The organism is Streptomyces sp. WY228 (genome assembly GCF_019287315.1).
Classification (GTDB): domain Bacteria; phylum Actinomycetota; class Actinomycetes; order Streptomycetales; family Streptomycetaceae; genus Streptomyces; species Streptomyces caviscabies.
This window is the reverse complement of sequence record NZ_CP079114.1, coordinates 5863018-5978360: the sequence shown is the minus strand read 5'-3', so window position 1 is coordinate 5978360 and position 115343 is coordinate 5863018. Positions and strand designations below refer to the sequence as shown.

Annotated in this window: 89 protein-coding genes, 1 tRNA gene and 3 pseudogenes (2 of these 93 only partly in view); 33 read left to right on the top strand and 60 right to left on the bottom strand. The window is 71.4% G+C overall.

The window, feature by feature from the left end; genetic code table 11:
• The 6 genes from scy to KV381_RS26260 form a co-directional block, all read left to right on the top strand.
• A protein-coding gene (scy, locus tag KV381_RS26285) for a polarized growth protein Scy (RefSeq protein ID WP_218786553.1) crosses the window boundary here: on the top strand, window positions 1–2924 show its 3' portion. 970 nt of this gene lie to the left of the window's left edge; only the last 2924 of its 3894 coding nucleotides appear in the window; its start codon lies beyond the left edge, outside the window; its stop codon occupies window positions 2922–2924.
• A gap of 184 nt (window positions 2925–3108) precedes the next feature.
• The gene (locus KV381_RS26280) at window positions 3109–4047 is read left to right on the top strand and encodes a cellulose-binding protein (protein WP_030079278.1); all 939 of its coding nucleotides are present in this window, start codon (window positions 3109–3111) and stop codon (window positions 4045–4047) included.
• A gap of 88 nt (window positions 4048–4135) precedes the next feature.
• Complete coding sequence (locus KV381_RS26275; protein WP_030079280.1) at window positions 4136–5131, top strand: ABC transporter ATP-binding protein; 996 nt, start codon at window positions 4136–4138, stop codon at window positions 5129–5131.
• A gap of 5 nt (window positions 5132–5136) precedes the next feature.
• Window positions 5137–5916, top strand: coding sequence for an ABC transporter permease (locus KV381_RS26270; RefSeq protein ID WP_030079283.1), 780 nt, complete (start codon window positions 5137–5139; stop codon window positions 5914–5916).
• Between the two features lie 139 nt (window positions 5917–6055).
• Window positions 6056–7201, top strand: a complete 1146-nt coding sequence (locus tag KV381_RS26265) for an ABC transporter ATP-binding protein (RefSeq protein WP_030626300.1) — start codon at window positions 6056–6058, stop codon at window positions 7199–7201.
• Window positions 7198–8049 carry an ABC transporter permease subunit gene (locus tag KV381_RS26260; RefSeq protein ID WP_030079287.1) on the top strand — a complete coding sequence of 284 codons (852 nt, stop codon included), beginning with the start codon at window positions 7198–7200 and terminating at the stop codon, window positions 8047–8049. The genes KV381_RS26265 and KV381_RS26260 overlap by 4 nt, the downstream gene beginning before the upstream one ends.
• Window positions 8050–8057: 8 nt before the next feature.
• Here KV381_RS26260 and KV381_RS26255 read toward each other — a convergent pair whose 3' ends face one another.
• On the bottom strand, window positions 8058–8387 hold the full coding sequence (locus KV381_RS26255; protein WP_030079288.1) for a hypothetical protein: 330 nt from the start codon (window positions 8385–8387) through the stop codon (window positions 8058–8060).
• 211 nt (window positions 8388–8598) lie between these two features.
• Between KV381_RS26255 and KV381_RS26250 the strand changes: the two genes are divergently transcribed.
• Window positions 8599–9693, top strand: a complete 1095-nt coding sequence (locus tag KV381_RS26250) for an LLM class flavin-dependent oxidoreductase (protein WP_193462488.1) — start codon at window positions 8599–8601, stop codon at window positions 9691–9693.
• A gap of 134 nt (window positions 9694–9827) precedes the next feature.
• Here the strand turns inward: KV381_RS26250 and KV381_RS26245 are convergent, their stop codons facing one another.
• Complete coding sequence (locus KV381_RS26245; RefSeq protein ID WP_006127608.1) at window positions 9828–10220, bottom strand: SCO5389 family protein; 393 nt, start codon at window positions 10218–10220, stop codon at window positions 9828–9830.
• Window positions 10221–10492: 272 nt separating this feature from the next.
• Here KV381_RS26245 and nucS point away from each other — a divergent pair, with 272 nt between their 5' ends.
• A complete protein-coding gene (nucS, locus tag KV381_RS26240; protein ID WP_030079290.1) occupies window positions 10493–11164 on the top strand; it encodes an endonuclease NucS in 672 nt (223 codons plus the stop codon).
• 62 nt (window positions 11165–11226) lie between these two features.
• Here nucS and KV381_RS26235 read toward each other — a convergent pair whose 3' ends face one another.
• The 4 genes from KV381_RS26235 to KV381_RS26220 all read right to left on the bottom strand — a co-directional run bounded on the left by KV381_RS26235 (window position 11227) and on the right by KV381_RS26220 (window position 16190).
• A complete protein-coding gene (locus KV381_RS26235; RefSeq protein WP_218786551.1) occupies window positions 11227–13746 on the bottom strand; it encodes an ATP-binding protein in 2520 nt (839 codons plus the stop codon).
• A gap of 243 nt (window positions 13747–13989) precedes the next feature.
• Window positions 13990–14313: an STAS domain-containing protein gene (locus tag KV381_RS26230; RefSeq protein ID WP_003966237.1), complete on the bottom strand. Its 324-nt coding sequence runs from the start codon at window positions 14311–14313 to the stop codon at window positions 13990–13992.
• A gap of 236 nt (window positions 14314–14549) precedes the next feature.
• A complete protein-coding gene (locus KV381_RS26225; protein ID WP_030079294.1) occupies window positions 14550–15398 on the bottom strand; it encodes a 3-hydroxyacyl-CoA dehydrogenase family protein in 849 nt (282 codons plus the stop codon).
• Between the two features lie 150 nt (window positions 15399–15548).
• Window positions 15549–16190, bottom strand: a complete 642-nt coding sequence (locus KV381_RS26220) for a TetR/AcrR family transcriptional regulator (RefSeq protein WP_030079295.1) — start codon at window positions 16188–16190, stop codon at window positions 15549–15551.
• 108 nt (window positions 16191–16298) lie between these two features.
• On the opposite strand from KV381_RS26220, the gene KV381_RS26215 reads away from it, so the two are divergent.
• From KV381_RS26215 to KV381_RS26205, 3 genes are read left to right on the top strand one after another with little or no spacing between them, the layout of a single operon-like run.
• Window positions 16299–17081, top strand: coding sequence for an ABC transporter ATP-binding protein (locus KV381_RS26215; protein ID WP_030079296.1), 783 nt, complete (start codon window positions 16299–16301; stop codon window positions 17079–17081).
• Window positions 17082–17091: 10 nt separating this feature from the next.
• Window positions 17092–17841 (top strand): ABC transporter permease, encoded by a 750-nt coding sequence (locus KV381_RS26210; protein WP_030079297.1) that lies wholly within the window; start codon window positions 17092–17094, stop codon window positions 17839–17841.
• Window positions 17842–17854: 13 nt separating this feature from the next.
• Window positions 17855–18427, top strand: a complete 573-nt coding sequence (locus tag KV381_RS26205; protein ID WP_030626290.1) for a cob(I)yrinic acid a,c-diamide adenosyltransferase — start codon at window positions 17855–17857, stop codon at window positions 18425–18427.
• A 6-nt stretch (window positions 18428–18433) separates the two neighbouring features.
• Here the strand turns inward: KV381_RS26205 and KV381_RS26200 are convergent, their stop codons facing one another.
• Window positions 18434–19006, bottom strand: coding sequence for a hypothetical protein (locus KV381_RS26200; protein ID WP_218786549.1), 573 nt, complete (start codon window positions 19004–19006; stop codon window positions 18434–18436).
• A gap of 150 nt (window positions 19007–19156) precedes the next feature.
• Here KV381_RS26200 and KV381_RS26195 point away from each other — a divergent pair, with 150 nt between their 5' ends.
• From KV381_RS26195 to KV381_RS26185, 3 genes are all read left to right on the top strand, one after another.
• Entirely contained in the window at window positions 19157–20356 is a 1200-nt protein-coding gene (locus KV381_RS26195; RefSeq protein WP_218786547.1) for a sensor histidine kinase, read from the top strand.
• The gene (locus KV381_RS26190; protein WP_030079302.1) at window positions 20353–21003 is read left to right on the top strand and encodes a response regulator transcription factor; all 651 of its coding nucleotides are present in this window, start codon (window positions 20353–20355) and stop codon (window positions 21001–21003) included. The genes KV381_RS26195 and KV381_RS26190 overlap by 4 nt, the downstream gene beginning before the upstream one ends.
• Window positions 21004–21168: 165 nt before the next feature.
• The gene (locus KV381_RS26185; RefSeq protein ID WP_030626274.1) at window positions 21169–23040 is read left to right on the top strand and encodes a glycoside hydrolase family 18 chitinase; all 1872 of its coding nucleotides are present in this window, start codon (window positions 21169–21171) and stop codon (window positions 23038–23040) included.
• 109 nt (window positions 23041–23149) lie between these two features.
• Here KV381_RS26185 and KV381_RS26180 read toward each other — a convergent pair whose 3' ends face one another.
• The 25 genes from KV381_RS26180 to KV381_RS26060 form a co-directional block, all read right to left on the bottom strand.
• Window positions 23150–23596 (bottom strand): DUF2550 domain-containing protein, encoded by a 447-nt coding sequence (locus tag KV381_RS26180; RefSeq protein ID WP_030079306.1) that lies wholly within the window; start codon window positions 23594–23596, stop codon window positions 23150–23152.
• A 133-nt stretch (window positions 23597–23729) separates the two neighbouring features.
• Window positions 23730–24104 (bottom strand): F0F1 ATP synthase subunit epsilon, encoded by a 375-nt coding sequence (locus tag KV381_RS26175; protein ID WP_010060164.1) that lies wholly within the window; start codon window positions 24102–24104, stop codon window positions 23730–23732.
• Window positions 24105–24212: 108 nt separating this feature from the next.
• On the bottom strand, window positions 24213–25655 hold the full coding sequence (gene atpD, locus KV381_RS26170; RefSeq protein ID WP_030079310.1) for a F0F1 ATP synthase subunit beta: 1443 nt from the start codon (window positions 25653–25655) through the stop codon (window positions 24213–24215).
• Entirely contained in the window at window positions 25655–26572 is a 918-nt protein-coding gene (locus tag KV381_RS26165) for a F0F1 ATP synthase subunit gamma (RefSeq protein WP_098024908.1), read from the bottom strand. The genes atpD and KV381_RS26165 overlap by 1 nt, the downstream gene beginning before the upstream one ends.
• Before the next feature lie 3 nt (window positions 26573–26575).
• Window positions 26576–28147, bottom strand: a complete 1572-nt coding sequence (atpA, locus tag KV381_RS26160) for a F0F1 ATP synthase subunit alpha (protein ID WP_030079313.1) — start codon at window positions 28145–28147, stop codon at window positions 26576–26578.
• A gap of 128 nt (window positions 28148–28275) precedes the next feature.
• Window positions 28276–29091: a F0F1 ATP synthase subunit delta gene (locus KV381_RS26155; RefSeq protein ID WP_030079315.1), complete on the bottom strand. Its 816-nt coding sequence runs from the start codon at window positions 29089–29091 to the stop codon at window positions 28276–28278.
• Entirely contained in the window at window positions 29088–29624 is a 537-nt protein-coding gene (locus KV381_RS26150) for a F0F1 ATP synthase subunit B (protein ID WP_098024909.1), read from the bottom strand. The genes KV381_RS26155 and KV381_RS26150 overlap by 4 nt, the downstream gene beginning before the upstream one ends.
• 37 nt (window positions 29625–29661) lie before the next feature.
• Window positions 29662–29898 (bottom strand): ATP synthase F0 subunit C, encoded by a 237-nt coding sequence (gene atpE / locus KV381_RS26145; protein WP_003966254.1) that lies wholly within the window; start codon window positions 29896–29898, stop codon window positions 29662–29664.
• 98 nt (window positions 29899–29996) lie between these two features.
• Window positions 29997–30824 (bottom strand): F0F1 ATP synthase subunit A, encoded by an 828-nt coding sequence (atpB, locus tag KV381_RS26140; protein ID WP_098024910.1) that lies wholly within the window; start codon window positions 30822–30824, stop codon window positions 29997–29999.
• Between the two features lie 200 nt (window positions 30825–31024).
• A complete protein-coding gene (locus KV381_RS26135; RefSeq protein ID WP_218786545.1) occupies window positions 31025–31465 on the bottom strand; it encodes a hypothetical protein in 441 nt (146 codons plus the stop codon).
• Window positions 31466–31732: 267 nt separating this feature from the next.
• Window positions 31733–33127 carry an MraY family glycosyltransferase gene (locus tag KV381_RS26130; RefSeq protein WP_030079325.1) on the bottom strand — a complete coding sequence of 465 codons (1395 nt, stop codon included), beginning with the start codon at window positions 33125–33127 and terminating at the stop codon, window positions 31733–31735.
• An 84-nt stretch (window positions 33128–33211) separates the two neighbouring features.
• A complete protein-coding gene (gene glyA / locus KV381_RS26125; protein ID WP_218786543.1) occupies window positions 33212–34492 on the bottom strand; it encodes a serine hydroxymethyltransferase in 1281 nt (426 codons plus the stop codon).
• Between the two features lie 150 nt (window positions 34493–34642).
• Entirely contained in the window at window positions 34643–35284 is a 642-nt protein-coding gene (locus KV381_RS26120) for a low molecular weight phosphatase family protein (protein ID WP_030079329.1), read from the bottom strand.
• Window positions 35281–35928, bottom strand: coding sequence for an L-threonylcarbamoyladenylate synthase (locus KV381_RS26115; RefSeq protein WP_006127582.1), 648 nt, complete (start codon window positions 35926–35928; stop codon window positions 35281–35283). The genes KV381_RS26120 and KV381_RS26115 overlap by 4 nt, the downstream gene beginning before the upstream one ends.
• Before the next feature lie 52 nt (window positions 35929–35980).
• Complete coding sequence (prmC, locus tag KV381_RS26110; RefSeq protein WP_003966261.1) at window positions 35981–36826, bottom strand: peptide chain release factor N(5)-glutamine methyltransferase; 846 nt, start codon at window positions 36824–36826, stop codon at window positions 35981–35983.
• Window positions 36827–36872: 46 nt separating this feature from the next.
• Window positions 36873–37949: a peptide chain release factor 1 gene (gene prfA / locus KV381_RS26105; protein ID WP_030079332.1), complete on the bottom strand. Its 1077-nt coding sequence runs from the start codon at window positions 37947–37949 to the stop codon at window positions 36873–36875.
• A 156-nt stretch (window positions 37950–38105) separates the two neighbouring features.
• The gene (gene rpmE, locus KV381_RS26100; protein WP_015611364.1) at window positions 38106–38330 is read right to left on the bottom strand and encodes a 50S ribosomal protein L31; all 225 of its coding nucleotides are present in this window, start codon (window positions 38328–38330) and stop codon (window positions 38106–38108) included.
• A gap of 191 nt (window positions 38331–38521) precedes the next feature.
• On the bottom strand, window positions 38522–39625 hold the full coding sequence (locus KV381_RS26095) for an LCP family protein (RefSeq protein ID WP_218786541.1): 1104 nt from the start codon (window positions 39623–39625) through the stop codon (window positions 38522–38524).
• Between the two features lie 326 nt (window positions 39626–39951).
• Window positions 39952–41991: a transcription termination factor Rho gene (gene rho / locus KV381_RS26090; protein WP_218786539.1), complete on the bottom strand. Its 2040-nt coding sequence runs from the start codon at window positions 41989–41991 to the stop codon at window positions 39952–39954.
• A 389-nt stretch (window positions 41992–42380) separates the two neighbouring features.
• Window positions 42381–43298, bottom strand: a complete 918-nt coding sequence (thrB, locus tag KV381_RS26085; RefSeq protein WP_030079342.1) for a homoserine kinase — start codon at window positions 43296–43298, stop codon at window positions 42381–42383.
• A 399-nt stretch (window positions 43299–43697) separates the two neighbouring features.
• Window positions 43698–44768, bottom strand: a complete 1071-nt coding sequence (gene thrC, locus KV381_RS26080) for a threonine synthase (protein WP_030079344.1) — start codon at window positions 44766–44768, stop codon at window positions 43698–43700.
• 7 nt (window positions 44769–44775) lie between these two features.
• On the bottom strand, window positions 44776–46077 hold the full coding sequence (locus tag KV381_RS26075) for a homoserine dehydrogenase (RefSeq protein ID WP_030626239.1): 1302 nt from the start codon (window positions 46075–46077) through the stop codon (window positions 44776–44778).
• A 257-nt stretch (window positions 46078–46334) separates the two neighbouring features.
• Window positions 46335–47726, bottom strand: a complete 1392-nt coding sequence (gene lysA, locus KV381_RS26070; RefSeq protein WP_098024913.1) for a diaminopimelate decarboxylase — start codon at window positions 47724–47726, stop codon at window positions 46335–46337.
• A 33-nt stretch (window positions 47727–47759) separates the two neighbouring features.
• The gene (gene nrtL, locus KV381_RS26065) at window positions 47760–48860 is read right to left on the bottom strand and encodes an ArgS-related anticodon-binding protein NrtL (RefSeq protein ID WP_218786537.1); all 1101 of its coding nucleotides are present in this window, start codon (window positions 48858–48860) and stop codon (window positions 47760–47762) included.
• Window positions 48861–48915: 55 nt separating this feature from the next.
• The gene (locus tag KV381_RS26060; protein ID WP_030079348.1) at window positions 48916–49329 is read right to left on the bottom strand and encodes a response regulator; all 414 of its coding nucleotides are present in this window, start codon (window positions 49327–49329) and stop codon (window positions 48916–48918) included.
• 185 nt (window positions 49330–49514) lie between these two features.
• Here KV381_RS26060 and KV381_RS26055 point away from each other — a divergent pair.
• Both KV381_RS26055 and KV381_RS26050 read left to right on the top strand, forming a co-directional pair.
• Window positions 49515–49586, top strand: a tRNA-Arg gene (locus KV381_RS26055).
• A 179-nt stretch (window positions 49587–49765) separates the two neighbouring features.
• Window positions 49766–50077 (top strand): hypothetical protein, encoded by a 312-nt coding sequence (locus tag KV381_RS26050; protein WP_256995154.1) that lies wholly within the window; start codon window positions 49766–49768, stop codon window positions 50075–50077.
• A 31-nt stretch (window positions 50078–50108) separates the two neighbouring features.
• On the opposite strand, the gene KV381_RS26045 is transcribed toward KV381_RS26050, so the two are convergent.
• From KV381_RS26045 to KV381_RS26020, 6 genes are all read right to left on the bottom strand, one after another.
• A complete protein-coding gene (locus KV381_RS26045; RefSeq protein ID WP_218786532.1) occupies window positions 50109–52406 on the bottom strand; it encodes a UvrD-helicase domain-containing protein in 2298 nt (765 codons plus the stop codon).
• Window positions 52403–59224, bottom strand: coding sequence for a DEAD/DEAH box helicase (locus KV381_RS26040; RefSeq protein ID WP_218786530.1), 6822 nt, complete (start codon window positions 59222–59224; stop codon window positions 52403–52405). The genes KV381_RS26045 and KV381_RS26040 overlap by 4 nt, the downstream gene beginning before the upstream one ends.
• 97 nt (window positions 59225–59321) lie before the next feature.
• Window positions 59322–60263 (bottom strand): hypothetical protein, encoded by a 942-nt coding sequence (locus KV381_RS26035; RefSeq protein ID WP_218786524.1) that lies wholly within the window; start codon window positions 60261–60263, stop codon window positions 59322–59324.
• A 55-nt stretch (window positions 60264–60318) separates the two neighbouring features.
• Window positions 60319–61509 (bottom strand): DUF3696 domain-containing protein, encoded by a 1191-nt coding sequence (locus KV381_RS26030; protein WP_145798082.1) that lies wholly within the window; start codon window positions 61507–61509, stop codon window positions 60319–60321.
• Window positions 61506–62801, bottom strand: a complete 1296-nt coding sequence (locus KV381_RS26025; RefSeq protein WP_218786522.1) for a DUF262 domain-containing protein — start codon at window positions 62799–62801, stop codon at window positions 61506–61508. The genes KV381_RS26030 and KV381_RS26025 overlap by 4 nt, the downstream gene beginning before the upstream one ends.
• Window positions 62802–62943: 142 nt before the next feature.
• Window positions 62944–63423 (bottom strand): ATP-binding protein, encoded by a 480-nt coding sequence (locus KV381_RS26020; RefSeq protein ID WP_218786520.1) that lies wholly within the window; start codon window positions 63421–63423, stop codon window positions 62944–62946.
• Window positions 63424–63582: 159 nt separating this feature from the next.
• Here KV381_RS26020 and KV381_RS26015 point away from each other — a divergent pair, with 159 nt between their 5' ends.
• A complete protein-coding gene (locus KV381_RS26015; protein WP_218786517.1) occupies window positions 63583–64446 on the top strand; it encodes a helix-turn-helix transcriptional regulator in 864 nt (287 codons plus the stop codon).
• Entirely contained in the window at window positions 64443–64628 is a 186-nt protein-coding gene (locus tag KV381_RS26010; RefSeq protein WP_218786515.1) for a DUF397 domain-containing protein, read from the top strand. Before KV381_RS26015 ends, KV381_RS26010 begins: the two co-directional genes overlap by 4 nt.
• Window positions 64629–64678: 50 nt before the next feature.
• Here KV381_RS26010 and KV381_RS26005 read toward each other — a convergent pair whose 3' ends face one another.
• From KV381_RS26005 to glyA (KV381_RS25955), 11 genes and pseudogenes are all read right to left on the bottom strand, one after another.
• Window positions 64679–70246: a hypothetical protein gene (locus KV381_RS26005; protein ID WP_218786513.1), complete on the bottom strand. Its 5568-nt coding sequence runs from the start codon at window positions 70244–70246 to the stop codon at window positions 64679–64681.
• A gap of 1 nt (window position 70247) precedes the next feature.
• On the bottom strand, window positions 70248–73280 hold the full coding sequence (locus tag KV381_RS26000) for an SNF2-related protein (RefSeq protein ID WP_218786512.1): 3033 nt from the start codon (window positions 73278–73280) through the stop codon (window positions 70248–70250).
• Between the two features lie 150 nt (window positions 73281–73430).
• Complete coding sequence (locus tag KV381_RS25995; protein ID WP_218786509.1) at window positions 73431–73820, bottom strand: hypothetical protein; 390 nt, start codon at window positions 73818–73820, stop codon at window positions 73431–73433.
• 108 nt (window positions 73821–73928) lie between these two features.
• Window positions 73929–74942: a serine/threonine-protein kinase gene (locus tag KV381_RS25990; protein ID WP_256995153.1), complete on the bottom strand. Its 1014-nt coding sequence runs from the start codon at window positions 74940–74942 to the stop codon at window positions 73929–73931.
• A gap of 74 nt (window positions 74943–75016) precedes the next feature.
• Window positions 75017–77644 (bottom strand): DUF262 domain-containing protein, encoded by a 2628-nt coding sequence (locus tag KV381_RS25985; RefSeq protein ID WP_218786507.1) that lies wholly within the window; start codon window positions 77642–77644, stop codon window positions 75017–75019.
• Between the two features lie 390 nt (window positions 77645–78034).
• Window positions 78035–78769 (bottom strand): annotated as a pseudogene (locus KV381_RS25980) (transposase family protein).
• A gap of 479 nt (window positions 78770–79248) precedes the next feature.
• A complete protein-coding gene (locus tag KV381_RS25975) occupies window positions 79249–79596 on the bottom strand; it encodes a hypothetical protein (RefSeq protein ID WP_218786498.1) in 348 nt (115 codons plus the stop codon).
• A 212-nt stretch (window positions 79597–79808) separates the two neighbouring features.
• On the bottom strand, window positions 79809–80129 hold the full coding sequence (locus KV381_RS25970) for a hypothetical protein (RefSeq protein ID WP_218786496.1): 321 nt from the start codon (window positions 80127–80129) through the stop codon (window positions 79809–79811).
• A gap of 178 nt (window positions 80130–80307) precedes the next feature.
• Window positions 80308–81339, bottom strand: coding sequence for a CBS domain-containing protein (locus KV381_RS25965; RefSeq protein WP_218786494.1), 1032 nt, complete (start codon window positions 81337–81339; stop codon window positions 80308–80310).
• Entirely contained in the window at window positions 81323–83140 is a 1818-nt protein-coding gene (locus tag KV381_RS25960; RefSeq protein WP_230543392.1) for a DUF262 domain-containing protein, read from the bottom strand. The genes KV381_RS25965 and KV381_RS25960 overlap by 17 nt, the downstream gene beginning before the upstream one ends.
• A 213-nt stretch (window positions 83141–83353) precedes the next feature.
• Entirely contained in the window at window positions 83354–84652 is a 1299-nt protein-coding gene (gene glyA / locus KV381_RS25955; protein ID WP_218786484.1) for a serine hydroxymethyltransferase, read from the bottom strand.
• Between the two features lie 291 nt (window positions 84653–84943).
• On the opposite strand from glyA (KV381_RS25955), the pseudogene KV381_RS25950 reads away from it, so the two are divergent.
• Window positions 84944–86501: pseudogene (locus KV381_RS25950) on the top strand (hypothetical protein).
• Here the strand turns inward: KV381_RS25950 and KV381_RS25945 are convergent.
• The 3 genes from KV381_RS25945 to KV381_RS25935 all read right to left on the bottom strand — a co-directional run bounded on the left by KV381_RS25945 (window position 86470) and on the right by KV381_RS25935 (window position 90864).
• A complete protein-coding gene (locus KV381_RS25945; RefSeq protein WP_218786482.1) occupies window positions 86470–88233 on the bottom strand; it encodes a serine/threonine-protein kinase in 1764 nt (587 codons plus the stop codon). The pseudogene KV381_RS25950 and the gene KV381_RS25945 sit on opposite strands and share 32 nt — an antisense overlap.
• Window positions 88234–88401: 168 nt before the next feature.
• Window positions 88402–89436, bottom strand: coding sequence for a beta family protein (locus KV381_RS25940; RefSeq protein WP_218786475.1), 1035 nt, complete (start codon window positions 89434–89436; stop codon window positions 88402–88404).
• Window positions 89437–89604: 168 nt separating this feature from the next.
• Complete coding sequence (locus KV381_RS25935) at window positions 89605–90864, bottom strand: Ku protein (protein ID WP_218786473.1); 1260 nt, start codon at window positions 90862–90864, stop codon at window positions 89605–89607.
• A gap of 94 nt (window positions 90865–90958) precedes the next feature.
• Between KV381_RS25935 and ligD the strand changes: the two genes are divergently transcribed.
• The 9 genes from ligD to KV381_RS25890 all read left to right on the top strand — a co-directional run bounded on the left by ligD (window position 90959) and on the right by KV381_RS25890 (window position 101695).
• Complete coding sequence (gene ligD / locus KV381_RS25930; protein ID WP_218786469.1) at window positions 90959–91864, top strand: non-homologous end-joining DNA ligase; 906 nt, start codon at window positions 90959–90961, stop codon at window positions 91862–91864.
• Between the two features lie 181 nt (window positions 91865–92045).
• Window positions 92046–94268 carry a HEAT repeat domain-containing protein gene (locus KV381_RS25925; RefSeq protein ID WP_218786467.1) on the top strand — a complete coding sequence of 741 codons (2223 nt, stop codon included), beginning with the start codon at window positions 92046–92048 and terminating at the stop codon, window positions 94266–94268.
• Window positions 94265–94582, top strand: coding sequence for a zinc-ribbon domain-containing protein (locus tag KV381_RS25920; protein WP_030079371.1), 318 nt, complete (start codon window positions 94265–94267; stop codon window positions 94580–94582). Before KV381_RS25925 ends, KV381_RS25920 begins: the two co-directional genes overlap by 4 nt.
• A gap of 144 nt (window positions 94583–94726) precedes the next feature.
• A complete protein-coding gene (locus tag KV381_RS25915) occupies window positions 94727–95473 on the top strand; it encodes a hypothetical protein (RefSeq protein ID WP_032790160.1) in 747 nt (248 codons plus the stop codon).
• Window positions 95470–96852: a HAMP domain-containing sensor histidine kinase gene (locus KV381_RS25910; protein ID WP_218786465.1), complete on the top strand. Its 1383-nt coding sequence runs from the start codon at window positions 95470–95472 to the stop codon at window positions 96850–96852. Before KV381_RS25915 ends, KV381_RS25910 begins: the two co-directional genes overlap by 4 nt.
• Window positions 96853–96944: 92 nt before the next feature.
• Complete coding sequence (locus KV381_RS25905; RefSeq protein ID WP_137233484.1) at window positions 96945–97445, top strand: SH3 domain-containing protein; 501 nt, start codon at window positions 96945–96947, stop codon at window positions 97443–97445.
• Window positions 97446–97615: 170 nt separating this feature from the next.
• On the top strand, window positions 97616–99004 hold the full coding sequence (locus tag KV381_RS25900) for an FtsW/RodA/SpoVE family cell cycle protein (RefSeq protein WP_030079385.1): 1389 nt from the start codon (window positions 97616–97618) through the stop codon (window positions 99002–99004).
• Entirely contained in the window at window positions 99001–100458 is a 1458-nt protein-coding gene (locus KV381_RS25895) for a penicillin-binding protein 2 (protein WP_030079388.1), read from the top strand. Before KV381_RS25900 ends, KV381_RS25895 begins: the two co-directional genes overlap by 4 nt.
• Before the next feature lie 37 nt (window positions 100459–100495).
• On the top strand, window positions 100496–101695 hold the full coding sequence (locus KV381_RS25890) for an amidase family protein (protein ID WP_218786463.1): 1200 nt from the start codon (window positions 100496–100498) through the stop codon (window positions 101693–101695).
• A 45-nt stretch (window positions 101696–101740) separates the two neighbouring features.
• Here KV381_RS25890 and KV381_RS25885 read toward each other — a convergent pair whose 3' ends face one another.
• The 3 genes and pseudogenes from KV381_RS25885 to KV381_RS25875 all read right to left on the bottom strand — a co-directional run bounded on the left by KV381_RS25885 (window position 101741) and on the right by KV381_RS25875 (window position 104966).
• Window positions 101741–102592 carry a hypothetical protein gene (locus KV381_RS25885; protein WP_030079392.1) on the bottom strand — a complete coding sequence of 284 codons (852 nt, stop codon included), beginning with the start codon at window positions 102590–102592 and terminating at the stop codon, window positions 101741–101743.
• 120 nt (window positions 102593–102712) lie between these two features.
• Window positions 102713–103552: pseudogene (locus KV381_RS25880) on the bottom strand (ADP-ribosylglycohydrolase family protein); the annotation flags it as partial.
• 301 nt (window positions 103553–103853) lie between these two features.
• The gene (locus KV381_RS25875) at window positions 103854–104966 is read right to left on the bottom strand and encodes a ferritin-like domain-containing protein (RefSeq protein ID WP_030079396.1); all 1113 of its coding nucleotides are present in this window, start codon (window positions 104964–104966) and stop codon (window positions 103854–103856) included.
• A 247-nt stretch (window positions 104967–105213) separates the two neighbouring features.
• Here KV381_RS25875 and KV381_RS25870 point away from each other — a divergent pair, with 247 nt between their 5' ends.
• From KV381_RS25870 to KV381_RS25850, 5 genes are all read left to right on the top strand, one after another.
• Entirely contained in the window at window positions 105214–106149 is a 936-nt protein-coding gene (locus KV381_RS25870) for a diiron oxygenase (protein ID WP_086779599.1), read from the top strand.
• A 34-nt stretch (window positions 106150–106183) separates the two neighbouring features.
• The gene (locus KV381_RS25865; RefSeq protein ID WP_218786461.1) at window positions 106184–106960 is read left to right on the top strand and encodes a TetR/AcrR family transcriptional regulator; all 777 of its coding nucleotides are present in this window, start codon (window positions 106184–106186) and stop codon (window positions 106958–106960) included.
• A gap of 4 nt (window positions 106961–106964) precedes the next feature.
• A complete protein-coding gene (locus KV381_RS25860) occupies window positions 106965–107240 on the top strand; it encodes a hypothetical protein (RefSeq protein WP_086779598.1) in 276 nt (91 codons plus the stop codon).
• Between the two features lie 107 nt (window positions 107241–107347).
• Window positions 107348–110281: a PQQ-binding-like beta-propeller repeat protein gene (locus KV381_RS25855; protein WP_218786459.1), complete on the top strand. Its 2934-nt coding sequence runs from the start codon at window positions 107348–107350 to the stop codon at window positions 110279–110281.
• Window positions 110282–110454: 173 nt separating this feature from the next.
• Window positions 110455–111774: an NlpC/P60 family protein gene (locus KV381_RS25850; RefSeq protein ID WP_030079406.1), complete on the top strand. Its 1320-nt coding sequence runs from the start codon at window positions 110455–110457 to the stop codon at window positions 111772–111774.
• Window positions 111775–111890: 116 nt separating this feature from the next.
• Here the strand turns inward: KV381_RS25850 and KV381_RS25845 are convergent, their stop codons facing one another.
• The 5 genes in view from KV381_RS25845 to KV381_RS25825 are tightly spaced (at most 38 nt apart) and all read right to left on the bottom strand, a layout consistent with a single transcriptional unit that may run on beyond the window.
• Window positions 111891–113126 carry a styrene monooxygenase/indole monooxygenase family protein gene (locus KV381_RS25845; RefSeq protein ID WP_030079408.1) on the bottom strand — a complete coding sequence of 412 codons (1236 nt, stop codon included), beginning with the start codon at window positions 113124–113126 and terminating at the stop codon, window positions 111891–111893.
• Window positions 113127–113164: 38 nt separating this feature from the next.
• A complete protein-coding gene (locus tag KV381_RS25840) occupies window positions 113165–113836 on the bottom strand; it encodes an ATP/GTP-binding protein (RefSeq protein WP_030079411.1) in 672 nt (223 codons plus the stop codon).
• Window positions 113817–114233: a DUF742 domain-containing protein gene (locus KV381_RS25835; RefSeq protein ID WP_030079413.1), complete on the bottom strand. Its 417-nt coding sequence runs from the start codon at window positions 114231–114233 to the stop codon at window positions 113817–113819. The genes KV381_RS25840 and KV381_RS25835 overlap by 20 nt, the downstream gene beginning before the upstream one ends.
• Window positions 114230–114736: a roadblock/LC7 domain-containing protein gene (locus tag KV381_RS25830; RefSeq protein ID WP_050504843.1), complete on the bottom strand. Its 507-nt coding sequence runs from the start codon at window positions 114734–114736 to the stop codon at window positions 114230–114232. The genes KV381_RS25835 and KV381_RS25830 overlap by 4 nt, the downstream gene beginning before the upstream one ends.
• On the bottom strand, window positions 114733–115343 hold the 3' portion of the coding sequence (locus KV381_RS25825) for a nitrate- and nitrite sensing domain-containing protein (protein WP_218787300.1). The gene runs 2686 nt beyond the window's last position; only the last 611 of its 3297 coding nucleotides appear in the window; its start codon lies off the right edge, out of view; the stop codon is at window positions 114733–114735. Before KV381_RS25825 ends, KV381_RS25830 begins: the two co-directional genes overlap by 4 nt.

Genomic DNA, 115343 nt, shown 5'->3' with positions numbered 1-115343 from the left:
GCACCGAGGCGCTCAAGGAGGAGGCCGAACAGGCCCTCGCCGACGCCCGGGCCGAGGCGGAGCGGCTGGTCGCCGAGGCCGGCGAGAAAGCCCGTACGGTCGCCGCCGAGGACGCCGCCGCCCAGCTGGCGAAGGCGGCCCGCAGCGCCGAGGAGGTGCTCACCAAGGCCTCCGAGGACGCGAAGTCGACCACGAAGGCGGCGAGCGAGGAGGCCGAGCGGATCCGCCGCGAGGCGGCGGCCGAGGCGGACCGGCTGCGCGGCGAGGCCGCCGAGCAGGCCGACGAGCTCAAGGGCGCGGCCAAGGACGACACCAAGGAGTACCGGGCCAAGACGGTCGAGCTCCAGGAGGAGGCCCGCCGGCTGCGCGGCGAGGCCGAGCAGCTGCGCTCCGAGGCGGTCGCCGAGGGCGAGCGGATCCGGGGCGAGGCCCGCCGCGAGGCGGTCCAGCAGCTGGAGGAGGGCGCCCGCACCGCCGAGGAGCTGCTGACCAAGGCCCGCTCCGACGCGGACGAGCTGCGCACCAAGGCGAACGGCGAGAGCGAGCGGATCCGCGCCGAGGCCGCCGAGCGCGCCGCGACCCTGCGCAAGCAGGCCGAGGAGACGCTGGAGCGCACCCGGACCGAGGCCGACGAGCTGCGGGCCGAGGCCGAGGAGCAGGCGGCGGCCGTCACGGAGGCGGCCGAGCGCGCCGCGGCCGAGCTGCGCGCGGAGACCGAGCGCGGTGTCGCCGCCCGGCAGGCCGAGGCCGCCGACGAGCTGACCCGGCTGCACACCGAGGCCGAGGCGAAGCTCGCCGCCGCCGAGGAGGCGCTCGGCGAGGCCCGCACCGAGGCCGAGCGGATCCGCCGCGAGACGAACGAGGAGTCGGAGCGGCAGCGCGCCGAGGCCGCCGAGCGGCTGCGGGCGCTGACCGAGCAGGCCGAGGCGGAGGCCGAGCGGCTGCGCGACGAGGCCGCCGCCGACGCCTCGCAGTCGCGTGCCGAGGGCGAGAACGTCGCCGTACGGCTGCGGAGCGAGGCGGCCGCGGAGGCCGAGCGGCTCAAGTCCGAGGCCCAGGAGAGCGCCGACCGGGTGCGCGCCGAGGCCGCGGCCGCCGCCGAGCGGGTCGGGGCCGAGGCCGCCGAGGCGCTGGCCGCCGCCAAGGAGGAGGCCACCCGCCGCCGCCGGGAGGCCGAGGAGATCCTCGACGGGGCCCGTACCGAGGCGGAGCAGGAGCGCGAGCGGGCCCGCGAGCAGAGCGAGGAGCTGCTCGCCTCCGCCCGCAAGCGGGTCGAGGAGGCCCAGGCCGAGGCGGACCGGCTGGTCGAGGAGGCGGACGCCCGGGCGACCGAGCTGGTCTCGGCGGCCGAGCAGACCGCCCAGCAGGTACGGGACTCCGTCTCGGGTCTGCAGGAGCAGGCCGAGGAGGAGATCGCCGGGCTGCGTTCGACGGCGGAGCACGTCGCGGAGCGCACCCGTACCGAGGCGCAGGAGGAGGCGGACCGGGTCCGCGCCGACGCGCACGCGGAGCGGGAGCGGGCCTCCGAGGACGCGGTACGCCTGCGTCAGGAGGCGAACGAGGAGGCGGACCGGCTCCGGCGCGAGGCGCACGAGGAGGCCGAGGCCGCCAAGGCGCTGGCAGAGCGGACGGTCTCCGAGGCGATCACCGAGTCCGAGCGGCTGCGCGCGGACACCTCCGAGTACAGCCAGCGGATGCGCACCGAGGCGTCCGACGCCCTGGCGTCGGCGGAGCAGGACGCCTCGCGCGCCCGTGCCGAGGCCCGGCAGGACGCCAACCGGATCCGTTCGGAGGCGGCGGCCCAGTCGGACCTGCTGATCGGCGAGTCGACCACCGAGAGCGAGCGCATCCGCAACGAGGCGGCCCAGGCCTCCGAGCAGCTCGTCGTCGAGGCCACCACGGAGGCCAACCGCCGCCGGGCCGAGTCCACCGAGAAGGCGGACCGGATGCTGGCCGAGGCGGCGGCCGAGTCCGAGCGGCTGCGCAGTGAGGCGGCCGAACGGCTGGGCTCCGCGCAGGAGCACGCGGCCCGCACCCACGAGGAGGCGGCACGGCTGCGCGCGGAGGCGGAGTCGGCGGCGGAGGAGCTGCGCGCCCAGGCCCGCCAGGAGGCGGACCGGCTGCTGGACGAGGCGCGCGAGGCGGCGGCGAAACGCCGGGCGGACGCGGCCGAGCAGGCGGACCAGCTCATCAACAAGGCGCGGGAAGAGGCGCTGCGTACGGCCACCGAGGCCGAGACGCAGTCCGACACGATGGTCGGCGCGGCCCGCAAGGAGGCCCAGCGGATCACCTCGGAGGCGACCGTCGAGGGCAACACCCTGGTGGAGCGCGCCCGGACCGACGCGGACGAACTGCTGGTCGGCGCCCGGCGCGACGCGACCCAGATCCGGGAGCGGGCCGAGGAGCTGCGGACCCGGCTGGAGAGCGAGATCGAGGAGCTGCACGAGCGGGCCCGCCGGGAGACGTCCGAGCAGATGAAGACCGCCGGCGAGCGCGTCGACAACCTGATGAAGGCGGCGACCGAGCAGCGCGACGAGGCCGAGGCGAAGGCCAAGGAGCTGATGGCGGAGGCCAATTCGGAGGCGAGCAAGGTCCGTATCGCCGCGGTGAAGCGGGCCGAGTCGCTGCTGAAGGAGGCCGAGACCAAGAAGGCCGAGCTGATCCGCGAGGCGGAGAAGCTGCGCGCCGACGCCGAGGCCGAGGCGAAGGCCACGGTCGACGAGGGCAAACGCGAGCTGGACGTCCTGGTGCGCAGGCGCGAGGACATCAATGCGGAGATCTCCCGTGTCCAGGACGTGCTCGAAGCGTTGGAGTCTTTCGAGACTCCGACCGGGGGCGGGAAACCGGCCGGCGGTTCCGCGGGGGGCGCCAAGGCCCCGGCGGCGGCGGGGACCCGATCGGGGGGCAAGTCGTCCGAGCGGTAGCCGATCCGCGGTGCGCCGTGGTTCGCCATGGACATTCAACCCTTCGAGTGGCAAGCACTCCGGGGGTCAGCCACTCAAAAGGGGTGTCATTCTCCAGATCAAACCGGCATCTGCACGCTGACACGCCGCTATGGCCCCTAGGATTCCCTCTATCACCTCACCGGTCTCATTCGACAGGAACCCCATGAGTGACCCTTCCTCCCCCTTCGGCTTCGAGCTCGTGCGCCGTGGCTACGACCGCGGTCAGGTGGACGACCGCATTACCAAGCTCGTCGCCGACCGTGATAGTGCTCTGGCCCGAATCACCTCTCTGGAAAAGCGCATCGAGGAGCTGCACCTCGAAACGCAGAACGCCCAGGCCCAGGTAAACGACGCGGAGCCGTCGTACGCCGGTCTCGGCGCCCGTGTCGAGAAGATTCTCCGCCTCGCCGAGGAGGAGGCGAAGGACCTGCGCGAGGAGGCCCGTCGCGCGGCCGAGCAGCACCGTGAGCTCGCCGAGTCGGCGGCCCAGCAGGTGCGCAACGACGCCGAGTCGTTCGCCGCCGAGCGCAAGGCGAAGGCCGAGGACGAGGGCGTCCGGATCGTCGAGAAGGCTCAGGGCGAGGCGAACACGCTGCGCTCGGACGCCCAGAAGGACGCCCAGCAGAAGCGCGAGGAGGCCGACGCCCTCTTCGAGGAGACCCGCGCCAAGGCCGCCCAGGCCGCGGCCGACTTCGAGACGAACCTCGCCAAGCGCCGCGAGCAGTCGGAGCGCGACCTCGCGTCCCGTCAGGCCAAGGCCGAGAAGCGTCTCGCCGAGATCGAGCACCGCGCCGAGCAGCTCCGCCTGGAGGCCGAGAAGCTGCGCACGGACGCCGAGCGCCGGGCCCGCCAGACGGTGGAGACCGCCCAGCGCCAGGCCGAGGACATCGTCGCCGACGCCAACGCCAAGGCCGACCGGATCCGCAGCGAATCCGAGCGCGAGCTGGCGGCGCTCACCAACCGCCGCGACTCGATCAACGCGCAGCTGACCAACGTCCGCGAGATGCTGGCGACGCTGACCGGCGCCGCCGTGGCCGCCGCCGGCACCCCGGTGGAGGACGAGCCCGCCACCCGCGGCGTCCCGGCCCAGCAGACCCGCTGACGCCCCGCAGTACCCAGCCGTACCCCCGTGTGCGCCCGGTTCCGCCCTTGTGGTGGCGCCGGGCGCTCGGGCGTTCTAGCGTGTGCGCATGATCGAGCTCGAGGGACTCACCAAACGGTTCGGCAGCAAGGTCGCCGTCGATCATCTGTCGTTTCAGGTCAGGCCGGGCATCGTGACCGGCTTTCTCGGTCCCAACGGGGCGGGCAAGTCCACCACGATGCGGATGATGCTCGATCTCGACCACGCGACCAGCGGCACGGTGCGCATCGACGGCAAGCACTACCGCGAACTCCAGGAGCCGCTGAAGTACATCGGGGCGCTCCTCGACGCCAAGGCGATGCACGGCGGCCGCAGCGCGTACAACAACCTGCTGTGCCTGGCGCAGAGCAACCGCATCCCGAGCGGCCGGGTCGACGAGGTGCTCGACATGGTCGGGCTGACCGCGGTGGCGAAGAAGAAGTCCAAGGGGTTCTCGCTCGGCATGGGCCAGCGGCTCGGCATCGCCTCGGCGCTGCTGGGCGATCCCGAGATCCTGATGTTCGACGAGCCGGTCAACGGACTGGACCCGGAGGGCATCCACTGGATCCGCAATCTGATGAAGGCGCTCGCGTCCGAGGGCCGGACCATCTTCGTCTCCTCGCACCTGATGAGCGAAATGGCGCTGACCGCCGACCACTTGATCGTGATCGGCCAGGGCAAGCTGCTCGCCGACACCTCGATGGCGGACTTCATCCACGAGAACTCGCGCAGCTACACCCGGCTGCGCTCCCCGCAGCAGGAGCGGCTGCGCGACGTGCTGCACCAGGAGGGCTTCACCCCGGTCGAGACGTCGGGCGGTGTCCTGGAGATCGACGGCGCGAGCACCGAGGAGCTGGGCGAACTGGCGGCCCGGCACCAGGTGGTGCTGCACGAGCTGAGTTCCCAGCGGGCCTCGCTGGAGGAGGCGTTCATGCAGATGACCGCCGGTTCGGTGGAGTACCACGCTCATTCGGAACGGGATCCGGCGGCCGAACCGCCCGCGGTGGGCGCAGGCTGGGGCGAGGGCTGGAACAAGCCGGGCAGCACCGACAACGAGGGCGAGTGACGACGATGGCATCGGTACCCGCGGTTCTCACCTCGGAGTGGACCAAGATCCGGTCGGTCTCCTCGACGATCTGGACGCTCATCGCCGCGTTCGCCGTGACGGTGGTGATGGGCGCGGCGCTGAGCGCCCTGCTGAACGCCACGTTCGACGATCTCTCCGAGGCCGAGCAGGCCACGTTCGACCCGACCTTCGTCAGCTTCTCCGGGACGATTCTCGGCCAGCTCGCGATGGTCGTGTTCGGGGTGCTGGTGGTCGGTACGGAGTACAGCTCCGGCATGATCCGCACCTCACTGGCGGCGGTGCCCCAGCGCGCGACCTTCCTCCTCAGCAAGATCACGGTGGCCGGTGTGCTGGCCCTGGTCGTGGGGCTGCTCACCAGCTTCGTCTCGTTCTTCCTGAGCCAGGCGATGCTGGGCCACCGGGGCACCGACATCGGCGCGGAGAACGTTCTGCGCGCGGTGGTCGGCGGCGGGCTCTACATGGGGCTGATCGCGATCTTCTCCATGGGCGTGGCGGCGATGCTGCGCAGCTCCATGCTGTCGCTCGGCATCCTGATGCCGTTCTTCTTCCTGGTCTCGCAGATCCTCGCGGCGGTGCCCGGCGCCAAGAGCGTCGCCCGGTACTTCCCGGACCAGGCCGGTTCGAAGATCATGCAGGTCGTCCCGGACGCGATGAACACCGATCCCGCCCCGTACGGTCCGTGGGGAGGGCTCGGGATCATGGTGCTCTGGGTCCTGGCGGCGGTGCTCGGCGGCTATCTGGTCCTGAAGAAGCGGGACGCGTAGGGCCCGTAACCGCGCGCTCGCGCGCTGTGCGCAACTTGGCCGGAACCGTCGGCGCCTGGTTATCCTCCTAACTCTTACGGGGGTGTGCGGCCGGGCGGCCCGAGCCCCGAACGACAGAGTGAGTCGATGGGGCTGGAGAATGATCGAGGCAGTCGGCCTGACCAAGCGCTACGGCGCGAAGACGGCCGTGGACGACCTTTCCTTCCAGGTGCGGCCGGGCGCCGTCACCGGCTTCCTCGGTCCCAACGGGTCGGGCAAGTCCACGACCATGCGCATGATCCTCGGCCTGGACCGCCCCACCGCGGGTCACGTCACGATCGCCGGCCACCCCTACCGCAGCCTGCCGAACGCCCCGCGCCAGGTGGGCGCGCTGCTGGACGCCAAGGGTGTGCACGGCGGGCGCACCGCCCGTAACCATCTGCTGTCCCTGGCCCAGCTGGCTGGCATCCCGGCGGCCCGGGTGGACGAGGTGCTGGGTGTGGTCGGCCTCCAGGACGTCGCCAAGCGGCGCTCCAGCGGCTTCTCGCTCGGGATGGGGCAGCGGCTCGGGATCGCGGCGGCGCTGCTGGGCGATCCGCAGGTGCTGCTGTTCGACGAGCCGGTCAACGGCCTCGACCCGGAGGGCATCCACTGGGTCCGCAATCTGATGAAGTCGCTGGCCGCCGAGGGGCGCACGGTCTTCGTCTCGTCCCATCTGATGAGCGAGATGGCCCTGACCGCCGACCATCTGATCGTGATCGGGCGCGGCCGGCTGCTCTCCGACATGAGCGTCACGGACTTCATCTCCGCCAACTCCGCCGACTTCGCCCGGGTCCGGGTGCCGGACGACGACGCCGTGGAGCGGAAGAAGCTGACGGCCACGCTCATCGAGGCGGGCGGCCGGGTGCTGTCGGAGCCGGGCGGGGCGCTGCGGGTCACCGGGCTGCCGCTGCCGCGGATCAGCGATCTGGCCCACGCGTGCGACGTACGGCTCTGGGAGCTGTCGCCGCACCAGGCCTCGCTGGAGGAGGCGTACATGCGGCTGACGCAGGGCCTGGTGGACTACCGCTCGACGGACGACGCCAAGGCGGGCCTCGTGGAGCCGCCGCCCCTGGACGCGTACGGCCAGGTCCTCGGCGGCGAGGACCTGGCGCCCCCGGAGCCGGTGGAGGTGCCGCAGGAGGGCTGGTACGCCCCGCCGCCGCCCGTCCACCGGGACCGGGACGCCGGGCCCGCTCCCGTACCCGCCGCCGAGCCCTCCTCCGCCGTCCCGGCCGGGGAGCAGACCAGCAAGGACCTCAGATGACGACGCCGGCCACCCCGCAGGCTGACGAGCAGGCGCCGGAAGCCGGCCCGCCGGTCTCCTACGAGTCGCCGATCCCGATCCGGCCCGCCACCCTCGGCGACGCGGTCGCCTCGGAGTGGACCAAGATCCGTTCCGTACGCGCCACGGTCTGGACGCTCGGCGTGATGGTCGCGCTGATGCTGACGATCGGGTTCGGCACCGCGCTGCTGCTCGCGGTGAACGACGCCGGCCTGTCGGGCGAGCCCGCGCTGGGGCTCGGCTTCTTCGGGGTGCTGCTGGGCTCGATCTGCGTGATCACGCTCGGGGTGCTGACCATCGGCTCCGAGTACAGCACCGGCATGATCCGTACGACGCTGACGGCCTGTCCGAGCCGGGGCCGGGTGCTCGCGGCGAAGGCGGTCGTCTTCTTCCTGCTGACCTTCGTCATCACGACGGTGACCGCCACGGTCGTGGCGGTGTTCCAGACCATGATCCTGAGCGGCACCGTCGCCGCGTCGGCCGGCCAGTGGATGTACGCCACGCTCGGCGTCGGGTTCTACATCGCGGCTCTCGGCCTGCTGTCGCTCGGGGTCGGCGCGATCGTGCGGCACTCGGCGGGCGCGATCACCATCATGATCGGCGTGGTGCTGCTGCCGCTGGTCCTCGCGCTGTTCATGTTCGCCGACGCTCTGCGGGGCCTTCAGCGCTTCCTGGTCGAGTACTCGATCCCCAACCAGCTCAGCGCGCTGTACGGCGCGACGATGACCGATTCCGGCCCGTCCGCCTGGGGATCGCCGGTGCTGATGGCGGGCCTGGCCGCCGTGGCGCTGGCCGGGGCGCTCGCGATACTGAACCGGCGCGACGTCTGAGAGGGGCCTCAGTGGCGCGGGGCGTTACGGGACCGCTGCACCCGGGTGGTGCGGCGGTCCTTCGCGTTCCAGCACGCCTTGTGCCAGTGCCTGCGGTCGTCGATTCCGCCGTACTCGGGCCAGGCGACCAGATGCGGGACGCCGGAGGGGATCTCCTGGTCGCAGCCGGGGCAGCGGTACCGCTTGCCCTGGGCGCTCGCGCCGCTGACCGGGCGCACCGACCACTCCTCGCCCTGCCAGCTCTCGGTGCCCCCTCCCCCGCCGTATCTGCCGGGCGCCGTGCCGGGGCGTTCGTCGGGACTCTCGCCGCCACGGGGGCGGTTACGGCGCGGGGACACGGGACACCTCACGGGGGCGGATCGGGCACGGTGCGTCCAAGCCTAGAGCCTGGCGTCGGGGGTGGTCGTCGGGTGCCCGGGCGGTCCGATCCGGCAGTGGAATGAGTTAGCGGAAAATCGCAACAACTTCTCCGTGGACCGTGCCTTTGGCACGTGTCAGACGTTGTTGCCAGTGGGGGAGAACGCGTCGGCCGCAAGGAGGCAATAGGCGATGCGCATCGGAACGTTCGTTCTGGCAGCCCAGTTCCCGGGACAGGGACCGGGTGAGGCCCTGCACCGGGCCGTCCGGTCCACCGAGGCCGCGGAGGAGAGCGGGCTCGACTCGGTCTGGCTGGCCGAGCACCACTTCGTGCCGTACGGAGTCTGCCCGTCGGCGACGACGCTGGCCGCGCTGCTGCTGGGCCGCACCCGCAGAATCCGGGTCGGCACCGCGGTCAGCGTGCTGCCCAACCACCACCCGGTCGCGCTCGCCGAGCAGGCCGCACTGCTGCATCTGACCAGCGGTGGACGCTTCTCGCTCGGGGTGGGCCGGGGCGGTCCGTGGGTGGACCTGGAGGTCTTCGGCGGCGGTCTCGACGCGTACGAGAACGGCTTCCCCGAGGCGCTCGGCCTGGTGCTCGACTGGCTGCGGGAGGCGCGCGTCGCGGGGCGCGGCGAGCGGTTCGGCTTCCGCGAGGTGGCGGTGGTGCCGCGCGCGGACGAGCTGCTGGAGGGGCCGGCCGACGCGGTTCCGGGCGCTTCGGGGCCGGGCGCTTCGGGGCCGGGCGCTTCGGTTCCGGGCGCTTCGGGGCCCGAGGTCGTCGTGGCGTGCACCTCGCCGAAGAGCGTGCGGCTGGCGGCCCGGCAGGCGCTCCCGATGCTGCTCGGCATGCACTGCGGGGACGAGGAGAAGGCGGAGATGGTCGCCCTGTGGCGTACGGCGGCCCGGGAGGCCGGCCATCCGCCCGAGGTGGTGGAGGGGGCCGCACATGTGTCCGCCGGGGTGGCCCAGATCGCGGACGGCGCCCGGGACGCCACGGAGATGCTGGTGAAGGCGATGCCCGGCTGGCTGCGCCAGGGGCTCGACGCCCATGTCACGGTCGACGGCAGGCACCGCGTGATGCGGGATCCGGTCGCGTACACGGAACTGCTGTGCGGACTGCATCCGGTGGGCCCGCCGCAGCTGGCCGCCGACCGGCTCGCGGCCACCGCCGAGCGGACCGGGATCACGCGCTTCGCCCTGCTGGTGGAGGGGACGGGCGATCTCGCGGCGACCGAGGAGAACGTGCGGCGGCTGGGCGCCGATGTGCTGCCGCTGCTCACCTGACCCGGGCATGCCGGTGTTCCTCGGTGACCGGGTGTTCCTCGGTGACATCGGTGGGACATGTGGTGCGGTGGTACGGGAGCTGCCGCCCCGGAGCCAGTTGCACCTCCCGCGGCCCGGGACGGCAGCAGAAGCGTTCAGCAGTCCCGTAGTTCGGGCGACTGGTTGAGCAACTGGCCCCTCACCGAGGTGAACTTGGCCAGTCGGTCGTCGACCGAGGCGTCCAGCGGGAACACCGCGACGCGGTGGCAGTTCTGGAATGCGAGACGCACTCCGAAGTGCCGCTGCAGCGCGCCGCGTATCGCATCACTCGCGAGCGCGCGCAGCAGCTGACCACGTGCCTGCTCGTCCGGCGGCGGCGTCTGGTTGTCGGCGAACTCTCCGCCGTCGACCTTCAGCTGAGCCACCAGCGAGCTGATCATCTCCCATGCGAAGGGCAGGGAGGTCCGGACGCAGTCGACGAAGTCGGCTTCGTCGACCTCGCCTCGCTCGGCCTGTTCCAACAGCGCCGGTGAGACGTCGAGCGACATGGGTTCTCCTCTCGCGACCCCGGAGAGTGGCCGGGGCCTTACGGGCAGGGAAGGGGGGCGACGACGCAGCGTGCACGGGCGGCGACCTCCTGCTTCCACGTTAAGCGCGCAGTCGGGGCCGCACCAGGAGATTGGGAACACAACCGGCCAATAACGAAGGGGCGCAAAGAGGGGCAAGCCCGCTCCGCCGCGACGCGACGCGCACCGAGTGACAGGAGGCGACTCATGGGGAAATCGCGCCGGGCCCCCGTCGTCGAGTAGCGTTGCCGACCATGCGTCTCGTCATCGCCCGTTGCTCCGTGGACTACGCGGGCCGGCTCACAGCCCACCTGCCCTCCGCCCCCCGTCTGATCCTGGTCAAGGCGGACGGAAGCGTCTCCATCCACGCCGACGACCGGGCGTACAAACCCCTCAACTGGATGTCCCCGCCGTGCACCCTGAAGGAGGGCGCCGACGGTGACGAAGGCGTCTGGACCGTGGTGAACAAGGCGGGCGAGAAACTGATCATCACGATGGAGGAAGTCCTCCACGACTCGTCGTACGAGCTGGGCGTCGACCCGGGGCTCATCAAGGACGGCGTGGAAGCGCACCTCCAGGAGCTGCTCGCGGACCGGATCGAGATCCTCGGCGAGGGCCACACTCTGATCCGCCGTGAATACCCCACCGCGATCGGGCCGGTGGACATCCTGTGCCGGGACGCGAACGGGCAGACGGTCGCCGTCGAGCTGAAGCGGCGTGGCGACATCGACGGCGTGGAGCAGCTGACGCGCTATCTGGAGCTGCTGAACCGCGACCCCCATCTGGCGCCGGTCCGGGGCGTCTTCGCCGCGCAGGAGATCAAACCGCAGGCCCGGGTGCTGGCGACGGACCGCGGCATCGGCTGCCTGGTCCTGGACTACGACGCGATGCGGGGCATCGAGGACGACAAGCTGCGGCTGTTCTGACCGCCGTCCACCGCTGAGCGACGGAAGCCGGGTGCCCCTGCGGGGCACCCGGCTTCCGTGTGTCAGGCCGCCGCCACGGTGGGCTCGTCGCTCTCCGCCGGGGCGTCGGCGCTCGCACTCGCACCGGCCGACTCGACGGGGCCGGTGGCGGAGGAGGAGCCCTCGGGCGGCCCCGGCGGCTCCTCGGTGGGCGTCTCGGTCGGCGGGGTCGTCGGCGTCTCGGTGGGCGGAGTCGTCGGCGGGGTGGTGGGCGGAGTCGTCGGCGGCTTGGTGGGCTTGGTCGGCTTTCCGCTCGGCGAGGGCGACGAGCTGCTGCTCCCGCCGTCCGTCGGCTCGTCCGTCCCCGGTGACGTACCGCCCGACGTGGACGCGCTCGGCGACGGCGAACCGGAGGTGCTGGGGCTCGCCGAGCCGGAGGGGCCGGGGGTCGCGGAGGTCTCGCCGCCGGTCGTCTCGCCCGCCGGGACGGTGTCCTCGTCCGGCTCGTCGGCGGGCAGGCCGTCGTCGGTGGCGTCCTCGGTGGCGGTCTGCTCGGTGGTGACGTTGCGGCTGTCCGGCTCGTCGCCGTCGCCCGCGGTGACGCCGAGCGTGACGACGGTGCCGAGCACCGCGATCAGCAGGGCGCCCGCGCCCGCGGCGGCCAGGTTGCGCCGGGCGCCGCCGAGGACCGCGAGGCGTCCGCCGTTGCGCCGGGCGGCCGGGCCCGGCGGCAGCGAGGAGAGGACGGTGGGCTCCTCCTCGGCGGGGTGCCGGACGAACAGCGGCGCACCCGGGCTCCCGCCCGGCGGTGTGCCCGGGGCGTCCTGGCGTACGACGGGCACCTCCTCGCCCGAGGGGGTGCGGTTCAACGGCGGGAAGTCGCCGGAGCGGTCCGCGACCAGGGCGAGCGCCCGGCGTCCGGCGACCGCGCCGGACTTGTCGGCGAGCGCGCCGCGCATGCCTATGGAGGTCTCCAGCTCGGTCCGGGCCCGGTCCGGGTTGCCGGTGCAGAGCGCGAGGACGCCCAACTCGTGGTGGAAGTAGGCCTCCTCGGCGACCTCACCGGCGATCCTGGCGGCCTCCTGGCCGATCCTGAGGGCCCGTTCCCAGGCTCCCCAGCCCAGGCCCGCCGCGAAGGCCGGAGAGGCGCTACGGGCCAGCAGGACGGCCGCGCTGGCCGCTCCCGCCTCGTCGCCCGGGACCAGCCGGGCAAGCGAGGCGACGATCGCGTCGGCCTCGGCGACGGCCCGGCGCGGGGTGACCGAGGGGTGCGAGGTCCACCAGGCGTAGTGCTGGGCGGCGGTACGGGCGTGGGCGGCGGCCTCGTCCTCGTAACCGGACGCCACCAGCTGGGCGAGGACTCCGGCGGCGAGGCGGTAGCGGGGGCCGGCCGGGGAGAGCAGTCCGCAGCCCGCGAGTTCGCCGAGCGCGGCGTCCGCGTGGGTGTCGCCCACCAGGGCCGGCAGATGGGCCTGGTGGGGCACCTCGCCGCCGAGGGCGACGGCGAAGCGCAGGGTCGCGCGGGCGGCCTCGCTGAGCCGGGAGGCGAGCAGGTCGGCGGGGGCGGCGCCCTCGCCGAGGCTCGGCAGCGGAAGGTCGAGGGTCTCGGCGGTGGGCGCGTCGAGGGGCGGAGGCGCGTCGTCCGCGCGTGGCTCGAAGTAGTCGTACTCGTCGAAGGCTTCGGGGTCCACGCGCAGCCGGTCGCGCTGGACGAGGAGGGATCCGGCCTGGACGAAGCGGAGCGGCAGGCCCTCGGACTCGAACCAGAGGTCGCCCGCCCAGTTCCGCTCCTCCTCGGTGAGGGGGCGTTCGACGACCTTCTCCAGCAGGGCCAGCGAGGCGCCGCGGCCGAGGCCGGCGAGGAGCACCTCCTCCAGGTGGGCGTCGACGCCGGGGGTGGTGGCGTCCGGGGTGGCGGCGAGCAGGAAGGCGCACTCGGGGGTGGCGGCGAGCAGTTCGTCGAGAGCCGCTCCGCCGATCTCCAGGTCGTCGATGGTGACGACGGCGCCGATGCCGCGGACGAGCGCGTGCAGTTCGTCGCGGTCGGGGCGGTGGCTCGGGGCCTTGTAGACGGTGTCGAAAAGGGCGTGCAGCAGGTCGGCGCCGGTGCGGCCGCGGCCGTTGAGGCGGACGACCCCGTCGGGGGCCAGGTCCGCGCAGTCGGCGGCGACGGCGTCGAGCAGCGCGGTGCGGCCGGAGCCGGCCTGTCCGGTGAGGCGGACGCTGCGGCCGCGGGCCAGCAGCCGGACCAGGCGCTCGCGCTCCTCCTCGCGCTCCAGGAGGGGCAGCTGCGGTGCGGGCGGGCCCGCGGGCACCGGGGGTGCGCCGGCGCGCTCGTGGTCGGCGCGTTCGGCGGGGGTACGGCGGACCGGGGCTTCGGGGCCCGAGCCGGGCGGGCAGGCCTCGACCTCGCTGCCGTCGACGGGGTTGACCGTCAGCAGCAGGTCGCCGGCGGTCAGCTGGACGACGCGGACCTGCTGCGGTGTCTGCACGCCGAAGTCGGCGCCGCCGGAGTCACGGGACGGCCGGCGGTGTCCGGGGTCGCCGCCGGAGCGGTCGTGGCCCTGCCCGTACTCTTCCGGTGCCCGGTGTGTCGGGTCCATCGCAAAGTCCCCCAGACGCGTCGTGCGTGGTTGCCCCTCCGGCCTCGCACGCCCCGCTGTCGCTTCCGGTCCGGTGTCCGCCCATGGGTTCGGTGTCATTCGGCGGACGGCCGAACCCTAGACCTTGGCACAGTATTCATGAAGCGCCGGGGTGCCAGGCCGTCCAGGTCGTCACGTTCCGGTGAGGATTGCGTGACTTTCCCGGTTGTCCGGTCACCCGCCGGCCGCTGGGCCGTGCACGTCCTAGACGCGCGGCAGTGACTCGGCGGCGATGCCGCCCTCGATGGCCAGGATGCGGTGCAGCCGGGTGGCCACCAGGAGGCGCTGCATCTGCGGCGGCACGCCGCGCAGCACGAGACGGCGTCCGGCCCGCCCGGCCCTTCGGTGGGCCCCCATGATGACGCCGAGTCCGGTGGCGTCCCAGGAATCCAGCTCGGTCAGGTCCAGCACGAGGTCGCCGACTCCGTCGTCCACGGCCGAGTGCAGGACCGTACGGGCGTCCGCCGCGCTTCGGACGTCGAGGCGGCCCCCGACGACCAGCTCGGCGTGGTCGCCCCTGATGTGCATATGCGCTCCCCGGTCATGCTCCGTAGAAGGTCCGTCTGTCTGTTCTGCCGGCGGCTCAGCCTCTGCCACCACTGACTGCCGCGACGACAGGGAAGTTGCCGTCTGTAAGCAAACCGATACCGAATTCACTCGGTGGAGTGACTTCGGTTCGTCGGAGTCCGGTCGCCGCCGGGTAGAATCCCCGGCTCCCCCGGCCCGTACGGCGGCGGGCCGACGAGCCGGGAGGGCGGATCCGGTCAGTACGTGTAGAAGCCCTGCCCGCTCTTGCGCCCGATGTCACCTGCGTCGACCATCCGGCGCATCAGCTCCGGGGCCGCGAACTTCTCGTCCTGCGACTCGGTGTAGATGTTGCCGGTGGCGTGCAGCAGGATGTCGACGCCGGTCAGGTCCGCGGTGGCGAGCGGTCCCATCGCGTGGCCGAAGCCCAGCTTGCAGGCGATGTCGATGTCCTCGGCCGAGGCGACGCCGGACTCGTACAGCTTGGCGGCCTCGACGACCAGCGCCGAGATCAGCCGGGTGGTGACGAAGCCCGCCACATCACGGTTGACGACGATGCAGGTCTTGCCGACCGACTCGGCGAACTCCCGTGCGGTGGCGAGGGTTTCGTCGCTGGTCTTGTAGCCGCGCACCAGCTCGCAGAGCTGCATCATCGGGACCGGCGAGAAGAAGTGCACGCCGACGACGCGTTCCGGACGCTCCGTCACGGCCGCGATCTTGGTGATCGGGATGGCGGAGGTGTTGGACGCGAGGACGGTGTGCTCGCCGACGACCTTGTCCAGCGTGCGGAAGATCTCGTGCTTGACTTCCAGCTTCTCGAAGACGGCCTCCACCACGACGTCCGCGTCGGCCACGGCGTCGAGGTCGGTGGTCGTGGTGATGCGGGCGAGGGCGGCCTCGGCGTCGGCCGCGTCCAGCTTGCCCTTGGAGACGAACTTGTCGTACGAGGCCTTGATGCCGTCACGGCCCCGGGTCAGCGCGGCGTCGGTGACGTCCCGCAGCACGACGTCCCAGCCCGCCTGGGCGGAGACCTGCGCGATCCCGGACCCCATGAGTCCGGCCCCGATGACGGCGAGCTTCCTGGCCACGTTCGCACCCCTTGGTTTCTGTTCGCCCGTGCGCATTTGTTCACGGCGGTTCACATTGCTCTCCGGCGGAGGTTAGTACCCGCCGGGCGCGCTGGGGCGGTGAAGAGATGCGCGTCACGTCTCAGATGACGGACATCACACCGGGACACGTCATTCGGCTCCGCGCCGCGCGTAGTTGAGGACCTGCTCGCCGAGCAGCCCCTCGATGTCGTCGAGGACGCCGAGGGCGTCCCGGGAGACCTCGACGGCCTTGCGGCCCTTCATCATCTCCTGGCTGACATAGCCGACGAGGGCGTGTTCGATCCAGGCGATCTGGCCGCCGACGAGAAGCGGCAGCGGGTCGTCCTCGCTCGCGCCGGTGTCCTCGCGGAGGGTGGCGACGACGGACTGGAGCACCTCCTGCTGGAGGTACCAGAGGCGGGCCTTGAGGGTGGGGGCGTCCTCGATGACGCGCATGAAGTCGGCGAAGCCGTCCATCAGTCCGAACTCCGGGGAGACGGCGACGACGGCGGCGCGCACCTCGCGCAGGACGGCCTCGGCGGCCGACTCCCCCGGGTCGCGGGCGCGGACGTACCGGGCGACGCGCTGGGTGACGCTCTTCATCCGGTCGAGGAAGAGGTCCTCCTTGGCCGGGAAGTAGTTGTAGACGGTGTTCACGGAGACGTCGGCCAGGTCGGCGATCTCGGCGACGGTCACCGTGACGAAGCCGTGCTGGAGGAACAGCCCGGTCGCCATGTCCGAGATGCGCTGCTTGGCCTGGCGCTTCTTGCGTTCCCTGAGTCCCTCACCCATGTCCCCATCGTAGGACGCACCGGACGATCATGAGTTCAGCGCATTTTTGGGGTTCCTCAAATTTTTGAGTGCATTGCATTTTTGGGGTCACTCTGTTTTTCTGGCCGCATGACCGTCATCAGCACTGCCGGGCTCGCCCGGACCTTCACGACGCCGAGCGGGCCGGTGGAAGCCGTCCGCTCCATCGACCTGACCATCCGGCCGGGAGAGATCGTCGCGCTCCTCGGCCCCAACGGCGCGGGCAAGACGACCACCCTGCGCATGCTCACGACCCTGCTCACCCCGACCGGCGGCGCGGCCACCGTGGCCGGCCACGACCTGCTCGCCGACCCCGCCGCCGTCCGCGCGGTCTGCGGGTACGTCGCCCAGTCCGGCGGCGTCGACCCGCATCTGACCGTCCGGGAGGAGCTGGTCACCCAGGGCCGGCTGTACCGGCTGGGCCGGGCGGAAGCCGCCGCGCGCGCCGAGGAGCTGGCCGCCGCGCTCGGCCTCGACGGGCTGCTCGACCGGAAGGCGGTGAGCCTCTCCGGGGGCCAGCGGCGACGGCTCGACATCGCCATGGGCCTCACCCACCGCCCGGCCGTGCTCTTCCTGGACGAGCCGACCACGGGCCTGGACCCGGGCAGCCGGGCCGACCTGTGGGAGCTGGTGCGGAGCCTGCGCGAGGAGACCGGCACCACCGTCGTCCTGACCACCCACTACCTCGACGAGGCGGACGCGCTGGCGGACCGGCTGATCCTGATCGACGGCGGCACGGTCGTCGCCGAAGGCACCCCCGCCGAGCTGAAGACCCGGTACGCCGGGTCCCCCGACGCCTCCCTCCAGGACGCCTTCCTGGCCGCCACCGGACGTCCCGTCACCCCTGCCGACGCCGCCCCCGTAGCCGTATAGGACCTCATCAGTGCTCTTCCACGACACCGCGATCGTCTTCGGGCGGTACGCCCGGCAGACCCTGCGCTCCCGCTTCCAGGTCCTCTTCGGCCTGCTGATGCCGCTGCTCTATCTGTTCTTCTTCGGCCCGCTGCTCCAGGACCTCCCGCTCGGCTCCTCCGCCGACTCCTGGAAGATCCTCGTGCCCGGTCTGCTGCTCCAACTCAGCCTGTTCGGCGCGTCCTTCGCCGGTTTCGCGATCCTCGTCGAGAAGTCGACGGGCGTGGTGGACCGGATGCGGGTGACCCCGGTCAGCCGGCTGGCCCTGCTGCTGGGGCGGGTGCTGCGCGACGCCCTGCTCTTCACCTTCCAGGCCGTCCTGCTGGTGCTCGCCGCGCTGCTCATGGGGTTGCGCGCCCCGCTGGCCGGCGTCCTCATCGGCTTCGCGTTCACCGCCGTGCTGGCACTCTCGCTGGCCTCGCTCTCGTACGCCCTGGCGATGCGCGTCAGCACCCCGCAGGAGTTCGGGCCGGTGATCAACGCGGTGACGATGCCGGCCATGCTGCTCTCCGGTCTGATGCTGCCCATCACGCTCGGTCCGGGCTGGCTGGACGTGCTCTCGCACTTCACCCCGTTCCGCTATCTGGTGGACGCGGTGCGGGACGCCTACAGCGGCTCGTACGCCACGACGCACATGCTGTACGGGGTCCTGGTCGCCCTGGGCTTCGCCGCCGCGGCCGTGACAGTGGGCACACGGGTCTTCCGACGGGCCGGAGCGTAACTACGCTGACCCCATGGTCAATCTGACGCGCATCTACACCCGGACCGGCGACCAGGGCACCACCGCCCTCGGCGACATGAGCCGCACCGCCAAGACCGATCTGCGGATCTCGGCGTACGCGGACGCCAACGAGGCCAACGCGGTGATCGGGACCGCCGTCGCCCTGGGCCAGCTGTCCGAGGACGTGGTGAAGGTCCTCGTCCGCGTCCAGAACGACCTCTTCGACGTGGGCGCGGACCTCTCCACCCCGGTGGTCGAGGACCCGAAGTACCCGCCGCTGCGGGTGGAGCAGAGTTACGTCGACAAGCTGGAGGCGGACTGCGACCGCTTCCTGGAGGAGCTGGAGAAGCTGCGCAGCTTCATCCTCCCGGGCGGTACGCCGGGGGCGGCGCTGCTGCACCAGGCGTGCACGGTGGTCCGGCGGGCCGAGCGGTCCACCTGGGCGGCGCTGGAGGTGCACGGCGAGTCGATGAACACCCTCACCGCCACCTATCTCAACCGCCTCTCCGACCTCCTGTTCATCCTGGCGCGGAGCGCGAACAAGGAGGTCGGGGACGTGCTGTGGGTGCCGGGCGGTGAGCGCTAGGGCTCTCTACAGCCGGTCGGCGGGCTCGCGTTCCGCCACCGCGTCCTTGGGGGCCTGCTTCGGGAACACCGTGTAGCCGCCGGCGATGATCAGGTTGATCCCGATCACGAGGCCCATCTTCTGCTGCCAGCCCTGGAGCGAGCTGATCGCCCCGTCCGGGCCGACGTACCAGATCGCCGCCTGGAGCAGGCCCAGGGCGACCACCGCGGCCAGGATCCAGCGGGCGGCCGTGCGCCACTCGTGGATCGCACGGGCCATGCCGTACTTCGGCGGCTTCACCGGCGGCGGGCCGTCGAACCAGCGGTGGGCGACCCAGGCGTCCACCTTCTTCACGGTGTGGTGGCCCAGCCCCACCGTGAAACCGATGTAGACGGCGGCCAGCCCGTGCTTCCAGTCGGGTTCGGCGCCGTTCTTCAGGTCGACGGCCGTCACCACCAGCAGCACGACCTCCAGCAGCGGCTCGCACAGCAGCAGGGCCGCGCCGAGCCTCGGTTTCCTCGCGACGTACCGCAGGGCCAGCCCGGCGGCCAGCAGAACCCAGAATGCGACCTCGCAGGCCACGACCAGTAGGGCGATCACGACTCTCTCCTCCCGTTCTCCTCCAGCCTCCCGGCCGCCGGGCGGGGATACGTCGTCGGCGGTGACGAAACGGGACTGCATCCTTCGATGTAGTCGCGGATCGGCCCGCGAAGGGAGGCCCGGGGGCGGCGGTGCGTGTTGGATGGAGGGGTGCTCACCTCGCTCCGGCCCGACCGCGACGCGGTGGCCCTCGCCGTCTCCGGGCTGCTCGGGGGGCTGCTGCTGTGGCTGCTGGGCCTCCACACCCAGGGCGGCCACTCCTCGCTCGCTCCGTGGGTCACGCTCGTACCGCTGACCGCCATGGCCGCGGCCGAGCTGCTGCGCCGCACCGCCCCGCGCACGGCGCTGACGATTGGCGCGCTCGCGCTGGTGGCGGACCAGTTCACCTGGGGCAACCTCGCCACCATCCTGATGTTCACGGACGTCGTGTACGCGGCCGTGCTCTACGGGACCCCGGCCGCCGCCCGCCGTCTCCCCGTGGCCACGCTGCTGGTCACCGTGGCGTCGACGATCGGCTTCCTGGCCTGGTTCCGCAAGCCCGAGGCGCTGCTGATCGGCCTGGTCATCGGGCTGGTCACCTTCATCCCCGCCCTCACCGGGGTCAGCGTGCGCAGCCATCGCACCGCCGCCGACGCGGCCCGGCTGGCGGCCGCGCAGACCGCGCGGCTCGCCGAGATGGACCGGACGCAGGCGGTGATCGCCGAACGGGCCCGGATGGCCCGGGAGCTGCACGACATGGTGGCCAACCACCTCTCCGCCGTGGCGATCCACTCCACCGCGGCCCTGTCCATCGACGACCCGGAGACCTCGCGGGACGCCCTGAAGGTGATCCGCGAGAACAGCGTCGAGGGGCTCGCGGAGATGCGCCGGCTGATCGGACTGCTGCGGGAGGGCGGCGAGGACCGCGCGCCGGCCGCGGCCCCGACGCTCGCCGCCCTGGACACCCTGATCGAGCAGACGAACGTCAACGGGGCGTCCGGCGGGCTGGTCTGCACCCTTCGGGACACCCGGGACCCGGCGGCCGGGGCGCTGCCGACGCCGGTCGAGCTGGCCGCGTACCGGATCGTCCAGGAGTCCCTGACCAACGCCCTCAAGCACGCCGCGCCCGGCCCGGTCGTGGTGCGGCTCGGCCGGACCGGGGAGCTGCTGACGGTCGAGGTGACCAGTGTGTTCGGCAGCCGCCCCGGGCCCACGGCGCCCGGTTCGGGGGCGGGCCTGGTGGGCATGCGGGAGCGGGTGGCGCTGCTCGGCGGGACGATCACGGCGCGGGCGGAGCCGGACGGCGGGGAGACCGAGATCTGGCGGGTGCGGGCCGAACTGCCCGTGACGGAGAGGACGATACGGGAATGACGATCCGGGTACTGGTCGCGGAGGACCAGTCGGCGGTGCGCGCGGGGCTGGTGCTGATCCTGTCCAGCGCGCCGGACATCGAGGTCGTCGGCGAGGCGGGCGACGGCGAGGCCGCGGTGCGCCTGGCGCGTGAACTCCGGCCGGATCTGGTGCTGATGGATGTGCAGATGCCCCGCCTCGACGGGGTGTCGGCGACGCGGCAGGTGGTCGCGGAGGAGCTCGCGGACGTCCTGGTGCTGACCACGTTCGATCTGGACGAGTACGTCTTCGGGGCGCTGCGCGCGGGGGCCGCCGGCTTTCTGCTGAAGAACACCGACGCCCGCGATCTGCTGGAGGCGGTACGGACGGTGGCGCGCGGCGAGGGGCTGATCGCCCCGGCGGTGACCCGGCGGCTGATCGCGGAGTTCGCGGGGGCCACGCCCGTACGCACGAGGGAGACGGCCGATCCGGCGGTGCTGGACGCGCTCACCCGGCGCGAGCGCGAGGTGCTGGCGTGCCTGGGCGAGGGGCTGTCGAACGCGGAGATCGCGCTGCGGCTGTCGATGGCCGAGGCCACGGTGAAGACCCATGTCAGCAGGCTGCTGGGCAAGCTGGAGCTGCGCAGCCGGGTTCAGGCGGCCGTTCTCGCCCAGGAGTTGGGGATCTGAACCGAATATCGATCTTTGGTCCAGACCTCTTGACGGTTGGTCCAGACCTTTCTACTGTCACCGACACACACTGCGGTGAGTACGAGAGCACCCGTACTCAGGGCGGCGCAGGGTTTGCAGTCCACGAATCACCCCCGTTTGTTGGACCTCACCCGAGGAGCACCGTTGAGCACTGACACCCCCCAACGCCGTTCCAGATTCAGATGGATCCCCACCCCGAGCGGCAGATCCAAGGTCGTCGCGGGCCTGACCGCGCTGGTCCTGCCGCTGGCCGCGATGGTGGGGCTCGCCTCCCCCGCCTCGGCAGCCGCGTCGGCCACCGCCACGTACACCAAGAAGTCGGACTGGGGCAGCGGCTTCGAGGGCCAGTGGACGGTGAAGAACACCGGCACCACCGCGCTCTCCTCCTGGACCATCGAGTGGGACTTCCCCTCCGGCACCTCGGTCGGTTCCGCCTGGGACGCCACCGTCACCAGCAGCGGCAACCACTGGACCGCCAAGAACCTCGCCTGGAACGGGTCCGTGGCCCCCGGCGCCAGCATCAGCTTCGGCTTCAACGGCAGCGGCTCCGGCTCCCCCACCGGCTGCAAGCTGAACGGCGCCTCCTGTGACGGCGGCAGCGTGCCCGGCGACAACCCGCCCTCCGCCCCCGGCACCCCGACCACCAGCGATGTCACCAACACCTCGGTGAAGCTCAGCTGGAGCGCCGCGACCGACGACAACGGCGTCAAGAACTACGACGTGCTGCGCGACGGCGCGAAGGTCGCCACGGTCACCGGCACGACGTACACCAACACCGGCCTCACCGCCGGCACCGACTACTCCTACGCCGTGCAGGCCCGGGACACCGCCGACCAGACCGGCCCGGTCTCCGGCTCCGTCTCCGTGCGCACCACCGGTGGCGGCGGCGAACAGCCCGGCGGCGACAAGATCAACCTGGGCTACTTCACCAACTGGGGCGTCTACGGGCGCAACTACCACGTCAAGAACCTGGTGACGTCCGGTTCCGCCGCGAAGATCACGCACATCAACTACGCCTTCGGCAACGTGCAGAACGGCAAGTGCACCATCGGCGACGCGTACGCCGACTACGACAAGGCGTACACCGCCGACCAGTCGGTCGACGGCGTCGCCGACACCTGGGACCAGCCGCTGCGCGGCAACTTCAACCAGCTGCGCAAGCTGAAGGCCAAGTACCCGCACATCAAGGTCCTCTGGTCGTTCGGCGGCTGGACCTGGTCCGGCGGCTTCCCCCAGGCCGCGCAGAACCCGGCCGCCTTCGCCCAGTCCTGCTACGACCTGGTCGAGGACCCCCGCTGGGCCGATGTCTTCGACGGCATCGACCTCGACTGGGAGTACCCCAACGCCTGTGGTCTGACCTGTGACACCAGCGGCCCGGCCGCGCTGAAGAACCTCGCCTCCGCCGTGAAGTCGAAGTTCGGCGCGGGCAACCTGGTCACCGCCGCCATCACCGCGGACGGCTCGGCCGGCGGCAAGATCGACGCCGCCGACTACGCGGGCGCCGCCCAGTCCTTCGACTGGTACAACGTGATGACGTACGACTTCTTCGGCGCCTGGGCGGCCAAGGGCCCGACGGCCCCGCACTCGCCGCTGAACCCGTACACCGGCATCCCGCAGGAGGGCTTCACCTCCGCCGACGCCATCGCCAAGCTGAAGGCGCAGGGTGTCCCGGCCAAGAAGCTGCTCCTCGGCATCGGCTTCTACGGCCGCGGCTGGACCGGCGTCACCCAGGCCGCCCCCGGCGGCACGGCGACCGGCGCGGCCCCGGGCACGTACGAGGCCGGCATCGAGGACTACAAGGTCCTCAAGAGCTCCTGCCCGGCCACCGGCACCATCGCCGGCACCGCGTACGCCCACTGCGGCACCAACTGGTGGAGCTACGACACCCCGGCCACCATCGGCTCGAAGATGACCTGGGCGAAGAACCAGGGCCTGGGAGGCGCGTTCTTCTGGGAGTTCTCCGGTGACACCACGAACGGCGAACTGGTGAGCGCGATCAACAGCGGTCTCCAGTAGTCCCCACGCCGTAACAGCACCACCGCACCACCCCGGAAAAGCACCGGGGAGACGGGTCCGCCCCCCGTCTCCCCGGTTTTTCGCTGTGTACGAGCGCGTGTACGGACCGCTACGCGACGTTGACCCTCTGGCCGGGCGGCGCCGCCTCCAGCCAGGCGAGGAAGCCGGTCAGCGCGTCCTCGCTCATCGCCAGCTCCAGGCGCGTCCCCCGGTGGAGACAGCCGAGCACGACGGAGTCGGACAGGAGCGCCAACTCCTCCTCGCCCTCCGGCATCCGGCGGGCGATCACCTCGATCGCAGAACGCTCCAGGCCCCGGCGGGGGCGAGGAGCGTAGGAGAAGACCCGGAACCAGTCGACGCGGTCACCGCTGTAGCGGGCGACCCCGTAGACCCAGCCTTTGCCGAGCGCATCGGGTTCCTCCGACACGTCCCAGCGCAGGCTGCAGTCGAAGGTCCCTCCGGACCGCTGGATCAGCCGCCGGCGCAGGCCGAAGACGAACAGTCCCAGCAGGACCATGACGACGACGGACAAGCCCACCCACAATGCGAGGACCATCTCCACCGACCTCCTCGCATCGTCGAGTAACGAACACCGAAACCGTATTGCACCTGCATCGCCTCAGCCGCGACACGGCTGGATTGCTCCAGCGCGGGCCGCGGCTGAGTAAAAACATCTGTCCGTGGGGGTGCTAGAGCACCGCCACCGCACGCAGACGGATCTCGGCGCGCCGCTCAGCGGCAGCGTCGGCATCCGACTTCGCGAGCTCCAGCGCCCGCTCGGCGCGCTGGACATCGATCTCGTCGGCCAGCTCGGCGATCTCGGCCAGCAGCGACAGCTTGTCGTCCGCGAACGAGATGAATCCACCGTGCACGGCGGCGATGACGGTGCCGCCCTCGCTCGTGCGGATCGTCACCGGGCCCGATTCCAGCACACCGAGAAGCGGCTGGTGACCGGGCATGACGCCGATGTCGCCGGACGTGGTACGCGCGACGACCAGGGTGGCCTCGCCGGACCAGACACTTCGGTCCGCGGCGACCAGCTCGACATGCAGCTCAGCAGCCAAGGGTGCTCCTCGGGTCACCACCCGGCCGCCCGGCCGGGTGTTGGGTCAATTCTACGGGGCGTGGTGAGGGGGGCGGGACACACCCACCCCCCTCGGTGAGCCGGAGGCTCAGGAGACGCCGAGCTCCTTGGCCTTGGCCTTGAGGTCGTCCAGGCCACCGCACATGAAGAACGCCTGCTCGGGGAAGTGGTCGTACTCCCCGTCGCAGATCGCGTTGAACGCGGCGATCGACTCGTCGAGCGGAACGTCCGAACCGTCCAGGCCGGTGAACTGCTTGGCGGCGTGGGTGTTCTGCGACAGGAAGCGCTCGACGCGACGGGCACGGTGGACAACGAGCTTGTCCTCCTCGCCCAGCTCGTCGATACCGAGGATCGCGATGATGTCCTGGAGGTCCTTGTACTTCTGCAGGATCCCCTTGACGCGGCTGGCCGCGGCGTAGTGGTCCTGGGAGATGTAGCGCGGGTCCAGGATGCGGGACGTGGAGTCCAGCGGGTCCACGGCCGGGTAGATGCCCTTCTCGGAGATCGGACGGGAGAGAACCGTCGTCGCGTCGAGGTGGGCGAACGTGGTGGCCGGGGCCGGGTCGGTCAGGTCGTCCGCGGGGACGTAGATCGCCTGCATCGAGGTGATCGAGTGACCACGCGTCGAGGTGATGCGCTCCTGGAGCACACCCATCTCGTCGGCCAGGGTCGGCTGGTAACCCACCGCGGACGGCATACGGCCGAGCAGCGTGGAGACCTCGGAGCCGGCCTGCGTGAAGCGGAAGATGTTGTCGATGAAGAGCAGCACGTCCTGCTTCTGCACATCGCGGAAGTACTCCGCCATGGTCAGGGCGGACAGGGCCACGCGCAGACGCGTCCCCGGCGGCTCGTCCATCTGTCCGAAGACGAGCGCGGTCTTCTCCAGAACGCCCGACTCGGTCATCTCGTCGATGAGGTCGTTGCCCTCACGGGTGCGCTCGCCGACACCGGCGAACACCGACACACCGTCGTGCAGCTTCGCCACACGCATGATCATTTCCTGGATGAGGACCGTCTTGCCGACGCCCGCACCACCGAACAGACCGATCTTTCCACCCTTGACGTACGGGGTGAGAAGGTCGACGACCTTCAGGCCGGTCTCGAACATCTCGGTCTTCGACTCGAGCTGGTCGAAGGCCGGGGCCTTGCGGTGGATCGGCCAGCGCTCGGTGATCTGCGCCTCGGCCTCCGGCTCGTTCAGGATCTGACCGAGGGTGTTGAACACCTTGCCCTTGGTGATGTCACCGACGGGAACGGTGATGCCCGTGCCCGTGTCGACGACCGGGGCCTGGCGCACCACGCCGTCGGTGGGCTGCATCGAGATCGCGCGGACCATGCCGTCGCCCAGGTGCTGGGCGACTTCGAGGGTCAGCGTCTTGCGAGCGCCCTCCTCGGCCGGGTCGGCGACCTCGATGTGGAGGGCGTTGTAGATCTCCGGCATCGCGTCGACGGGGAACTCCACGTCGACGACCGGGCCGATGACCCGGGCGACGCGGCCCGTGGCAGCGGCCGTCTCAACAGTGGTCGTCATTACTTGTCACTCCCCGCGGTCGCGTCGGCCAGAGCACTGGCACCGCCGACGATCTCGCTGATTTCCTGGGTGATTTCGGCCTGGCGGGCCGCGTTGGCAAGCCGGGACAGGCTCTTGATGAGGTCCCCGGCGTTGTCGGTGGCCGACTTCATCGCGCGGCGGCGGGCGGCGTGCTCGGAAGCGGCCGCCTGCAGCAGTGCGTTGTAGATACGGCTCTCGACGTAGCGCGGCAGAAGGGCGTCGAGGACGTCCTCGGCCGACGGCTCGAAGTCGAACAGCGGGAGGATCTCACCCTTGCGGGTGCTCTCCTCGGCGACCGCGTCGAGCGAAAGCGGCAGCATCCGGGCGTCGACCGCGTTCTGCGTCATCATCGACACGAATTCCGTGAAGACGATGTGCAGCTCGTCGACGCCGCCCTCGGCCGTCTCGTTCTGGATGGCCGCGATCAACGGGGCGGCGATGCGCTTGGCATCCCCGTACGCCGGGTTGTCGGTGAAGCCGGTCCAGGAGTCCTCGACCTTGCGCTCGCGGAAGCCGTAGTACGCGACACCCTTGCGGCCGACGATGTACGTGTCGACCTCCTTGCCCTCGGAGGCAAGGCGCTCCCGCAGTCGCTCCGCGGCCTTGATGGCGTTGGAGGAGTAACCGCCGGCCAGACCGCGGTCGCTCGTGATGAGCAGGACCGCGGCCCGGGTCGGGGTCTCGACCTCGGTGGTGAGCGGGTGCTTGGCGTCGGAGCCGGTCGCCACCGCGGTCACCGCACGGGTGAGCTCGGTCGCGTACGGCTGCGATGCCGCCACCTTGCGCTGCGCCTTGACGATGCGCGAGGCGGCGATCATCTCCATCGCCTTGGTGATCTTCTTGGTCGCGGTGACGGCTTGGATGCGGCGCTTGTAAACGCGAAGCTGAGCGCCCATCGATCAGCCCTCGCCCAGGAGCTTGCCGTCCGAGGTCTCGAACTGCTGCTTGAAGGCGGCGATCGCGTCGGCGATCGACTGCAGCGTGTCGTCGGACATCTTGCCGCCCTCGGCGATGCTGGTCAGGAGGTCCTTGCGCTCACGGCGCAGGTACTCCAGCAGCTCGCTCTCGAAGCGACGGATGTCCTCGACCGGGACGTCGTCCATCTTGCCCGTGGTGCCGGCCCAGACCGAGACGACCTGCTCCTCCATCGGGAACGGGGCGTACTGCGGCTGCTTCAGCAGCTCGACCATGCGCTTACCGCGCTCCAGCGAGGCCTTCGAGGCCGCGTCCAGGTCGGAACCGAAGGCGGCGAACGCCTCCAGCTCGCGGTACTGGGCGAGGTCCACGCGAAGCCGGCCGGAGACCTGCTTCATGGCCTTGTGCTGGGCGGAGCCACCGACTCGGGAGACCGAGATACCGACGTTGAGCGCCGGACGCTGACCCGCGTTGAACAGGTCGGACTCCAGGAAGCACTGGCCGTCGGTGATGGAGATGACGTTGGTCGGAATGAACGCCGACACGTCGTTCGCCTTGGTCTCGACGATCGGGAGGCCCGTCATCGAACCGGCGCCCATCTCGTCGGAGAGCTTGGCGCAGCGCTCCAGCAGACGCGAGTGCAGGTAGAAGACGTCACCCGGGTAGGCCTCGCGGCCCGGCGGGCGGCGCAGCAGCAGGGACACGGCGCGGTAGGCGTCGGCCTGCTTCGAGAGGTCGTCGAAGATGATCAGGACGTGCTTGCCCTGGTACATCCAGTGCTGGCCGATGGCCGAACCGGTGTACGGCGCCAGGTACTTGAAGCCGGCCGGGTCGGACGCCGGGGCGGCGACGATGGTCGTGTACTCCAGCGCACCGGCCTCTTCGAGCGCACCACGCACGGAGGCGATGGTGGAACCCTTCTGACCGACGGCGACGTAGATGCAGCGCACCTGCTTGTTCACGTCGCCCGAGCGCCAGTTGTCGCGCTGGTTGATGATCGTGTCGACGGCCAGAGCGGTCTTACCCGTCTGACGGTCGCCGATGATCAGCTGACGCTGGCCGCGGCCGATCGGCACCATGGCGTCGACGGCCTTGTAGCCGGTCTGCATCGGCTCGTGCACCGACTTACGGACCATGACGCCAGGGGCCTGCAGCTCGAGGGCGCGGCGGCTGTCGGTCGCGATCTCGCCGAGACCGTCGATCGGGTTGCCGAGCGGGTCGACGACGCGGCCGAGGTAGCCCTCGCCGACGCCGACGGAGAGCACCTCACCGGTGCGCTGCACCGGCTGGCCCTCCTCGATTCCGCTGAACTCGCCGAGGACGATCGCACCGATCTCGCGCTCCTCGAGGTTGAGGGCGAGACCGAGGGTGCCGTCCTCGAACTTCAGCAGCTCGTTCGCCATGGCGGAGGGCAGACCCTCCACCTTCGCGATGCCGTCGCCGGCAACGCTGACCGTACCGACCTCCTCGCGCGAGGCCGCGTCCGGCTGGTACGACTGGACAAAGTTATCCAGTGCGTCCCGGATCTCCTCCGGCCGGATCGTGAGCTCCGCCATCTGGGTTCCCTGCTCTCCTTGTTGGGCCCGAAGTTTCTTAAGGGGGTCTGGGGGCCGACCCCCAGGAATCTTCTGCAATTTCTGCACGGCCCAACCGGGCCGCTGGTCTTGCTTCTTCTTGCTCTGTGTCAGCCGGCCATGCGGCGGGTCGCCTCTTCGAGACGCTCCGCGACGGTGCCGTTGATGATCTCGTCGCCGACGCGCACCGAGATCCCGCCGAGGACCGCGGGGTCCACGTCCAGGTTCAGGTGCATCTGCCGGCCGTAGAGCTTCGCCAGGGCGTCGCCGAGGCGCTGCTTCTGCCGGTCGCTGAGCGGCACCGCCGAGGTGACGACGGCGACCATGCGGTCCCGGCGCTCCGCGGCGAGCTTGGACAGCGAGTCCAGCCCTGCTTCCAGGCTACGTCCACGGGGCTGGGTCACGAGGCGGACGATGATCCGCTCGGTGACCGGCTGCGCCTTGCCGCCGAGCAGGCTGCGGAGCAGCTCGCCCTTGGCGGACGCCGTGGCCGTACGGCTGGTGAGCGCGGAACGCAGCTCCGTGTCGGAGCCGACGATCCGGCCGAACCGGAACAGCTCGTCCTCGACGTCGTCGAGGTTCCCGCCGCGCTGGGCCGCGGTGAGGTCTGCGGTGTTCGCCAGCTCCTCGACCGAGTCCACCAGGTCACGCGACTGCGACCAGCGGGACCGCACCAGTCCGGAGACCAGGTCGACGGTCTCGCCGCCGACCTGTCCGCCGAGCAGCCGCGCGGCCAGCTCGGCCTTGCTCTCGCCGCTCTGGGCCGGGTCGGTGAGAACCCGGCGCAGGGAAACTTCGCGGTCGAGCAGCGCGGTGACCGATGCCAGCTCCTCGGCGAGCTTCGCCGCGTCGACCGACGTGTTGTCGGTCAGCGCGTCGAGACGCTCGCGTGCGGCAGCCAGTGCTTCGCGGCTCGCGCCGTTCATCGGGCGGCCTCGGCCTTCGCCTCGAGCTCGTCGAGGAAACGGTCGACGGTGCCGCTCTGCCGGGCGTGGTCCTGGAGGGACTCACCGACGAGCTTGCCGGCCAGGTCGGTGGCGAGCTTGCCCACGTCCTGACGCAGCGCCGAGGCAGCGGCCTTGCGGTCGGCCTCGATCTGGGCGTGGCCGGCGGCGATGATCTCTTCGCGCTGCCGCTGACCTTCCGCCTTCATCTCCTGGATGATGACGGCACCCTGCTCCTGCGCCTCCTGGCGCAGACGCGCGGCCTCGTGACGGGCCTCGGCGAGCTGAGCCTTGTACTGCTCAAGAACGCTCTGAGCCTCGGTCTGAGCCGCTTCGGCCTTCTCGATGCCACCCTCGATCGCCTCGCGGCGCTCTTCCAGGGTCTTGTTGATCACCGGAAGCAGCTTCTTCGAGAAGACGAAGAAGACGATGCCGAAGCAGATCAAGCCGATGACGACTTCAGGCCAGACCGGGAGCAGAGGGCTCTGCGGTTCCTCGGCTGCCAGGTACATCATGGTGGACCTTTCGTCGAATGGAGCTACAGCCACAACGTCACTTGACGATGAACGGAACGACGAAGCCGATCAGGGCGAGGGCCTCGACGACGGCGAAGCCGAGCAGCATGTTCTGGCGGATGAGGCCGGCAGCCTCGGGCTGGCGGGCGATGGCCTGCACACCGTTACCGAAGATGATGCCGATGCCGATACCGGGGCCGATCGCGGCGAGGCCGTAGCCGATGGTGCCGACGTTGCCGTTCACGGCCGCGAGGGTCTCGAAAGCAGCAGACATGTCCGTGGTTCCTTCTCTTGATGGGACCGGTGGAAATGGTCTTCGCACCGGGCGTCTGGGGTGGGTGAGGGCTCAAGCCGGAGGGCTTGGCGGGGTCCTCAGTGGGCTTCTTCGAGCGCCTGGGAAAGGTACGTGGCGGTCAGCACCGTGAACACGTAGGCCTGAAGGGCCTGGATGAACATCTCGAACACGGTCAGGACCAGCGTCATGATGAACGACGCGCCCGCGTAGACCGTGCCCAGGACGGTGCCGAGCATGTACCAGGTGGCGATGGTGAAGATCAGGATCAGGATGTGGCCCGCGAACATGTTCGCGAAGAGTCGCACCGCCAGCGTGAACGGCCGGACGAAGACGTTGGAGATGAACTCCAGCGGCGTCAGCAGCACGTAGATCGGCTTGGGCAGACCACTCGGGACGCAGAGGTTGCGGATGCCTCCGACGAATCCGTTCGTCCGGAACGTCACCGTCATGTACGTCACCCAGACCACCAGGGCCAGGCCGACGGGATAGGCGATGACGGAGCTGACCGGGAACTGGGCGAGCGGAATGATGGCCCAGAGGTTCAGGATCCAGACGAAGAAGAACAGCGAGACCAGCAGCGGAACGAAGGGCTCGCCCTTCTTGCCGATGACCTCTTTGGAGATGCCCCGGTGGACGAAGTCGTACAGCGCCTCGGCAACCATCTGCAGCTTGCCCGGAACGACCTTGGGCTTCGAGAAACCGGCCCAGAAGAAGGCCAGGATCGCGAACGTGCCGATGATCGCGAGCAGCATGGGCTTGTTGAACTCGACAGGCCCAATGGTGAAGAGCGGCTCGAAGAGGAACGACCACACGCTGGGGGCATGGAACCCACAGTCCTTGAACAGGTGGCAGTTCGTCTCGAAGGCGAGCGTCTGGGCGTCAGTCACCAAGAGCTCCTTCTGCATGGCGCATGGATGCGGCTACCTCGTTGTGTCGGAGCGGCGGGTGGCCGCAGGTCGGCACCGGACTGGTTCTTACGGTGAGGAGGCGGCGGCCGGGCCCGAAGCCTCGCGATGAATCAAGCGACCGCCCTGTTGCCCGCGCTCGCACTACCGCAACCGAGACCGGACGATAGCAGCACGTCGAACACGGCTTTATTCCGGCCCTACTCGTCACGATCTCCCCCAGGTCCGCCCGGACGGTTCCGGGTGTCCGCGTCGGGGTCGACGTAGAGGGTCTTGCTCCGGGAATGCAGCACGGCCTGCGTGGTGATCCACGTGATCACGGCCGCGACCAGCGAGAGGGCGAAGACCTGAAGATCGAAGAGAGAGGTGTTCCGGATGCTCAGGATGAAGATGAGCAGGAGCACGAGCTGGGCCGAGTAGATCATCAGCCCCATGCCCTGGAACAGGTGGGGCATGGTCTTGCCGACCCAGTTGAGCGCCAGCAGTCCGAGCGCCATGAAGACGATCATGACCACGCAGCCGACCGCGGCACCGATCGCCCCCTCGCCGCCGGCGACGAGCCCGCCGACGAGCGTGGCGATGGCTCCCACCGCGGCGGTGGGGGTGGCGATGCGCAGTAGTTCGCGCATGTCGGACTGCATGGCGGCAGCTCCACTGGTCTGAGAGGAGGAATGGGGCGTCGTCATGGACGAGCGTAGGCCCGGTCCGCGAGGCGGATTTTCGGGCCAATGGACCGTCTCACTAGGGTCCTTCGGCTCCGTCACCGGGTCTCGTGAACGGTATCACAAACTATTTGATGAGGTCTTTACCTGGAAAGTGTGCCAACTGTCACACATGAGGGTTACCTCGCGCGTGTGTGCACGACGAGGCGGCGCAATGTCTGGTAATGCACCACAGGTTCCGAATCGTCAGCGCGACGAGTCGATGGAACGGCGATCCGGGAAGCGCGAACGAGCGCCGATCGCGGTAGCGCCGTTGACGCCGGACACCCCGACCGCCACAGGGGCCCGTTCGGCCGCCTCCTCGCCCATCTGAGCGTCCGCCGCGCCCTGTTGGGCCCCGGAGGTCACCGGTGCCGGCTTCTCGCCGTGGGAGGGCGACGGGGCGGGGGCCTGCTCGGCCGCCCGGTGCCGGTAGCGCGGCGGGACGAAGCGGTTGGCCCAGTGCGGGGCGCGCGGGGTGAAGCGGGGCATCAGCAGCAGGGCCAGGCCCACCGCGCTCGACGCGATGATGACGAACACGATCCACGAGGACGCCGAGTGCACCGAGTAGCCGACGGCGCCGAAGGCGATGAGCGCCGACCAGAAGTACATGATCAGCACGGCCCGGCTGTGCGAGTGGCCGATCTCCAGCAGCCGGTGGTGCAGATGACCGCGGTCGGCGGCGAACGGCGACTGGCCGTTCCAGGTGCGCCGGACGATCGCGAGGACCAGGTCGGCGGCCGGGATCGCGATGATCGTCAGCGGCAGCACCAACGGGATGAAGACCGGCAGCAGGGCGTGGGTGGCCTCGCGCTCGCTGCCCTCGAAGAGCTTCATGAGGTCCGGGTCGACCTGGCCCGTGATCGAGATCGCGCCCGCCGACAGCACCAGGCCGATCAGCATCGATCCCGAGTCGCCCATGAAGATCCGCGCCGGATGCATGTTGTGCGGCAGGAAGCCGAGGCACATGCCCATCAGGATCGCCGCGAACAGCGTCGCGGGGGCCGCCGCCTCGATCCCGTACCCGTACCAGAGGCGGTAGGCGTACAGGAAGAACGCCGCCGACGCGATGCACACCATGCCCGCCGCGAGCCCGTCCAGGCCGTCGACGAAGTTGACCGCGTTGATCGTGATGACGACCAGCGCCACCGTGAGCAGCGTGCCCTGCCACTGGGTGAGGGCGACCGTGCCGACGCCGGGGATCGGCAGCCACAGGATCGTGAGGCCCTGGATGACCATGACGGCGGCGGCGATCATCTGGCCGCCGAGCTTGATCAGCGCGTCGATCTCGAACTTGTCGTCCAGGACGCCGATCAGCCAGATCAGCGCGGCGCCGGAGAGCAACGCCCTTGGCTCGTTGGAGAGTTCGAAGACGCCGTTCAGGTTGAACAGGTGGTCGGCGACGATCAGTCCCGCACACAGTCCGCCGAACATGGCGATGCCACCGAGCCGGGGAGTCGGTTCCCGGTGGACGTCGCGCGCGCGGATCGCGGGCATCGCCCCGACCGCGATGGCGAACTTACGCACCGGTCCGGTCAGCAGATAAGTCACCGCTGCCGTGACACAGAGCGTCAGCAGGTAATCACGCACGGGCTGCCCCACAGAATTCGCCGGCCATCTGAGCCCCACAGACTAGTCTCTGAAACAAGGACTCCACGGTACGGGTGATGGTTCCACAGGGTTCGCCTACCCCGGGTACGGCGGATTGCGCAGGGCCAGTTCACGGACTTCCGCCGCGATCGGGCGCACATCGCCCGGCCCCCGTACGGCAGCCCCGAACAGCGCCGCGATCCTCGCCATGTCCCCCTCGTCCATCCCCTGGGTGGTGACGGCGGCCGTGCCCAGGCGGATGCCCCGGGCGTCCCCGTACGGCAGGGCGCAGGTGTCCAGGACCATGCCGGCCGCCGCCAGCCGCTCGCGCGCGGTGCGGCCGTCGACGCCGAGCGGGGCCGGGTCCGCGACCACGATGTGGGTGTCGGTGCCGCCCGTGGTGACCTCGAAGCCCTCCGCCTCCAGGCCGGCGGCGAGCACCCGGGCGTGGGCGACGACCTGGTGGGCGTAGAGCGTGTACGCCGGGGTCTCCGCCTCCCCGAACGCGACCGCCTTCGCCGCCACCGTGTGCATCTGCGCCCCGCCCTGGGTGAACGGGAACACCGCTCGGTCGATCCGCCCGGCCAGCTCCGCGCCGCACAGGATCATGCCGCCGCGCGGCCCGCGCAGCACCTTGTGCGTGGTGGCGCAGACCACGTCGGCGTACGGGACCGGGCTCGGGGCCGCTCCCCCGGCGATCAGCCCCATCGGATGGGCGGCGTCCGCGATCAGATACGCGCCGACCTCGTCGGCGATCTCGCGGAACATCTCGTAGTCGGGGTGGCGGGGGTAGGAGATCGAGCCGCAGACGATGGCCTTGGGGCGGCGGGCGCGGGCCAGGGCGCGGAGCCGGGTGTGGTCGATGAGCCCGGTGTCCGGGTCCACGCCGTAGCCGACGAAGTCGAACCAGCGGCCGGAGAAGTTGCCCGGAGCCCCGTGGGTGAGGTGTCCGCCGTACGGCAGTCCCATCGCGAGGACCGTGTCGCCGGGGCGCAGCAGCGCGGCGTACGCGGCGAGGACGGCGGAGGAGCCGGAGTGCGGCTGGACGTTGGCGTGTTCGGCGCCGAAGAGGGCGGTGGCCCGGCGGACCGCGATGCGTTCGGCGGCGTCCGCGTGTTCGCAGCCGCCGTGGTGGCGGGCGCCCGGGTAACCCTCGGCGTACTTGTTGGCGAGCGGGGAGCCGAGGGCGGCGAGGACCGCGGGCGACTGGAAGTTCTCGCCGGCGATCAGTTGGAGCGTGCTCGCCTGACGGTCCCTCTCCGCGTCCAGGACCCCGGCGATCTCCGGATCCTGGCGGAGCAGGGCGCCGAAGTCCTGGGGCAGGGCGTCGGGCGCGGGCGACACGGCTGCGGGTGCGGCGGGAGAGGTGACCGGCATGGGACGGCTCCGGGCCTGGAGGTGGGTGCGCCGGCGAGGGGTGCCGGTGTCAGCTCCAATGTAGGCCGGGGCCGGGCGCCGTGCCCGCTGTCGCGGCGTCCCGTACGCCGGTCGGCGCACCGGCCGCCCGGTGCGGCGCGGGTGTACCGCTCAGTTCGGGGCGCGTACGCCGGTGAGCGCGGTGACGACCGGGTCGAGGGCCTGGTTGATCTCGTCGCCGATGGAGCGGAAGAAGGTGATGGGGGCGCCGTAGGGGTCGTAGACCTCGTCCGCCTCGGCGGTCGGGGCCAGCAGCCAGCCGCGCAGCGCGGCGGCGGCGCGCACCAGGGCGCGGGCGCGTTCGACGACGCCCTCGTCGCGCGGGTCGGGCAGGGTGGCCGGGTCTATGGCCCGGACCAGCCGGGTGAACTCCTTGAGCGTGAAGGTGCGCAGGCCCGCGGAGTGGCCCATGGAGATGACCTGGGCGCGGTGGTCGCGGGTGGCGGTGAGGACCAGGTCGGCGCGGATGACGTGCTCGTCGAGCAGTTCGCGGCCGACGAAGCCGCTGGCGTCCGCGCCGAAGTCGGCGAGGACGACCTCGGCGTTGGCCTCCATGGGCGCGCCCTCATGGCCCCAGGTGCCCGCGCTCTCCACGATCAGGCCGCCGCTGAGCGGATCGCCGAGGCGGTCCACCAGGGCATGGCGGGTCAGCCGCTCGGTGATGGGTGAGCGGCAGACGTTGCCGGTGCTGACGTGGAGGATGCGGAAGGTGTCGGTCCGCCCCGCTATGCCACGCCCCTCGGGGGCGGTCAATTGGCCACCTCGAGGTCGGGGACCACCTTGCGCAGCTCCTCCGCGGAGAGGGCGCCGGCGCGCAGCAGGACCGGGGTGGCGCCGGTGACGTCGACGATCGAGGACGGCACGATGCCGGGCGTCGGGCCGCCGTCGAGGTAGACGGAGACGGAGTCGCCGAGCATGCCCTGGGCGGCGTCGCAGTCCTCCGGCGCCGGGTGTCCGGTGAGGTTGGCGCTGGAGACGGCCATCGGGCCGACCTCGGTGAGCAGCTCGATGGCTACCGGGTGCAGCGGCATCCGGATCGCGACGGTGCCCCGGGTGTCGCCGAGGTCCCACTGGAGGGAGGGCTGGTGCCGGGCGACGAGGGTGAGGGCGCCGGGCCAGAAGGCGTCGACGAGCTCCCAGGCCTCCTCGGAGAAGTCGGTGACCAGGCCGTGCAGGGTGTTCGGCGAGCCGATCAGGACGGGAGTGGGCATGTTGCGGCCCCGGCCCTTGGCGTCGAGCAGGTCCGCGACGGCCTCCGAGGTGAAGGCGTCCGCACCGATCCCGTACACGGTGTCGGTGGGCAGCACGACCAGTTCGCCCCGGCGGACGGCCGATGCGGCCTCGCGCAGACCCGTGGTCCGGTCGGTGGCGTCGTTGCAGTCGTATCGCCGAGCCATCAGCCGGCCTCCTCGGACAGGTGCGGGTACGGGTGGTGGTGCCGGATCCGGGTCACGGCATGGCCTTGCGGGCGGTGGCGAACCGGGGTCGCTTGTTCAGGTCGGGGTGGTCGGCGGCATCCGCCCAGCCCCGCTCCTCGGTGAAGATCCACGGCACCTGACCGCCCTGGGTGTCGGCGTGCTCGATGACGACGAGGCCGCCGGGGCGCAGCAGACGGTGGGCGGTGCGTTCGATGCCGCGGATGGTGTCGAGGCCGTCCTCGCCGGAGAACAGGGCCATCTCCGGGTCGTGGTCGCGGGCCTCGGGGGCGACGTACTCCCACTCGGTGAGCGGGATGTACGGCGGGTTGGAGATCACCAGGTCGACCTGGCCGTCGAGCTCCGGAAGGGCGCTCAGGGCGTCTCCCCGGTGCACGGTGACCCTGGACCCCTCGGCGTTCTTCCGCGTCCACCTGAGGGCGTCCTCGGACAGCTCCACGGCATGGACGCGCGAGCGCGGGACCTCCTGCGCCATGGCGAGCGCGATGGCGCCCGATCCGGTGCACAGGTCGACGACGACGGGCTCGACGACGTCCATCGCGCGCACGGCGTCTATCGCCCAGCCGACGACCGACTCGGTCTCCGGCCGGGGCACGAAGACACCGGGTCCGACCTGGAGCTCCAGGTAGCGGAAGAAGGCGCGGCCGGTGATGTGCTGGAGGGGTTCGCGGGCCTCGCGGCGGGCGATCGTCTCCCAGTACCGGGCGTCGAAGTCGGTGTCGGGCACCGTGTGCAGCGCGCCCCGCTTCACCCCGTGGACGAAGGCCGCGAGCTCCTCGGCGTCGAATCGCGGTGAGGGGACACCGGCGTCGGCCAGCCGCTGGGTGGCCTGGGCCACCTCGGCGAGCAGCAGGTTCATCGCGGTTCTCCGTACGGGTTACGGGTGTGCGGGGCGGGCGGGACGCTTACGCGTTGGCGAGCTTGGCGGCGGAGTCGGCGTCGACGCATGCCTGGATGACGGCGTCGAGCTCTCCGTCGAGGACCTGGTCCAAGTTGTACGCCTTGAAGCCGACGCGGTGGTCCGAGATGCGGTTTTCCGGGAAGTTGTAGGTCCGGATCTTCTCGGATCGGTCGACGGTACGCACCTGGCTGCGGCGGACGTCGGAGGCCTCCTGCTCGGCGGCTTCCTGGGCGGCGGCCAGCAGCCGGGAGCGCAGGATGCGCATGGCCTGCTCCTTGTTCTGGAGCTGGCTCTTCTCGTTCTGGCAGGAGGCGACGACACCGGTCGGCAGGTGGGTGATGCGGACGGCGGAGTCGGTCGTGTTGACGGACTGGCCGCCGGGTCCCGAGGAGCGGTAGACGTCGATACGGAGATCGTTGGCGTGGATCTCGACGTCGACCTCCTCGGCCTCGGGGGTGACGAGCACGCCCGCGGCGGAGGTGTGGATACGGCCCTGGGACTCGGTGGAGGGCACGCGCTGCACCCGGTGCACGCCGCCCTCGTACTTCATCCGGGCCCAGACGCCCTGGCCGGGCTCGGTGGCGCCGTTGCCGCCCTTGGTCTTCACGGCGACCTGGACGTCCTTGTAGCCGCCGAGCTCGGACTCGGTGGAGTCGATGATCTCGGTCTTCCAGCCGACGCGCTCGGCGTAGCGCAGATACATGCGCAGCAGGTCACCGGCGAACAGGGCGGACTCGTCGCCGCCCGCGCCCGCCTTGATCTCCAGGAGCACGTCCTTGTCGTCGCTGGGGTCGCGCGGGACGAGGAGCAGGCGGAGCTTCTCGGTGATCTCCTCGCGCTGCTTCTCCAGGTCCTTGACCTCGGCGGCGAAGTCGGGGTCGTCCGCGGCGAACTCGCGGGCGGTCTCGATGTCCTCGCCGGTCCGCTTCCAGCTCCGGTACGTGGAGACGATCGGGGTCAGCTCCGCGTAACGCTTGTTCAGCTTGCGCGCGTTGGCCTGGTCGGCGTGGACCGACGGATCGGCGAGCTTCTTCTCGAGATCGGTGTGTTCACCGATCAGTTCCTCGACCGCCTCGAACATTCGGGGGCTCCTGGTTGGTCTGAATTCTGCGGGCCTGCTGGAGGGCGTACTGCCCGGTGGGGTGTCCGGCGGGGGCTCCCCCGGGCACCCGACCGGAAAAAACGCCGGTTCCGACGCCCCCGGGAAGAGGGCGCCAGGAACCGGCGCAGTGGCTCGCTACTTGCTGGCGGAGCCGGCAGCCTTGCCGAAGCGGGCCTCGAAGCGGGCCACGCGGCCGCCGGTGTCGAGGATCTTCTGCTTGCCCGTGTAGAACGGGTGGCACTCGGAGCAGACGTCGGCGCGGATGGCGCCGGAGTCGATGGTGCTCCGGGTGGTGAACGACGCACCGCAGGTGCAGCTGACCTGCGTCTCGACGTACTCGGGGTGGATGTCGCGCTTCAAGGTGTCTCCTAGTTTCGGGAGGGCTCCGGGTCGTCCGCGCGGATTGCGCGGCCGTGAACCGGGGCCGACGTACCAGTCTGCCAGGACCGGCCGTATCTCCCAAAACCGGGGACGGGAGCCAGGTATTCCCCTACGCTCCGCGCACAGAGAGTGACCGGCGGATCCCGCTCCTCCGGCTCACCCGGCTCCTCCTACTCGACGACCTTCGCGGCCTCTCCCTTGTCGCCGGCCGACTTCTCGGTGGCGGAGGCGGGGATCGGCCGGTCGTGCTTGAGCGCGGCCCAGACCTGGCGGCCGGCCTCCTCCTGCGGCAGGACCCGGTTCGGGTCGGCCGGGTCGTACTCCACCGGCAGGGTCACCATGTGCACGTTGTCCGCGCCCAGCCCCTTGAGGCCGTTGGCGAACCCGGTGAGCTTCGTGACCGAGCCGAGCCCGGAGTCGGTGGTGACGGCCTTGGTGGCGGCGTCCGCGAGGCCGTAGAGCTTCTTGGGGCTGGAGAACACCCCGACGCTCTTCGTCTGCTCCATCAGCGCCTTGATGAACGCCTGTTGGAGCTGGATACGTCCCAGGTCGCTGCCGTCGCCGACGCTCTTGCGGGTACGGACGAGCCCGAGGGACTCCTCGCCGTCCAGGGTGTGGGTGCCCGGCTCCAGGTCGAGGTGGCTCTTGGAGTCGTTGATGGCGGTCTTCGTGGTGATCTCCACGCCGCCCAGCTCGTCGATGAGCTTCTCGAAGCCGGTGAAGTCGACTTCCAGGTAGTGGTCCATGCGGATGCCGGACATCGCCTCGACGGTCTTCACGGCGCAGGCCGGCCCGCCGACCTCGTACGCGGTGTTGAACATCGCCCGGTGCTCGGCGGGAACCGTCTCGTCCGTCGTGTCGCTCGCGCAGGCGGGGCGCTCTATCAGGGTGTCGCGCGGTATCGACACGACGCTCGCGCTCTTGTGGCCCTTGTCGACGTGCATGACCATCGCCGTGTCGGAGCGGGCCGCGCCCTCGTCGGCGCCGTACTTCCCGTTGTCGCCGGAGCGCGAGTCGGAACCCAGCACCAGGATGTCCTGCGAGCCGTCGTCCACGTCGTCGGGACGGTCGGCGCCGAGCTTGGCGTCGATGTCGACGCTGGAGAGATTGCCGTCGAGCGCCATGTACGCGTATCCGAGTCCGGCCCCGCCGACGACCACGACGCCCGCCACCGTCCAGGCCGCGACGACCTTGGCACGGTGCCGCCCCGAGGGCTTCCTCCGCCGGCTGCCGGTACCGCGTATGCGGCCCGTACTCCTGCTCTGCTCGCTCACGCGTCTCCCTCGTGACTCCAGTTGCCCGTCTGCCCCCTGCCGTGGTGGTCCACGCGCGGTCGGCCTCTCCTGTAGGGACGGCCGAAGCACCAAGAAGGGTTGCATACGCGTCTGTGGCCCCCGTCCGGCCGGCAGGCGCGGTACGCAGTCGGCAGTCAGCCGGCGCTCCGGCGCTCACCTGGGGTTTTCCGGCCCCGGCCGGCGTCGGCCGGAGCACTGCGGGGCGACGCTCCGTGTGGCAAAGGTCTCGGGACGGGGCGACCGACGCACGGCGGCCCCCCTCACCGGAGTGAAGGGGGCCGCCGTGTTCAACTGCCGGAAGAACGTCAGTCGTTGCCGTTTCCGCTGCCCGGCGTCGTCTTCTGGATCTGGAGCAGGAACTCCGCGTTGGACTGGGTCTTCTTCATCCGGTCCAGGAGAAGCTCGATCGCCTGCTGCTGGTCGAGCGCGTGCAGCACCCGGCGCAGCTTCCAGACGACCGCCAGCTCGTCGGTGCCGAGCAGGATCTCTTCCTTACGGGTGGAGGACGCGTCGACGTCCACCGCCGGGAAGATGCGCTTGTCCGAGAGCTTCCGGTCGAGCTTGAGCTCCATGTTGCCGGTGCCCTTGAACTCCTCGAAGATCACCTCGTCCATGCGCGAGCCGGTCTCGACGAGCGCGGTGGCCAGGATGGTCAGCGAGCCGCCGTCCTCGATGTTGCGCGCCGCGCCGAAGAAGCGCTTCGGGGGGTACAGCGCAGTCGAGTCGACACCACCGGAGAGGATGCGGCCGGAGGCCGGCGCCGCGAGGTTGTACGCGCGGCCCAGTCGGGTGATCGAGTCGAGCAGGACGACCACGTCGTGACCCAGCTCCACGAGGCGCTTGGCGCGCTCGATGGCCAGTTCGGCGACGGTGGTGTGGTCCTCGGCGGGGCGGTCGAAGGTCGAGGAGATGACCTCGCCCTTCACCGACCGCTGCATGTCGGTGACCTCTTCCGGACGCTCGTCGACCAGGACGACCATCAGGTGGCACTCGGGGCTGTTGACCGTGATCGCGTTGGCGATGGCCTGCAGGATCATGGTCTTGCCGGTCTTCGGCGGGGCCACGATGAGCCCGCGCTGGCCCTTGCCGATCGGGGCCACCAGGTCGATGATCCGCGTCGTCAGGATGTTGGAGTCGGTCTCCAGACGGAGTCGGTCCTGCGGGTAGAGCGGGGTCAGCTTCTGGAACTCCGGGCGGCCGCGGCCGGACTCGGGGGCCATGCCGTTGACCGAGTCGAGGCGGACCAGCGCGTTGAACTTCTCGCGCCGCTCGCCGTCCTTGGGCTGACGCACCGCGCCGGTGACGTGGTCACCCTTGCGCAGGCCGTTCTTGCGGACCTGGGCGAGCGAGACGTACACGTCGTTCGGGCCCGGGAGGTAGCCGGAGGTCCGGATGAACGCGTAGTTGTCGAGGATGTCCAGGATGCCCGCGACGGGGATCAGGACGTCGTCGTCGGCCACCTGCACATCGCCGGCGAAGTCGTCGCGCCCGCGACGGCCCCGGCGGTCGCGGTAGCGGCCGCGACGGCCGCGACGGCCGCCCGCCTCGTCGTCGAAGTCGTCCTGCGGACCGTTGTCACGGTTCTGCTGGCCCTGACCCTGGCGCTGCGGGCGCTGCCCGCCGCCGCCCTGCTGGCCCTGGTCGTCGCCCTTGCCCCGGCGGTCGCGCTGACGCTCGCGGCGGTCGCCACGCTCACCGCGCTCGCCCCGCTCGCCCCGCTCGCCGCGGTCACGACGGTCGCCACGACGGCCCTCGGCCGTGTCGGCGGCGGCCTCGGCCTTGGCGTCGCCCTTCGGCTCGGCGCGCTCCTCGGTCTTCTGCTCGGCCTGGGGCTCCGCCTTCGCCTTGACCTCGGTCTTCGCCTCGGTCTTGGTGTCGGGGCTGCCCGCCTGCGCGGTGGCACGGCGGCGACGACGCTCGCCCGCGGGCTGGTCGTCGCTGGCCGGCTGACCGGGGATGTCGATCTGCTGCTGGGCCGTGTCCTTCTCGGCGGCAGCGGCGCCCTCGTCCCCGGTGCGCGCCTTGGAGGTCGCGCGGCGCTTCGGCTTGCTCTCCGCATCGGCGGGGGCCGCCGCGGCCTTGGAGGAGGCCTTGGGGGCGGCGGATCCGCCACCCGCCTGCGCCTCCTTGATGACCTCGATCAGCTGGCTCTTGCGCATCCGCGCAGTGCCCCTGATGCCGAGGCCGGACGCGACCTGCTGCAGCTCGGCCAGGACCATGCCCTCGAGGCCGGTGCCGGAGCGGCGGCGCCGTGCGGTGGTGCCAGTGGCAGCACCTTCGGCGGGCGCGGCGCTGTCGACGTTCTTGTCGGCAGTCACGCCCATCAGATCGGTGGTGTCGCTCACGAAGGGTCCTTCCCTGGAGCGGACGTCGGCCTTCTGGCTCGGCGACCGGTTGTGCTGTCCGACTGTGGTCTGTTGATCTTGCTGGATCGCGGACCTTGCCGGGGCGGTGGTCCGCCGGGTACGGCGGAGAGATGAACGTGCGGGGTCCGGCGCGAGATCCCCCTGCTCGGCCCACTCCTGGACGAGCGAGGGGTGTCGTGCCGGTTCCGGAGCGTGCTCGAAACTGCTCAGGCAGGCTGCTCAGGCAGTTGGGGAGGCTCCCGGAAGAATGGCGGTCCCGGAGGGGGACACGAAGCAACGCGCCTCAAAGACGTCGGTTGCAGACTTGAGGTTAACACTACCGGCTCCAACAAACATTCCCCCTCTCGCTCACCGGTAATCACATGCGGTTACGCGGCCAGCGGCAGCACACTGGCGCCCGTCGCGTCGAGGGCCAGCCGGTTCGCCGCCCAGCCCTCCCCCGCCAACCGGGCGACCTTGTCGGCCGAGCCCTCCTCCGTCAGCGCGAGGACCGTGGGCCCCGCACCGGAGATGACCGCGGGCACACCGTCGGCGCGCAGACGGTGGACCAGTTCCACGCTCTCCGGCATGGCCGGGCCCCGGTACTCCTGGTGGATCCGGTCCTCGGTGGCGGCGAGCAGCAGTTCGGGGCGGCGGGTCAGGGCCTCGACGAGCAGGGCAGCCCGGCCGGCGTTGAGCGCCGCGTCGACGTGCGGGACGGTGCGCGGGAGCAGGCCGCGCGCCGTCTCGGTGAGCACCGGTCGCCCGGGGACGAAGACGACGGGCACGACGGAGTCGGCGGGGTCCATCCGGATCGCCCGGGCCGCGCCGCCGTCCATCCAGGCCAGCGTGAATCCGCCGAGCAGACAGGCCGCGACATTGTCGGGGTGCCCCTCGATCTCGGTCGCCAGCTCCAGCAGGGCCGCGTCGTCGAGGCGGGCGTCGCCGCCGGTCGTCACGGCGCGGGCGGCGACGATTCCGGCGCAGATGGCGGCGGAAGAGGAACCGAGGCCGCGGCCGTGCGGGATGCGGTTGGCGCAGACGATCTCCAGCCCGCGGGGCTGCCCGCCGAGCAGGTCGAACGCGGTGCGCAGGGAGCGTACGAGCAGGTGGCTCTCGTCGCGGGGCAGGGTCTGGCTGCCCTCACCTGCGATGTCGATGTGCAGCCCGGAGTCGGCGACCCGGACGACGACGTCGTCGTACAGCCCCAGCGAGAGGCCCAGGGAGTCGAATCCCGGGCCCAGGTTGGCGCTGGTTGCGGGGACGCGCACCCTGACGGCGGCGGCTCGGAACGCGGGACCGGCCATCGGTCGGACCACTCCTTGTAAGGCGGCGGGGATGCAGTGCGGGTGGCTCTGCGGCGGCGGGGCGTTGAAGACGGGGTTATGGGCGGGTGCTGAGGGCGGGGGTGGCTGCGGTGGGGTCGCGGCTGTGCGGAGGCTCCGAACGGTGCGGGAATCCGGTGACCGGCCCGACGGCCACGACGGGGACCGCAGGCGTGGCGGTCCGGCGGGCGGATGCCGGGCGGATGGGGTACAGCTTATCGAAGGAAGGTTCTGTGGCGACATAGGGCGCACAGGAGGCGCACGATGCGTGTCGCCCGCCTCCCATGCGCTCTCCGCCCCGGGGAAGGGCCGGTTGAGCCGGGTTGTCGCGGTTGCCCCGGGTCGAACGCGACGCCCGCCGCGTTCGACCCGGGGACCGGATCAGACGAGTCCGAGCTTCTCGGCGGCGGTGGCCGCGTCGACCGGGACCGTGACCGGCTGCGGTGCGCCCGCGACGGCCCAGTCGGGGTCCTTGAGGCCGTTGCCGGTGACCGTGCAGACGATGCGCTGGCCGGGGTCGACCTTGCCCTCCTCGGCGGCCTTGAGCAGACCGGCGACGGAGGCGGCCGACGCGGGCTCCACGAAGACGCCCTCCTGGGAGGCCAACAGCCGGTACGCGGACAGGATCTGCCGGTCCGTCACCTCGTCGATGAAGCCGCCCGACTCGTCGCGTGCGGCGAGCGCGTAGTTCCAGGAGGCCGGGTTGCCGATCCGGATCGCGGTGGCGATGGTCGACGGGTCCTTGACGACCTCGCCGCGCACGATGGGCGCGGAGCCGGAGGCCTGGAAGCCCCACATGCGCGGGGAGCGGCTGGAGACGCCGTCACCGGCGTACTCGGTGTACCCCTTCCAGTACGCGGTGATGTTGCCCGCGTTGCCGACCGGCAGGACGTGGATGTCGGGCGCGTCCCCGAGCGCGTCGACGATCTCGAACGCGGCGGTCTTCTGGCCCTCGATCCGGACCGGGTTGACCGAATTGACCAGCGCCACCGGGTAGTTGTCCGAGAGCGAGCGGGCCAGGGTCAGGCAGTCGTCGAAGTTGCCGTCGACCTGGAGGATCTTGGCGCCGTGCACGAGCGCCTGGCCCATCTTGCCGAGCGCGATCTTGCCCTGCGGTACGAGGACGGCGCAGACCATGCCCGCGCGCACCGCGTACGCCGCGGCGGAGGCCGAGGTGTTGCCGGTGGAGGCGCAGATGACGGCCTTCGCGCCCTCCTCCTTGGCCCGGGTGATGGCCATGGTCATACCGCGGTCCTTGAACGAACCGGTGGGGTTGGCGCCCTCGACCTTGAGGTGCACCTCGCAGCCCGTGCGCTCGGAGAGGACCTGCGCCGGAACGAGCGGCGTACCGCCCTCACGAAGTGTGACGACCGGCGTCGTGGCCGTGACCGGGAGGCGGTCCCGGTACTCCTCGATGATGCCGCGCCACTGGTGGGTGCCCTTGCTGGTCATGGGTCCTTTACTCCCCTTCAACACGCATGATGCTGGCGACACCGCGCACGGTGTCGAGCTTGCGCAGCGCTTCGACGGTCCCGGAGAGGGCGGCGTCGGGCGCGCGGTGGGTGACGACGACGAGCGATGCCTCGCCGCCGCCATCTGGACGTCCTTGCTGACGGACGGTATCGATCGATACGCCCTGCTCGGCGAAGACCGTCGCGACCTGGGCGAGCACGCCCGGCTTGTCGGCCACGTCGAGGCTGATGTGGTACCGCGTGACGACCTCGCCCATGGGGCTGACCGGCAGGCGGGTGTAGGCGGACTCACCGGGTCCGGTGGCCTCGCCCAGTTTGTTGCGGCAGACCGCGACGAGGTCGCCGAGGACCGCCGAGGCGGTCGGCGAGCCGCCGGCGCCGGGCCCGTAGAACATCAGCTGACCCGCGGCGTCGGCCTCGATGAACACCGCGTTGTACGCCTCGCGGACCGAGGCCAGCGGGTGGCTGAGCGGGATCATCGCGGGGTGGACGCGGGCGGTGACGGACTGCCCGTCGGCGGCGCGCTCGCAGATGGCGAGCAGCTTGACCGTGCAGCCCATGCGGCGGGCGGAGGCGATGTCGGCTGCGGTGACCTCGGTGATGCCCTCGCGGTGGACGTCGCCGATCTTCACGCGGGTGTGGAAGGCGATCCCGGCGAGGATCGCGGCCTTCGCGGCGGCGTCGAAGCCCTCGACGTCGGCGGTCGGGTCGGCCTCCGCGTACCCGAGGGCGGTGGCCTCGTCGAGCGCCTCGGAGTAGCCCGCGCCGCTGGTGTCCATCTTGTCGAGGATGAAGTTGGTCGTGCCGTTGACGATGCCGAGCACCCGGTTGACCTTGTCGCCCGCGAGCGACTCGCGCAGCGGCCGCACCAGCGGGATGGCTCCGGCGACGGCGGCCTCGTAGTACAGGTCGCGGCCGTACTTCTCGGCGGCGGCGTGCAGGGCCGCGCCGTCCTCGGCGAGCAGCGCCTTGTTGGCGGAGACGACGCTCGCGCCGCTCTCGAAGGCGGTGGTGATGAGCGTGCGGGCCGGCTCGATGCCGCCGATGACCTCGATGACGACGTCGATGTCGCCGCGCTGCACGAGCGCGGTCGCGTCGGTGGTGATCAGTGCGGGGTCGATGCCCTCACGCACCTTCGAGGGCCGGCGGACGGCCACGCCGGCGAGCTCGACGGGCGCGCCGATGCGCGCCGCGAGGTCGTCGGCGTGCGTCGTCATGATGCGCGCCACCTCTGAGCCGACCACACCACAGCCCAGCAGCGCCACCTTCAGCGGACGCGTACGCATCATCCGACCTCGTTTCTCATACCTAGACCCTCCGGCGATTGGGGGGCGGCGTCGCGGGTCTGGGCACGCGCATCTGCGGCGTTGTCGTCAATCACCATGGCTCCGCCATGCCTCGATCCTCCGCCTTGCAGCTGCACGCACCCAGACCCGCTCCTTCTCCCACCCCCCAATCGCCGGAGGGTCATGCTCATGTGTGGACCAGTCTCACTCACCGGACGGGAGTTTCTGACCCCCGTCCGGATTCTGAGATGACTATTTCATCAGCCGACATCGAGACGCAGGAGATCTTCCTCCGTCTCGCGCCGGACGATGACGCGCGCCTCTCCGTCGCGGACGGCGACGACCGGAGGCCGCAGCGCGTGGTTGTAGTTGCTCGCCATGGAACGGCAGTACGCGCCGGTGGCGGGGACGGCGATCAGATCGCCGGGCGCCAGGTCGGCGGGCAGGAACGCGTCCTTGACCACGATGTCACCGCTCTCGCAGTGCTTGCCGACGACCCGGACCAGCATCGGTTCGGCGTCCGAGGTCCGCGAGACCAGCGCGACGCTGTACTCGGCGTCGTACAGCGCGGTGCGGATGTTGTCCGACATGCCGCCGTCGACGCTGACGTACGTCCGCAGCCCCTCCAGGGGCTTGATCGTGCCGACCTCGTACAGCGTGAACGCGGTGGGTCCGACGATCGCGCGCCCCGGCTCGACGGAGATCCGGGGTGTGCGCAGCTTCGCGGCCTCGCACTCGCGGGTGACGATGTCGCTGAGCGCCTTGGCGATCTCGTGCGGCTCGCGGGGGTCGTCCTCGGAGGTGTACGCGATGCCGAGGCCGCCGCCGAGGTCGATCTCGGGCAGCTCGACGCCGTGCTCGTCGCGGATCTCGGCGAGCAGCTGGACCACGCGCCGGGCGGAGACCTCGAAGCCGGCCATGTCGAAGATCTGCGAGCCGATGTGCGAGTGGACGCCGATGAGGTCGAGCCCGTCCAGGGCGAGCGCGCGGCGCACCGCCTCGGCGGCCTGCCCGTCGGCGAGCGCGATGCCGAACTTCTGGTCCTCGTGCGCGGTGGCGATGAACTCGTGGGTGTGGGCCTCGACGCCGACGGTGACGCGGATCTGCACCCGCTGGCGCACCCCGTGCCGCCGGGCGACGTGGGCGACGCGGACGATCTCCTGGAAGGAGTCGAGCACGATCCGCCCGACGCCGGCCTCGACGGCCCGCTCGATCTCGGCGACGGTCTTGTTGTTGCCGTGGAAGGCGATGCGTTCGGCGGGCATACCGGCGTCGAGCGCGGTGGTCAGCTCACCGCCGGAGCACACGTCGAGGTTGAGCCCCTCCTCCTTGAGCCAGCGCACGACGGCGCGGGAGAGGAAGGCCTTCCCGGCGTAGAAGACGTCGGCGTCCGGCCCGAAGGCGTCGGCCCAGGCGCGGCAGCGGGCCCGGAAGTCGCTCTCGTCGAGGAAGTAGGCGGGGGTGCCGAACTCCTCGGCGAGCCGGGCGACGGCGATCCCGCCGACGGTGAGGGCGCCGTCCGTGTCGCGGGTGACGGTGCGCGACCAGACCTTCTCGTCGAGGGCGTTGAGGTCGGCGGCGGGCGCGGAGTAGTGGCCCTCGGTGAGGACGTCGGCGTGACGGGGACCTGCGGGGTGTGCGGAGCGACTCATCGTGATGGTTCTTTCAGGTCTCTTCTGATCGCGTCAGAGGTGTTCGGGCGCACGGATACCGAGCAGGGACAGGCCGCCTGCCAGCACCGTCCCGGCGGCTTCGGCGAGAGCCAGCCGGGCACGGTGGGCGGCCGAGGGTTTCTCGTCACCGGCGGGCAGGGGCGGGCAGGAGTCGTGGAAGTCGAAGAACGCGTGCGCGACGGCTTCCAGCTGCCGGGCGACCCGGTCGGGCGCGCGGTGACGGGCCCCGGCGAGCAGGACACCGGGGTGGTCGGCGATGAGGTCGAGGAGGGGGCGGGCGGCCGCGTCGTCAGCGGTCGTCGCGGCGGGCTCGGTGGGGCTTTCACCGTACGGGGCTGCCTCGGCGGTGAAGCCGAGGGCGGCGGCCCCCCGGGTGAGGGCGCGGGCCCTGGCGTGGGCGTACCGGACCCGGAAGAGCCCGTTGGCCTCGCCCTGGACGAGCAGTTCGGGGCCGAGGGCGGCGCGGTCGTGTCCGGCGGCCCGCAGGAGCCCCCAGCGGGCCGCGTCGGGCCCGAGCCGCTCCAGCAGCTCGCCCGCGGTGGCCCCGGCGGGAACGGGGCGGATCTCGGCGAGGGGTGCGGGGGGTGTCCCGTACGCGTCGACGGTGACGCCGAGGCGGACCCAGTCCGGGTCGGGCGCCTGTTCGCAGGTGGTCCGGCCCCGGGCGCCCTGGGCGAGGAGGAGCCGGAACACGGCCTGGGCAGTGACGGCGGCGCGGACCTCCCGCGCGTGGTGGAGCTGGTGGATCTCGGCCCGGAGCGCGTCCCCGTGCCCGTACGCGAGGCCCTGTTCCCGTACGGCGGCGAGCACGGCCCGGTCGCTCTCGGCCGGGGCGTCGAGGGTGAAGCTCAGGAACCCGGGTCCGGTGATCTCGACCCGCCCGACGCCGGGTTCGGCGGCGACGCGTTCACGCAGGATGCGGGCGACCTCCAGGGCGGGCAGCGCGGCGGGCCCGGCGAGCTGGAGCGCGACGGCGCAGGCGTAGTCGCCGCTGCCGCCGGGCCGGGTCCGCTCCACCCGCACGCGCGCGGGCACGGGCGCGCGCAACGCATCCTCGTCGACCGCGCGGCGCACGGCGTGCAGCACGGTCCGGGAGAGATCGGCGGGGGTCACGGGTCAAGCGTAGGTGAGAGAGGGGGGCACTTCGCGACCCGGTTTCGCCATCCGGTCAGCCGGCGGTGCTCCCCGCCCGCCCGGCACCGCGCCGCCCGTCCACCGGGGGCCCTTCCTCCCCGGTCACCAGCCGGCGCACGACCCGCACCAGCTCGCTCGGCTCGAACGGCTTCGCCAGGAACGCGTCGACCCCGGCCGCCACGCCCGCGTCGACCTCGTAGGGCGTACAGGCGCTGATGACGACGATGGGAAGACCGCGGGTCCGGGGGTCGGAGCGCAGCCGGGTGGCGGTCTCCAGACCGTCCAGCCGGGGCATCACGACGTCGAGGGTGATCGCGTCGGGCCGGACCCTCTCCACCAGGTCCAGGCACTCGACACCATCGGCCGCGGTCACGACCTCGAAGCCCTCCAGCTCGAGATTGACCCTGATCAGCTGCCGGATGACCTTGTTGTCGTCGACAACAAGCACGCGGCCGTACGCCCCTGACACCCTTCGAGAGTAGGTCGGCCGGACGGGCGGCGTCCGGGTTTTGTCCACTTCCGCCCCGGACGGGTGGCCTCCGGCTTCGCGCGCCGCTTCGACGGAATACCTGTTCACGGACACCCCGCAGGAGCTGGTAGTGTTTCACCCGTCGCAGAGCAACACCGCGATTCGCCCCCGTAGCTCAGGGGATAGAGCATCGGCCTCCGGAGCCGGGTGCGCAGGTTCGAATCCTGCCGGGGGCACTTCCGGATCAAGAGCCTGACCTGCATGTCAGTCAAGCGCGCCGAAGTCGCCCGGCGGAGGGATGATGGGCGTAGCCGAAGTGCCTCGGGGTGAAGCCGCGCAGGCGGTTACAACAGAGGTGAGCGCGCTGTCACGGTGACAGCGATCCCCCTGACGACATGAACGAAGCGTGATCGTCATGAGCATCCCCCAGGCCAACGTCCCGCAGTGGCGGCCCCAACCCCCGCCGCGGAATGCGCGCAAGAAGCACCGGGTCTTCCTGTGGGTTTTCCTGGTAGTCCAACTCCTCTTCCTGATCTGGCTGATCGCCGGGATCGCCTCCGGCTCAGGAACCCCCGAGGACTGCGGGGCGCTCGACAAGCAGAGCTGCAACGACGCCGAGAACGCCGGGACCGCGATCGGCGTGGGCCTGATCATCGTCCTGTGGGCCGTCGTGGACGTCATTCTGGGCATCACCTACGCGGTCTACCGGCTCGCGCGGAGGCCGTAGCCGCCCCGTCGGCACGGGACACGGCGGAGACTCAGCCCGAAGCTGCACGATCTCCGAGGAGCGGCTCGAGGAACCGGCTCGGCTCGCCGTGCCACGTGATGGCCAGCGCGTCCCGGGCGCGGGTGGCCGCGACGAAGAGCAGCGACCGGGCACGGTGCAGCTCGCGCTGGTGACGGCCGGGGTCCGTCTGTTCCCACGCGTCGACGGAGGCCCGGGGCACGAGCCCCTCCGACGCACCGGCGATGATCAGGCAGCGGTACTCCAGCCCCTTGAAGCGGTACATGGTGCCGATGTGGACGCCCTGGTCACCGCGAGGGCCGTCCTGGGTGATCTCGGACGGGGTGATGCCGGCGCGTGCCAGGCGGTCGGCGAGCTGGGTGACCATCTCGTTGGTCGGGACACAGATCGCCGTGGACTCCCGGGGCACGTCGTGCCAGGCGCGCAACTGCTCCACGACGAGATCCATCTCCTTGTCCCAGCTCGGTGCCCCGCGCAACGAGGGTTCCGTGCCGTGCAGGACGGAGCGGTATCCGGCGAGCGTGTCGGCGTCACCGTCCAGGTCGTCGTAGTCGGCCCCGCCGAGTACCCGGATGGCGTCGCGCAGGATCTCCCGGGTCGTGCGGTAGCTGAGGGTCAACCGGGAGGACCTGCCGCGGATGTGCACACCGAGACTGCCGAGGGTGACCTGGTTGTCGTAGATCCGCTGATGGGTGTCTCCGACCAGGAAGATGTCGTCCGCATCGGACGGCACCATGGCACGCAGCATCTTCCAGTGGGCGGCACTGAGGTCCTGTGCCTCGTCGACCACGATGTGCCGGTACCGATAGCGCAGCCAGGCGCCGGAGCCGGCCTCGGCATGCAGGTTGTCCAGGCCCCCGCGCTCCTCGCGTGCCTCCGCGCGCTGGTCGATCCGGGTCTTGCGGGCCATTTCCAGGCGTGCGGCCCGCTCCGCGATCTGACGGTGGGTCTCCAGGCCCTTGGTCTCCAGGCGCTGAGCGAAGCGTTCGGCCAACTGCCAGATCCCGGCGCGTTCGGAGCGGGTGACGCTACGGCCCCGGCCCGCACGACGCGCGGTGAAGTAGTCGCTCCGGTTGGACACGGCCTGCCCCAGGATGACCTGGTTCCACTCGTCGCTGAGGAATTCGGCGTTCCAGCGCGTCTGCCCCGTCTCCACGAGCAGTTCCCGCCACTCACGAAGGGCGGCCGCGTCGTCGATCCGGCGCTTCGTGTTGCCCGGGTCGGCCTCGCTGACGATACGCGTGGCGAGCTGGTCGACATGGGCGATGTCGACGCGCGCCAGAACGTCCGGCCCGCCGAGGGAGAGCAGCCGGGCCCTCAGCTCCGCGGCGAGGTTGCGGTTGAAGGTGGTGAGGAGCACGGGCTTCGTGTGGCCGGGCGGAAGTTGCCGCACCAGATGGCGGACGCGATGGAGAGCGACGATCGTCTTCCCCGTACCCGGGCCGCCGCCGACCCGGGCGGGGCCGGAGTAGCGCCGCCGGACCAGCTTCTCCTGGGTGGGGTGGAGGAAGACCTTCCAGCGGCCGAAGTCGCCCTCCTCCAGGATGCTCTGGAGGGATTCGTCGTCGGTGATCACCACGGCCTGGGAGCGGTCGACGGCCGCCTGCCAGTCGTCGGAGTCGAGGTTCTGCTCCGGTTCGGCCACGGCGACGGGCGCGGTCACCTGTTCCATGACCTCTTCGTACGGAACGCCGTCCCGCAACCGGAGGAGGACCTCCCCGGTGTGACGGGGGGCGTACTCGGCGAGGCCCAGCAGTTCGTCGTCGGTCGTGAGTTTCCGGACGATCGGAAGGAGGGGCTGGGTGACGCCGAGGTCCACGAGCTGCTGGTCGGTGTACGCGCCGAAGAGCGGCTCCTCGTCCGGCCGTGTCTCCACGGGTGGACCGGAAGGGGCCGAGGGGGACGTTGCGGGGGTGGTGGGCGGCGTGAGGCCGCGGCGCAGCACGCTCTCTTCGACGACCTGGAGATCGACGTACTCGATGGCACCGGTGATGTGGTTGATGCCGTAGTTGAAGCGTTCGAGGTTCTTGTGGACGTGTCCCCGGTGTTTGACGGCGACGAGGAGCCAGTCGTCACCGCTCAGGCGGATCATCAGTGCGCGCCACTCCCGGTTGACGCGCGCCGACCAGAGGCGGTCATGGCCTTCCAGCTGTTTGAGGTCGAATCCGCCGGCGTGGGGGTTGCGGCGGAAGTCGTGCTGGAACTTGTAGAACGCCCCCAGGACCGCCCGGTCCAGTTTGACGATCTCCTTGTCCGCCTTGTCCAGCAGGCGCAGGGTCACACCCGTCCTGGGCGTGCTGTGGACCGTCATGGCTGGTTCTCCCCCCGGTCGTTCGTGGTCGTGTCAGCGCCGCCGCGCACGAGTGCGGCGAGTTCGTCCGCGTTCCATTCCTGCGCGGTACGAACCTGCCAGCCCGCGTCGCGGTAGGCACCGTCCCGCTGTTCGGCATCGATGTCCCGTCCGCTGACGGGGTCCGGACGGTGGGACAGGACGACCCCCACCCTCCGGTCGGGCCAGGCCAGTTCGGCGGGCCAGGCCGCTGTCCCCAGCTCGTGTCCCGCCTCGGGTACGGGTACGTCCCCGTCGGCGAGCGCGTGGGCGAGTGCGTCCAGTCCGGGATCCTCGACCAGCAGCTCGATCACCTCGTCCCAGGCGGCGTCGCGGACGGGCGGGACACCGTCCGCGCCGCCCGCCTTTCCCTGTGGGCCGGTCGATGCTCGGTGCCCGTCCGTGTCCGGTTCGGGTGCGTCCGGTGCGGGCTGGTGCGCACGCAGCTGGGAGGTGAGCCATCCGGCTCCGCCGGTGACCGCCAGCTCGGCCGGGTCGAACCCGGACAGCATCCCGGTCGTCAGCTGGACCCCCTCACCCTCCCCCCCGTCGAGGAACTGGAGCAGATTGCTCCAGTAGAGCCACGCGTGCCAGCGTCTGCGGTGGGCGGCCTCGTCCGCCTCGATCGTGCCGGGAGCGTCGTCCAGGACGGTCAGCGCGGTCCAGGCCGCTCCTCTCTGCCCGCGGCGCAGGTCGAGCGCGATGGTGAGCGGGCATCCCGAGCTGTCCCGGGTCGCCATGACCTGGACGGCTCCCTTCCCCGCCGCCAACCGCCGTCCGTGCAGCGCCTCGTGGATCCTGCGTCCGGTCTCGACGCCGTCGGCCAGGGCCCTGCTGGTGGAGGAGACGGCCGCGAAGCCGGCGAGGGCGCTCTGTACGCGCAGCCGCCAGGCATCCGGGTCGGGGTCGGTGAGGTACCCGATGAGCGTCTCGACGGGGTTGACCCACACCAGGCGCGTCAGATCACGGGTGTCCCCCTCGTGCATGCGCCGATGGACGTCCATGGCGGTCTTCTGGGCGGTGTTCGGGTAAGGCTTCCACACGGGATCGGTCCCCGGGGCCGTCCGCCCCGTCCACGCCTGTACATCGTCCCAGGTGAGCTGGAAGACCTGCCAGCCCTCGGCTCGCAACCGGGTGCGCTTCACCGCGTCGGCCTCGGCGGTGAGGTGTCCGGGGCCCGCGTGATAACGGTAGCCGTCCAGGTAGACGGCGACCCTGCGGTCGTCGTCGGTGCTGCGGAAGACCACGTCGGGCCGGGTGAAGCCGAGCGGAGTCTGGGTCTCCATCTGCCAGCCCCGGACGGTCCCGTCGGGTGCGGTGAAGCGCAGGGTGGTGTCCCGGGTGCCGTCGGCGGCGAGCGCGCTGCGGACGCTGACCTCGTCCACACGGTCTGCCCAGTCGAGCAGGCCACGCCGGAAGAGGGCCTCCAGTTCGCTCTCCACTTGGTGCACGAGGGTGATGTCGCGGGTGGTGGCCACCTGCACGGTGCTCCAGCGGTCTGCCCCACGGCCGAACAGCTCACCGAGCATGTCGAGGGCGTGCTCGCGGCTCACGAGCTCGTACTCGGCGTCGGTCACGTGCCGGAGCAGACACCGGTGGCAGGCGGGCCGGCCCTGCCCCACGCAGACGCAGGTCTCGATCACCTGTCGCGCATGGTCCAGGACACCCCTCAGCCCGTCCCTCCCGGCCAGGCGGTGCAGATATCCGGTACCGCCGGGCAGAGTGTCGTACAGGACGAGGAAGTGACGGCGGAGCGGGCTCTCGCCCCCGTCCTCGGGCATGGAGTCGGCGACGACCGCGAGATGGTCGGGGTCTCCGCCGTAGCTGCGGGCGATCCCGGCCAGGAGAAGGGCTTTGAAGGACGCGAGCCGTTCCTGCGTGTAGGCGGTGACGGCGGGAATGAGGAGGCGCAGCGCGTCGGTGCGCAGCTCGTGGGCGAGCAGCACCCGCTCGCCTCGCCGTGCGGCGTCGTCGGCCGCTCGCCGCCGGGGGCACCAGGGTCGGTGGTACTTCGCGTGGGCCGACGTGTCGCCGGGGTCGTGGGCGGTGGGGCCGCCGTCCGGGTCGGCGAACCCGCACGCGTCGCAGACCCAGAACGGGTTGAGCCGGACCTCCCTTCCGGCGAAGTGCGTGTCCGCGCCGCCGTCCACGCGGGTGGCTCCGACGTTGATGTGGCGGATGCGTGCCTGACGGGTGAACTCCCAGCCGAAGGTGGCGTGTTCGTGCTTCCACGCCTCTTCGATGTCGCGTGTGTCGATGTCGACGGCCGGGACGACGGAGTAGTGCCGTCGCTCCCGTTCGTCGGTGTCGTCGCGGACGCGGACGTCGTCGCGTTCGTCGCGGGAGGTGACGCGGCGGGGCACGAGGACCTTGTGCAGGCAGCCGATGTCCCCGATGGCGGCCGAACGGCAGCGGGGGCAGGGCGCGGCGTCCTGCTCGGCCCGGTGGGTGCGGACGTGACCGCAGTCGGGGCAGACGCGCCACCAGAGCCAGGCGGGGCGTCCGGGGCTGCCGATGTCGAGTCCGGTGACGCGGTGCTTGTACCCCTGCACGTAGTAGTGGTTGCCGGGGGCGAACTCGGAGAGGGCGAGGCGCGCGGGACGGCTGTGGCGCAGGGTCTTGCTGTGGTGCGTGCGTGTGCCGTCGGGGCCCTTCTCCGTCCAGGTGAGCGTGGCCTCCAGCTCGGTGGGCGAGTCGATCAGGCTGTAGTTCGGGAGCAGGCCGAGGTCGACCAGGGCCCCGTGCGCGGTGGTGCGGCTGATCTCGCGGGAGAGGCGTGCCACGTCCCGGCGCTCGGCCCGCAGTTCGCGTCCCTGCCGCTCGTGGTCGGGGTCGCCGACGACGAGCAGCCCGTGGGCTCGGTCGATGGCTTCGGTACGGCGCTGGAGTTCGGCACGCCGGTCCTCCCACCGTCGGCGCGCCGTGTCCAGGGCGGTACCCAGCCCGTCCTCACCCGCGTCGGTCGCGTAGGCGACGAGGGCGGCGCGGGCCTGCGGGCTGACGCCGGTGCCGCGGTTCTCGTCGTAGGGCGGGAACAGGTCCAGGAAGCCCTGGACGAGACGGTTTCCGGCGGCGAGTGCCGCTTCGGCGAACTCGGCCTGCCAGGCGGAGGTCCCGAAGAGGTCGGTGGCACGTCCGGGAAGGGGCCTCAGGGGCGTCCCGTCGGGTGAGACCAGCCGTCCGGCGCCCGCGAGGTCGAGGAGGTGGGCCAGGTACTGGCGGCGGAGGATCTCGGCGGCGGAGAGGTAGCAGCCGGGCGGCAGCACCTCTCCGGCGATCATGAGCCGGGGGTCTTCCAGGTAGTAGCGGTCACGCGGGCCGCGGTCGACCATGGTGAGCAGGTAGGCGTTGCCGGTGGACCGTCCGGCGCGGCCCACACGCTGGATGTAGTTGGCCGGGCCCTTCGGCAGCGAGGCGAGGACGACGGCCGACAGGTCACCGATGTCGATGCCGAGTTCGAGCGTGGGGGTGCAGGACAGCACCTGCGGGTTGGCGTAGTGGACGCGGGTGCCCTCCCGGAACGCCTTCTCCACCGCCTCCCGCCTGGCGCGGCTGAGCGTACCGGTGTGCTCGGCGGTGTTGATGGTGAAGACCCCGGCCTCGCGGTACATGCGGCGGTAGAAGTCGTCGGAGAAGTCCCGTTGCCGCAGTCCGCTGTCCAGGTCGCGTCCGGTGCCGAGGGTTCCGCCGCACCGGTAGCGGGGGCAGGGCTGCCCGTGCCACTGGTCGGCGAGGTCGGGGTGGACGGTCTGCTCCCAGAAGCACCGGGGGCAGTGCGCGGTGGCGTCGGGCAGCGTGTCGACGGCGAGGGCCCGGACCTGGATGTGGCCGGGCTGGAGTCCGTAGACGCGGGTGGTGCCGTCGAGGGCCGTCCGCGCGGAGACGACGCCCGCGTCGGCGAGTGCGGGCAGAAGGCGGGTCAGGAAGAGGCCGGCCGCTTCGGGGCGCAGCCCGAGGGAGCGTACGGCCCAGTCCTGGTACCAGCCGAGCCGGCCGGTCAGGACGTCGAAGTCCTCGCTGCCCTGCTTGGGGGTGCCGAGCAGGAAGGCGGGGGCGGAGACACCACGGGGGAAGGCCGGCATCCCGGTCTCGCGACCGCCCCAGATCGCCCATCTGCGTACCCCCGCCTGGGCCAGCCAGGGGTCCAGCCAGGCGTGCCGGACCGCTCCGCGGATACGCATCCGCTCCAGCAGGCCCCGCACGAAGCCGGTGTACCTCTCGGGTCCGGGCGCGGAGCCGTCGGAAAGCGCGATGTCACCCGGGGTGGTCAGGAGTGTCTCCCGTACGATGTCCGCCACCGCGTCGGGGTCCGGCAGCGGTACGTCGGCGGCGATGGTGCGGGTGAGTTCCAGGGTGCGGCCCTGCCGGGAGCGGAGGCCGAACTCCATGACAGTGGCGAACGCCAGGCGCTGGGCGATCAGCTCCCAGGTGCCCCGGGAGCCGCGGCTGCGTCCGGAGAGCAGCGTGTCCACCCCGCGGACGAGGTGGAGGTCCGGTGGGATGACGGCGGCCTGGACGGCCTTGCTGTCGACGACGTCCGCGATCAGGTCGGCGGCGAGGTCGTTCAGGGCGACCGGTTCGTCCTCGCCGATACGGCTGGCGAGCAGCGCCCGCAGCGAGAAGGTGTAGGAGCGGCTGGCGACGTACCCGGCGCGGTGGGCGGCGTCCTGCACGGAGTCGTTGAAGAGGAGCGTCTTGTCCTCTCCCAGGTTCTTGTCCAGTTCGCCGCCGGTGAAGAGCTGGGTGACGGAGGCGGCGGCGAGCGCGGCAAGGCCGGTACCGAGGTAGCGGATGGAGTTGAAGGTCCGGCAGGCGGGGCACTGGTCGCGTTCGGCCGCCCGGTCGCCGTCGAGGTCGGTGTGGACGAAGGCGGCGTTGTGCAGGGGTACCGGCCGACGGGCTGCCTCGCCGTCGGCGGGCGCGGTGAAGTCGGCTTCGGGCGACAGAGGGCGCAGCCGCCCGCCGGTGCCTTCCAGGACCATGACGGCGGGCCCTCCGCGCCTGCGGTCCGCCCCGGCCCCGAAAGCCGCCTCGTACACCTCGCGCGGGGTCGCGGCGATCATGTTGCGCACCCGGCGCTTGTCGCGGCCGACGGAGGCCCGGCGGATCTTGGTGGCGTTCAGGTCGAGGTGGGCGGGGTCGACCTCGGGCGAGTAGGCGGCCCAGCCGGAGCGTCCGCACTCGCGGCAGAAGACGGCCGGCAGGAAGACCTCGGCGGGCGGCGGTGCGCTGTCGTCGGCCGGTACGGCTCCCTCCTCGACGGCGTCGCGCGGCAGGGCGGGCTTCTCCCCGTCGTACGGGGACGGACCGGTGCCGGAGGTCCGTCCCGCGCGGGCCAGCGCACCGCCGGAGGTGACCCGTTCGTCGTCCCAGCGGAACTCGGCGCGGGCCCCGCTGATGCCGCGCAGGACCCGGGAGACGGAGCGCACCCAGTGGTGGATCTCGATGGAGAGCAGGGGCCGCCCGGGGTTCTCGGCGTCCCGGGCGTACGAGAGGAGGGCGAGGTAGCGGGCGAGCGCCCTGGCCGCGAGGGCCGGCCGCCGCTGCACCGCGACGCCCCAGTGGTAGGCGTACCGGGGCAGGATCTCGGTGATCTCGGCGAGGGTCCTGGGGGTGCCGTCGAGGATCTCCAGGACGGCGGAGGTGAGCCGGTGGCGGCGCAGGACGCCCCCGAGCTCCTCGGGGGTGGGGCCGGACAGGCCGGTGAACGCGGCGACGAGGTCGTCCATGGCTCCCGGGTCGCGGGTGGGGTCGCCCAGCGCGTCGACCTCCTCGGGCGAGGGGAACGGCAGGGTGAAGTCGCTCTCACCGGTGAAGCCCCGCGCCGAGCGCCGGTCCTCACCCACGACCGCGTCGGCGGGGAACGGTACGCCGAAGACCTGCTCGGCGACCTCCAGCATGCCGGGCCGCCCGGCCTCCCCCCGCCCGGTGCGCACGCCGCTGTCGCCGGGGCCGCCCTCGCCGAGGGTGGCCGAGGTCGCGACCGGGCAAACGGGTCCCAGAGGCCGCCCCGGTTCGGCAAGCCCGGTGACCGAGCCGAGGCGGCGGAGCAGCATGGCCACGTCGGTGCCCTGCGCTCCGTCGTAGGTGTGGAACTCGTCGAGCACGACGTAGGCGAGCGGGGATTCCTGCCACAGACGCTGGTCCTCGGGCCGCTGGAGGAGCAGGTCCAGCATCTTGTAGTTGGTGATCAGGATGTCGGGCCGGGTGCGGCGGATCTCGTCCCGGTCGACGGCGATATGGGGATTGGCCTGCTTGAACTCCTGGGACGGCCGGTCGCCGATGTAGAGCCCGGCCCGCACACCCGCCTCGCGCAGCCGGGTGTCCTTCGGATCGCCGAGGCGTTCGCCGATGCGGTGGGCCTGGTCGGTGGCGAGGGCGTTCATGGGGTAGAGCAGGATCGCCTTGACACCGTCCCGTCCGGCCTCACGCTCGCGGCGGCAGTGGTCGAGGATCGGAATCAGGAACGACTCGGTCTTGCCCGACCCGGTGCCGGTGGTGACGAGGGTGGGCTCTGCGGGGCTGTGCAGGGTGGAGAGCCGCTCCCAGGCCCGTTCCTGGTGCCGGTGCGGGGTGAAATTCCGGGGCCACCAGCCCAGGTGCCGCTGCCAGTCGTCGTTCTCGGCGCTCCGGAAGGGGGTGCGGACGCGGAGGTAGGGGCCGCGGAAGATGCCGTCCTCAGCGTCCTCGAGGAACCCCTCCAGGGCACGGCGGGTGGACTCGTCGGCCAGCGCGTACGTCGTCGCGAGGTACTGGCTCAGACTGGCCCGTACCTGGTCGGCGGCGAGGGTGGGACGCACGCGCGGGTCCTCCTTGGTGCGGATGGAAGCAGACCGGCCGAGGATGCCCGGCCATCGGCCTACGGTAACCGGGCGGCGGCACGAGCCTGCTCCCGCCTCACACGTCGAGCTTGCGCCCCGCGTACGCGATGCGGAGGGTGCGCTCCTCGTGGAGCAGCCGGAAGTGCATCCGGCCCGGCTTCGGGAGGAAGTCGCAGTGCCAGTCGAAGAGGTGGTTCTTGCCGTCGGCGTCGGGGAACCAGCACAGCCTTCGGCGCGACTCGAACTCGGTGCGTACGTAGGACCGCCACTGCGGTGCGATGGGCTGCCGGGCAGGGTCCCAGTCGCTGACGGCGTCCTGGAGCTCCCCGAGCCGCTCCCCCACGGGCCGCACCCACACCTCGGCCAGCTCGGCGAAGTGCTGCTCGGCGAGAGGGGTGAACTGGAGAGTCGGGAAGAGTTCCGGACAGCGTGCCCATAGTTCGGTACCCGACCGCAGGCTCTCGACGGCCTTCTGCCGTGCGGAGTTCGCCCCGCGCCGGATCCACGGAAGGTGGGTGGCGACGTGCTCGCGTCGGGCGGCGTGCACCACGTCGACCTCGGTGACGGCCGATCCGCCGTCCTCGTCGTCGACCAGTTCCTCGCGTACGAGCGTGAGCCGGTCGGTGTCCCAGCGGGAGTCGACCGGAAGCGAGATACCGAGTCCCCCGGTGAGGTGCGCGGCCCCGAGACCTTCCACGGCGTCGCCGTCGTGCCGGTACTCGACGTCCGCGTGGGTCTCCCCCTCCGGGAACGCCTCCCGGAGCGGCCACTTGGACTGGAGGATGGCCAGCCGCTGCCACAGGTCCTTGGTCCCCGGAGACCCGATCCACTTCTGGATCGCGTGGCCCTGGGCAAGCTGTAACGCCGTCACCGGCTCTCCGGAGACGAGCAGCGTTCCCGCTCGGTCCTCCCTGGCCACCGCCAGGACCGCGCGGACCATGTCGGTCATGGCCCGGTTGACCCGGTCCGGGTCGGCCTTCGTCCCACAGGACTTCTCGTTCAGGAACAGCTGCGGCATGTCTCCCCCTCCGCCACGATGTCGGTGCGCCTCACCCCGCCCTCCCCGGCGGGCGTCAGCCGATGAGCTGGTCGAGCGTGTTCTCCAGCTCGTCGAAGAAGCCCGGGGGCCACTGGTCGAGCATGCCGTCCGCGTCCACCCGCGGGCTGACGAAGTCCACGCCCGTGCCGTCCCCCCGGAAGTAGTGGAACACCGCCTGCTCGGGAGTGATCCGTCCCTGCTTGACGGCGAGCCGTACCCCGTTGATCACGTGGTCGCTGTGACTTTCCATGATCACCTGCGCGCCCTGCGCGGCGGCCGAGGCGGCGAGCGTGGCCATCTGGGTCTGGCCCTGCGGGTGCAGGTGCGCCTCCGGGTTCTCCAGGAGGATCAGGGCACCGCGGCGGGCACTCAGACAGGCGACGACGATGGGCAGGACATAGGTGAGGCCGAAACCGACGTTGCCGGGGCGACGGCGCTTGGTGGCGCCGAGCGTGCCCCGGAAGCCGTACGAGAGGCTCACGGCGTCGGTGCCCTTGATGGCGTCGGCCTGGATGTCGACTCCGGGGCAGAGGTCGCCCATCCAGGCGGCGGCCTGGTCGATCAGCAGGTCGGAGGCGGCCTTGGGGTGGCGCAGCGGCCCCTCGGGGACCGGATCCTCACGGTGGTGGCGGAGGTAGTTGACGGTGTGCTCACCGCGTACGCCGAGGAAGCCGCGGCCGATCGCCGCCTGGTGGTCGCGCGGGTAGAACTCGGCCGGCGAGATGCGGTCGGCGTGGAGGTACTGGAAGGGCGCGGTGAGGAACGCCGGGGTCACCGCCTCGGGGCCGGCCGGTCGCTCCCGTTCGCCCTCGGAAGTGTCCGGGAGGTCCGCGTCGGCCAGCGGCAGAAGATTCTGCTCGGCCTCGTACGCGGCGGTCCACCCGTAGTGGTACGCGCCCTCGTCGACGGCAAGTCCGATCCGGGGCTCGTCCTCCGGGAAGTCCTCGTGGAGGACATCCTCACCGGTGCCGAGCCCGACGAGTTCGCCGTTGAGGAGGAAGCCCCGGCCCGCCACGTTCGTACGGCGTCCGGCTCGCCTCTCCTCGGCCGTGAGCGCGGACAGCACCAGGTCGCCGGACTCGTAGGACTGGCGCAGGAGCCCGATGGACTGGAGCACGCTGCTCTTGCCGGAGGAGTTGAGACCGGTGAGGAGCGTGAGCGGGCCGAGCGGAAGCTCCGCATGCTGGAACGCCTTGTAGTTGTGCAGCGTCAAACGGTCGATCACGGTGCGGCTACCCCCCGGAACAGTCGTGCCACTTCTTGGAATCGGGTGCGGATCCTCGCCGGGCTCCCGGTCCCCACCGAGATCGACCGGTCGAAGTCCCATTCGCCCAGGAGTCGGAAGAACTGGTCGTGCACCGCCGGACGGGACGCTACCAGCCGGGCCCGCTCGTCATCATCTAGAAGGGCGAGCTGGACGGAAATCGTCTCGAACAGGGCCTTGTTGATGACGGGCGAGCTGCGCTCGCCTCGCCGCCATTTCCGGAAGGCGTGCTCGCCGAACAACTCCCGGGCACACCGCATGGCGGTCCGGAACTCCCGCGCCAGCTGATCCCGTCGCTCGTCGGACAGGGCGTTGATCCGGTACATGGAGTCGATGAGGAACTTGTTGAAGTCGGTCTCGGAGTGCTGGGACGGGTTGGTCAGACGGAAGGCGAGGAAGCGCAGCACCATCTCGCGGTCGGCCATGCGGGCGTCGGAGACGCTCCACCGGGTGGCCTCCCCGAACGACGGTTCCTCTGCCAGGTCCGCGAGGAACGTCCGGACCTTCCCCCCCACCAGAGCATGCCGGAGCTCCTGCGGCGTGAGCGGCATGCCGCCGGTGTTGATCCTGGTGAAGACGTTGTACTTGACCTTCTCCGGGGTGCCCTGCTGCATGATGTGGACGGTGAGCTGGGTCTCACGCAGCCGGATCCTCATCCGTCCCGTGAGGTCCTGGTAGGTGCTGCCGGCGAGCTGCCACAGGTAGTCCATGCCGCGCAGGGTGAGGGGTTCCAGGCCGGTGATGTCCGGCTCCATGAACCGGGCGATGGCGGTGAGCCGCTGGACGCCGTCCACCACGGCCCACCGGTCCTCGTCGCCTTGGGCCATGTGGAAGTTGGAGATCGGGATGCGCAGCAGCAGGGATTCGATCAGGCGGCTCTGCGCACGGTCGCTCCAGATGCCGGAGCGGCGCTGGAAGTCCGGCGCGAGGTCGATCATGCCCTCCCGCAGCCGGGAGAGCAGCAGGTCCACGGTCGTGGTCTCGGTGTGGATCCGGATGTTGTCGGGCCGGAACGGGGCGGAGGCGTCATCGGCGTCCCGGTGGGCGCCGTGCTCCTCCCCTTCGTCGTCGGCGGGAAGCTCCAGCTCGACGCCGGTCGGACGGCCGTCCGATCCGATCTCGATCGGCGGTCCGAGCGGCAGGAGCAGCGAGTCCGGCTGGTCGATGTCCTCGGCCACGGCGTAGCCCCGGGTTCCCAGGGTCCGACCGCTCTCGACGCCGGCCTGGTTCCCGCCGTCCTCGTCCACCGCCATGGCACCCGCAGCCCTCTGTCCGCCGCCACCGCCCTGTGCCGTGCCGTCCCCGGCCCAGCCTAGCGAGGGGGCCGGGGAGTGTCAGCGCGACCGCCCGACGCCCGTCCGCAGCGGTCGGCGGTCGGCGCTCGGTCCGACTCCTTCAGCCCGTCCGGGCGGTCGCCCCTTCGAGGTCCAGCTCGGCGACGACGGTCTTGCCGACGGGAAGCCGGTCCAGGACCTCCCAGCGGTCCGCGAGCGCCTCGACCAGCAGCATCCCCCGGCCGGTCTCGGCGAGCGCCCCGGGCCCGGGCGGGGGTACGCCCGGGGAGGGCGGACGGCTCTCCCCTCGGGCGTCGGAGACCTCAATGCGCAGGGTCACGCCCAGGAGCCTGAGGGAAACCTCGAAGTCACGGCCGGGAATCCGGCCGTGCGTGACGGCGTTGGCGGCGAGTTCGGCGACGAGCAGCGCGGCGGTGTCGGACGCGTCGCCACCGTACGGCAGCCCCCAGGCGTCCAACTGCTGGAGGGCGAGCCTACGGGCGAGCCGGGCGCCGCGCGGGGTGGAGCGGAAACGCTGGGTGAACACACGTACGGTAACGGAATCCGTTTGTGTCACGGTGGCGGTGACTGGTGCTGTCATAGGCCCAAGATCCCGCCTGGTACGGCGGGTTCACCAGTTCTGAGGCACGTACGCGGCAGCAGCGTACGCGCTGTTCGATGGACAGTACGCGTCACGGCGCGTGACGATGACGAGCGTCGGAATCGGTCCGGCGGTGGGTGGTACGGAAGGTGTCCTGCGATGGCCGGTGAGCACACGGACTGCGGTACGGGAGCGTCGGGCGGCGGGGAACCCGAGGTGTCGGACAGTCTGCGCACCTTCGGCGCGTTCGTCCAGGCCTTACGCGAACACGCGGGCCTGAGCCGGGAGGAGTTCGGCACGCTGGTCGGCTTCTCGAAGCACACGGTCGCCTCGGTCGAACAGGGCCGGCGGATGCCGGACATCGACTTCGTCGAGGGGGCCGAACCTCACCTCGGCAACACAGGCGCACTGCGCGCGGCGGCGCCCCATCTGTCACGGAAGCCGGGCCTGGCGAGCTGGTTCCGGCAGTGGGCCCGGCTGGAGGCGTCGGCGATCAGCCTGTACACCTACGAATGCCGAGTGGTGCCGGGCCTGTTGCAGACGGAGGCGTACGCGCGAGCCGTCTCCCTGAACGTCCCGCCACTGCCGGACCCGGCGGAGCTGGAGCAGCGGATCGCGGCGCGGCTGGCCCGGCAGGAACTCCTGGCGGTGACGCGGAAACCGCCGACGGCGTTCAGCTTCATCGTGGAGCAGGCGGTGCTGGAGCGGTGCACGGGTGGGAAGGACGTGACGCGGGACCTGCTGGACCACCTGGTGGAGTTGGTGGAGCGGAACTGGAACGTGGAGTTGCAGGTGATGCCTACGGTGAGGGTGAGCCATGCGGGGCTGGATGGGCCCTTGCAGTTGGCCGAGACGCCTGAACACCGGTGGTTCGGCTACTCGGAGGGGCAGAAGAACGGTCGTCTGATCGCCGACTTGAAGGAGATCAGCGTGCTCCAACAGCGCTATGCGAAACTGCGTTCACAGGCCCTGACCCCCGAGGAATCCCTGGGCCTGCTGAAGCGGATGCGAGGAGCGCTATGAGCACGTCCGAACTGGCCTGGTTCAAGAGCAGTTACAGCGGCTCCGAAGGGGACAGCTGCGTAGAGGTGGCGCAGGGCACGCAGGCGGTCCATGTCCGGGACTCCAAGGACCTGCGGAGCCCCGAACTCGCCGTCTCCCCCACCGCCTGGGACGACTTCGTCACGTACGCCGCGCAGAGCTGAGCCTCACACTGTGCCCCGCACCGGAGTTGTCCGGTGCGGGGCACAGCCGTTCATGCGGCGGGCGGCGCCCACTTCCCCTGATCGATGGCCTCCTGGAGACGCGTGGAGAAGTAGGCATGCGCCTCGCGCATCTCTTCCTCGCGGTTGGCCTTGTAGAAGGGGGCGGTGTAGCCCTCGGGAGGCTCGGACCGTTCCTTGTTCTGGTAGGCGAGGAAGTGCTCGTAGTGCTCTTTGGTCTGGCCGAAGCCGTAGGTGTAGCGGTTGCCCGCGATCTTCCGTTCGTTGGCGTCGAACCAGGTGACGGAGTCGAAGTCCTGCATGATCGGGAAGCGGGCCTTGTACATGGCGACGAGCGCGTCGGCGCTCACGCCCAGCCAGACGGCCACGAGTGCGTCGATCTCCACCAGGGCGGCTCGCCGCGCCCGCTCCGTACGCAGAGGAGTGTTCCGGTTCCATGTCGGGCCGACTGCGTGCAGTGGTTGCAGCTCTGGCCATTCACACGCCCAGGGTTCGTAGGCGGGCCAGGTGGGGTCGTAGAGCTCTTCCCACAGGTCCGCGTAGGCGTTGGTGAGGCAGTTGAGGCGGAGGGTGCGGAGGAGTAGGGCCGAGGACAGTGGATGCTCAGCGTGCGGGGCCAACATTCGGCGAGCTGGTGCCTTTTTCAGGTGCCCCACGCCTGTCGTTCGAAGCAAGTAGTCGACAGGCAACCCGGTCCAGAAACCGGCCGTCAGCGCACTCAAGCGCACGCCGCCAACGATCGCGCTGTGCACAAGGTCGACGTGTGCGGCTCCTGGCGGAACAAGCGCCACATAGAGGCTGCGCTCCGTATCAGGCGCGATCATCTCCCGCCATGCCACCCTGTAGAACTCCGTATACGGTCGCCGCAACCGCCTCAGCAGCTCCGCCTCCGTCTGGTCCTCGGTGATCTCCGAAGGCTCCACTCCAAAGCGCCCGGCCGCCGCCCCCCGCGCCCGTGTCACCTCACGCTCGGAAGCCTTGAGCTGCTCCAGAGTCCTGCCGTCGCTCCATACGTCCTGTGCGGCCCGATACGCCTCGGGCTTCGCGACGTACACGTACTCGGACTCGGGTACGGCGTCGTCCGCGAGGGTCATCGGGTTGAGCCCAAGCACTTCGCCGCCGCCCTGGCTCGGCTGCTTGAACAGGGGGTTGGCCAAGCCGATCTGCGGCCCCTTGAGAATCACCTCGGACCAGCCAGCCGGCCGACGAACCACGCCCGCCCTATCGGGCACGTTGTAACCGATGAGGTTATCGTCCTTGGCTGTCTTCTCGTTGTAGCCGCTGGTGATCTGAGGCTGGCACGTGCTAAGGCGCAGCGGATAGTCCGCCAGCGCCCTGATCGCCTGCTCCTCCGCCGTGCTTACAGGCGAAAGCAGCCTTGCCTGGCGTACAGGCTGGGTCTCATCACCAGTGAGTCTCTGCCACCGGGCGAGCATCGCTTCGTTCACACGGACGACCCGCTTACGGTGCGGGCGTTCATCCCAGCTGTCGCCGTAGCGGACCCCGGGATCAGGAGCCTTGCCGTCATCGTCAGCCGAGAGGCGCAGCGCGTCTACCGAGAAGAGCCACGAGAGGTGATCGAACCCGACCTCGCCCGCCCGACCGTAAACATGCACGCCGAAGTGGCTGGACCGTCCAACAGGCGGCGGGAAGAAGCGGTTACCCGCGTTCACGAAGTCACCGTGGATGCGGAGCCGCGTGTATGCGGCCTCTCTCAGGCGCCCTTCCTTGTCACCGCTGAAATGAGAGTCCGGGTGCACCAACCCCACCGTTCCCTCACGAGCCAGGTGAGCCCAGGTTCGGCACATAAATGCTCGGTACAGGTCAGGCCGAGTGCCCGAGATCAGCGGATAGACCACAGCGCTCCCGAGGACTTCCGCCGTCCCCGCTGTCGCGGTCAGGTAGCGTAGATACGCCCAGCGGTGATTCGCACTCGCCAGAATCTCGCTCTTTCGGTCCTTCCGATCCCCGGCCGACTGCTTCTCACTCAGCTTGAACCACGGATCGACTTCCGCCAGAACCGCAGCCTCGTCCCAGTCCGGCCGCACCCAAGGCGGGTTCCCCACCTGAAGGTCGAACCCGCCCGCCGCCCCCCGGAACACATGCGCGAAGTGCAGCTCCCAGTGGAAGAAGCCGTGGCCGTCCTCCGCCCTTATGTCCTTCTCCGTCGTGCCCGCGATGTCCTCGACCGTGTTCAGCCACGGGTAACGGAACGGGAGCAGCGCCGCCGACCGCATGCCGAGGAAGCCCTCCAGGCGGTCCTCCACATCACCCAGAACCTCCAGTGCGTCGTCCGGGCTGAGCTTCTCGATGCCCGAGAGCAGGGACTCCTCCGGCATGTCTGACGTACCGAGAACAGCCTCCAGGAACTCCAGCCAGTCGCCGAAGCTCTGGAGCGGCACCACCTGGCGCTCCGGCGGACGGGCGGAGCGGGCCGGCCTTCTGGCCGCCGGAGTCTTCCGTACGCCCCCGTCCGAAAAGACCAACGCCTCGCCCAGCTCGTCCTGCTCCCCGTCCGGGTCGTCGAACAGTCCGGCCGTCCGCCACAGCTGGTCCCCCGGCGCCGGGCCGGACGCGGGCTCGGCAGGAGCCACCGGCTCCGCCCGCTCCGGTGCGACGGCCTCCGCCGCCGTCCCAGGAACCGCCGCCCCACCCACAAGGGCGCCCCCCGTGCCGTACACCGGATCGCCGCCGTCGAGTTCGCCGACCCGGTCCAGCGGCCAGAACCACAGCGCGCACCAGGCGTCCATGACCGTCTTCAGCCGCCAGTACGGGGTGCCGTAGCGGGTCAGGTCGTCCAGGACCTTCTGCTTGTCCTCGGCCTCGGTGGACTGGTCCAGCCAGTCGGCGCCCCAGACGTCGACGCGGCGGGCGACCGCCCGTTCGGAGAGTTCCAGCCGGGTCGCGACCAGGGACCACAGGAACTCGGCGCGCCGGGCCACGCCTTGGAGGCGCCCCAACTCGGTCTTGTCGGCCGCCTTGCGCCACCGTTCGTATCGCTTGCTCCGGGCCTCGTCGGTCTCGTCGCCGCGCTCCTGGAACGGCTTCGGGCCCTTGGGGGCCTTCTGGACGCCCTTCCGCCAGCGACCGAGCGCCTTGGCCTCGGCCTCGGCGAGCTTCTTGGCCTCCGGTTCGGCGGCGACCGCGCCCCAGCCGACGGCGGGCAGCAGGAACTGGTGCACCGCTCCCTCGGGGAGGGGGCCGTCGCGGAACGGCAGGTCCGTGGGGGGCAGGGGGTTCTTCTTGGCCAGCCAGCCGCCGCCCGTGAGGGTGTCGGCCTTGTAGACCTTGCGGCCCGCGCCGATGAGGGAGTTGCCGCGCCGCAGGTGGAGGCCGAACCAGGGGGCCCGCATGCCGGGGTGCATGGAGTTGAGCCAGAGGGAGACCTCGGCCAGTTCCACGGCCGTGGCGTTGAGGTCCACGCCGTAGGCGTTGTGGAGGGCGACGTACGCCTTGGTCTTCTGGAGCTCGATCTGCCGGAGTTCGGGGTCCACCTTGCGGCCCAGCTCGCGTTCGCGGCGGCGCAGGTACTCGGCGGCGACCTGGTCGATGGCCTCGTTGAGGAACGCTCCGGAGCCGAGGGCCGGTTCGCAGATCTTCCACTCCAGGAGTTCCCTGGCCGGGGTGGTGGTGCCGTCCTGGTCCAAGCGGTGCCTGAGGGCCAGTTCGACGGTGACCTCGGTGAGGGACTTCGGGGTGTAGTAGGAGGCGGAGGTCTGGCGGTCGCGGCCGGCCAGCCGGTAGACGAAGGAGCCCCTGGGGTGGGCCACCCGCTCCCGGCGGCCGGTCTCCTCGTCGGTGCGCTTGACGAAGACGGCGTCGTCGTAGTCCTGGGCGCGGGAGGCGGGGACCATCCAGCTGCCGTTGGAGGGGTCGCCGCCCTTGGCGACCTCGTACAGCTCCTCCTCGGCGATGAAGCCGGTGTAGGACATCAGGCCCTCGTACACGGCGCCGAGCTGGTTGATGCCGAGCTGGGCGTACGAGATGAAGCCGCCGCGCTCCCTGCCCCGGCCCTTGGTGAGCATGAGGCGGCGCAGCACCTTGTGCAGGGTCTCGTTGCGCAGCCGGGTGTCCAGGAAGGGGCGGCGGCCGTCCGTTCCGCCCTCCTCGTACGCCGGGTTCTCGATCTGGTCGTCCGAGATGAGGCGGACGGCCCTCTTGGCGAACAGTTCGGAGCGCAGCGCCTCGAAGCGCAGGCCCGCGCTGGTGGAGCGCGCGGCGGCGCGACGGGCGCGGTCGGCCTCGCGGATGCGGTCGGTGTACTCGGCCTCGGTGATCGTTCCCGCGGCGAGCAGCTTCGCCGCCTCGCCCTCGGCCTTCGTCGCCTCGCGCGCCGCCTCCTCCGCCGCGAGGTCCTCGGGCTCGGTGCCGTAGCGGCGGTGGCCGTTCTCGACCTTCTCGAAGAGCAGGTCGAGCGACTCGTACAGGTGGAAGCCGCGCCGGGAGCGCTCGCCGACGAGGTCGCGCAGGACGAGGTCCCCGAGGCGCTGGAGCCCGTACCCCTGCTCGTACTCCGGGTAGTCGGAGGGCAGGATGCCGAGGGCGGGGCTGGCCTCGGCGTACAGGAGGAACAGGATGCGGTAGAGGTAGCGCAGCGACTCGCGGCTGAGTTCCTTGGCGAGCCGGGCCGGGTCGTCGAGGTCGGCGGGGGCGACGCCGTTCTCCGGTTCGCGCAGGCGGTCCAGGACCTCGTTGGCGATCCACTCGACGCTCAGCCGCAGGCCCTCCCGCAGTTCGGTGGAGACGCCGACGGCGTGTTTGCCCGAGCGGTCGAGGAAGGCGGCGAGCGGGGCGGTGCCGCCTTCGGCGGGGGCGCGCAGCGAGTCGGAGCCGAAGAGGGCGGCCAGGGTGTCGAGTTCACCGCCGTGGCGGTCGTCGCGGCGGTGCAGGGCGGCGTCGAGGTCGGCGGCGAGGTAGCGGCCCTCGGGCCAGGCGAGGCGGTCGGCGAGGACGATCACCCCGCCGACGAGCAGGAGGACGTGGCGCGGGGGCGTGTCGCATGTGAAGAGGAAGTCGGTGAGGGCCTTGGCGTCCGTGAGGTCGGGGGCCGAGGTCTCCGTCCGCACCGGGTGGAGCAGGCGGCCGGCGCCGTCCGGGTCCAGGGCCGCGTCGGATTCGGTGGTCCAGCCGCAGCCGACCGCGTACAGGCCGGGTTCGGCGTGGAGGACCTGGATGTCGTAGGCGCGGTCGGTGCTGTGGACGGTGACGGTCTGCTCGTGGGCGTCCGTGTACCCGAGGGCGCGGAGGGTTTCCAGGTGGCTCTCGGTGTACCGCTTGCGCCACCCCTCGGGCGCGAGCGCGGCGGGCTCGGCGAGCGCGGCGGCGTCCTGGGCGAGCGCGGCGCGGCCCGCGAAGTAGGGGCCGTGCAGGGCCCGCAGCCCCTCCCGGGGAGTGCGGGCGCGCGGCGGTACGGCGTCACGGTCGAGGCCCTCGCGGGCGGCCTCGGCGACCGCGTCGGCGTGGCGTCGGCGTTCGGCCTCCTCGAAGGCCGCCCAGCGGGTGAGGAGGCCGTCCTTCGCCTTCAGGTCCTTGGGGAGGACTTCGGCGAGGTAGTGCGGCGAGAGGTAGTCGCCGTGGTTGACGAAAGAGTCGTACGTCACGTCAGTTCTCCGCCTGGGCGTCGGACGGGTGGGCGGCGGACGGGCCCGGTGAGCCGGTCGGAGAGGCCGGGTCGGTTCCGGGGGCGTCGGGGGTGCCGGGGCGGTCGAGGACGGCGAGGACCCGCAGCAGCGGGCGGCCGGTAGTCTGCAACTGGTCCAGGAGGCGGGCCAGTTCGTCGGCGGTCTCCTCGACGAGGCGTTCGCGCCGGTCGGTGACGCCGGGCAGCAGGGAGTCGGTGCGCCAGCGGGCGACATGGGCGCGGTAGGCGGCGAGGGGCCCGCTGATCCGTTCCTCCCACTGGGCCCGGCCCGCGTCCAGGTGGTGGCGGGCGGCGGCGACGGCGGCGGGGACGAGGGCCTGGAGGCCGTCGGGGTCCTGCGGGCCACCGGTGCGGGCGAGCCTGGGGCCGACCTTGGCGTCGCGCAGCACGTCGGCCATGGGGCGCACCTCGGGCGTCCCGGTTCCGTCGGGGCGCAGGCCGCCCACGGCCATCCAGCGGACCACGGTCGGGCGGCCCAGGGCGTTGGAGTGGATGCCCTGGACCAGGAAGACGGGGCCGTCGACGTGCGGTGTGCTGATGACCGGGGCCTCCTGCCGGCCGAACTCGACCAGCACCTTGTCCGTCAGCCACTCCACCACCGGGTGGATGTCGGTGAGGAAGGAGACCTCGGGCCACATCGTGGTGCTGCTGCTCCTCGCCTCGTCGAGCTTGCGCTGCGCGAGGGCGCGGTCGGAGGTGACCAGCATCCGGTCCGCGACGCGCTGTTCCCTGAGGTAGGAGGGCGGCAGGGCCTTGAGGCGGTGGAGCAGGTCGGGAGCGAGGGACGGGGAGAGGGAGAAGTAGCCGCCGCCCTGGGCATCGGTGCCGGAGGCCAGGCCGATCAGGTCCGCGGCGCGCTCCTCGTACACCTCGTCGAGGGCGGTGGCGACGAAGTCGGCCGTGTCACCGTCGAAGAGCGAGATCAGTTCGGCGCGGGCGGGCAACTCGTGCTCGGTGACGGTGTCCACCTGGCCGAACAGGTCGGCCAGCGCCGTGTCCTCCTCGGCGGGCCCGGAGTCCAGGAACTCCTCGACCGTGCCGCCCCGGACCAGCTCCTTGATGAGGCGGCGCTCCTCCTCCTCGGCCCGGTAGAGACCGGACACCGCCTCGGCCGTGCCGTCGAGCTTGTGGGCCTCCTCCTCGCGGCGCAGCAGCTTCTCGGCGACCGTGCGGTCGTCCTTGGCTCCGGGGGTGGCCGAGGTGAGGATCAGCGCGTGGAAGCGGGGCTCGTGCTTCTGCCCGTACCGGTCGATACGGCCGTTGCGCTGCTCGATGCGGATCAGGGACCAGGGGATGTCGTAGTGGACGAGGTGGTGGCACTGGCGGTGCAGGTTGACGCCTTCGGAGGCGACGTCGCCGGTGAACAGGAGCCGTACGGGGGTGTCGGCGAGGCCGAACGACTCCAGGACCTTGGCCTGCTCCTCGTCGCTGAGACCGCCGTGCATCACGGCGACGGCCTTGGACGTGCCGTCGGCGCCCACCGGGAGGCCCAGGCGGGCCGGCACGACGTCGGCGAGCCAGGTCAGCGTACGGACGCGTTCGGAGAAGACGACGGCCCGTGTGGTGGACCGGGGGCCGACCCCGATCTCCTTCAGCTGGGCGACGAGCGCGTCGAGCTTGGCGGAGTCGCCGGGAGCGGTGCCGTCGCCCATGCCGTCGACGATCTGCCGGAGCCGGGCGAGCGCGGCCTGCTCGGTGGCGATGGCCGGGTCGGGCAGTTGCCCCTTCTCCTCGGCCCTGCGGACCCGGTCCTGGAGGGAGGCCACGCGGTTCGTGACCGTCTCGCCCAGGGCTTTGTGCGAGGACAGGAAGGTCTTGAGCAGGTTGTAGGCGAAGACCGGTTCGACGGCGACCGGGACGGGGTCCTGGGCGGCCGTGCCGAACTCCGTGCTCGCCGCCATGGTGGGGATCCAGTGCTCGGCCAGTTCGGCGAAGACGCGTTCCTCCGCCTCCGTGGCGGCGCAGTGGAGGGAGACCGTGGGCCCACGGTCCGGCCACTCGGTGCCCATCTCGTCCCGCACCTCGGGGCTGATCTTGGTGCGCCGGATGTAGAGGTGGCCCAGGTCCTCGGCCGGGTCGTAGTGGTCGCGGTCGGCGATGGCGGCCGGGTCCAGCAGGGAGATCAGGTCGGCGAAGGACCGTTTGTCGCCGTTGTGCGGGGTGGCGCTGGCGAGCAGCAGGGCGTCCGTGCGCGGGGCGAGGATCTCCGCGAGGGCGCGGCGCTGGCTGCCCGGGTTGATCAGGTTGTGGGACTCGTCGATCACGACGGCGTCCCAGCGGATGCGTTCCAGGTGGTGGCGGTAGCGGCCGATGTTCTTGAGGGTGTCCACGGAGATGATCACGCGCTTGTAATGCGTGAACGGGTTGCGGCCGGAGGGCAGCTCGCGCTGGACACGCTGGAGGCCGAGGGAGTCCAGCCGTACGAGCGGGATGGAGAAGCGGGTCCACAGCTCGTGCTGGAACTGCTCCAGGATGCTCTGCGGGGTCACGACGAGAATGCGCTCACCCCGGCCCCGGCGGATCAGCTCCGCGAGGGTGAGGCCGATCTCCAGGGTCTTGCCGAGACCCACGACGTCGGCGATGAGGACCCGGGGGCGGAGGTTGCGCATGGACAGGGCGAGTTCGGCGGGGCGCTGCTGGTAGACGAGCGGGTCGAGCAGGAAGCGGTCGGCGAGCGCGAGGCCTCGTTCCGACTGGGGCAGCGGTGTCTTGCGCAGGGCCGCTTCGAGGAACAGGCGGCTGCGCCGGAAGTACGAGGAGGTGTCGGGCACGAGGCGTGTCTTCTCCGGGTCCAGGAGTTCCACCGCGTCGATGCCGCTGAAGAAGACGGCCTCCTCGTCCCGGACGAACTCGGAGACGCCGACCGCCTCGATGCGCTCCCCGTCGTGGTCGGTGGTGGTGGTGTTGCGGACCAGCCACTCCTCGTCCCGTACGAGGATCTGCGCGCCCGGCGGGAACCGGGTCCCCTCCTCCGTCGCCCCCTGGTCGGTCACTCGCGGTCCCTTCCTCTTCCCGTGCTGCGTGCGCTCTCGCCGATGCAAGTCTGTCACGGCGGGAGAGGACGTCGTACGGGATGGAACGGGAGGGCCGAAGGGCTCCCCGGGCAGTGCGTCGCACCTGTCTGGGCGGGGAAGGGCCACGGCTCAGAAACGTGCCTCGCGGGCGTACGCGGCGCGCATCCCCTCGGCGATCCTCAGGGGGGCGGCGGGCCGGACGGCCGTCACCCCGCCCCGTGGTCTGCGGGTGTCCGGACGCGCGGGCTCGGCGGCCCGGTGGGCGGAGGTACCTGCCCCGGGGGTGACCTCGTCGGGGTCGTCTCCCTCCTCGCCCGCTCCGTCCGCACCGTGCTGCCCGGCTCCGGAGGACGCCGGTGCGCCTTCCCGCTCGTCGTCCTCGGCCGCCGCCTGGTCGAGGACCGCGGGCGTGTAGGCATCGGCGTCGGCCGAGGGAGCGGGTGCCGGAGGAGGGAGTTGCGGCACGATGATCTCGGGCGTGAGGTCGGTGAGGCGCCGCTTGGCCTGGAGGGCGGTCATGACGTGCCAGCCGTTCGATGCTGCCAGGGAGGGGCGGGCGTCGGGTCGGACGCCAACATGTCCGTGATCAGCGGGGGCCAGCTCGGGAGGGGCGGTACGCCCGCCATGTCAGGAGGGTCGCCGGGTCCTCGATCTTGAGGGCGACGGCCTGCCAGGTCGGTCCGCCGCCGCGAGGCGTACGTAGCGCGGTCGTGCGTCGGGTCCGCAGCACGGAGCGGGTCCGGCCGGAGGAGGGAGTTGCGGCACGATGATCTCGGGCGTGAGGTCGGTGAGGCGCCGCTTGGCCTGGAGGGCGGTCAGCCCCTGCTCGCGGATGACGTGCACCAGCCGTTCGATGACCTCGGCCAGGGAGGGGCGGGCGTCGGGGTCGGACGCCAACATGTCCGTGATCAGCGGGGCCAGCTCGGGCGGTACGCCCGCCATGTCGGGAGGGGTCGCCGGGTCCTCGATCTTGAGGGCGACGGCCTGCCAGGTCGGTCCCTCGTACGGGTAGTGCCCGGTCGCGGCGTAGAGGAGCACCGCCCCCAGCGCGTACACGTCGGCCGCCCGGTCCAGCTGCTGCTCGCCCCTGGCCTGCTCCGGGGGCATGCACAGGACGCTGCCGACAACGTAACCGGTCGCGGTCAGGGCGGTACGGCGTTCCGCGAGCACCGCGAGACCGAAGTCGATCACCTTGGGACCGTAGGGGGCGAGCAGGATGTTCTGCGGCTTGAGGTCACGGTGGAGCAGCCCCGCGTCATGGACCGTGCCGAGCCCCTCCGCGAGCAGCGCGCCGAGGCTCGCGGTCTCCGCGAGCGGCAGGGGCCCCTGGCCGGCGACGAGGGTCCGCAGATCAGGTCCGGGGACGTACTCGACGGCGAGCCAGGGCCGGTCGGCATCGGCGTCGGCCCCGACGAAGGCCGCGACGAAGGGCCCGTAGACCGTGCGCAGGCTCTCCACCTCGGACAGGAAGCGCGCCCTGGTGTCCTCGTCGAGCACGGAGGACTTGATGACCTTGACCGCAGCCTGGTGGCCGGCCGCGGACTCGCCCAGGAACACCTGGCCCATGCCTCCGGAGCCGATCCGGCAGACGAGGGTGAATCCCCCGATCTCCGTCGGGTCGTCGTCCCTCAGCGGTTCCACGGTGCCATGCCTCCCCCTCACGGCCGGCTGCCCCGCCGTTCGGTGCGGGGGATCCGGCAGGACAAGGCAGCAGTCTATGCAGCTCCTCCGTCGCCCCGTGCAGCCTCTTCGGCACCCGCGCGGGCCTGGGCCGACTCGACCGTGTGCGCGAACCACTCCAGGATGCCGCGGAGCTGCTCGCCGTGTTCGGCGAACACCTCCAGCGGGAACGCGGGACGCAGGTCCAGCTTGGCCGCCGCCAGGTCGATGCCCTCCACACCGTTCAGGCGGGCCATGAGCTCGCGCCGGAACTGCTCGTCGTCGAAGGGCGGCCGACGCCTGAGATGCTGGAAGACCACTTCGACGGTCCCCGTCACCGGATACAGGGCGAGGGGCCACACCGAGCGCGCCCGGGAACCGGCCAGGGGCAGTGTGGGTGAGCAGCTGGTCTCGCTCCTCCTGCCGTACGTGAGCACGCCGCCCCGTTCGGTCCAGAACCGCAGGCACGAGAGGACTCCCGCGACCGTGTCCGGCGTCTGGTTGTCGTGCAGCAGCTTCTCGAAGCGGGTGGCCGCGGACTCCCCTTCGGCTCCCGCCCCATCGGACTCGGGCGCGGGTGCCTCGTTCCCGAAGTCGTCCCTGCCCACCAGCGTCGCCAGGTCGGAAGCCGTCAGGCGGTGGGAGCGGCGGGCGCGGCCCCGGTCGTCGAACCGTACGCCTTCGCTCTCCAGCACCGCGCGCGGGTCGGAGGCACCCGTGTGCCCTTCCGGCCAGCGGAAGCCGGGAGAGATCTTTCCGTCCGCCATCAGCACGCGGTAGGCGCCGTGCAGGGCGGGCCTGGTGCTGATGTGGTTACCGACAGCGACGGCGTGGGTTCCGATGAGGCTCGCCAGGTCGCCGTAGGTCGTCCACGTGCCCGCCGGCATGCTCAGCAGTGCCTGGCGCAGCTCGCCCCAGCCGGCCCACTCGGCATCGGCGTGGACCACGCCGTCGAGGGGGCCCGGCCACAGGTCCAGCGCCAGCTCGGCCAGTTCGTCGGCGCGGGAAAGGATCTCCGCCCTGCCCCAGCGCTCCACGCCCGCGATGCGCTGGTTCATCCGCAGAGCGCTTGAGTCCAGGATCTGCTGCTTGCGGTGGAAGGGGTGGTTGGAGAGTCTCGCGTTGTCCCCGGAAAGCGTCAGGTTGCCGAGGGTGTGTACCAGTTGGGCGTGCAGCTCCTCCGGGCTCTCGCTCTCCCCGGCCTCCTCGGCGAGGAGGTCGAACCACTGCTGAGCGGGCCGCTGCGGCAGGACGTGCTCGACGGTGAGCTTCGCCCTGGTGAAGTCGACCGGTTCGCTGGCGCCGAAACTCTCCTCGAACCGGCGCAGCACCTCGAACCGCTGGTTCGACCGGCCGGACTTGTAGAAGGGACGGCTGCGGATCGACTCCCGCACGACGGCGTCGGAGGGCCAGACGCCGGTCCCGGTCCTGGCGGACAGGGCGTGGCGTACGGCGTCGGCGAGTGGGCGCCCGTTCTCCAGTTCCCGCTCGACCTCCTTGGGCAGTTGCATGAAGGTCCGGTTGTTGCCCGTGGTGGAGTTACCGGCGAACAGACGCCGGACCAGGTAACTCTCGGCGTAGGAGAGGGCAGTGGCGGCTTCGCCGGGTGTGCAGTCGCCCTCGTCCAGCCGGTCGAGCAGGAGGAGCGCCAGCGGGTAGTGTGTCTGACCGCTCCAACGGGCAAGGCGTTCCAGGACGTCACGCAGACGCGGGTCGCTCTCCCGCCACGGTTCGACGATCCGCATGAGGCGGCCCGCCCTCACCCGCAGCCGGAGGACCTCCGCCTCCAGCGCCTCCTCGTCGGAACTCAGTGGTTCGAGGCGCTTCTTCTGGTCCCGGTAGATCTCGCTCTGTTTGGCGCGGCTGTCGCCTCCGACGACCAGGTCGAGCCAGACGAGGAGCTCCAGCCTGCTCGGTCCCAGCAGTTCCTGCATCGGAAGCCACAGGTTGCGGTAGACGGCCTCGCCACGTCTGGGCAGGCACATGAAGAGGTAGTTGCGCAGCAGGTCGCTCTGGCTCAGGCCGACGCCGGTGTTGTTGATGGACTCGAAAATCCGGTAGACGTTGTCGCCCTCGGCTGCGGTGATCGACACGATGGAGAGAAGGTCCCGGAGGACGGACTCCACGGCACCGATCCACTGCTCGCCGGACCCGTCCTCCTCGGCGGTCTCCTCACCCTCGGTCAGGACAGCGAGGAAGTACCGGTAGGCGCCGCCGATGTTCCCCGCTCCTCCAGCCGTGGGGAGGGAGTCCACGCAGGCGATGAACGCTTCCCGATCGGCCTGCGTGGGCAACAGGCGATAGTGGTCGTTCCCGTCCTGGTAACCGTTGACCAGGATCAGGTCGTGAATGCGGGCGGCCTTCTTCTCGCGCCCACAAGCCCGGTGCCGGTCCCGCAGTGCGGTGAAGGCGAGCATCAGTGTGGTGAGCCGCTGCTGACCGTCCACGACGAGCCAGCGCTGCATCCCGCCCGCCGCGACCCGCTCCGGCGCGAGCACGACCGACCCGAGAAAGTGTGCCGCCGGCTCGTTGCCCGCCCGCTTGTCCTCGACGAGTTCCAGGACGTCGTCCCACAACTGGCTCAGCTCGTCACGCTGCCATGTGTAAGTGCGTTGATAGAGCGGGACCTGGAACTGCGTCTCGCCATGGACCAGTTTACTGAACGTCGTCTCCTGGGCGTGCACGCGCGCCCCTCCCCGCTAGCTGTGTCGCCGACCCGCCATTGTGCCGCATACGGGCCCGTCCGACGCAGAGATCTATGACAGCGAGAGCCAGAGGGTGTCCCGCTACAACACCAGTGGTTCCCTGCACCAGGACTGGAACACGCTGACCATCCTGCGATCACAGACCATGCCACCCATCAGCCTCGGCGGAGGTCGCCGACGTTTCTCGGCGCGCGCCCGCCCCGAGGCCGCCCCGCACAATATGAGGGACTGCGTTCTTGAGCGATTTCGGTAGAACCAGCAGCACCAACAGACACAGGCAGTTTCAAGACCTCCTACCCCCACCCAAAGCACGATGTCTCGCCAGCTCTCAATACGGGCCCGAAATACGTGAAAATAGCAATGATCCTTTCAGCGTTGCCTCTCCAGGGTGAGGATCGCGGCAGCGATGTCCGTCATGCGGTTCGGGTTGTGGCGGCTCCAGCGGAAGATCCGCCTGGACTTCAGGCGGGCGGTGCCTCGTTCGACGGGAGCGCGGGTCTGGGCAGGCGCCCGGTTCAGCGTCCGTTGGGTCGGTGACAGTTCGCCGTTGGTCGGGCGGCGGGTGGTGGCGCAGGAGCCAGCGCCGGTGTAAGCGCGATCGGCGACGAATGGGATGCCCTGGCGTTCGCGGATTCGGGTGATGCAGTGGGTGCGTGCGGCGGTCAGATCGTGGGCACGGACCCGGCAAGGCAGGCGAGATCCGCAGAAGCCGGCCTTCGGGATCGGTGGCTACCTATGTTCACGCCGTGGCGCCGATACTTGTGGGAGTGGTCGGCGGGTCCGTCGCCCAGGTAGTCGCACTCGCTGAGGTGCCGTCCAGGAGTACGTAGTCCGGGTCGTTCTCGCGCAGGGTCCTGAGTAGGCCCGGCGTCCAGTAGGCGAGGAGCCGCACGACGGCGGTGGCGTGGGCAGTGCCCACAGATATGCCGAACCCAGCGGCGATCTGGGCGAGTGCGTCGTGCTTGCGCAGATAGGCGTGCGCGACGAGGGCGCCCTGGTGCGGCGGGAGTTCGCAGCGGCGGTCACCCTCGCGGGTGACGAAGGCATCGTTACCTACTCGACCGGCGTGTGAGGCAGGTCGAGTGCGGCAGGATAGGGAACCAACAGGACTCCTGAGCAGGCAGGTTGAGACTTCGAACACCTCATCCAACGGCACGGGGGACCTGCCCGTTACGGACACCAAGGTCATCACTCGATCGGCGGCCACGCCAGAAAGGCTCCATAGGCCTCTTCGGCGGCCACTCCAGGGAGCGAATACCGTTCCTTGGTTGACCGGTCTCTGAGCTGCGGCAGCAGCGGGCGTCGCAACACCTCAATAAAACAGAGCACTTTCTCTTCGCAGGAAGCAGACGAGTCCCCGCACGTGACGTGACGTCAATTACTGGTCCGACCTGCGCAAACACCTCACGATCGGCAATCCTGCGGAGCCGGGTGCGCAGGTTCGAATCCTGCCGGGGGCACTTCCGGATTGAAGAACCGGACCAGCAGAGGCTGGTCCGGTTTTTTCGTGTCTCCTGTGCGTGCCGCGGCCCCGTGAGGGCGAGCGGAGTGTGGTCCGGCTCGCCCTCACGGGGCTCGGCGGGTCAGTACTTGCCGTCGACCGGGATCCAGCCGGACCAGGACTCGGGCTGGTAGAACTTGCCGGTGTCGCCGTCGTAGCGCAGGACGCGCAGGCGTACGTTCCCGGTCTCGCGGTAGTCCTTGTTGCAGGTCGCCCAGGTGTTCACGCCGAGCTTGTTGACGCAGACCTCCTCGGCGCGGCCGTAGTCGGTGTAGACGCCGACGGCCGCGGACATGCCGTCCTTCTTCGTGTCGCCCGCCCAGACGATCTGTCCGCCGTCGGCGAGCGCCGGCGTCGCGGTGACGGCCGAGAGGGCGAGTGCCGACGCCCCGGCGAGAACGCTCAACTTCGAGCGCCAGTTTTCACGCATGCTTCACTACCCCCGCGCCTGACCTCTGTGGCGAGATCATCAATTATCACATGTGAACAGGGTGTGAGACTAAGAGATCGCTGTGACGGATGGAAGAGTCTTCTGTGACGTGAGAGGTCCATGGTGCGGGTGGTGTCCTCCGGCGCTCACCTCGCGGGCACGGCGAAGGGGCGGGCACACGCGTGTGTGCCCGCCCCTTCCGCGTAACGCGTTCACCGCACGGGAGGCTCCGTGGCCCGCTCCCCCTCGGTGATCTCGGAGAACGTGACGTCGACGGCGCACTCCGCCGGGATCTCGGCGGCGGACGTCGCGCACTTCGCGGGGCCCGTCGCCTCCTGACCGCCCGTCTCGGGCGGGCCCGCCCGGCGCTTGCCCGTCTCGATGTTCTCCGTCAGACCTTCCACGGAAGCCGGGGCGGTGGAGCCGGCGGGGCGGTTGGCGTCGGCGGTGTCCGACGAGGACGAGCAGGCCACGACGCCCGCCGCGGCGCACAGGACGAGTGCGGCCGAGGCCGCGACGGTGCGAAAACGCATGAAGATCCCCCTACCCGGACGCCCGGACACCCGGGCCATCAGTTGATCCACGGTGTCACAGCGCGCGGCGCCGAGGGCGGAGAACCTGTGAAAAGGCCGGGGCGGTGTGCGCGATACGCACAGCGGTTCCGGTGCGGCGCGACAGGCTTCCGGTCCTCACCGAAACTCCGTGCGCCCCTCAGTCCGTGGAAGTGGCTCGGTAGTCGGGGTCGTAGAGGCGCAGCATGGAGACGAAGCTGTCGAGCAGGTCGAGCTGTTCGGGCCTGAGCGCCGGGGCGTTGAAGTGCATGACCGTGTTGCGGACGTTCTTCACTCTGCCGAGCAGCCCGATGAAATGGTCCCGGTCAACGAGAGGCCAGCCGAGCTTGGCCCAGCGCTCTTCGTCGTCCAGAAGCCGGATGTACTCGCCGAACATCAACTCGTCGACGGACTTCCTCCTCTTGTGCACCTGCTGGACGTCGGAATCGTCGTAGACGCGCCCCAGACACCGCCGCAGTCTCCGCTCGATCTCGCCCAGGGTGAAGAAGGGGCGGGCCACCGTGCCGAACTCGCCGGCGAGGTCGGCTGAGGTGACGATGCCGGTCACCCGTCCATCCGCGGCTCGGACGAGGACGAACTCGTGTTCACGAATGGTCGGCAGAACAGGCAGCAAATGCGCCGAGGCGTTGACGATCTCGTACTCGCCGCTGATCGCGCTGGCCAGACACATCTCGCGCCCGGTCGCGTGAATGTGGGCAATCGATGCCCACGTGACAACCCCATGGAGGGTCCCCGAAGCATCGATCACGGGAAGCTGTGAGTACCCGAACTCCACCATCCTGCCCATCGCGACGGACAGAGTCTCGTCGGGCGTGATCGATGTGACGCTGTCGGCACACCGCAGGTCGTGCACCCGCATCGCCGTCTGCGGGAACTTGCCGACGGCTTCTTCGGCGGCGTCCGCCGGATCCTTCTCGCCGTCGCCGTCGCCATCGTCCGTACCGACACCGACACCGTGCTTGAGGCCGATCGGTACGACTTCGACCTCGACGTCCTGCGGGCCGGTCGCGAAGTCCGGCACCGTGGTCAGTCCGACGCTGGTCAGATCAAGTCGGATCTGCGGCACGGAGGCGTGGTCACGGACCCGGAAGCCCCATCGGGACAGAAGATCCCGGATCGACAGCGTCACGCCCTCCAGGCTCTTGAGCACGGCATCATCCGGCGTGGGCATCGTCCGCCCCCTCACGCACCGCGACCTTGCCCATCTCCCGGTCCACGAGTTCCAGGAGCCTGGCCGTCCGGCTTCGGTAGAAGCCCTCGAAGTCGTCGGCGCGCAGCGTCTTGGCGTCGATGAGGTGCGTGCCGACGATGTCGTCGAACCAGTCACCCGGGCTGCCGGTATGCCGTTCGAAGGAGGACAGGTACGCCGACGGCACGCTGGATCCCATCGCTTGCAGCGCCCTGTAGGACAGCGGCGTCTTGTTGACGATGCTGCTCATCCGTGTCCCGTCCACGCCGTTCTGCTCGAACCAGGATTTGGGGAAGACCTGCCGGATGTCCACGTACTGCCCGATCAGGAACTGTTCGTTGATCGGCTCCTCGTGGAAGAACCAGTCGATCACCCCCTCCTTGAGGAGCAGAGCGTGCACGCCCTTGTACGCGGCACTGTTGCGCGAGGTGAGCCGGTGCAGGCGCTGCTCCTGGAACGTCGCCTCCGTGATGGTGTCGGGCTCCGGACCGCCGTCCTTGATCCACCCGACCACCTGCTCGACGTCCCGGACGAAGCGGGTGTCCGTGACGCCTCCGTAGAGCTCGCCGAGCACACCGCACCAATACCAGCGCGCGAGCTTGTCCTGAACGTCCCGGTCCTCCACGAGGCTCCCGAGGAGGACACCGATCGCCGTGAGTGGCACGATCTGGGAGCCGTACGGCAGGTCACGCTCGCGGAAGACATGCTGCGCCCCGAGGAACCGGCCGACCCAGGACAGCGCTTCGGCGGCCTTCGGCGCGATCCGGGTGTAGTCGGTGAGCGGCAGGTGCAGCAGGTCGCGGCGCTTGCAGCTCACGGCCGGCGCGTTCGTCGCCCCCGGGTGCTCCGCGAGAAACGCCTGCTTGCGCTGATGCGTGCGAACCAGCGCGATGGCCTGAAGGAAGTCCAGGCTGCTGAGCCCGGTCTCCTGACCGCCGTCCTTGTCCGTCGTCCCGAAGACCTGGTGCTCCGAGCACAACGCGCCCTTGATGGCCCGCCAGTCCTCGATGAGGCTGAAGTCCTCGCCCCCGTTGCGCTCCGCGTACTGCGCGTCACCGGCATAGGTCGCCGTGAGCAACTCGAAGACGTTGAGGACGACGCCGCCGGTGTTCACTCGCTCGAACACGGAGCACACCGCTTCCTTGCGGGTCTCCTTGGGCAGCCGGATCAGCGGCACCTTGAACCCCTTGACGGTGTCGATCACCCTGGCCTGGAAGGCCGACCACAGGTCCCAGCGGTCTTCGGCGCCACTGACGTAGACCCGTTGCCACTTCCCGGTCTGCTCCGGCTGGAAGATCAGGTTCAGGGGGAAGAGGCCGCTGGTGCACTCCTTCTCCCGTGTGGTGAGGTCGCGTGGAGCGCCCCGGCCCAACGCGCCCCGCGCGACGCGGTCCTCGGGGACGGAGAGGATCGCCTCGTCCCGGTCCGCGGTATCGTCCACGGCTTTCGCGATGTCGATGTAGTACCAGCGCTTGAGCGGTCTGTTCCGGGCGCCCGTCGTCTCCACCGGACGCTCCGACCTGAGCGCCTGGAACAGAGACGTCAGCCGCTGCTGACCGTCGAGCAACAACTGCTCCGGAACGACCTGCGGGCCCACCTCGGTGCCATGTAACGGGCGCGCCCTGAACTGGGCTTCACCGCCCGTCTCCAGCGTCATCGCGACACCCAGCGGGTAGTCGAGCGTCACGGTCGCCAGCAGAGCGCTGATCCGGTCGTCGTCCCACTTCCACTGCCGTTGGAAGTCGGGAAGCTGAATCCTGCCGACAGCGACATCGTCCAACATCTTGCCCAGGCTGGGCCCGTCGAGCGCCATCCCCACCCCCAGTGTCGAAGACGCTCCCCTGCGTCACGGAAGGGACATGCTAGCGGCACTTTCCCGTCTTCGACCGGGCGCTCGGGTCGATCGTCGACCGGACTTCGACAGGGCGGGCAGCAGATCCGCCTCTTCGCCCGCGGGTCGGACACCCGGCCCGCCCTCGGGGGCGGGCCGGATGCTTCAGGACACCGGCAGTCCCGGCGCCGGGTGGGCGTCCATCAGCTCCTTCACCTCTTCCCGTACCTTCCTGATCGCGGCCTCGTCGCCCGTACGTGCCGCGTCGACCGCCGTGGTGATCCAGGTGGCGACCGTGCCCATCGCCGAGGCGGGGACACCGCGGGAGGTGAGGGCCGGGGTGCCGATCCGGATGCCGGAGGGGTCGAAGGGCTTCCGGGGGTCGTAGGGGACGGTGTTGTGGTTGACGACGATGCCCGCGCGGTCGAGGGCCTTGGCCGCGGTCTTGCCGGGGACGTCCTTGTCGGTGAGGTCGATCAGCAACAGGTGGTTGTCGGTGCCGCCGGAGACCAGGTCGAAACCGCGGGCGGCCAACTCCTCCCCCAGTGCGCGGGCGTTCGCCACGACCTGGTGGGCGTAGGAGCAGAAGCCCGCGGTGGCGGCTTCGCCGAGGGCGACCGCGATGGCAGCCGTGGTCTGGTTGTGCGGGCCGCCCTGGAGGCCGGGGAAGACCGCGCGGTCGATGGCGCGGGCGTGTTCGGCGGTGGAGAGCAGCATCGCGCCGCGCGGGCCGCGCAGGGTCTTGTGCGTGGTGGTGGAGACGACGTCCGCGTGACCGGCGGGCGAGGGGTGCGCGCCGCCCGCGATCAGGCCGGCGATGTGCGCGATGTCCGCGACCAGGACGGCGCCCGTCTCCCGGGCGATCTCCGCGAAGCCCGCGAAGTCGATCGTGCGGGGAACGGCCGTACCGCCGCAGAAGATGAGCTTGGGCCGTTCGGCGAGGGCCAGGTCGCGGACCTCGTCCAGGTCGACCCGGCCGGTGTCCCGGCGGACCCCGTACCGGACGCCGCGGAACCAGCGGCCGGTGGCCGAGACGTCCCAGCCGTGCGTGAGGTGGCCGCCCATCGGCAGGGACATGCCGAGGACGGTGTCGCCGGGCCGGAGGAAGGCCAGGTAGGCGGCGAGGTTGGCCGGGGAGCCGGAGTACGGCTGGACATTGGCGTGCTCCATCCCGAAGAGGGCCTGGGCGCGGCAGATCGCCAGCGTCTCGACCTGGTCGATGACCTGCTGGCCCTCGTAGTACCGCTTGCCGGGGTAGCCCTCGGAGTACTTGTTCTGGAGCACGGTGCCCGAGGCTTCGAGCACGGCGGCGGAGACGTAGTTCTCGCTGGGGATCAGGCGCAGGGTGTCGGCCTGGAGCCGCTCCTCCGCGCTGATCAGGGCGGCCAGTTCCGGGTCGGATGCCCTGAGGGCCGGATGGTGTGACGCGGTGGCGGGTGTGGTGGTGATGGGCCGGGTGGTCATGGAAGACGTCCTTCCGGGTCGGCCGCCGTACGCGGCGTGGACCCGGATGCCCAGGCGGACGGCTCTCCGGAGATGACGCCCCGGGCGCACCCGGGGTGTGCCGCTTCCTCGTGGTCGGTTCCACGGAGCGCCCCTGCCGGGGCACGCGCCAGTCGCGGCGTTCGGCAGTTTAGAGGGTGGGCCGGCGCGGCGGTGGCCCGGCGCACGAAGAGGCTGCCGCGACCGCGCGTGACCGGTGACGGAACGGGGCAGATTCCCGGTGACTTTTCGGCTCGACGGTGGGGGACCGTTATGGAGTCCGGTGATCGGTACGGCGTTGCGGGGTACGGGGCCGACGGGCCCGTGCCGCCGCCTCCTGCCCATGCGCCTTCCGTCGGGCCGCCGCCGCCCGGTGCGGCTCTGCGTGCGGTCGGGGCCGCGCTGCTCAATCTGACCGGACTCGGGCTGGGTTACGCCCTGTTGGGGCGCTGGGTGCGGGCTGCCGGATGCTGGGCGGCCACGGCGGTGCTGCTGTGGGTGGCGTTGCCCGCCGATCCGGACGGGGTGCCCGCGGGTGTCCTCGTCGGGTATCTGCTCGTCCTGGTGCTCGCCGCCGCCGACGGGGCCCGGATCGCCCGGCGTTCGGCGCTGGGCGGGGCGTGGCGGCCCGTCCTGGCAGTCGGGCTCGGGGTGGTGCTGCTGGCCGTGCCGGCGGGCGGGGCGGTGGTGTACGGATCCGCGCGGGACGAGGCGCGGGAGCAGATGCTGCTGGACCGGCTGGCGGCCGGGGACGAGCGGGTCGCGGTGGCCTCGCGGCAGCCGTTCGGTTCGGCCAAGGGGGAGTACGAGAAGGGGCTCGACGTCTATCGCGCGCTCGGCGACGACCATCCCGGCTCCCGGGCCGCCCAGCTGGTCCCGGACCGCCTGAAGACGTATTACGACGCCGTCTCCGCCCCGTACGCGAAGAAGCGGCACTGCGAGGCGGTGGAGCCGTTGACCTATCTGCGCGGGCTGCCGGACTCGGTCGACGCGAAGCTTCTCGGGGCCCTGGCCGCCTGGCCGGACGAGCCCCTCGCCGAGTCGCTGTACGGCTGCGGCGATTCCGCTCCGCGCAGCTGGGCGGGCGGCGGCCACGGCCCAGGTGAAGGCGGTGAAGGGGGCCGAGCCGTGTGCGGCCACCGGCGTGCTGCGCAGCCTCGGCGCCACCGCGTCCGGGCTCCCCGCCGAAAACGTGAAGTCGCTGCGCGCCGATGCCGACGAGGGCGTCAAGAACGGCTCGTACGCCTGCGGGGTCGACCAGTTCAAGGACCGGAAGTTCGACGCGGCGCGCACGACGCTGACCGATTTCGCGCGGACGTACAAGAGCGACGGGCGGGTGCGGCGGGCGCGGGACATCGCCATCGCGGCGGAGATAGCCGACGACCGGCCGGCCGCGGGCAAGCGGCTGCCGCCGTCGAAGCGGCCCGGAGGGGCCCGGATGGAGCTGGTCATCAGCAATGACGCGCCGAACGCGGTCGAGGTGCTCTACACCGGCCCGGTCACCGGCACCGTCACGCTGAAGGCCTGTGCCGGCTGCAAGCGGTACAGCGCCTCCGACGGAGCGCGGCAGGCTTGCGGGGCGAGCGGCAGGAACTATCCGAAGGCACGGCTTCAGCTGCCCGCCGGGGAGTACCACTTCCTCTACAAGCACGGCACGGGCGTGACCGCCCGGGTGGACAGCTACTCCTCCGGCACGAAGGTCCAGCCGGGCTACACCTACACCAGTTGCACGTACGTCATCGAGCGCAGCCCGTTCGACCTGGACCTGCCGCTGCTCCCGGACCCGATCCAGCCGGTGCTCAGCCCTTGGGACGCGGGTTCTTCTCGATGACCCGGCCGTCCAGCTCGGCGGTGAGGAAGGCGCCGCCGTGCGAGTCGGAGACGTACACGCGCAGCACCGGGCGGTCTTCGTGGAAGGGCGAGGCGGGGTCCACGATCACGTAACGGCTTTCCGGCTCGTCGACGTTGAGCGTCTTCTCCGCCGTCTTCAGCAGGGCGGGCAGCACGTCCCAGTCGACGGAGTTCAGGTCGATCGTCGCGGACCCGGACATCAGGGTGCCGCCCATGTCGTCGTTCTCCGCCCGGCCGTCGCGGTAACTGAAGCGGTCGTACAGCGCGGCGTTGGACTTCAGCGGCGCCTCGGCGGAGGCGTGTTCGCCGTAGAGGGTGAAGTCGGTGACCTTCGTTCCGCCCATGAGCGGCTTCAGTGCCTTGATCGCGGCCCGCGCTCCGTCCGGGGTCAGCAGGTTCTCGGGCTCCGGTACGTCCTTCTCGTCGGACGAGTCGGACGGGTCGGACGGGTCGGACGCGCCCGCACCGTCGGCGGCCGGGGCCGGGGCCGATGCCTGCGGTGCGCTGGCGCTGTCGCGGGGGCGGTCGTCGCTGTCGGAGCCCTTGGAGAACGGGTCCACCATCCAGAGGATGACGCCCGCGATGACCACGGCCGAGACGACGGACGAGGCGGCGCTGATCATCCGGACCCGGCGCAGGACCCGGCGTTGGCGCTCTTCCGGGGAGCCCGGAGCGCCCGGAGCGCCCGGGGTGGCGAACGGTCCGGTGACGACCTGTTGGTAGCCGTGGCCGTGGCCGTGGCCGTAGCCCGTCGGTACGCGGTCCTCTGGCGCGGCGGGCGGAGACACGGAGGCCGTCTGCGTGGGCGTGGTGTGCACGGACGCGGGCCGTTCCCGTACGGGCTCCGTGGGCGTCGGGGCCGGGCTCCCGCCGGTGCGCGCGGCCTCGGCCAGCATGCGGTCGAGGGCTTCGGCGTCCGGGCGGGCCGGGATGTTCCGGGTGAGGAGTGCGGTCAGCACCGGGGTGAGGGCCCCGGCCCGGGCCGGCGGCGGGATCTCCTCGTCGAGCACGGCGGCCAGCGTGGCCAGGGTGGTGGCCCGGCGCAGCGGGTGGCGGCCCTCGACGGCGACGTACAGCATCATGCCGAGCGACCAGAGGTCGGAGGACGGATCGCCCTCGGTGCCCCGGATGCGCTCGGGGGCTATGTAGTCGGGCGAGCCGATGAGGGCCCCGGTGGCGGTGAGGCTCGTCGACTCCCGGATGGCGGCGATGCCGAAGTCGGTGAGGACGGGGCGGCCGTCGGTGCGCAGGAGCACGTTGGCGGGCTTGACGTCACGGTGCTGGATGCCGACCGCGTGGGCGGCGCGGAGGGCGGAGAGGATGCCGCGCCCCAGTTCGGCAGCCTCGGCGGGCTCCATGGGCCCGGCGGCGAGCCGTTCGTGCAGCGAGGAGCCGGCCACCAGCTCCATCACGATCCACGGGTAGCCCTCCTCGCCGGGGTCGACGATGTGGTGGACGGTGACCACGTTGGGATGGTCGACCCGGGCCAGGGCCCGGGCCTCGCGCAGCACCCGGGCACGCAGCGTGCGGGCGCCTTCGGGGTCGTAGTCCTCGAGCGCCGGGTCCGGGGGCCGGACTTCCTTGAGCGCGACATCACGGTGGAGCGCCTCGTCCCGGGCCCGCCAGACCATGCCCATACCACCACTGCCGAGCCGCTCCACCAGCGTGAAGCGGCCGTCGATCACCCGTCTCGCAGGGGCCTCTTCGCTCATGGGCCGTAGCGTACGGGGGGCGTACGACAGCGGGTCGCGGGGGCGGGGGTCGGGAGCGGGAGCGGGCCGCAGCACGTCACGGCAGTGGACGTACGACAGCGGACGGAGGCGGTGCGGTGCGGTGGGCGGGTGTGCCGGTACCGCGCGGCACTGCGCTGCGGTACGGGCTCAGCCGGCCGACTGCCGTACGACGTGGGTGAGGTGTTGGCTGATCGCTGTTCGGCCCCAGTCCGCCGCCGCGCCGGTGCCCTTGCTTCCCTCGCCCCGGGCGCAGTTCCACAGCCAACGCTCACCCGCGCCCGCGGACGGCCCCTGGTAGTCCTCCTGGTCCGTGATCCACCGGGCCGCCGCACGGATCGTCTCCGCGCGGGCGTCCCCACGGGTGGGAACCTTGGCGAGCAGGTACGCGCGCCCGGTCGTGTAGCGGAGCAGCCCCCACGGCGGGCCTCCCCCGCCCCGGTGCTCCTGCCTCAGTGAGCGGGCGGCGAACGGTGCGTAGTCCCCGTAGTGAAGCAGCTCCCGGTAGCCGGGCCGGTTCTCCAGGATCTCGTGCCACAGGGCGAGTTCGTGACGAGGCGCCTCATCGGTTCCCGCCACCTCGATCCCGCTGACGTCCTCGGGGAATCCACCCGCGATCACCGCGACGCGGTTCCAGGCCGTCAGCGGAAGCAGGGCGTCGAGCGCCCGCAGGGCTTCCTTTCCCGCGTCCGGCCGGGTTTCCCGCACCGCGTCCAGGTCGAGGAGAAGATCTCGGCGGACCCCGTGGTCGAGTGAGTCGAGCAGGCGTCGGGTGTCGTCGGCGCACCCTTCGTTCCAGCCGCCCGGGAGCGCGACGCGTATGCCGATCTCACCGAAACCGGCCACCGCCGACCGGATGGCCGACCGCTGTTGTTCCGGGGGGCGTTCCGGCCCGGTCACCGGCCGCAGCGACGATCCGGCCCACACTTCGGGAAGCAGGGTGGCCGGTAGGCCCGTCGTCCGGTCCGCGTAGGGGGCGTCCAGCCAGGCCGGACTGTGGCGCTGCGCATGGGCGGCCCGGTGAGCTGCCCTGCGCAGCTGCGCGGTGTCGCCGGTCGTGCTCGGCGGCAACGTCCACAAGGGAGCCACCTTGCGCCGGACGTCCGGCGTGAGATCGCCGTACGCGCGCGTCGCGGACGAACGGGTCGGAAGCCTCGGCACGTACAACGGCAGCGGTACGGACATGGCGGCCCCCTCGACGCTCCACGCACCCGTCGTCCGCATCCAGCGTGCGATGGACCGGCAGGGGCGAGAAAGAGGGCGTTCTCAGCCAATCGGCGCGAAATGCGCCCGGGCGGTCCTCGCTGCCCTCTCCGGGACGAGCAGCGCGGAGAGAGCCGGCAGCAGCCGCCGTCAGGCCGAGGCGCGTTTGCGGGTGGCGGTCGTCTTCTTGGCCGTGGTGCCGTTGCTCGACGACGTCTGCTTCTTCGCCGCGGTCTTCTTGCCGGTCGCCCGGCTTCCGCCGCTGCCGCTGCCGCTGCTCCCGGAACGCGCACCGCGTCCCGACGACTTCTTCGCCGTCGATGTGGACTTCTTCGCGCCGGTGGACTTGGGGGCGGACTTCTTCGTCGTGGAGCTTCCGGAGCGGGTGACCGTCTTGCCGGTCGGGGTGCGGTGCGTGGTCTTCTTCGTGGTACCCCCGGACGACCTCGCCGGTTCTTTCCCGGTGGACCCTTCGGAGGCCTTTCCGGCGGACCTGCCGGTGGACTTGCCGGTGGACTTGCCGGTGGACTTCCCGGCGGTCTTCCCGGCGGTCTTCTTGATGGGGTGGACGTCGGCCATTTCTCCGTCGCCGTCACCGCCGTCCGCGTCCTGTGCGTCGGCGTCCTGCTCGCCCCGGGACTTCCTGGCCGCCTGCACGCTGTTCTCCAGGGCCGCGATCAGGTCGATGACCTTGCCGCCGCCTGCGTCCTCGGTCTCGGCCGGGCGCACGTTCTCGCCGGAGGCCTTCGCGGCGATGAGTTCCTCCACCGCCTCCCGGTAGTCGTCGTGGAGGCTGTCCATGTCGACCTCGCCGAGCGTGTCCATCAGGGCGTCCGCCAGGTCGAGTTCAGCGTCGCGGACCGTGACGTCGCCGTCCGGGGCGACGCCCTCGGGGGCGCGGATCTCGTCCGGCCACAGCAGGCCGTGCATGGCGATCACGTCGTCGACGACGCGGAGCATGCCGAGCCGTTCGCGGCCGCGCAGCGCGTACTTGGCGACGGCGACCTTGTTGCTGCGCTTGAGGGCCTCGCGGAGCAGGGTGTACGGCTTGGCGGCCGGGACTCCGTTGGCGGAGAGGTAGTACGCCGCGTCCATCTGGAGCGGGTCGATCTGGTCGGCGGGCACGAACGCGACGATCTCGATGGTCTTCGCCGTGGGCAGCGGGAGCTGGGCGAGGTCCTCGTCGGTGATCGGGATCATCGTGCCGTCGGCGTCCTCGTAGGCCTTGCCGATGTCGCCGGCCCCGACCTCCTCCTCGTCCAGTTCACAGACCTTGCGGTACCGGATCCGGCCACCGTCGGCGAGGTGGATCTGCCGGAAGTGGATCGAGTGGTTCTCGGTGGCGTTGACCAGCTTGATCGGGATGCTGACCAGCCCGAAGGAGATCGCGCCGTTCCATATAGACCTCACCGTTCACCCCTTGTCGACCGCCAAGGACTCTCTGGCAGATGAAAACGTTGGAAGATTCAGACGTTTTCGTCCGATTTCATGTGACTCTTATCGTATGACGCCGATCACCGAGGTGGAGGGGCGACGGGTCTCGCTCAGCAATCTCGACAAGGTTCTGTATCCGGCCACCGGGACGACCAAGGGCGAGGTGCTGCACTACTACGCGGCCACGGTGAGCGGCGTGATCCTGCCCCATCTGCGCGACCGTCCGGTGTCCTTCCTGCGGTATCCGGACGGGCCGGGCGGCCAGCTCTTCTTCACCAAGAATCCGCCGCCCGGTACACCCGCCTGGGTGGCCACCGCCGCCGTTCCCCGGAGCGAGGACCAAAACGCCCGGCAGGTGGTCGTGCGGGATCTGGCCTCGCTGATGTGGGCGGCCAACCTGGTGGTGGAGTTCCACACCCCGCAGTGGCGCACCGACGCGCCGGAGATCGCCGACCGGATGGTCCTCGATCTGGACCCCGGCTCCCCCGCGACCGTCGTGGAGTGCTGCACGGTGGCGCTCTGGCTGCGGGAGCGGTTGGCGGCCGACGGGCTGTTCGCGTACGGGAAGACGTCCGGGTCCAAGGGGCTGCATCTGCTGGTCCCGCTGGAGCCCACCCCCTCCGGCGAGGTGTCCGCGTACGCGAAGCGGCTCGCGGTGGAGGCGGAGGCGGCCCTGCCGGGGTTGGCGCTGCACCGGATGAAGCGCGCCCTGCGGCCGGGCAAGGTGTTCGTCGACTTCAGCCAGAACGCCGCGTCCAAGACGACCGCCACGCCCTACACCCTGCGGGCCCGGCCCGAGCCCACCGTCTCGGCCCCGGTCGGCTGGGACGAGATCGCGGGGTGCCGGGAGGCCGGAGCCCTGGTGTTCCGCGCCGGGGACATGGCCGGACGGCTGGACCGGTACGGCGATCTGCTCGCCCCGCTGAACGATCCGGAGCAGGCCCGTCCGCTCCCCCGCACCACCGAATCATCTTGACCGGGTCATGACCTCGTTACGGCCCGAGGAAAGGCCACAAGTGGCGGGTGGATTGTCGGAGCCGTGGTGCACACTCTGCGCAGGCGCTTTCTACGGGGCGCGCCGGGAGAGGTGTGACGGACAGGGCGCGCCAGCGTGCGCGCCGGTCCGGGCGCTGTCGTGGTCGTGGGGAGGGGATGGCGTGTTCTCGGGGATCGATGAGGTCGACTGGGCTTCGATGGAGCATGCCTACGGGCCTGCCGACGATGTGCCGGAGCTGCTGCGGGGGCTCGCCTCCGACGATCCGGCGGAGCGGGAGGCGGCGCTCGACGGCATGTACGGCGCGGTGCACCACCAGGGCGATGTGTACGCGTGCACGCTCGCGTGCATCCCGTTCCTGTTCGAGCTGGTCGTGGACCCGGGCGTGCAGGACCGGGGCAGTGTGGTCGAACTGCTCACCAGCATCGGCGGTTTCGACCTCGACGAGGACGACGAGGCGGAGATCGACGAGGACGAGATCGAGGGCGCCGCGAACTACGCGATGGCGGCTGCGGCGGTCACCGCGGGCGCGGGGGTGTTCTTCGAGCTGATCGCCGACGAGGACCCCGGCGTACGGCTCGCGGCCCCGCTGGCGCTCGCCACGCTGCACCGGCACCCCGTGCGGGTGCTCGCGCTGCTGCGCGAGCGGCTGCCGGTGGAGCCCGACGAGGAGGTGCGGCTCGCCCTGGTGGAGGCGGCCGGCCGGGTCGCGCTGCGGCACCGGCCGCTGGCGGGGCGGGCGGCGGAGTGGCTGGGCCGGCTGGCGTCCCGGGCGCACTCGCCGGGGCTGCGGCTCGCGGCCCTGGCGCAGTTGGCGCGGTGTTCGCCGGACGGGCTGCCCGGTGATGTGGTGCCGGTGGTCTCGGGGCTGCTGCGCGAGATGCGTTCGACGCCGAAGGAGCCCAGCGCCCCGGGAGGGGCCGCCGCGCCGGAAGGGGACGCCGCGCGGGCGGCGGACGAGCCGGACGCCGGCCCGGACCCGAAGCCGGACCCGACGCCGGACGCGGAGCCGGCGGACCCCGAGCCGGCCGCACCGGCGGAGACCGGGCGGGGCGAGCACGTCGTGACGCCGACGCTCGTGGGGCAGCTGCGTTCGCTCTCGGCCCAGGAGAACGCCGGATCCGGCACCCCCTGGGCCGCCGATCTGCTGCGCACCCTGCACGTCGGCCTCGACGACCGGGTGGGCGACCGCACCGCGCTGCTCGCCGACCAGTTGCGCAGCCCCGACCGCCGCCAGCGCATCGACGCCGTCCGGATGAGCGGCGGGCTCATACGGGCCTGGCGCGGCCCGTACGAGGAGCTGGTGGCGCTCATCGGCGATCAGCTCGCCGACCCCGAGCCCCGCCTGTCCGAGGCCGCGTCCCACGTCCTGGAGGAGTTGTTCGGCCTCGCCGCGCCCGCCGCCGACGCCCTGGCCGCCCGGCTGGCCGCCGACCCGGGGAGCTGGGTGAAGACCTGGGCCAGCGGTCCGCCCGGGCTCGGCTCCACCGTCAAGGCCCTGGCCCGCCTCGGCGACGCCCGTGCGGTGCCCGCGCTCGCGGCGGCGCTGGAGCTGGAGCAGGTGGCGCACGACGTGGGGTTCGCGGTGGGCCATCTGGGCGCGGCGGCCCGGCCGCTCGCCGGGGCGCTGCGGCGCAGGCTCGCGGAGGTCGAGCTGGACGAGGGCGCCTACGACCGGGCGAGCCCGCTGCTGGCCGGGCTGACCGGGCTGCGGGCGGGCGAGGCGGCCCCCGAGGTGCTGCGGGTGCTGCGCGGGGCGCCGGAGTACCGGGGCGAGTGGCTGCGTACGGCGGCGCTGCGGGCGCTGGGTTCGTTCGGGCCCGCGGCGCGTGAGGCGGTGCCGGAGCTGCGGGCGCTGATCCGCCGGCCGGGGACGGCCTCCGCGACGGAGGCGGCCGAGGCGCTGTTCGCGATCTCCGGGGACGCCGAGGCGGTGCTGCCGGTGCTGATCGAGGGCCTCCAGTCGGACCAGGTGCACGACCGGCGGGCGGCGGCGACGGCGCTGGGGGCGCTCGGGCCGCGCGCCGCGGTGGTCGCGCCCCGGCTGCGCGGGCTGCTGGCGCACGAGGAGCTGTGGCTGCGGGTGGACGCGGCGGTCGCGCTGTGGGAGGTGACCGGCCGGCCGCAGGAGTCCACCGAGGCGCTGCTCGCCGGCTGGGAGCGGAGCCGTCATGTCCGGGTCCGGGTGGCAGAATGCGTGGCACGGATGGGGCCGGTCCCGGAAGGGTCGGCAGCGGCACACGTCCTGCGGAGCGAACTCGCCTCCGTACGCCGTCACAACGCGATCGACGGCGGGTACGGCAGTCATGACATCCACGAGGACGAAAAGCTCCTGGAGCTGTGCCGACGGGCGCTCCGGGGGACGGGGAAAGGGACCACGGCATGATCATTTTCGGTACCAAGGGCTACCTCTACCAGCTGGCCGTTCTGACGATGGTCTGCGGCTGGTGCGGCAATCCGGCGGCGCACACCCTGCGCAAGCGGGTCACGAAGTTCACGCTGTTCTTCGTGCCGCTGTTCCCGTTCTCGACGAAGTACGCCACGCAGTGCACGTTCTGCGGCGGGGAGCGGCAGATACCCAAGGAGGAGGCGGACCGGCTGCTCGCCCAGGCCGCGGCCGGGCAGGACGGCAACGCCTACGGCCAGGCCCCGCAGCAGCCCGGCGCCACCCCGCCCGGCCAGAACCCGTACCAGCGCTGACCCGGATCTGAGCCGGCCCTCCCCCAGCACCGCCCCTGCGGCGACCGTGGAGCCACGCACCGTCACGCAGTGGTGCGAACCGGGCATTGCACACGGCCGTCCGATTAGGGTGTGAAGCCTCTGTCGTCGAGGAGGAGGCGAGCCGTGCGCCCGCACCGCGCCCCGGCGGCGACCCGTACCGCCGTGTTCGCCGTCGCCGCGCTCGCCCTGCTGTCCGGCTGCGGCGGGGCCGGCGGGCTGAAGAGCGCCGGGGACGCGCCGTCGGCCGTCGAGCCCCAGCACCTCTGGCCGGATCTGCCGCCCGCCTCCTCCGCCCCGTACGACTACGGCGAGGGCGAGACCGCGCGCATCCCGGGCATCCGGGTGCCCGGCGACGAGGTGCGCCGGCTGGACCCGGTGACCGTGGCCCAGGCCGGTCTGAAGGCCAGGACGAACCGGGACAGCGGGCTGGACGAGCTGCCGGACGCGACGGTCCGGCAGATCACGGCGTGCCGGACCGCCCCGGACGACTGCCCGGTGCTCGCGCCGTACTACCGCGACCTGACCGGCGACGGCAGGGACGAACTGGTGCTGGGCATCCGCATGCCCGATCGACAGCTCGCCGTGCGCGTGTACATGCCGGACAAGGGCGGGCTCACCCGGATCATGTCCACCTACGACGCCGTCATCAGCGTGGAACTGGCGGGCCGGGACGTGATCATGCGGGCTCCGTCGGTGATCCCGGGGTACGAGTACCGCACCGCGTGGTCCTGGGACGACCGGCAGCGCGCGATGCTGCCCACCCGGGACGAGATCCTCCGGACGCCCGAGCACCGGAAGGCCCCGAAGCCGCGACGCACGCCGACGCCGTCCGCCGACGCCGCCACCCGTACGCCCGCGGAGACGCCATGAGCCGTCGGCGCCGGTTCCGCTCGCCCTCCTGGACCGCGAGCCTCACCTGGAAGTCCGCGGTCTTCCTGACCGCGATGTGCTGCACCCTGGCCGCCCTCCTCGGCGTCCTGGTACACACCGCGGTCACCCGGCAGACCGTCGACCACGCCCGCGAGAAGGCACTGGCCCGGCTGGAGGTGGTCACCGACGCGTACGAGGCCGGGGAGCCGCTGCCCCGGGGTTCCGGCATCGACCCGCCGGGCCTGCCCGCCTCGCTGCGGGCCCTGGCGGCGGGCGGCGAGCGCGGCACCGTGGTCGCGGACGGACCGCACCGGCCGGGCGACCCGGACGGGCAGGGCGGCCCCGCCATGTGGGCGGCGGGCCCGGCGGACGGGCGGGCGCTGGCCACCTGGACGGACTACAGCCACAGCGCCCGCACCATCGGCGGCCTCGACCGGGCGATCATCGGCTCCTCGCTGCTGGCCATCGCCGCCACCCTGCTCGTCGGGCTGTTCGCCGTCGGCCGGGTGACCCGCAGGCTCCACCAGAGCGCCCGGGTGGCCCGCCGGATCAGCGCGGGCGACCTCGACGCCCGGGTGGACGACCCGCGCACCGCGCGTCCGGTCCGCGCCCAGGACGAGGTGGCGATCGTGGCGGGCGCGCTCGACACCATGGCCTCGACCCTCCAGCGCAAGCTGCAGACCGAGCAGCGGTTCACCGCCGATGTGGCGCACGAGCTGCGCACCCCGCTGACCGGTCTGTCGGCCGCCGCCGAACTGCTGCCGCCGGGCCGCCCGGCGGAGCTGGTGCGCGACCGGGTGAAGGCCATGCGGGCGCTGACCGAGGACCTGCTGGAGATCTCCCGGCTCGACGCCCGTACTGAACAGGTCGACCTCGCCGTGCACGATCTCGCACCGGTGGTGGAGCGGGTCGTGCGGGCCTCGGGCACCGACACCGAGGTACGGGTGAACGGCGCGGCCCGGGTGGAGACCGACCGGCGGCGCCTGGAGCGGGTGCTCGGCAATCTGGTGGCCAACGCCCACCGGCACGGAGGCCCTCCGGTGGTGCTGAGCGTGGACGGCGCGGTGGTCTCCGTACGCGATCACGGGCCGGGGTTCCCGGCGTATCTGCTGGACGGCGGGCCGCAGCGGTTCCGCACGGACGGCGCGGGCAAGGGCCACGGCCTCGGGCTGACCATCGCCCTCGGCCAGGCCCAGGTGATCGGCGCCCGGCTGGACTTCACCGATCCGCCGGACGGCGGGGCGCTCGCCCGGTTGACCCTGCCGGAGTACGTGCGGCTCGACGACGGGGATTCCGGCGGGAATCCGGGCCAGGACGGGGCCCCGGAGGGGACGGACACCCCGGACGGCTCAACGGAGGACCGCCCTCACGCATCGTGACGCGTTGCGGACTGTAAGTGGCGAACTTAGCGTGACGAGCACGAGCCCAGCTCGTGTCCCCCACGGTCCCTTCCTCATCGTATGGAGGCAGCATGTCCCCCCTGTCCCGCCCCTCGCGGCTCCGCCGGCTCGGTCTCTGCGTCGCCACCGGCACGCTCGCGGCGCTCACCGCCGCCGCTCCCGCCGCCATGGCGGCCGACCCCCAGCCGGTCGGACAGCGCGCGGAGGCCACCGCGCCGGACCCGACGTCCGACGAGCTCTCCGCCTCGGCCCTCCAGCGCGAGCACGAGGCGCAGCAGAAGGAGGCCCGCCAGGAGGCGCAGCAGCAGGGCCAGGCCAAGCCCCAGGCGCCCAAGCGGACCTACAAGGGACGGGTCATCGCCAAGCCGTACCTGCTGCTCCGTGACAAGCCGACCCGCAGCAGCCGCATCGTCGGCTCGGTGAAGTACGGCTCGGTCGTCAACATCTTCTGCAAGACGCAGGGCGACAACGTCGACGGCAACAACCGCTGGTACCTGCTGACCGACGGCACCTGGGCCTGGGGTTCGGCGCGCTACATCGAGAACATCGGCTCCGCGCCGAAGTGGTGCTGACCTCTCGTCACCCGCACACCCGCGTGTCCGTCCGCCCGTGGAGTCCGGCCCCCTCGCCGCGCGCTCCACGGGCGGACCCGCGCTCAGGGGTCGCCGGCCCGGGCGGGGCTGACATGAGCAAAGGTGTGACATAAGGGAAATACCTCGCACCTCTTGCTACGTTGCGGAGCATGACCGCAACGACGGCGGACGCTCCCCCGCCCGAGCTACGCCTGCCCAAGCGGCGCGGGGTGGAGCTCACCCTCCTCGTCGGGGGCGTCCTGATCTCCGTCCTCGGCTATGCGGTGGTCGGCCTCGCCCACGACGGCGCCGTGCCCCCGGATGTCGCCGGGTACGGCGCCGGGCTCGGCGCGCTCGCGCTGCTCGCCCATGTCGCGGTCCGCTTCCGGGCCCCGTACGCCGATCCGCTGCTGCTGCCGATCGCGGTCCTGCTCAACGGTCTCGGCCTGGTGCTGATCTACCGGCTCGATCTGGAGACCCCGAGGGACCAGGCCGCGCCGACCCAGCTCGTCTGGTCCACGCTCGGCGTCGCGCTGTTCACCGTCGTGGTGGTGCTGCTGCGCGACTACCGGGTGCTCCAGCGGTACGCGTACCTCTCGGTGGCCTCCGCGCTCGCGCTGCTGATCGTGCCGATCTTCTTCCCGGCCGTGAACGGGGCGAAGATCTGGATCCGGATCGGCGGACTCTCCTTCCAGCCCGGCGAGTTCGCCAAGATCCTGCTCGCGGTGTTCTTCGCCGCCTATCTGGCGGCCAACCACAACGCGCTGGCCCACACCGGCCGCAGGGTGTGGAAGCTGCAACTGCCCGCCGGGCGGGTGCTCGGGCCGATCGTGGCGATCTGGCTGCTGAGCGTCGGGGTGCTGGTGCTGGAGCGCGATCTCGGCACCTCGCTGCTGTTCTTCGGACTCTTCGTCATCATGCTGTACGTGGCGACGGGCCGGACCGGCTGGATCGCGGTCGGTCTGCTGCTGGCGGCCGTCGGGGCGTTCGTCGTGGGCTCCTTCGAACCGCATGTCCACGGCCGGGTGGAGGACTGGCTGGACCCGTTCGCCTCGATCGACGCGGGCCGGGGGCCCGGCCAGCTCGCCCAGTCGCTGTTCGCCTTCGCGGCGGGCGGGATGCTCGGGACCGGGCTCGGCTCCGGGCACTCCATCCTGATCGGCTTCGCCGCCAAGTCCGACTTCATCCTGGCGACGGCCGGCGAGGAGCTGGGGCTGAGCGGGCTCACCGCGATCTTCCTGCTCTACGCGCTGCTCGTGGCGCGCGGCTACCGGGCCGGGCTCGCCCTGCGCGACCCGTTCGGGCGGCTGCTCGCGATCGGTCTGGCGTCGATCCTGGCGCTCCAGGTGTTCGTCATCGCGGGCGGGGTGATGGGGCTGATCCCGCTGACCGGGATGGCGATGCCGTTCCTCGCGCAGGGCGGCTCGTCCGTCGTCACCAACTGGATCATCGTGGCGCTGCTGATCCGGGTCAGCGACGTCTCCCGCAGACCGCACCCGGAGCAGGTGGAGACCGGGGTCATCGCGGCGGCCGTGGAAGCCGGGGAGGAGGACCGGTGATCCGCTACATCCGGCGGGCAGCCGCCCTCTGTCTGCTGCTGCTCGTGGCGCTGCTCGTCAACGCGGCCCGCGTCCAGCTCTTCGAGGCCGACGAGCTGGACGACAACCCGGCCAACCGCCGGAACTCCATCGCCCGTTACGACCAGCCGCGCGGCAACATCCTGGTCGGCGACCGGCCCGTGACCGGCAACAAGGAGACCCGCGAGCAGCTCAGCTTCGAGCGCACCTATCTGCACGGCCCGCTGTACGCGCCGGTGACCGGTTACGCCTCGCAGACGTACGGCACCACGCTCATCGAGAACGCCGAGGACGCCGTCCTGTCCGGTACGGACTCGCTGCTGGCGCCGCTGCCCTTCTGGAACGAGCTCACCCGGGGCCGGCAGCCGGGCGGCGATGTCGTCACGACGATCAAGGCGTCGATGCAGGAGGCCGCGTACGACGGGCTGCGCGGGCGGCGGGGTGCGGTGGCGGCCCTGGATCCGTCGACGGGCGCGATCCTGGCGCTGGTCTCGACCCCGTCGTACGACCCCGAGCGGCTGTCCGGGACCGGTGCGGCGGTGACCGACGCATGGACCCGGCTGAACGCGGCCAAGAGTCTGCCGATGCTCAACCGGGCCATCCGGCAGACCTATCCGCCGGGCTCCACCTTCAAGATCGTGACGGCGGCGGCCGCGCTGGACTCCCGGGCGGTGACGGACGCCGACGCGGCCACGGACACCCCGTCGCCGTACGTCCTGCCCGGTACGAGTACGACGCTGCCGAACGAGTCGAGCGGCTGCGAGAACGCCTCCCTGGCGGACGCGATCCGGGTCTCCTGCAACACCGTGATGGCCCATCTGGGCGTGCAGGTCGGGCTGGACGGGATGGTGGACGCGGCGGAGCGGTTCGGCTTCAACGACGCCGGGCTGCGGATCCCGTCCGGGGTGGCGCGGAGCAACTTCGACACGGACATGAGCGAGGACCAGCTGGCCCAGTCCTCGATCGGGCAGTTCAACACTACGGCGACCCCGCTCCAGATGGCGATGGTCGCGTCGGCGGTCGCCAACGGCGGGGATCTGCGCCGCCCGCATCTGGTGGACCGGGTGACGACGAACGACGGGGACACGGTCCGGCAGGAGGGCTCGCGCCCGTACGAGCGGGCGATGAACCCGTCGACGGCCGTACAGCTCCAGCGGATGATGGTCGACGTCGTGGAGAGCGGCACCGGGGCGAACGCGGCGATCGACGGGGTGAAGGTCGGCGGCAAGACCGGTACCGCCCAGCACGGCGTCGACAACTCCGGGCTGCCGTACGCCTGGTTCATCTCCTGGGCCCAGGCCCCCGACTCCGGCCGCCCGGCGGTCGCGGTGGCGGTGGTCGTGGAGGACGCCTCCGCCGACCGGGCCGACATCAGCGGCGGCGGAAGCGCGGCCCCGATCGCCCGGGCGGTGATGGAGGCGGCGCTGGAGGAGTGAACCCCGCCGGTGCGTCGGGCAGCGGCAGACTGGCCCCATGACACCGATGCCGTCCGCCGTGGCGCGGGCCCTGGAGCGGATCGACCGGCTGGACCCGGCGCTGCACGCGTTCATCGAGGTCTGGCCGGACGAGGCGCTCCCCCGGGAACGGGAGGCCGTGGCACGGCGACTCCCCCTGGGCGGGCTGCCGTTCGCGGTGAAGGGTCCCTCCGGCATCCGGTCCTTCGCGGCCCGCCGGCTGATCGCGGCGGGCGGGGTCCCGGTCGGCGCGACCTCGGTGCCCGGACCCGGCACCCATTGGCAGACCTGGGGGCGGGGCGCGCACGGCCGTACGGTCAACCCGTGGCGGGCGGACCGTACTCCGGGCGGTTCATCGGCCGGGTCGGCGGTCGCGGTGGCGGCGGGGATGGTGGAGCTGGCGACGGGCAGCGACGGGGCCGGGTCGGTCCGCATCCCGGCGGCCTGGTGCGGGGTGTTCGGGCTGAAGACGACGAACGGGCTGCTCCCCTCGCCCGACCGGTCGGGGCTGGCGTCGGCCGGGGTGCTCGCCCGGTCGGCGGCCGCGGCGGAGCCGTATCTGCGTCAGGTGCTGGACGGGCACGAGACGCCCGCCACCGCCCCGCCCCTGAAGATGCCGACGCCTGTGCCTGTGCCGATACGTCGGGCTCTGGCTCTGCCTCAGCCTCTGCCTCTGCCTCTGCCTCTGCCTCTGCCTCTGCCTCTGCCTCTGCCTCTGCCCGCCGTGTACAGCGAGGACCTCGGATTCGCGGACGTGGACCCGGAGGTGGCCGCGGTCGTCGGCAGGGCGGTGGACCGGCTCGTCGCGGCCGGGACCGTACGCCTGGTGGAGCGCGACGCCCGGCTGCTCGACCCGGTGGGCGCCTGGACGGCGGTACGGGGCGGGGCGCCGGACGACCCGGAGGCGGTGCGGGTGCGGCGGACGAACGACGAGCGGCTGGCGGCGCTGCTCGCCGGCGGGGCCCTGCTGCTGACCCCCGCCACACCGAACCGGCCGCACGGTCACGAGGGCCCGGGCGACTTCTACTCCACGGCGCTCACCTGGGCGTTCAACCTGAGCGGGCATCCGGCGGCGAGCCTGCCCGCCGGATTCACCGGGGACGGCTGCCCGGTGGGGCTCCAACTGGTGGCGGCGCGCGGCGCGGACCTCCGACTGCTCGCCGCGGCCCGCGCGGTGGAGGACGCCCTGCCCGCGGCCCGGAGGCCGCCCGCGCGGTGACGAGCCGGCCCTGGGTGCCCGGCCGCCCCGGACGAGGAACCCCGGTCAGCCGATCGGCTTGCGGGCTTCCTCGCGGACCTTGGCCGTCTCCGCCGCCGCGGCCGCCAGGTCCACGGACTTGGCGTCCTTCAGCACGGATTCCGGGCGGATCAGCGCGACCATCGCGGCGGTGTTGTCGTCGCCCCAGGCGCACATGGGGATGTTCACGGCGCCGCCGGCCTCCTTCGACTGCACGACCTGGCACTCGACCGTGATGTCGTACCCCTCGGGCCGGAACTCCTTGGGCGGCACGATGAGCTTCGCGCCGTCGGCATCCGCCGCGCCCTTCATGATCTCGCCGCGCATGAAGCCGGGGCTGGCCAGCCGTCCGTACATCCCCGAGAGCACCAGCGCGCCGCCCTTGGCCGAGGTGTAGTGCGCGACGACCGCCTCGGCGTTGCGGATGCTGGGGTCGGGGGTGTCCTCGATCTCCTTGCCCTCGGTCTCCGACAGGTCCTGGCCGAGGGTGAACTCGTCGTCCAGGAGCTTCTGCTGCACGGTGAGCTTGTACTCCGCCTTCGGGTACACCAGGTCGCTGCCCTTGTCGGCGAGCTGGGTGACGCCGTAGACGATGCCGCCCGCCGCCAGCACCGCGCCGACCGCGATCCCGACGATCAGCCCGGTCCGCTTCCTGCGCGGCGGCTGCGGGCCCGCCGGCGGCCAGCCGCCCATCGCCGGGCCGCCCCCGCCGGGTATGCCGGGCTGTCCCCAGCCGCCCTGCTGGGGCGGGGGCTGCTGCGGGTAGCCGTACGGCTGTTGCTGCGGCACGGACCCCGGGGCGACCGGCGGCGGGCCGTAGGGGTTCTGCGGGGGCGGCGGCCCGTAGGGGCCCTGCGGCGGGTGCGGCGGGGTGGTCATGGGCTCACGGTACGACACGTTTGCGAACGGAATTTCGGTCCGGCCGATATCGGTATCAGGTCGAGAGAATGGGGCCGGAACAAGCGGCCCCAGGCGCCCGGCCCACCTCTTCCCGGGGGCTCACCCCAACGGCTCGCGCCTGCGCAGCCACGCCTCCGGCGCCCCGGCCGTCCCGGTCGCCGCCCCGACCACGCCGCCGGTGATGGCGCACGTGGTGTCGACGTCGCCGAGGCCCGCCGCGGTCGCCCAGAGCGCCGCTTCCAGGTCGTCCCCGTGACGGGCCGCGCTCCACAGCGCGAAGGGCACGGTGTCGTCGGCCCGGATGCGCTGCCCGTTGCCGAGGAGGTCCGCCGCCCGCCACGGTTCGGTGCTGAACGGCGTCCGCGCGGCGCGCCGCACCCCGTCGCGTACCGGCCCCTCGGGCGTACGTTCCGCGACCGCGTCCAGCGTCAGTTCGCCGCGCGCCGACAGCGCCGCCGCCACCGCCACGGCCACCGCACCCGCGATGCCGTCCGGGTGGGCGTGGGTGACCTCCGCCGAGAGCGCGGCCTGTGCGGCGACGAGGTCCAGGTCCTCGTGGAAGCGGGCGCCGAGCGGCGCGACCCGCATGGCCGCGCCGTTGCCGAGGCTGCCGCCGCCGAAGAGTTCGGGGGCCAGGGTGCGCCAGTCGGCCGGGGCGTCGAGCAGCCGGGGCAGCAGGAGGTGCATGCCGTGGCCGTAGCCGCGGGCCTGGTCGGCGTCGAAGGCGAGGGCGTAGCAGAGCGCCAGGTGGTCCTGGTCGACGTGGCCGCGCTCGTCGAGGGAGCGGATCAGCGCGAGGGCGAGGGCCGTGTCGTCGGTCCAGTGCCAGAGGGGTTCGGGCGGGGTGCGGCGGTCCCGGATCTCGTTCACGGCCTGCCGGGGGTCGCGGAAGAGCGGGAACCAGCGCTCGCCGAACGCGTCGCCGAGGGCGAGGGCCTGTCGTCACATTCCCGTCGTTGCCCGAAGGGCGGCCGGGCGGCGCATGGTGCGTGCGATCGCAAGGCGCCGGAATGTTCTCGTAGCGGAGCTACTAGGGCATTTCGGCAACGCGGCGAGCGTGCGTGCCAGGCGTCGCCCGGCAGGCGGGAATGTGACGACAGGCCCTGGGGCTTCGAGGCTGCGGCGGGCGGCGGCGTGACCGGCTGCGGTGGCCGCGGGCGGGTTCGTCGTCATGTCCGCATCCTGACCGACCGGCCCGTCCGCGTACATCCCTTATCGGCCCCGCCCGCCGCACCGCCCCTCAGGCGGCGTCGGCGGCGCCCTCGTCGATCGCGTCCGCGACCTCCGCCACCCGGGCCTGTTCCTCGGCGGCGAAGCGTTCGCGGTCCAGTTCCTCGGCTATCTCCTCGTCCTGCGACATCAGCAGGTCGAGGTTGGAGTCGCCGAGTTCGAGGACGCCCATGTCGACGTACGCCTTCTGAAGCCGCGGGCCCCACAGGCCGATGTCCTTGACGCACGGGACGATCCGGCTGAACAGGAGCTTCCGGAAGAGCTGAAGGTATTCCGAGTGTTCGGAGAGGTCCTTCGCCTCCTGCTTGCCGATGCCGAAGTTCTCCAGGACCTCGACGCCGCTGAGCCGGTCGCGCATCAGGTAGCAGCCCTCGATGACGAACTCCTCGCGCTCGCGGAGTTCGGCGTCGCTCAGCTGCTTGTAGTAGTCGCGCAGCGCCATCCGCCCGAACGCGACGTGCCGGGCCTCGTCCTGCATGACGTACGCGAGGATCTGCTTGGGCAGCGGCTTGGTCGTGGTGTCGCGGATCATCCCGAAGGCGGCCAGCGCCAGGCCCTCGATGAGGACCTGCATCCCGAGGTACGGCATGTCCCAGCGGGAGTCGCGCAGGGTGTCGCCCAGCAGCCCCTGGAGGTTGTCGTTGACCGGGTAGAGCATGCCGATCTTCTCGTGCAGGAACCGGCCGTAGATCTCCGCGTGCCGGGCCTCGTCCATGGTCTGGGTGGCCGAGTAGAACTTGGCGTCCAGGTCGGGGACGGACTCCACGATGCGCGCCGCGCACACCATCGCGCCCTGCTCGCCGTGGAGGAACTGGCTGAACTGCCAGGAGGTGTAGTGCTTGCGCAGCTCGCCCCGGTCCTTCTCCGTCATCTTCGCCCAGTGCGGGGTGCCGTACAGCGTGAGCGCCTCGTCGGGGGTGCCGAGCGGATCGGCGGGATCGACCTCCAGGGACCAGTCGATGCGCTTGTTGCCGTCCCACTGCTTGTCCTTGCCCTTCTGGTAGAGGGCGAGAAGGCGTTCGCGGCCGTCGTCGTAGTCCCAGCTGAACCGGGCGGCCCCGGTGGCGGGGACCTGCCAGACCGGTTCGGCGGGCGGGGTGGTGTAGAGGTCATGAGTGGACACGGACGGCTCCTTCGCCTCGGACAGCGGGACGCGATCGACAAGTTCCGTGACGCCGAAGGCAGTTGAGCGCGCGCGTCAGCCGCCTCCCCGGCAGGTTCACACGTTGGTAGACAGCGGGTCAACAAGTCGTACGGGGTCGCACGGAGTCGTGCGCAAGGGATTGACGGCCTTGCTGACAGGCAGTCTCATAAGAGGTGACCGCCGGTAACCCTCGTTCCCGGTAACCCCTGTGTGAGGTGCTCCCGCCATGACGACCGTCACCGCTCGCGATGTGACCGTGCTCCGCGACGCGCTCGGGCCGCTCCGCGACCGCGAGCAGATCGCCCTGCGGCTGCTCGCATCCTCGGCCAAGCACTCCTTCGACCCCGACACCGAACTCGACTGGGACGCGGCCGTCGAGGAGGGCAGGTGGTTCTGGCCGCCGGAGCTGCTCTCGCTGTACGACACCCCGATGTGGCACCGGATGTCGGAGGAACAGCGCCTGGACCTCTCCCGGCACGAAGGCGCGGCGCTCGCCTCGCTCGGCATCTGGTTCGAGATCATCCTGATGCAGCTGCTGGTCCGGCACATCTACGACAAGCCGGTGACCAGCAACCACGTCCGCTACGCGCTCACCGAGATAGCCGACGAGTGCCGGCACTCGATGATGTTCGGCCGCATGATCGACTGGGGCGGCGCCCCGACCTATCCGGTGCCGCGCGTCTACCACAACCTCGCGCGCGTCCTGAAGACCGTCTCCACCACCCCCGGTTCGTTCGCCGCGACCCTGCTGGGCGAGGAGATCCTCGACTGGATGCAGCGGCTGACGTTCCCGGACGAGCGGGTGCAGACCCTGGTGCGCGGCGTGACCCGGATCCATGTGATCGAGGAGGCCCGGCACGTCCGGTACGCCCGGGAGGAGCTGCGCCGCCAGATGGTGACCGCCCCGCGCTGGGAGCGCGAACTCACCAAGGTCAGCTGCGGCGAGGCGGCCCGGGTCTTCTCCGTCTGCTTCGTGAACCCGCAGGTGTACGAGAACGTCGGCCTGGACCGCCGCGAGGCGGTCGCCCAGGTGAAGGCCAGCGGGCACCGCGCCGAGGTGATGCAGACCGGCGCGAAACGGCTCACCGACTTCTTCGACGACATCGGGCTGCTGAACGGCGTCGGCCGCCGGCTGTGGCGAAGCTCCGGCCTGCTGGCCTGAGGTGTATCGCGGGTCAGCGCTTAGGCTCGGTGGCATGACCTCCACCGCCCCAGTCCCGCCGCCCCGGGCGACGTACCGCAGGCTCAGCGTCGAGGAGCGCCGCTCCCAGCTGCTGCTCGCCGCGCTCGGCCTCTTCGCCCATCGGGCGCCCGACGAGGTCTCGCTCGACGAGGTGGCGGTGGCGGCCGGGGTCTCCCGGCCGCTCGTCTACCGCTACTTCCCGGGCGGGCGGCAGCAGTTGTACGAGGCCGCGCTCGGCTCGGCGGCCGACGAGCTGACGCTGTGCTTCACCGAACCGCCGGTCGGCCCGCCCACCGAGCGGGTCGCCCGGGTCCTGGACCGCTATCTGCGCTTCGTCGACGAGCACGACACCGGGTTCAGCGCCCTGCTGCGCGGCGGCAGCGTCGTGGAGACCTCCCGTACGACGACGATCGTGGACGGGGTGCGCCGGGCGGCGGCCGACGAGATCCTGCGCCATCTCGGGCGGATCGGCGGGGCCGGGGAGCAGCCCGCCGGGCCGAGGCTGCGGATGATGGTGCGCAGTTGGATCGCGGCCGTCGAGGCGGCCTCGCTGATCTGGCTCGACGACGGGAAGCGGCCGGACGCGGCCGAACTGCGCGGCTGGCTGGTCGACCATCTGATCGCCCTGCTCACCGCGACCGCCGCCACCGACCCGGAGACCGCGGTGGTGGTGAACGAGCTGCTGGCCCTCGAGCGGCCCGACGGCCCGGCGGGACAGCTGGCGGAACGGGTGATTCCGGTCGTCGCGGAGGCGGCGCACCTGCTGTCCCCGGCCGCTGCGTCAGACTGACCCGGTGAAGAGCGAGAACACCCCTTTCCGCGGCGGCCCCCTGGACGGCCGGGTCCTGCCGATCCTGCTCGGCCCGACCGGCCACCCGCCGAAGTGGTACGAGGTCCCGGTGCCCTCCCCCGACGGCGGCCCCGCCACCGTGTACGCGTACCAGCGCGTCCCGGCCGGCTACACCAAGCGGCTCGGGCTCCAGCGCGGCTGGGTGTACGAGTACGCCCCCGGCGGCCGCGAGCACCGCACGCTCAAGTGGCCCTGGTCCAAGCCGCCGAGCCGCGACTGAACCCCGGCGGGCGGCTCTCGCGTACGGCACAGGCCCTAAGATCGACGGTCAGGTGCCGAGCGCCGGGTCACTCGGTCGCCGGAGGACGGTCACAAGGGGGGTGCGCCATGGAGGCGCTGCGTCAGGACGATCCACGCCGCTTCGGCCGCTTCACCGCGCTGGCCCGCTTCCACGAAGGCGCGAGCGCCGTACGGTACGTGGCCCGGGACGCCGCCACCGGTGAGGTGGTCCTCGTCACCGCCGCGCGCCCCCAGCTGGCCGCCGTACCGGTCTTCAGCCGCCGCTTCCGGGCCGAGGCGCGCACCGCCGAACGCCTCGCGGGCGGCTGGGTGAGTCCGCCCGTCGACCTCGGCGAGGAACCGGAGGCCCCTGCGGACGGGCCGGAGCCGCTGTGGACGGCGGCGGCCTACGTGCCCGCGCTGCCGCTGGCCGAGGCGGTCGCGATCGCCGGTCCGCTGCCGGAGCGGGCCCTGCGGATACTGGGCGCGGGCATCGCCGAGATCCTCTCCCGGGTGCACGCCTCCGGCTCGGTGCTCCAGGGGCTGGCCCCCGGCACGGTGCTGCTGGCCGCCGACGGGCCCCGCCTCACCGCCTTCGGCCCGCTGGGCGCCGCCGCATCGGCGGAGGTGGGTCCGGGCGGCCAGCTCTCGGTACGGCTCGGTTATCTGACGCCCGAGCAGATCGAGGGCAAGGAGGTCTCCGCCGCCTCCGACCTGTTCGTCCTGGGGCTGCTGCTGGCGTACGCGGCGACCGGGACGACCCCGTTCACGGAGGGCCCGGCCGAGGAGGCCGCCCGCCGGATCGCCGAGGACGAGCCCGAACTCGACGCCGTACCGGACCCGTTGCGCGAGCTGATCGCGAGCTGCCTGGCGAAGGACCCGGCCGAGCGGCCCGCCGCCGGCACGGTCGCCGCCGAACTGGCCCTGGAGGGCGCGGCGGGCCTTGCCCGGGGCGGCTGGCTCCCCGAACGGCTCGCGGCGGCGGTCACGGACCAGGAGGCGCGGGTCCTGGCCCTGGAGCCGCCGGAGGACGACACGGAGCCGGAGGCCGGGTCGACGGAGGCGGCCGAGGCGGGGGCAGGGGCCGCGGAGGCAGAGGCCGCGGAGTCCGGGCCGGAGGAGACCCCGGAGCCCGAGGACGCCCGGCCCGAGGACCCGCGTACGGACGGCGCCCGGCCCGAGGACCCGCGCGCGGTCCCTGAGCCGCAGGACGCCCGTACGGCCCCGGAGCCCGAGGACGCCCGGCCGCTGCCCGTCCCCCCGGCGGACGCATCGCAGACGAACGCGTCACCGGCCGGTACGCCACCGGCCGACGCCTCGCCGGTGAACGCCCCCGCATCGCAAGCACCCACCGCCGCACCCGTGTCCGACGGGGACATCGGTGAGGACCGGGGCACCACGCGGTTCCTCAACACCGGGCCGCGACCGCCGCAGAGCGACCGCCCGACGACCCAGCTCGCGCTCCCCCACGAACTCACCGCACCCCCGGGCGCGGCCCTGGTCCCGGCGGCCCACCCGATGCCGCCCGCACTGCCCGCCGCCCCCGGCACCCCGCAACAGCCGCAGCAGCCGCAGCAGCCGCAGCAGCCGAGTCACACGCAGGGCGGGCCCGCCCCGTACCCCGCCGCCGCGCTGCCGGCCGGGCCCGCGGGGCCCGGTGGACCCGGCGGCGGCCCGATGGTGTCGTTGCCGCTGCCTCCCGCGCCCGCCCCGGCGCCCGACCCCGGCGCGAGCCGCCGGACGCTGCTGACCATCGCGGCCGCGGCCGTCGGCGGGCTGGTCGTGGGCGGCGGTTCGGTCGCCGCGCTCGGATCCTGGGACACGGCGGCGGCGACCGACGACAAGCCCGCGCCGAAGCCCCGCCGTACGCTCCCGGGGCAGGCCCCCGAGCCGCGCTGGGTCTACGCCCACCCGGCCTCCGAGTCCTCCCCGCTCACCACCGCCGTATGGCGGGACAAGCTCCTGGTGGTGACCAGCGAGAGCCAGGCCAGCGCCGTGGACCTGCGCACCGGCAAGCGGCTGTGGCAGCGCGCGGACGGGGCGAAGGGGCAGGCCGCGCTGGCGGCCGGCGACGATCTGGTCTTCGTGGCGAGCCCCACGGAGTTCCTGTGGCTGTCGCCGAAGAACGGCAAGGTCGTGCACCGCGTGCGCTACACCGAAGCCTTCAGCGACCTGCCGGGCCTCACCGTCGGGCGGCTGGCCGGAAGTTCCGGGCCGGTCATCTGGTTCACCGGATCGCACACGGTCACCGTGAAGGCCCCGAAGCCGAAGAAGGGCAAGAAGAAGGAGAAGGACAAGGAAGTCGTCCAGGCCCACTTCTTCGCGTACGACATCGTGCAGCGCAAGGAGCTGTGGCGGACCGCCGTGCCCGCGGGCCGCTCCCCGGGCACCCCCGCCTACCGGGTGGTCGCGGAGCGCTCCGCCGACGTCCTCGTACGGCAGGACGCGGTGAGCCTGACGGCGGCCGAGGTCAAGGCGGCCAAGGGCAAGGGTTCGGTCCGCTCGTTCGACCAGAAGACCGGCAAGCTGCTGTGGACCAAGAAGTACGGCGCGGCCTCCCTGGAGGCCGCCACCACGGGCGACGAGGACGGGGCGCTGTACGCGGCGGTCGGCAAGGATCTCCAGGCCTTCGAGGCGGACACGACGAAGCCGCTGTGGCGCGTCGAGGGCAGCGACGGCTCCTGGTTCGGCACCCCGCTGATCGCCGGGCCCCTGATCCACACCACCGAACGCAGCCGGCTGGTCGGCGCGGTGGAGCGGGAGAGCGGCCGGCTGGTGTGGCGGCGCTCCACCGAGGTGCCGGGCATCGGCAACGCCCCCTCGCTCACCCTGAGCAGCAGCGAGAAGACCCTGATCGCCACCGACGCCATCCAGGTCACGGTGTTCTCGGCGGCCGACGGCGAGCGGCTGTGGAAGTTCCAGGACATCGGGTCGGCCGATCCGAAGGGGGCGACGGTGAGTGCGCCGTACCGGGCGCTGACCTTCGGCGAGACCGTCGTCGTCCAGCGGGACCGGTCCTTCTACGCCTTCCCGGTGGCCTGAGGCCCGTAGCCTCGCCCACCTTCACCGCCGTCCGGGGGATCCCCCGGACGGCGCGCCGCGCGGTGCTTGCGTCACCTGACATCGAGTGACCGGATTATCGGATTCGCCCATGTATGGACGAACCCGGTGCCGGGCTTCGTCTCCGTCCACGTCTCCGTCACGGAGGTGATGTCGTGTCAGGCCGACTCCTGCGCGCGGTCTGCTCGACCGTGCTGACCACGGCGCTCACGGTCTCGCCCGCCACCGTCGCACGGGCCGAGCCCGGCCCCGTACCCTCCCGGGAGTCCGACGAGGCGGACGCCCCGGACGTAACGGAGACGCCGGAGGAGACCGACGGGACCGACGAGTCCGAAGCGACCGACGTTCCGGGCGGGACGGACGAGGCCGACGTGCCGGGCGGGACCGACGCTCCGGAGGTCGATGCCGAGACCGCCCTCGGCGCACCCGAGGCGCCCAGGAGCGTCGTCGCCCTGCTGCGGGAGCTGCGGACGCGCTACCAGGCGGCGGAGGAGGCGACCGAGACCTACAACGCCACCGCCGAGAAGCTGAAGCAGCGGACCGCGCAGGTGAAGAAGGTGAACGCGGACCTGGCGAAGGCCCGGGCCGCGCTGGAGCTCAGCCGCGGGGACGCCGGGCGGCTGGCCCGGGAGCAGTACCAGGGGCGTACCGAATTCTCCGCGTACCTCCAACTGCTGCTGGCCCGCGACCCGTTGCGGGCCCTGGACCAGAGCCATGTGGTGGGGCGGCTGGCCGCGAACCGGGCGGCGACGGTGGACCGGCTCACCGACACCGCCCGGCGGGCCGACCAGCTGGCCGCCGCCTCCCGCAAGGCGCTGGACGACCAGAAGAAGCTCGCCGCGCGGCAGAAGAAGCAGCGCGATGCCGTGAACGGCAGGCTCAGGGAGGTCGAGGGGCTGCTGGCCACGCTCTCCGAGGAGCAGATCGCCCAGCTCGCCGGCCTCGAACAGCAGGACGTGGACAAGGCCCAGCGCGAACTGGTGGCCTCCGGGGCGCTCAGCTCCACCCGGCCGCCGACCCGGCAGGGCGGCGACGCCGTGGCGTACGCGGTCCGGCAGATCGGCAAGCCGTACGTATGGGGCGCCGAGGGCCCCGGTTCCTTCGACTGCTCCGGGCTCACCTCCCAGGCCTGGGCGGCGGCGGGCCGGGCGATCCCGCGCACTTCGCAGGAGCAGTGGAAGCAGCTCCCGAAGGTGCCGGTCTCCGCGCTGCGCCCCGGCGACCTGGTGATCTACTTCCCGAAGGCGACCCATGTGGCGCTGTACATCGGCAACGGCCTGGTGGTGCAGGCGCCCCGCCCCGGCACGAAGGTCAAGGTCTCGCCCCTGGCGTCGAACCCGCTGCTGGGGGCCGTCCGCCCGGACCCCGGCGGCGCCCCGCTGTCCACGTACACCCTCCCGGACCTGCCCGAGGGCGCACGCGACGGCGCGGACACCGGATACAGCGCGGACGCGGCGCCGCCGGACGCCTCCTGAACGGCACGGCCGAGGGGCCGAAGAGCCAAGGAACCAAGGAGCCAAGACGTACGGGGCAGAGCTCGGCGGCCGGACCGACGGTGCTGGTCCGGCCGCCGAAGCGGTGATCGGGGCGCTCAGGCCCCGGTGAGCGAGGCCAGGTAGGCGTTCGTCTTCTCGGGCTCGTAGAAGAAGTTCTCGAAGTCCGCCGGGTCGTTGAACCCGTTGGCGAAGCGGTCGGCGGCGGGCTGGAGCTGGCCGGCCGCGCCGATCAGGTTCAGCACGTGCTCCGGCGGGACGCCGAGCATCGCGTTGGTCCACTTCGTGACGTGCTGCGCGGTGTCCCAGTAACGGTCGAACGTGGACTGCATCCACGCCGCGTCGAACTCCTTCTCGCCGTGCTCGACGATCGAGTCCAGGTAGGAGTTGGCGCACTTGGAGGCCGAGTTGGAGCCCTGGCCGGTGATCGGGTCGTTGGCCACGACGACGTCCGCGACGCCGAGGACCAGGCCGCCGCCGGGCAGCCGGCCGATCGGCTTGCGGACCGTGGGGGCGTAGCGGCCGGCGAGGGTGCCGTTGGCGTCGGTCAGCTCGACCCTGGTGGCGCGGGCGTACTCCCACGGCGTGAACTTCTCCATCAGCTCCAGCGTCTTCGCCAGGTGCTCGGAGGGGTCCTTGATGCCCTGGAAGGCGTCGAGCGGTCCGCCCGGGACGCCCTCCCAGAAGAGGATGTCGGCGCGGCCCGAGGTGGTGAGCGTCGGCATCACGAACAGCTCGCCGACGCCCGGCACCAGATTGCACCGGACCGCGTCGAACTCCGGGTGCTCCGGGCGCGGGCCCATGCCGTGGACGTAGGCGACGGCCAGCGCGCGCTGCGGGGCGTCGAACGGGGAACGGGCCGCGTCCCGGCCGAACATGGAGACCAGCTCGCCCTTGCCGGCCGAGACCATCACCAGGTCGTAGGTGCGGGAGAAGTAGTCCAGGTCGGAGACGGCGGCGCCGTGGATGACGAGCTGCCCGCCGCGCTGGGCGAAGGTCTCCATCCAGCCGGCCATCTTCACGCGCTGGTCGACGGACTGGGCGTAGCCGTCGAGCTTGCCGACCCAGTCGACGGCACGGGAGGAGTCGGGGGCGGCGACGGAGACGCCGAGGCCCTCGATCTTCGGGGCCTGGGACTCCCAGAAGTTCAGCTGGTAGTCCCGCTCGTGCTGGAGCGCGGTGTGGAACATGCACTGCGTGGACATGACCCGGCCGGTGCGGATCTCGTCGGCGGTGCGGTTGGACATCAGGGTGACTTCGTAGCCTCTGGACTGCAGCCCCAGGGCCAGCTGGAGCCCGGACTGACCGGCTCCGACTATGAGTATCTTCCGCATCGCGGCTCTCCGTGCTCCGTCGTATCTGATTCGAGGCGTCAGGCGGGGGTGACGTCGAGAGCATGGCCCACGAGGGCCAGCAGCGACTCGACGACGGTGATCCTGTTACGCGCGTCCATGATCACTATCGGCACCTGCGGGGGTACGGTCAGGGCCTCGCGGACGTCCTCCGCCTCGTAACCCGGTGTTCCCTCGAAGTGGTTGACCGCCACGATGTACGGCAGGCCGCAGCTCTCGAAGTAGTCGAGCGCCGGGAAGCAGTCCTCCAGACGCCGGGTGTCGGCGAGGACGACCGCGCCGATCGCCCCGCGCACCAGGTCGTCCCACATGAACCAGAAGCGCTGCTGGCCCGGGGTGCCGAAGACGTACAGGACGAGGTCGTCGTCGAGGGTGAGACGGCCGAAGTCCATGGCCACCGTCGTGGTGGTCTTCTCCGGTGTCGCGGAGAGGTCGTCGGTCTCCTCGCTCGCCTGCGTCATCAGCGCTTCGGTCTGCAGCGGCGTGATCTCGGAGACCGAGCCGACGAACGTGGTCTTGCCGACGCCGAAGCCGCCGGCCACCACGATCTTGGTGGCGGTGGGCGCGCGGGTGTGGTCGAGCTGCCAGGCCTGGAGCGACTCCTCGGCCTGGTCCACGGGCCCTGACGCCTGGTCCCGGGCCCCCGGCTGACGCGGGGCGAAGAGCGGCGCCTCAGAGACGGCGGAGTCCATTGAGCACCCTTTCGAGCAGTGCGCGGTCGGGCTGGCCGGTGCCGTGACCGGTCCCGTACACGCGGATCTTTCCTTGGTCGGCCAGGTCGCTGAGCAGCACCCGGACGACGCCGAGCGGCATCTTCAGCAGGGCCGAGATCTCCGCGACCGTACGCATCCGGCGGCAGAGTTCGACAATGGCCTGGAGCTCCGGCATGACGCGCGACGCGAGGTTGCCGTTGGTGAGTTCGCGGCGCTCGTCGGGTGCTTCGAGGGCGGCGACGAACGTCTCGACCAGCAGGACGTGCCCGAATCGCGTGCGGCCGCCGGTGAGGGAGTACGGGCGGACCCGGGCGGGGCGCTTGTCGGCCCCGCGGACGGGGAGGCGGGGGGCGGGTTCTGCGGCGGCGGTGGTCACTGGGCGCTCTCCAACGATGTGCGCAGCTCGCTGCGGAGTTCGGGGGTGAGTACGTGTCCGGCCCGGCCGACGAAGAGCGCCATGTGGTACGCGACGACGCTCATGTCGCAGTCCGGGGTGGCGTGGACGCCGAGCAGGGAGCCGTCGCTGATCGACATGACGAAGACGCTGCCCTCGTCCATGGCGACCATCGTCTGTTTGACGCCGCCGCCGTCCATCAGCTTCGCCGCGCCGACGGTCAGCGAGCCGATGCCGGAGACGATCGTGGCCAGGTCGGCGCTGGACCCCTTGGGCCCGTCCGAGGTGGGCCCGTCCGACGTTCCGGTGGCCGGTCCGGCCGCCTTCGCGGTCAGATGGCCGGGGTCGGAGGAGAGCAGCATCAGGCCGTCGGACGAGACGACGGTGACCGAGTGGACCCCTGGCACCTCCTCCACGAGATTGCTCAGCAACCAGTGAAGGTTCCGGGCCTCGGTACTCAGCCCGAATGTGCTGGGCGCAGTCAACTGCGTGCCTCCTCGACTGTGTCCCCCGTCTCTTCGTTCCGGCCGTCCGCCCGGCCGCCGGTCTCGGCGGCCCGGGTGGTCCTTGCGTTCCGTGCGTCCTGTGCGGTGTCCGTGGTCGGTGCGGTGGTGCTCCGGTGCCCCGTGCGGTCGGCGGGTACGCCTCCGAGACCGGCGAGGGCGATGCCGCCGGTCTCGGCGATCTCCGCCTCGACGTCGCGCCGGCCCTCCTTCGCCGCCTGGTGGAAGCTGCCGAGCCGGCGGCGCAGGGCGTCCCGGTCCAGGCTGCCGGTGCGCCCGGTGACGGGAGCGGTGTCGGGCCGGACCACGTTGGGGGTGCGCTTCGGCAGCCCCTTGTCGGTGATCCGTCCGGCCTCGGGGCGGCGGGGTCCGGGGACGGTCTCGGCGGGCGCGGGACCGGCGGCGGCCTCGGCGTGCGGCGCGGGGCGGAACGCGGGCCCGTCCGGCTCCTGGTCGCCCGGACCGGTCTCGGCCGGGCGCTCGTGGCGGTCGGGGCCGATGGCGTACGGGTCGGCCTGCGCCGGGACGGCGGGGTCCGGCAGGGGCTCCTGGCGGGCCGGGTCGACCGGGTCGACCGGGGTGGCCGGGG

Excerpts from the sequence above, each read along its gene's own strand:
- KV381_RS26280 (WP_030079278.1), top strand. The coding sequence starts at position 3,109 with ATGAGTGACCCTTCCTCCCCCTTCGGCTTCGAGCTCGTGCGCCGTGGC.
- KV381_RS26275 (WP_030079280.1), top strand. The coding sequence starts at position 4,136 with ATGATCGAGCTCGAGGGACTCACCAAACGGTTCGGCAGCAAGGTCGCC.
- KV381_RS26270 (WP_030079283.1), top strand. The coding sequence starts at position 5,137 with ATGGCATCGGTACCCGCGGTTCTCACCTCGGAGTGGACCAAGATCCGG.
- KV381_RS26265 (WP_030626300.1), top strand. The coding sequence starts at position 6,056 with ATGATCGAGGCAGTCGGCCTGACCAAGCGCTACGGCGCGAAGACGGCC.
- KV381_RS26260 (WP_030079287.1), top strand. The coding sequence starts at position 7,198 with ATGACGACGCCGGCCACCCCGCAGGCTGACGAGCAGGCGCCGGAAGCC.
- KV381_RS26250 (WP_193462488.1), top strand. The coding sequence starts at position 8,599 with ATGCGCATCGGAACGTTCGTTCTGGCAGCCCAGTTCCCGGGACAGGGA.
- KV381_RS26245 (WP_006127608.1), bottom strand. The coding sequence starts at position 10,220 with ATGTCGCTCGACGTCTCACCGGCGCTGTTGGAACAGGCCGAGCGAGGC.
- nucS (WP_030079290.1), top strand. The coding sequence starts at position 10,493 with ATGCGTCTCGTCATCGCCCGTTGCTCCGTGGACTACGCGGGCCGGCTC.
- KV381_RS26235 (WP_218786551.1), bottom strand. The coding sequence starts at position 13,746 with ATGGACCCGACACACCGGGCACCGGAAGAGTACGGGCAGGGCCACGAC.
- KV381_RS26230 (WP_003966237.1), bottom strand. The coding sequence starts at position 14,313 with ATGCACATCAGGGGCGACCACGCCGAGCTGGTCGTCGGGGGCCGCCTC.
- KV381_RS26220 (WP_030079295.1), bottom strand. The coding sequence starts at position 16,190 with ATGGGTGAGGGACTCAGGGAACGCAAGAAGCGCCAGGCCAAGCAGCGC.
- KV381_RS26215 (WP_030079296.1), top strand. The coding sequence starts at position 16,299 with ATGACCGTCATCAGCACTGCCGGGCTCGCCCGGACCTTCACGACGCCG.
- KV381_RS26205 (WP_030626290.1), top strand. The coding sequence starts at position 17,855 with ATGGTCAATCTGACGCGCATCTACACCCGGACCGGCGACCAGGGCACC.
- KV381_RS26190 (WP_030079302.1), top strand. The coding sequence starts at position 20,353 with ATGACGATCCGGGTACTGGTCGCGGAGGACCAGTCGGCGGTGCGCGCG.
- KV381_RS26180 (WP_030079306.1), bottom strand. The coding sequence starts at position 23,596 with ATGGTCCTCGCATTGTGGGTGGGCTTGTCCGTCGTCGTCATGGTCCTG.
- atpD (WP_030079310.1), bottom strand. The coding sequence starts at position 25,655 with ATGACGACCACTGTTGAGACGGCCGCTGCCACGGGCCGCGTCGCCCGG.
- KV381_RS26165 (WP_098024908.1), bottom strand. The coding sequence starts at position 26,572 with ATGGGCGCTCAGCTTCGCGTTTACAAGCGCCGCATCCAAGCCGTCACC.
- atpA (WP_030079313.1), bottom strand. The coding sequence starts at position 28,147 with ATGGCGGAGCTCACGATCCGGCCGGAGGAGATCCGGGACGCACTGGAT.
- KV381_RS26155 (WP_030079315.1), bottom strand. The coding sequence starts at position 29,091 with ATGAACGGCGCGAGCCGCGAAGCACTGGCTGCCGCACGCGAGCGTCTC.
- KV381_RS26150 (WP_098024909.1), bottom strand. The coding sequence starts at position 29,624 with ATGATGTACCTGGCAGCCGAGGAACCGCAGAGCCCTCTGCTCCCGGTC.
- atpE (WP_003966254.1), bottom strand. The coding sequence starts at position 29,898 with ATGTCTGCTGCTTTCGAGACCCTCGCGGCCGTGAACGGCAACGTCGGC.
- atpB (WP_098024910.1), bottom strand. The coding sequence starts at position 30,824 with ATGCAGAAGGAGCTCTTGGTGACTGACGCCCAGACGCTCGCCTTCGAG.
- KV381_RS26135 (WP_218786545.1), bottom strand. The coding sequence starts at position 31,465 with ATGCAGTCCGACATGCGCGAACTACTGCGCATCGCCACCCCCACCGCC.
- glyA (WP_218786543.1), bottom strand. The coding sequence starts at position 34,492 with ATGCCGGTCACCTCTCCCGCCGCACCCGCAGCCGTGTCGCCCGCGCCC.
- KV381_RS26115 (WP_006127582.1), bottom strand. The coding sequence starts at position 35,928 with ATGGCTCGGCGATACGACTGCAACGACGCCACCGACCGGACCACGGGT.
- prmC (WP_003966261.1), bottom strand. The coding sequence starts at position 36,826 with ATGAACCTGCTGCTCGCCGAGGTGGCCCAGGCCACCCAGCGGCTGGCC.
- prfA (WP_030079332.1), bottom strand. The coding sequence starts at position 37,949 with ATGTTCGAGGCGGTCGAGGAACTGATCGGTGAACACACCGATCTCGAG.
- thrB (WP_030079342.1), bottom strand. The coding sequence starts at position 43,298 with ATGGCCGGTCCCGCGTTCCGAGCCGCCGCCGTCAGGGTGCGCGTCCCC.
- thrC (WP_030079344.1), bottom strand. The coding sequence starts at position 44,768 with ATGACCAGCAAGGGCACCCACCAGTGGCGCGGCATCATCGAGGAGTAC.
- KV381_RS26075 (WP_030626239.1), bottom strand. The coding sequence starts at position 46,077 with ATGATGCGTACGCGTCCGCTGAAGGTGGCGCTGCTGGGCTGTGGTGTG.
- lysA (WP_098024913.1), bottom strand. The coding sequence starts at position 47,726 with ATGAGTCGCTCCGCACACCCCGCAGGTCCCCGTCACGCCGACGTCCTC.
- KV381_RS26050 (WP_256995154.1), top strand. The coding sequence starts at position 49,766 with ATGAGCATCCCCCAGGCCAACGTCCCGCAGTGGCGGCCCCAACCCCCG.
- KV381_RS26045 (WP_218786532.1), bottom strand. The coding sequence starts at position 52,406 with ATGACGGTCCACAGCACGCCCAGGACGGGTGTGACCCTGCGCCTGCTG.
- KV381_RS26035 (WP_218786524.1), bottom strand. The coding sequence starts at position 60,263 with ATGCCGCAGCTGTTCCTGAACGAGAAGTCCTGTGGGACGAAGGCCGAC.
- KV381_RS26025 (WP_218786522.1), bottom strand. The coding sequence starts at position 62,801 with ATGGCGGTGGACGAGGACGGCGGGAACCAGGCCGGCGTCGAGAGCGGT.
- KV381_RS26020 (WP_218786520.1), bottom strand. The coding sequence starts at position 63,423 with ATGACAGCACCAGTCACCGCCACCGTGACACAAACGGATTCCGTTACC.
- KV381_RS26015 (WP_218786517.1), top strand. The coding sequence starts at position 63,583 with ATGGCCGGTGAGCACACGGACTGCGGTACGGGAGCGTCGGGCGGCGGG.
- KV381_RS26010 (WP_218786515.1), top strand. The coding sequence starts at position 64,443 with ATGAGCACGTCCGAACTGGCCTGGTTCAAGAGCAGTTACAGCGGCTCC.
- KV381_RS25995 (WP_218786509.1), bottom strand. The coding sequence starts at position 73,820 with ATGACCGCCCTCCAGGCCAAGCGGCGCCTCACCGACCTCACGCCCGAG.
- KV381_RS25975 (WP_218786498.1), bottom strand. The coding sequence starts at position 79,596 with ATGCGTGAAAACTGGCGCTCGAAGTTGAGCGTTCTCGCCGGGGCGTCG.
- KV381_RS25970 (WP_218786496.1), bottom strand. The coding sequence starts at position 80,129 with ATGCGTTTTCGCACCGTCGCGGCCTCGGCCGCACTCGTCCTGTGCGCC.
- KV381_RS25965 (WP_218786494.1), bottom strand. The coding sequence starts at position 81,339 with ATGCCCACGCCGGATGATGCCGTGCTCAAGAGCCTGGAGGGCGTGACG.
- KV381_RS25960 (WP_230543392.1), bottom strand. The coding sequence starts at position 83,140 with ATGTTGGACGATGTCGCTGTCGGCAGGATTCAGCTTCCCGACTTCCAA.
- glyA (WP_218786484.1), bottom strand. The coding sequence starts at position 84,652 with ATGACCACCCGGCCCATCACCACCACACCCGCCACCGCGTCACACCAT.
- KV381_RS25945 (WP_218786482.1), bottom strand. The coding sequence starts at position 88,233 with ATGAGCGAAGAGGCCCCTGCGAGACGGGTGATCGACGGCCGCTTCACG.
- KV381_RS25940 (WP_218786475.1), bottom strand. The coding sequence starts at position 89,436 with ATGTCCGTACCGCTGCCGTTGTACGTGCCGAGGCTTCCGACCCGTTCG.
- ligD (WP_218786469.1), top strand. The coding sequence starts at position 90,959 with ATGACGCCGATCACCGAGGTGGAGGGGCGACGGGTCTCGCTCAGCAAT.
- KV381_RS25920 (WP_030079371.1), top strand. The coding sequence starts at position 94,265 with ATGATCATTTTCGGTACCAAGGGCTACCTCTACCAGCTGGCCGTTCTG.
- KV381_RS25910 (WP_218786465.1), top strand. The coding sequence starts at position 95,470 with ATGAGCCGTCGGCGCCGGTTCCGCTCGCCCTCCTGGACCGCGAGCCTC.
- KV381_RS25905 (WP_137233484.1), top strand. The coding sequence starts at position 96,945 with ATGTCCCCCCTGTCCCGCCCCTCGCGGCTCCGCCGGCTCGGTCTCTGC.
- KV381_RS25900 (WP_030079385.1), top strand. The coding sequence starts at position 97,616 with ATGACCGCAACGACGGCGGACGCTCCCCCGCCCGAGCTACGCCTGCCC.
- KV381_RS25890 (WP_218786463.1), top strand. The coding sequence starts at position 100,496 with ATGACACCGATGCCGTCCGCCGTGGCGCGGGCCCTGGAGCGGATCGAC.
- KV381_RS25885 (WP_030079392.1), bottom strand. The coding sequence starts at position 102,592 with ATGACCACCCCGCCGCACCCGCCGCAGGGCCCCTACGGGCCGCCGCCC.
- KV381_RS25870 (WP_086779599.1), top strand. The coding sequence starts at position 105,214 with ATGACGACCGTCACCGCTCGCGATGTGACCGTGCTCCGCGACGCGCTC.
- KV381_RS25865 (WP_218786461.1), top strand. The coding sequence starts at position 106,184 with ATGACCTCCACCGCCCCAGTCCCGCCGCCCCGGGCGACGTACCGCAGG.
- KV381_RS25855 (WP_218786459.1), top strand. The coding sequence starts at position 107,348 with ATGGAGGCGCTGCGTCAGGACGATCCACGCCGCTTCGGCCGCTTCACC.
- KV381_RS25845 (WP_030079408.1), bottom strand. The coding sequence starts at position 113,126 with ATGCGGAAGATACTCATAGTCGGAGCCGGTCAGTCCGGGCTCCAGCTG.
- KV381_RS25840 (WP_030079411.1), bottom strand. The coding sequence starts at position 113,836 with ATGGACTCCGCCGTCTCTGAGGCGCCGCTCTTCGCCCCGCGTCAGCCG.